The following is a 113,692-nucleotide window of genomic DNA, read 5'->3' as shown; positions in this document are numbered from 1 at the left end:
ACCCATGCACTTGATCGTCAATGGGCGGTCAACGTGCGTGCGCCGTTCGCCATGACCACGGCAGCGCTGCCACGGATGCGCCAGGGCGGAGCTGTCTGCTTCTTCAGCTCCATCGCCGGGCACGTGGCCTTCCCGGGCGCGAGCGCCTACGTCACCACCAAAACGGCCGTCGAGGGAGCCGTCCGGGCGCTGGCCCTCGACGCGGCCCCGCTGGGGCTCCGCGTCAACGCGGTGGCGCCCGGAAACATCCGCACACCCATGAACGCCCACCTGCTCACCGAGCCGTCCTACGAACAATCCATGCTCGACCAGACACCCCTCGGTCGTATCGGTGAGGTCGAGGACGTCGTCCCCGCGGTCGTGTTCCTGGTGTCCGACCACGCCCGGTACATCACCGGGTCCAGTCTGCTCGTCGACGGAGGCTGGACAGCCAGGTGAACGCTCCCCGGCCAGTGAACTGCGCGGCCGCGGCAGAGACGAAGCGCCCGCACGGACCACTGTTCCGCCGGCCGTCGACCGACCGGCACTCGCTGGACTGATCGATACATCGTCGGTCGCCGTCTGATCCGGCGAAAGCCAGGTATCGGTGCGTGCGCCATCGATCATCCGCAGGATCTCGCCTGCGTCCTTCAGTGCGATGTCCGGAGCTTATTGCTGTCATGAAGCCCTCGTTGTCCGGTCAGGTCCATCTCGAGTGGTGATCACGGGTCGCGATGGGCCATGACAGGTCTCCGTAACAGTTGATCCGCGAAGCTTGTACCGATCGGTCCAAGCGGTTACCGTGGGGCAACAACGGCGCGGGCCGCCGTCCGCGACCGGGTCGCTTCACCTGGGCGATCCGGCACGGTCGGGCGGAGCAGAAGGGAGCAGCGGTGGGCGGCGACATGGTCTGGGAGCGGGCCCGCGATGAGCTCGCGCAGGAACCGACGGCCGGCTTCAACTGTGCGTTCGAATGCTGCACGCGATGGCGCACCGAGCCAGGACGAGTCGCAGTCACGTTCTGTCATGCCGACGGTTCGTTCCGTCGCTGGACCTACGCGGAGCTCGACGCACTCGCCTCCCGCTGCGCCACCGTGTTCGCCAAGGCAGGTCTGCGCCAGGGTGACCGGGTGGCGGCGCTGCTGTCGCGCCAGGTCGAGTCGGTCATCGTGGCGCTGGCGGCCTGGGCGACCGGTCTGGTGTACGTGCCCCTCTACTGTGGATTCGGGTCGGCAGCGATCGCCGAGCGAGTCCGGGTCTCCGGGGCGAGGCTGGCGGTGGTCGACCGTCGTTGGCGCGAGCCGTTCGACCAGGCGCTGGCGGAGTTGCCGGTGGAGCCGCGAGTGCTGACTGTCGGAGGTCGCGGCCCGGACGAGTTCTGGTCGGGTATGGACCATGTCGCGGACGAGGTGCCGATCGCGGAGACAGCCGCGGGCGACCTCGCGACGCTCCTGTTCACGAGCGGCACGACGGGCGTCGCGAAGGCCTGCCAGATACCCCATCGAGGTCTGGTGTCGTTGATCCCGTTCGTCCGGCACTCGCTGGGACTGACGAACCGGTCGCTGCTGTTCACGACCGCCGACCCAGCCTGGTCGTATGGGCTCTACAGCACCGGCATGGTGCCCATGGCGCTCGGCGTACCAAGAGTGGTCTACCAGGGTGACTTCGATCCAACGCTTTGGATGCGGGTGATCCGCGAGCACGCCGTGAGCGCCATGGGAGCCGCGCCGTCGGCCTACCGGAGGCTCGCGCCGGTGCTGGCCTCGGGCCCGTCCGCGCCCTCTCTGATCACTGCCGGATCCGGCGGTGAGCCGTTGCTGGCCGAGACCGCGTCGGATTGGGCCGAGGCAGGTGGGCCGCCCATTCTGGATGCCTACGGGCTTTCCGAACTTGGGATCGTGCTCGGCGACACGAATACTCCACCCAGCGGCACCCGGGCCGGCACCTTGGCGGGTCCGATCCCCGGGTTCGACGTCGTCTTGGCCGACGAGCACGGGATAGAGGTCCCGCAAGGCGAGCGGGGCCGCATCGCGGTGCGCCGCCCTCGCTTCTCCCTGTCGGACGGTTACGAGAACGACCCCGCCGCATGGGCGAAGCGATGGCGGGGTGATCTGTATGTCACCGAGGACATCGCGGTGATCGAGGAGGGCGGGCGGTGGCGCTTCGTCGGCCGAGCCGATGACATCATCGTCACCTCCGGGTTCAATGTCAGTCCCGTCGAGGTGGAGACCGCGCTCGTGGCGTTGCCCCAGGTGGTCGATGCTGCTGTCGTCGCGGCCGACGACGCGCAGCAGAGACGGGTCGTGCGCGCGGTCGTCGTTCCCCGCGAGGGTGTCGCGGCTGACGACTCGCTGCGCCGTGAGATCGAGGATCACGTCCGCGCCCGCGTCGCACGGTATGCGGTGCCCCGGCAGATCGATTTCGTCGCCGAACTACCGCGGACGGAAACGGGCAAGCTCAAGCGCTCGGCGCTGACCGGCTTGCGGTCACGGCAGGACGGGGGAATCCCGTGACGCAGGGTACGACCGTTACAGGAGTTCGTGCACACGCACGCGGCGTACTGCGCTGATCTTGTCGACTCTGACCGCCCTGACCACGGGAGATATGTGAGAATGGGACCACTGTCCGGTATCCGAGTACTCGAACTCGGCGGAATCGGCCCGGCGCCGCACGCCGCGATGCTCCTCGGCGATCTGGGTGCCGACGTCGTTCGCGTGCAACGCAAGGCCGGCTTCAGTATCGTGGATCCCGGGATCGACCATTCGCTGCGCAGCCGTCGCTCGGTGCCGCTGGACTTCAAGGACTCCGCCGACCGTGAACTCGCGCTCGCTCTCGTCGCCGAGGCCGATGTCATCGTGGAGGGGTTCCGCCCCGGGGTCGCGGAACGACTGGGGTTGGGACCGGACGTCTGCCTCGCCCGCAACCCGCGGCTGGTCTACGGCCGGGTCACCGGATGGGGCCGCGAAGGGCCGCTCGCGGACGAGGCCGGCCATGACATCAACTACCTGGGTCTCACCGGGACCTTGCACGCCTTCGGGCCGGCGGGTGGACCGCCTGTCGCACCACTGAACCTGGTCGGTGACTTCGGCGGCGGGTCGATGTTCCTCGCGCTTGGTGTCGTGTCGGCGTTGTGGGAGCGCGAACGGTCGGGCCGCGGGCAGGTCGTCGACGCCGCCATGGTGGACGGAGTCAACGTGCTCGCGCAGGCGGTGTGGGCGTGGCGGGGCATCGGGTACTGGTCCGACGACCGCGGCGCGAATCTCGTCGACGGTGCCGCGCCTTTCTACCGATGTTATGCCTGTGCCGATGGCCGCTACGTGACCGTGGGCGCCATCGAGCCCCAGTTCTACGCCGCGCTTTTGGAAGGGCTGGGGCTGGCCGGTGAGGATCTGCCAGATCAGCACGACCGCGAGGGCTGGCCGGGTCTCTCCGAACGGTTTGCGGCGATCTTCGCGACGAGGACCCGCGATGACTGGGTGACCGCGTTCGCCGGAACGGATGCGTGCGTCGGCCCAGTGCTCGACCTTTCCGAGGCGCTGCAGCATCCGCAGGCGCGGGCCCGGGAGGCTTTCGCGCGGATCGACGGAGTCGACCAGCCCGTTCCCGCGCCCCGGTTCTCCCGGACGTCGCCATCGCGCCCGCTGCCGCCGAGTACGGCGTCGGCGCGGGAGGTGCTCGCGGAATGGCGGTCTTCGAGGACACGAGAAGGGATGTTCGATGCTGCGGGTTGAGGAAGACGGTCCAGTCTTGCGTGTGTGGCTGGCGAGGGAAGGGTCGCTGAATGCGCTCGATGACGTGCTGCTGCAGGAGATCGCCGAGCTGTATGGCGGTCTGGAACGGCGGTTCGACGTCAAGGTGGTGGTGCTTGGCGGTGCCGGGAGTTCGTTCAGCGCCGGAGCGGATCTGAAGAACCCGCCAGGTCGTCCGCGCGGTGCATCGGAGCGCGAGCGCCGCTGGCACACGCAGGTAGGTCAACGAGCCTGCGCCGCCATTGCCGGCTGCGCGGCCGTGACGGTCGCCCGGCTGCACGGACATGTCTACGGTGGCGGCCTCGCGATCGCCCTCGCGTGTGACTTCCGGGTGGCCAGCGCTGACGCGCGGTTCCGGTTTCCCGAGGTGGAACTCGGCGCGCCGCTCACCTGGGGTGCGGTGCCGCGCCTCATCCACGAGATCGGCGCGGCGCGGGCACGAGAGCTGGTCATGTTGTGCGCAGAGTTCGACGCCACGAAAGCGGAAAGCACCGGGCTTGTCCATCGGGTCTGCGCTCCCGACGAGCTCGACCAGACGGTGCATGAGCTCGCCGAGTCCGCCTGCGCCAAGCCCGACTACGCGATGCAGGTGTCAAAGGACCAGTTCCGGGTCGCCGGCAGCCGTTGCGGGCTCGGCGACGACTTCGATGCCGACCTGATGGACCTCGCCGTGAGCCGGGGAGTCGTGGCCCGATGGAGCTGACAGATGTCGCTGGGCGAGCGGGGTGAGCCTGTCGGCCGCGCTTACCAGCAGGGCTTCCGACAGCTCGCCGACCGCTGGGAGATGATCTCCCCGGCATCTGCGCCACTCCTTCCCAGTAAGACCCAACGGGAACCACTCCAGGAGGTCAACGATGACCGAATTCACTCATGTTCCTGCCGTCTCAGCTCGCGCCCGGGTCAAACGGACATCGCTGATCGGCCTTGGCGCGGGCAACGCCGTGGAATGGTTCGACTGGACCGTCTACGCGACGTTCGCGTCCTTCTTCGCCGGCCAGTTCTTCCAGGCAGGTGAGCTCGCAAGCTTGCTCTCGACGCTGGCGGTGTTCGCCGTGGGGTTCGGCGCACGCCCGTTCGGCGGCTGGCTGTTCGGTTTCGTGGCCGACCGTAGGGGACGGCGTACGGCCATGGCGCTCGCGGTCGGTCTCGGTGCTGGCGGCAGCTTTCTGATCGGAGTGTCGCCGACCGCGGACCAGATCGGCATCGGCGCGGCAGTCGTCCTGGTCGTCGCGCGACTCGCGCAGGGACTTGCGCACGGTGGCGAACTGCCCTCGGCGCAGACGTATGTGACCGAGGTGGCACCGCCGCACCGTCGGGGCCTGTGGTCCAGCGTGATCTACGTCTCGGGTACGACAGGCATCCTGGCCGGCACTCTACTGGGAGCCCTGCTGTCCAGCGTACTGAGCGCGGGCGGCATGGCGGCTTTCGGCTGGCGAATACCCTTTCTGCTCGGCGGTGTGCTCGGCCTGGTCGCCTTCTTCATCCGCCGCCGGATGCCGGAAACGGAGGTGTTCGAAGCCGACACCGCCGCACAGCGTGATCCACGTGGCGAGCAGGGCGAGAAGAGCTCGATGTGGCGCACGTTCCGCGCGCACCCTGGGCCCCTGTTCCAGGTGGTTGGCCTGACATCGGGGTTCGCGGTGATCTACTACGTGTGGGCGGTCGCGGCGCCTGGTTTCGCGATCACGGCGCGCGGGGTGGAGCCCGAGGGCGCGCTGTGGGCCAGTGTCGCCGCCAACTGCCTCCTCATCATGGCTCTTCCACTGTGGGGTGCCGCATCGGACCGATTCGGACGCAAGCCGGTGTTGTTGACCGGCACAGTTCTCCTGGCGTCGCTCGTGTTCCCGCTCGACGGGATGATCCAGGGCAGCGCACTGCACCTGTTTGTGGCCCAGTCCATCGCTCTCGTGTTGATCGCCGCCATCGCGTCGGCAATTCCAGCGGTGTACGCGGAGCTGTTCCCGACCCGTGTCCGGGCGACCGGGTTCGGCGTGCCCTACGCGATCTCCGTCGCGGCGTTCGGCGGGACGGCACCATACGTGCAGACCCTCTTCGCGGAGCGTCAGGTTCCGGGAATGTTCGGCTGGTACCTCATCGCGCTCCTTGTCGTGATGGTGGCCACGATCGCCACGATACCGGAGACACGCGGCATCAGTTTGTCCGCAGTGGAGGTCGAGAACCGGCGTGAAGGGAGGCGAGCGTAGCTGCGCGATCCGCAGGATGTGTTCTGTAGCTCGGGACCGGCTCGTGGACCGGTGTGCGAGGAATGTCCCGACCATGCGGCACGGGACAGGACGAGGAGAGGAGTGCTGGATGCGCGCCGTTTTCTGCTCGGCGTTCAATGAGGCGGATCCGGTGGCCGGGCTGACGATGGGAAGCCGGCCGGAGCCGGTCGCCCGAGAGGGGTGGACGTTGGTCCGGGTTCGGGCGGCGGCGCTCAACGGGCACGACGTGTGGTCGTTGCGTGGCGTTGGGCTGACCCAGCGGGATCTGCCACGTGTGCTCGGCTCGGATGGTGCCGGGATCGATGAGGACGGCCGGGAGGTGATCATCTATCCGGTCATTCCCGCGTTGGGCGCGGACCGTAGCCGCGCGATCGACCCGTTCGGTGAGCCGTTGCTCTCGGAGCGGCACGACGGCACGTTCGCGGAGCTGGTCGCCGTGCCACGGGTGAACCTCGTGCCCATGCCCGCCGGGTGGTCGTTCGCGCAGGCTGCGTGTTTGCCGACGGCATGGTTGACCGCGTATCGGATGCTGTTCGTGCAGTCCGGGGTCGAGCCGGGCGGCACCGTGCTGGTGCAGGGCGCGACAGGAGGCGTGTCGACCGCGCTGATCGCCCTCGGCGCGGCGACGGGATACCGCATGTGGGTCACCGGGCGTACCGAGGCCAAACGAAGGACGGCGCTGCGGATCGGCGCCGACGCGGTGTTCGAGCCTGGGGCGCGGCTGCCTGAGCGAGTGGACGCGGTGATGGAGACGGTCGGTACCGCGACCTGGGAGCATTCGACGAAGTCGCTGAAGATCGGCGGCACGCTCGTGGTCGCCGGAGCCACCAGCGGGCACCTACCGCCGATGGACCTGCGTCGGCTGTTCTTTCGGCAGCTGCGTGTGGTCGGGTCCCGCATGGGCACGGTGGAGGAGCTGACGGCATTGGTGAACCTGTGCCGGCAGCGCAGTATCGAGCCGCTGATCGACTCGGTGCGCCCGCTCGGTGAGGCGAACACGGCCGTCGCGCGGTTGGTCGCCGGTGAGGTCGTCGGCAAGGCCGTGCTGGAGATCGGATGACGGCCGAGGTGAGTGCGGATGCCCGGGTCGCGCTCGTGACAGGGGCATCACGCGGGATCGGTGCCGGCATCGCGGCGGAACTGATCCGCCGGGGCCACCGTGTCGCGTGCGGATACCGGTCGGACGCCGGGTTCGCTCGGGAGTTGGCGAGCCGGACGAGCGCACCCGGCACGCACCTCCATCCCGTCCGCTTCGACCTCACCGGCGACCACGCCGGCCAGGCCGCCGTCCGTGCGGTGCTCGACCGGTGGGGCCGGCTCGACACGCTGGTGTGCAACGCCGGCTTGTGGCATGGCGGCAAGCTGGTCGATGTCGACCCCGGCGATTGGTGGCAGGTCGTCGAGGCGAACCTGAAGGGAAACGCGTCGCTGATCCGCGCGGCCTTGCCCGCGCTGGCCGAATCGGGCAAGGCCGGCATCGTGCTCGTGTCCTCCGTCGTCGGCCTGATCGGCTTCCCCGGGGACACCGCATACGCGAGCGCGAAGGCCGCGATGATCGGGTTCGCGCGGTCGCTGGCCAAGGAGGTGGCGTCGGCCGGAATCCGGGTGAACGTGCTCGCGCCCGGGTTCATCGACACCGACATGACCGCTGCCGTCCGGCCGGGCGCACGGCGGGCGATCACCGAAGCCACGCTGCTGGACCGCTTCGGCACGATCGAGGAGATCGCCCGTGCCGCCGTCTTTCTGGCGGAGGATGCCACTTACTGCACTGGAGCGGTACTGACCGCCGACGGCGGCTGGTCGATCTGATCCTGTTTGCCCAAACGTGAAGGGAGACGAGACCTGTGAGCATGGCCGAGACACCCGGGCTACCTGCCGGGGAATACCGGAAGCTTCGGGAAACCATCAGCAGCGCGATCTGGGATGAGCTCGATCCGCTGGAGGAAAGGATCGAGAACGAGGAACGTATTCCCTACGACGTGGTGCTGCCGGTGCTGCGCCGGATCGGGGCCTTCGGGTTACTCGTGCCGCGGGAGTACGGTGGGAGCGGTCTTTCGATCGCGCAGTATCTGCCCATCATCGCGGAGTTCGCGAAGATCCAAGGCGGAATTCGTGTCATTGTGCACGTTCACAACTCGTTCGCACACGCGTTGTCCGAGATCGGTGATGCCGCGCAGAAGGAGGCCCTCCTGCCCGGAGCGGCGACAGGGCAGCGGTCGCTGGCTTTCGCGCTCACCGAGCCCGAGCATGGCACCGGCGCGGACCTGGGCACGACCGCTCGCCGCGAGGCCGGTAGCTACGTCATCGACGGCGGCAAATGGCTGATCACCAATTCCGATCTTGCCTCGCACTTCCTCGTCTTCGCCAAGACCGCGCCCGCGAGCGTGTCTGCGTTGCTGGTCGAGCGCGATGCCCCGGGGCTGACCATCGAGCCGCTGCCGGAGACGATGGGATGCAAGGGCGGCGAGCACGGGCACCTGACGTTTGCCGGAGTGCGCGTGCCCGCGTCAGCGCTTGTCGGATCCGAAGGGCAAGGCCAGGACCATCTTGAGCGTGCGCTGGAGATCAGCCGGGTGTTCATCGCGGCCAGCTCGCTGGGCACGGCCGAGCGTTGCCTGGAGCTGTCGTTGCGGCATGCGCGGGAAAGAGTCACGTTCGGCAAGCCGATCGGGCACCGGCAGGCCGTTCAGCGCTACCTGGCCGAAATGGCCATCGATATCGGGGCCTTGCGAGGTATGCTCGCGGACGCGGCGGCCAAATGGGATGCGGGCAGCCGCATTCCGGTCGAGTCGTCGATGGTCAAGCAGTTCGGGCTGGAAGCCGTGGGCAGGGTCACCGATCGTGCTCTGCTCGTGCACGGCGGGATCGGCTACACGAGGCGACATCCCATCGAGCGGTTGTACCGAGACGCCCGGCTGAACTGGCTCGAGGAGGGCACGCCGACGATCCAGTACATGGTGGCGGCGCGCGGGCTGCTCGACGGCTTCTCCTTCGACGACGCGTTCGATCGCGCCGGGTCAGCCTGAGTGCGCGGTGCCCGGACACCGGTCCGGTGCCCGGGCACCACCTACCGGGCGGCCGGTTCGTCAACGCGCGTCGCCAGGCCGCACGAGCTCGCCGGGTCATCCGTCAGCCCGCTCGCCCGGCGTCCCAGGTCGCCTCGCCGAGGTCGTGGTCATGCGACGTGCAGTGGCGTACCCCCGAGGCGTTCCCGGTAGCGGAGACCAGCCGTCTCAACGGGAGCCGATGCCTGCGAGAATCACGCGATCTCGACCAGACCACGTAGCAGGGCCCCGTCTTCGAGGTCCTGGTATCCGTCGTTGACCTGTTCGAGCCGGTAGCGGCGGGTGATCAGCTCCTCGAGTAGCAGCTTCTTCTCCTGGTACAGGGCGAGAAGCGCCGGGATGTCCCTGGACGGGCTGCAGTCGCCGTACATGGTGCCCCGGATGGTCTTGCTGAGCATGGTCAGCATCGCGGTCGGAAGCACGAGCGCGGGTTCGTCGAAGGACGCCATGGCCGTGATCACGACGGTCCCGCCCTTGGAACACAGGTCTACCGCCGCGGCGCTGATCTCTGGCGTCACCACCGACGTGGCCACGATAACCTTGTCGGCGCCGGCGCCCCCGGTCAGGCGCAGCACGATCTCCCGGGCCGCGGCGGCGTCCGAAACGGCGGTCGAGGCCCCGAACGCGTGCGAGGCGTCCCGCTTGAACTCGACCGGCTCGACGACGATGACCTCGCGCGCACCAGCGGCGCGGGCGCCCTGGACCGCGTTCATACCGATTCCGCCCGCTCCGAGCACGACCACGACCTCGCCCGGCCGGACCGCTGCCGCGTTGACCGCCGAGCCCCATCCGGTCGGAACACCACAGCCTGCCAGCGCCGCGACATCGAGCGGGATGGACGCGTCGATGCGGACGACCGAGTTCTCGTGGACGACGCCGAGCTGGCTGAACGTACCGAGTTGGCACATGGCTCCGACGGGACCTGTACGCCCGGAAAGCGGCCAGCTCTCGCCAGGGAGATGTCCACGCATGGTCCCGGCGCCGGTGTCGCACAGCACCTGGCGGCCGGAGGCACACCAGCGGCACTGGCCGCAGCTCGGAATGAAGGAACAGACGACATGGTCCCCTGGCTCCACCCTGGACACCAGCGGGCCTACCGCGTCCACCACTGCCGAGCCCTCGTGACCGAGCACCAGCGGCAGCCTCCCAACGATGGTGCCGTCGGTGACATGCAGGTCGGAACGGCACAGACCCGCGTACCGGAACGAGAGCAGGACCTCCCTGCCCTGCGGAGGTGCGACGTCAAGCTCCTCGATCGACATGTCCTCGCCGACGCGGTGCAGCACTGCCGCGGTCGTCGTTCTCGTCCTCATGATGCCCTCCCTGCCGGGAACTGAATCGCCTTGGTGGTGGTGTACTCGGCTATGCCGTAGGCGCCGGACTCCCGGCCGAGACCGGACGCGCCCACCCCACCGAACGGGGCGGCGGGGTTGTGGGCCGCCCCGTTGAGGTCCACCTGTCCGGTCCGCATCCGGGCCGCGACGGCTACCGCACGCCCTTCGTCGGCCGACCAGACGGCACCGTGGAGTCCGTAGGGCACGGCGTTGGCGGCGGCGACCGCCTCCTCCTCGCCGTCGACTGGGATGATCACGAGGACTGGACCGAAGACCTCCTCCTGGGCGATCCGCGCCGTGGGATCGACTCCGGAGAACACCACCGGTGTGACGAAATGGCCCCTGTCCGGCAGCGAACCGCCGTCCGTCCTGCCGAAGGCGAGCCGTGTGCCGTCCGCGACGGCGGCGCGGACCATCCCGAGCACCCGTTCCCGCTGCGCGGAGGAGACCAGCGGGCCGAGCCTGGCCGCGGGGTCGGTGGGATCGCCCGGGGCGAAGCGGGCGGCCTGTGCGGCGGCGATGTCCACCGCTTCGTCGTGCCGGTGCCGCGGCACGATCAATCGGGTCCAGGCGCTGCAGGTTTGGCCCCCATTGAGGTAGCAGTTGGCGACGGTGACCTTGACCGCGGCCGTGAGGTCCGCGTCGTCGAGCACGACACTGGCGGACTTACCCCCGAGCTCGAGCACGACCTTGGCCGGTGTCGCAGCTGCGAGCGCTGCCACTCGTCGGCCCGCTCCGGTAGAGCCGGTAAAGGACACGACGTCGATCCCCGGATGGCCCACCAGCGCCTCGCCGACACTGGAGCCGGTGCCGTGCACCAGGTTGACGACGCCGTGCGGCACTCCCGCGGCAACGAGCAGGTCCATGAGTGCCTCGGTCGCGAGTGGTGCGACCTCGCTGGGTTTGAGGACGACCGTGCATCCCGCCGCGATCGCCGGTGCGATTTTGAGGACAGCCTGATGCAGGGGGTAATTCCAGGGGGTCACGGCTGCCACCACACCCGCCGGCTCGCGCACGACCTGCGAGTGGCCGATCCATTCCTGCGCTTCGGGCTCGTCGAGCACGGCTCTGCACGCGTCGACGTCGGCCTTCGGCAGTGCCGCCTGGATCCGCCGGGCGAGGGTGATCGGTGAGCCGACGTCCCGCGTGATCGTTTGGGCGAGTTCCTCCTCCCTGTCGCCGATCAGCGAGGACAGCGCGCCGAGCACCTTGGCGCGGTCTGCGCGCGGCGTCTGGGACCATTCCGCGAAGGCCTCGCGCGCCGCGGTGACGGCGGCGTCGACAAGCGCCGGATCCGCGCAATGCACGGTGCCGATCCGCTCCTCGGTCGCCGGGTTCTCGACCTCGATCGGTTCGTTGCCCGCGATCCGGCGCCCCCCGACGACGTTGAGACAGTCGACCTGGTCGGTCACTGGTGCACCCTCTTCCGTGCCATTCCCACTCCCTACGAGTTGGTCAGTTGGTCAGGACGGCCGCTGAACCGTCCATGAGCCCGCCGGAGGTCACAACGGCGACCTCGTGTTTGGCAGCCTGGCGATCGCCACCGCGCCCCTGGATCTGCAGGACTGCTTCGGCCAGCGTGTTCATGCCGTGCAGGTAACCCTCGCCGAGGAGTCCGCCGTGGGGGTTGATCGGCAGGCGCCCGGACCGGACCAGTTCGCCGGCACCGCCCCGGTCGCACAGCCCCAGACCTTCGAGGCTCATCAGTACGGGGCCGGTGAAGCAGTCGTAGAGGCAGGCCACGTCGACGTCTGCGGGTGTTACGCCCGCCCTGCCGAACAGGTCGTCCCGGATGAGATCGGTGAAGTTGCGGGTGTAGTCGTCGGTCAGCACGTGGTCGCCGATGTCGAGGCCTGGTCGTGGGCCCGTCCGGTAAGCCGCCGCGGCGATGCGAACCGGTGGGTGGCAGAGGTCCCGGGCGCGTTCCATGCTCGTGACGAGCAGGGCGCAGGCACCGTCGACCTCGGGGGTGCAGTCGGCGACCCGGAAGGGCTCGGCGACGTAGGAGGAGGAGAAGTAGCCATCGAGATCCAGCGGGGTGCGGCGGATCGCCCGTTCGTTGCGCACGGCGTACTCCCGGTGGGCTATGGCTACGGCCGCCAGGTCACGCTCGTCCTGTCCGGTCTCGTGCAGGTACCGGCGAGCCCACATGGCGATGTACATCAAGTAGGAGTCGTAGCCGATCGGGTAGCGGAACTGGCCGCCACGGCCGGGGAAGCGTGCCGAGCCGACCTTCGGGCCGGAACGCCCGTTGAGCGCTCGAAAGATCAGGACGTGGTTCGCGAGCCCAGCCGAGATGGAGGCCGCGGCATGCGCCAGGAGATTGCAGGGCGCCTGTCCGGCCTGGTTGAGGTCGAGGACGCATCGGAGGCCGGGCAGAGCCAGCGCGGTGGCGACTGCCTGAGCGTTCTCCGAGTCGTGCCCGATCATGTGGCTGGCGATGCCGTCGACTTCGTGGACCGGCAGTCCAGCGTCGTCGCAGGCGGCGACTGCCGCCTCGGCCGCCAGGTCGAGTACCGGGCGAGCGGACTCGCGACTGAACCGCGTGTATCCGACGCCGACTACGGCCACCTCACTCATCGAGCACCATCCTCAGCTCGGTCCAGTCGTCGTGATGGTGAAAGTCCGGACGAACGCGCGATCCGAAGTCGACGCCCTCCGGGCGCTCCAACCTGAGGGCGATCCGCGGCCCCGCGTCGAGGTCGACAGTCGCGACGACATAGGGAACGTCGGCGGCGAACTCGCTCCCGAAGGCCCGGTGGACGACGATCCACGAGTAGATCGTGCCGCGCGCGTCGACCTCCTCACGCACGTATGAGGCGCCAGCGCACCAGGGGCATCGCCCCATCGGGGGGAACCGCAGCCGCGCGCAGGCGGTGCACCGTTGCAGTTCCACGCGCTCCTGGCGCAATGCGGCCCAGAACGGAGCGCTGTCGGCGTCGATTCGCCCATCGGGGGGCCCGGCCGTCGCGGAGGCGACGGGTGTCCTGGCTGTCGTCATCGGGCATCGTCCCTTCGTCCCACCGGTGGTTTGATTCTGGCTGATACTCGCCTCGCCTGCAACGTCTTGACGTGACCGTGGTCACGTCAGTACTCTCTCTCGATCAAACGGTGGGTTGAATTTTCCGGCCTTCCCCAACGCTGAGGAGCTGCGATGACCGAGTCCGACTCGCACCGGGTACTCGTCCCAGACGGCGCATCGTCACCGTCACCGGTCATGGCGGAGGCCGACCCCGCCCGGGTCCGAGCCTTCCGGCGCACGGTCGTCGGCGCGGTGATCGGCTCCGTGGTCGAGTTCTACGAGTTCACGGCGTACGGCGTGCTGGCCACCACGATGGCTGTGGTCTTCTTCCCCGCGACGGACCCCACAGTGGCCTTGTTGTCCTCCCTGGCGGTCTTCGCGCTCGCCTTTTTCGCCCGCCCGCTCGGCGGCTTCGTCTGGGGGCCGGTGGGGGACCGGATCGGCCGCAAACGCACACTCGCTCTGACAATCCTGCTGATGTCCGCGTCCACCTTGTTGATCGGTGTGTTGCCGAGCTACGCCGCGATCGGAGTGGCCGCGCCGATCCTGCTGATCTTCCTCCGCTTCCTGCAGGGTTTCTCGTGCGGCGGTGAAGTCTCCGGAGCCGTCTCGTTCATCGCCGAACAGGCACCGGTGTCGCGCAGGGGCTTCTCCGTCGCGCTGATCACCGTCGGTGCCACTCTCGGCACGTTGCTCGGCACGATCGTGCCCGGCACCCTGCTGCTCACGCTCTCCACCGAGGCCATGACGACATGGGGCTGGCGGATTCCGTTCCTGCTCGCCCTGCCGTTGGGAGTCGTGGCGATCTACATCCGGCTCAAGCTGGAAGAGACGCCATACTTCCTCGAGCTCAAACGCCGCAGCGAAACACGTCGCAACCCCATCGCGGCAGCGTTGTCGGGACGTCGTCAGTGGCGGCTGCTCGGCCGGTGTCTGCTGATCACCTCGCTGGGTGCTGCCTCCTTCTTCATGCTCGTCGGGTACCTGCCCAGTTTCGCGGTTCGGACTCTGGGGCTGGAGGGGACCGCGGCGTTCCTGCCGGTCGTGGTCGCGATAGTCACGATGCTCGGGGCAGAGCTGCTCGCGGCCCGGTGGTCCGACAGTCTCGGTCGCCGGCGCGTGCTGGTCGGCTCGGGGTTATGGCTACTGCTGCTGTCGTGGCCCGCGTTCCTGCTCATCACCTCGGGCTCGTTCGGACCCATGGTCGTTGGGCTCGTCATCATGGGCGTTGGAGCAGGCGCCTTCACCGCGCTGATCAACCCGGCGGTCATTGAGTTGTTCTCGACGAGCGTGCGGGTCACCGGCCATGGCATCGCCTACAACGTGGGGATCGCCGTCTTCGGCGGGTCGGCGCCCTACCTGCTGACGTGGTTCGGCGATCTCACGGGCAGCGCCGTGGTCGGTGCGTTCTACATCATGGCCGTGTCACTTCTCGCCATTCCCGCCGCGCTGTCCATCCCCGAGATGGCGGGCAAGCCGCTGAAGACGGGTTGAGCCGCCTTGAGACGAGAAGGGAAGATCATGGACGTACCGAGCCTCATGCGGCAGTCCGTGCGGTTCCACGGCGACCGGACCGCGCTCGTGGCAGGCCGGCGGTCGCTGACGTTCGGCGAAGCCTGGGAGCGGGGCATTCGAGTCGCGAATGGACTGCGGGCGGCGGGGGTACGGCCCGGCGACCGGGTCGCCGCGGTCGAGGACAACACGTTGGGCTGCGCCGATCTGTTCCTGGGTGCGGCCATCGCGGGTGCGGTGCGCGTACCGCTCTATCCTCGCAGCTCTCGCGAGGCGCACGCGGTGATGATGGCGCAGACCGACACCGTTCTGGTCGTAGCCGAGCAGCCCTACGCGGAGGCTGTGAAGGGCCTGGAACGCGAGGTGCCTTCACTGCAAACCGTGCTGGTACGGGACGCGGGATGGGAGGATTGGCTGGCGGCGCAGTCCGCCGATGACCCGCTCGTCGAGGTGGCTCCGGACGACTGGTACATCATCCGGCATTCCTCGGGGACCACGGGCAGGCCCAAGGGTGTGGGGTACACCCAGCACGACTGGCTGGTGAACTGTCGCAACTGGTACTACCGGCTCCCCAACCTGAACTGGGATTCGGTTGTCGGGCACGCGGCACCGATCTCGCACGCCTCCGGTTACCTGTTCCTCCCGGCGTGGCTGTCCGGGGCGAGTAACGTCCTGTTCGGGGCCTTCTCGGCTGAGAGCACGCTTGAGCTGGTCGAGACCCACCGGGTGACTCATCTCTGCCTCCCCCCGACCATGCTCGCCGCAGTCGCCGCCGATCCCTCGGCGAGTGGCCGGGACTTCTCGGCGCTGCAGTGCCTGCTCGTCGGTGGCTCACCTATCACCGACCGGACGATCGAGGCGGGCCGTCGGGTCTTCGGGGACGTCCTGTACCAGGTGTACGGCCAGACCGAGGCGACCCCGCTGACCTTCCTGACACCGGAGGAGTGGTTCGCCACGGTTCCGGGCTCGACGCCGATGCGTTCGGCCGGGCGGGTGCTGCCCTTCTGCCGGCTGGAGATCCGCGACCCGGTCGGGGCTGTCCTCGAACCGGGCGGTGTCGGCGAGGTGTGGACCCAGGTCGAGGCCCAGATGAGCGGCTACTGGGGTGATCCGGAGCGGACGGCCGACCGCCTCGTCGACGGCTGGATCCGTACCGGAGACATCGGCCGGCTCGACGCGAACGGCTACCTGTACCTGCTCGACCGCGTGGACGACATGATCGTCTCGGGCGGATTCAACATCTGGCCCGCGGAACTGGAGACCATCATCGCCAGGCATCCGGACGTCCGAGACGTCGCTGTGTTCGGGATCCCGCACCCGAAGTGGGGGGAGACGCCGATGGCCGTCTGCGTCATCGAACCGGGCGCGACAGTGTCCGAGGAGGAGGTGATCGAACTGGTGGGCACGACACTGGGCAGGCACCAGAAGCCTGGGCGGGTCCAGCTCACCACCGAGCCGTTACCGGTCTCACCGACGGGCAAGGTTCAGCGCAGAGTGCTGCGTGAACCACATTGGGCGGGTTACGAAGGAAAGGTGGGTGGCGCGTGAGCGTCGAAACCAGCAGGATCTCGCTAGCGGGACCGCCGGTGAATGGCTTCGGCCCAAAATTCGAAGTGCCAGCAGACGCCGAGCTGGCCGTTCTGACTCTCAACCGGGCGGACGAGCTCAACCCGCTCGACCACGATACGATCCGGGCCCTGCGCGCCGCCCTCGCCGTGCTTGATGCCGAACCGCAGGTTCGAGCGATCGCCATCACCGGCGCAGGACGGGCCTTCTCCGCGGGCGGCGACATGAAGAAGTACCTCAGCATGCAGGGTGACACGGTCGGCTTCCCCGCGTTCCTCAGCGACCTGCACACACTGCTGACCGAGATCGGAGCCGCTGCCACGCCGGTGATCGCGTTGGTCAACGGCGTCGCCGTCGCCGGTGGCCTCGAACTGCTCCTCGGCTGCGACTTCGCTGTCGCCGCGGAGTCCGCTCGGATCGGCGACGCCCACCTGCCGTACGGCCAGATGGGCGGGGGCGGGTCGCTGACGTTGCTGCCGCGGGCGGTCGGCCCGGCGCGTGCGCGGGAGCTCGTGTTTTCGGGGCGGCTGCTCGCAGCGGCCGAGGCCAGGGATTGGGGGTTGGTCAGCCAGGTCGTCCCGGACGACGACCTGCAGGCCGCCGGAGCCGAGATCGCCCGCGGGATCGCCACTCGCTCGCCGCTCGCTTTGGCGCACGCGAAGAGGACGCTGAACGCGGCCTACTGGGACGGTACGGCGGTGACCGCTGGGCTGCGCCTCGAGCGCGAGACGGCCAGTCGTTACTTCATGACCAGCGCCGACGCCCACGAGGGAATCGTGGCGTTCACCGAGAAGCGGTCCCCGAAGTTCACCGGGCGATGAGTGCGGTGTACGGCGTGCCGACGGATTTGCTCGAGTGGCACGAGCGGCTGCAGGTCCCACCGGGGGTGAACCTGCGCGAGTTACTCGGGCGCCACGACAGCTACATCAACGGGGGAGGCCCAGAGGTGGCCGCCGTCGAGGAGCGTGTGCCGATCCGGGAGATCGCGGGCTGGCGACTGACCGCGGACGTGACGGTGCCGCACGGCACCGGCCCGTTTCCCTGCCTTGTCTATCTCCACGGTGGAGGGTGGGTGCTGGGCTCACCGTGGACACACCGGCGACTGGCCGCGGAGCTGGCGGCGCTCGGCCTGGTGGTCGTCTCCGTCGACTATCGGCGCGCACCCAAGCACCGCTTCCCCGCGGCAGTGGAGGATGCCGCCGCCGCGGTGGACTGGGCGTACGCCTCGGCGGCGGCGTTCGGCTGCGAGCCTGGCCGGTTTATCGTGGGGGGCGACTCCGCGGGGGCGAACCTCGCCTGTGCGGTGCTCGCGGCCTACCCGCCGTGCGCTCGCTACGTCCGGGCGGCGCTCTTGCTCTACGGTGTGTACGACTACCACCGGGCGTTGCCGAAGCTCACTGCGCTCGCCGGTGGCCCGGACGCCGAGAGCCAGCTGTATCTCGACCCCGTACAGTTCGACCTTCTGCGTGGGGACGCGCGGCTCAGCCCCGGCCACGCTGACTCGCTTCCCAGGTTCCCCCCGTGCTGGCTGACGGTCGGCGAGCACGATCCGCTCCGCGAGGAGACCGAGGATTTGGCCTCCTCCCTCCTCGCGGCCGGCGTTCCACATCGGGTGCACCTCGCGGCGGATGCCCCGCACGGCTATCTGCAGCTGCCGACCCATCCGGCGTACACCGCCGCGTGGGAGTCGGCGCGCGGCTTCCTCGCCAGCTACGTGTAGCGGATCAGCCCGCGGGATCGATGAGGCCGTCAAGGATGAGGTCGCTGAAGTCCCGGCCGATCTCCTCGGCAGTCTTGCGCCCGCCGGGGGAGAACCAGCGGTACACCGAGTTGACCATGCCGAAGATCCCAAAGGACGCGATCTTCGGGTCGACCTCGGGCCGGATCCGCCCTGAAGCCTGCGCCTCGGTGATCCATTCCTGGACCGCACGCTCATGCCGGCTCCGCTCGGCGATGATGACGGCTTGACGCTCCTCTGACAGTGACCGCCACTCGGTGTAGAACAGCGTCGACCGTTCGAGGTTGCGGGCCGCGTGCGCCGTGTCGACCGCGATCAGTTCGCGAAGCTTCTCCACCGGTGACCCCTCCGATGCCAGGATCGCCTCGAAGTGCCTGCGGGTATCGTCGTGGTACTGCTGGATGAGTTCGAACAGCAGGTCCTCTTTGCTGGAGATGTAGTAGTAGACGCTGCCTTTGAGCAGCCCCAGCGCGGCTCCGATGTCCTGCGTGGTGGTGCCGTCGTAGCCCCGCTCGAAAAACATCCGGGCCGCGGTATCGAGCACCTCCTGCCGCCGCGCGTGCTGCTTGCGGCGTTTCCTCCCGACGGCCGGACGGTCACCGGGCTCCGACGGCACTGCCGCTCCCCCTCGCGCCACGCTTGCTCCTCCCGACAGGAAGAGGATACGACGCCGCCGCGGCCGGCTTGGACCCACCCACCGGTGGCTGAATGCGCCGCCGGGTCCCGCTGCTGGTCGCGCGACATGGACGGGGGCGGACTACACCGCCGTCCGTCCCACGTCATCCTTGATGCCCCAGCGCCTCAGAAGCTCCTCCGCGCTCGGCGACGGCGCGTCCGGACAACGCAGCGAGGAACGCCCGAAGCGGGGAGCGGGCGCGGGCTGGCGGGCCCCGCCGACCTCGGGCAGCAACGTCCGCGCGACCACCTGCGGGTCGTCGGGGGCGCGGTCGACGCCGAGTACCGGAGTCACACATGCGTCCAGATCGTCGAACACGGCGATCCATTCCGCCTGCGTCCGTGTCGCGAAAACCTCGGCGAAGAGCGTCCGCAGGCGTGGCCAGCATGTGCTGTCGTGCTGGTCGGGGAGGGATGCTGGATCCAGTCCGAGCCCGGCGAGCAGGCGCCGGTAGAACCGTGGCTCGACGCTGCCCACAGCCATGTACTCGCCGTCGGCCGTGCGGTAGACGTTGTAGTAGTGCGCGCCCGTGTCGATCTCGTTGGTGCCGGGGTCGGGGTTCCAGCCTCCATTGCCGATCCGGGTCCATACCCCGCACATCAGCAGGTTCACGCCGTCGAGCATGGCGGCGTCGACGACCTGCCCGCGCCCGCTGCGGGTGCGTTCGAGAAGTGCGGCGAGCACGCCGTAGGCGAGCAGCATGCCGCCCCCGCCGAAATCCCCCACGAGGTTCAGTGGGGGCACGGGGTCCTCGCCTGCCCGGGCGATGGCGCGCAACGCCCCGCTCACCGCGAGGTAGTTGATGTCGTGCCCGGCCTGCGCGGCCCGGGGGCCGTCCTGGCCCCATCCCGTCATCCGTCCGTAGACGAGGCGGGAGTTGGCCGCAAGGCAGACGTCCGGGCCGAGGCCCAGCCGTTCCATGACGCCGGGCCGGTATCCCTCCAGCAGCACGTCGGCCCGCGAAAGGAGATCGAAAGCACGTCCCTGACCTTCCGCCGACTTGAGGTCGAGTTCGACAGTGGGACGACCACGGCTCAGGAAACCGCCGCCGCGGCGCACCGGGTCGTCGTCGGCAACGCCCGGTCGGCTTACGCACAGCACTTCGGCGCCCGCGTCGGCCAGCATGGTCGCGGCGAACGGGGCTGGCCCGAACGCCGCGAACTCCACGACCCGGATGCCGGCGAGCAGCTCGCTCACACGACACCACGCTTCCGAAGGTCGTCGATCTCGGCTGGGGAGCGGCCGAGATCCTTGGACAGCAGTTCGTCGGTGTGCTCGCCGAGTGTGGGACCGGTCCAGCGGATCGCACCCGGAGTGTCCGAAAGGCGTGGAAAGATGTTCTGCATCGGGAAGGAGCCGAGCCGTGGTTCGGTGACGTGCACGATCGACTCCCTCGCGGCGAAATGCGGATCCGCGAGCATGTCGGCCGCCGTGTAGATCCGGCCTGCGGGCACATCGTGGGTGTCGAGCAGAGACAGAACTTCCTCCGTGGTGTGTCGCGCCGACCAGGCAGCGATCAGTGCGTCGAGTTCGTCGGCCCGCGCGATGCGCTCCTCGTGCGGCGCGTAGCGCTCGCCGAGCTCGGGCTCGCCCATCAAGGTGAACAGCCTCCGGAACGGTGAGTCCGCGTTCGCGGCGATCAGCACGCCGCCGCCGTCGGCGGTCGGGTAGACATTGCTCGGCACGACGTTGGGGAGCCGGGCGCCGGTGCGGGGCCTGCGGTGCCCGGCGAGCTCCCATTCCGGTAGCAAGGACTCCATGACGGCGAGCACCGATTCGTAGATGGCGACGTCGACTATCTGGCCTCGGCCGGTCGCGGTCCGGTGGTGCAGCGCGGCGAGAGTGCCGACGCAGGCGAAGGTGCCCGCGAGCGAGTCGCCGATGGAGATCCCGCAGCGTGACGGCGGTCGGTCTGGGTCGCCGACCACGTCGCGCAGCCCGCCGACGGCCTCGCCAATCGACCCATAGCCTGGCCGGTGCGCGTCCGGCCCGGTCTGACCGAATCCGCTGACCCGCACCATGATCAGTCCGGGATTGGCGGCCGATAGCTCGTCGTAGCCCAGGCCCCAGCGTTCGAGCGTTCCCGGTTTGAAGTTCTCCAGCACGATGTCGGCTTGTGCCGCGAATTCGCGGGCGATCCGTTGCCCGTCCGCGGTGCGCAGGTCGCAGGTCACCGACTTCTTGTTGCGGGCGACGATCGGCCACCACAACGGGGTGCCGTCCTTCTGCTCGCGGCCCCATTGCCGGATAGGGTCCCCCGCGCGGGGGTCCTCCAGCTTCACGACGTCCGCGCCGTGGTCGCCGAGCAGTTGGCCGCAGAAGGGGCCTGCGAGCAGCTGCCCCATTTCCAGGACACGCAGGCCGTCCAGAGCACCGGCGGTCATCGGACCTCCTCGGGGAGAGAGCTTGCAGCGGCGGAAGGTGTGGGCGCGGCGTCACCGGTCTCGCCGGTTCGGGCGGGGGCGGTCTCCTTGCCCACGAACAGCAGGGTGACGACGCTGAGGGCGGCGAACGCGATCACCAGCATCGACACCGGCCAGGACGAGCCGCCGGAGGCGGCGACGAGGGCGACGGCGATGAGCGGGGAGATGCCGCCACTCAGCGCGCTCGCGACTTCGCGGCTGACCGTGAAGCCGCTCAGCCGCACTCGCGCGGGGAACAGTTCGGAGAAGTAGGCGCCCTGGGGGCCGATCATGGCCGCAGAGCCGACACCGACCGCGACGATCACCGCGATGGTGGCGCCCGCCGTCGTCCGGGTGTCGGTGAGCATGAAGAACGGGAAGGCGAAGGCCGCAGAGAACAGCGCGCCGAAAAGTATCACGGGTCGCCGGCCGACTCGGTCCGACAGAGCCGCAAACAGCGGCATGGTGGCGAGGGACACGATCGCGGCGAACGTGGTGGCGAGAGGGCCGACGCTGCTGCCCATCTCGAGGTTCTGTGCCAGGTAGGCGGTCACGAAGGTGAGGTAGACATAGGAGATGGCGCTCTGACCCATCTGAGTCCCGAACACCACCAGCAGCGGCCTGCGATAGTCCCGCACCGCCGTCCGCAGTGGAGCGGTCTCCACCCGCGCGGTCTGCTGAAGTTTGGCGAAGTCCGGGGTTTCGGGAAGGCGCAGGCGCAGCACGAGTGCGACGGCGACCACGACGACGCTCGCCAGGAACGGCACCCGCCAACCCCACGTCAGGAACGCCTCGGCAGGCAGGCGGGTCAGCAACGTGAACGTCGCTGAGGCCGTCACCAGCCCAAGGAACACTCCGACGGCAGGCCACGAACCCTGCAGACCCCGGCGGTGCGGTTTCGCGTGTTCGACCGCGAGCACGGCCGCACCACCGAACTCGGCGCCCGCCCCGAAGCCCTGCACCAGCCGAAGCGCGATCAGCAGGATCGGTGCCCACAGCCCCGCCGTCTCGTAACTGGGGATCAGGCCCATTGCCGCGGTGGCGCCGCCCATCAGCAGCAGTGTGAGGACGAGGACGCGCCGTCGCCCGACCCGGTCGCCGAGAGCGCCGAAGAACGCGGCGCCGAGCGGGCGGGCCAGGAAGCCGACCGCGTAGGTGCCGAAAGCGGCCAGGGTACCCACGACCGGGTCGCCGGTCGGGAAGATGATCTTGTTGAACACCAGCGCGGCAGCCGTGCCGTAGAGCGTGAAGTCGTACCACTCGAGCGCGGAGCCGAGCAGGGCAGCGCTCGATGCCGAACGGCTGCGCTGGCCGGGAACAGATGGTGGTTTACTCATCGTTGAGAACCTCTCCGTGAGGCGCCCGCGGTGGAGCGGGTCCAGGACTGCAGCGATACTCGCCGACGGGCCGTGGCTCTGGAAACGTCGAACGGGGGTGTGGCGCACCCACTCATGACACTTCGCGGTCCGGCCCGGCGCGGTTACCCTGGTCACATGAACGGCCGGAATCGACTGGGCGATTTCCTTCGCGCGCGGAGGGAGAGGCTCTCACCTCCGGCGGAGACGGACGGTGCGGGGCCGAGCCGGCGTACTCCGGGGCTGCGCCGCGAGGAGGTCGCCATGCTCGCCGGCGTCAGTACCGACTACTACGTCCGGCTGGAGCAGGGACGCGAACGGAACCCCTCCACGCAGGTATTGAACGCACTGGCCAGAGCGTTTCAACTGCGCGAAGAGGAAACGGAATACCTGCACACGCTGGCCGGCCCGGTCCGGCGCAGCCGGGCCGACGCCGACCGGGTCTCCGCCGGGCTGGTCAGGCTCATGCAACATTGGACCGACACGCCCGCGTTCGTGCTCGACCGCTTGATGAACATCCGAGCCTGCAACGCCATCGGACGCTGCCTCTACGAACCTCTGAGACTCAGTGAGCAGGGCAACCTGCTGCGCATGGCGTTCCTCGACCCGGCGGCACCAGAGTTCTACGTCGACTGGCAGCGGTCGGCGCGCAACGTCGTGGGCACGCTGCGCGCCGCCAACAGCGGATTCGAAGAAGATCCCGCGCTGGCCGCATTCATCGGCGAGCTCAGCGTGCAGAGCGAGGAATTCGCGCGGTTGTGGGCCCGCCACGACGTGCGCGGCAAAGTCGGTGACACCAAACGCCTGCACCATCCCGAGGTCGGTCCCCTTGCCCTGCGTTACGAAAGCTTCACCGTCAACGGGGCACCCGGCCAGCAGCTCATCGTCTACCACGCGGACCCTGGCAGTCCGTCCGAGGACTCGCTTGCCTTACTGGGATCGCTGGCCGGGTCCCGACGCGGCGGCCGGGTCCCGGTCGCGCAACGCAAGCCGGAGCCAAGGAGCGCCACACCCTGGTAGACGCCGGCGCGGCCAGGCAGCGTTGGGGGCATGACCGAGATCCCTCAGCCCGCTGCGGAAGCCTGTTCCGATCCTGCCGGGGAGCCCGTCGTGCTGACGGTCAACGGGCGGCGCCACGCCCTCGCCGTCGACGTCCGGACGACGCTGGCGGACCTGCTGCGAGACGGGCTCGGAGCCACCGGCACCAAGGTCGGATGCAATCAGGGGACCTGTGGTGCCTGCACGGTGCTCGTGGACGGGGCCCGGGTGCTGTCCTGCCTGACCCTGGCCGTCACTCTCGACGAGGCGACGGTGACCACGATCGAGGGACTTGCCGGTCCGGACGGCAGCCTGCATCCGATGCAGCGCGCCTTCGTCGACGCGGACGCACTCCAGTGTGGCTTCTGCACCCCCGGACAGATCATGTCGGCGCTGGGCTTGCTGGCGGAGAGCGGCGGTACCCTCGCTGATCTCGACGACGATGCGCTGCGCGACCGGATGAGTGGCAACCTGTGCCGCTGCTCGTCCTACCCTGCGATCCTGTCCGCGATCCGCGCCGCCGCGGAGGACTGACCAGTGCGGGCCTTCCAGTACACGCGAGCGCGGTCGCTGTCCGAGGCGGTGACCGCCGCGGCCGCGGGCGCGACTCCGCTGGCAGGCGGCACGACACTGGTCGAGCTGCTCAGAGCGGAGATCGCACGTCCGGCACATGTCGTTGACCTGCGCTGGGTGGGTGAGCTGCGGGAATGGGACACGGCGGGGGAACCGGCGCGCATCGGCGCCCTCACGTCCATGGCGGCGCTCGCAGCCGATCCGCTCATGGCGGCCCGTTTCCCCGCGGTTGTCGAGAGCCTGCAACTCGCCGCCTCGGGGCAGCTGCGTGCCATGGCGACGATCGGCGGCAACCTCCTGCAGGCGTCGCGCTGCCCCGCGTTCCGGGATGGGCGGTCGCCGTGCAACCGCCGTGCGCCCGGCAGCGGCTGCGCCGCGCGCACCGGCCCCGCCCACGACCACGCCGTCCGCGGCACCTCGACAGCGTGCGTCGCCCCGTACCCCGGCGATCTCGCCGTTGCACTGGTCGCCGCCGACGCGGAGATCGAGACCCGCTCGCCGGCGGGTACCCGGCGGATCCCGGCCGCTGCGCTGCACCGTGCCCCTGGCGCGACCCCGGAGCGGGAGCACGTGCTCGGTCGTGGCGAACTGATCGCGGCCGTGCTGGTGCCGGGCGGGCCGACGGCGCGCAACGCCGCCTTCGTGAAGGTACGCGACCGGGGCAGTTTCGCGTTTGCCCTCGGGTCCGCCGCCGTCGGCCTCGAGGTGTCCGCCGGGCTGGTCATCGCCGCCAGGGTCGTCCTCGGCAGCGTCGCCACCATCCCGTGGCGCAGCCACGAGGCCGAGTCGGTGCTGGTGGGGGAGCGGTTGACGGCGGGGACGGCACGGGCGGCCGCGGACGCCGCTCTCGCCGGGACGTGCGGCCCACGGGCCGAGGCGGCTCGTGGCGCCGTGACGAAGGCATGCCTCACCGCCGCGTCCAGGGCAGGCGTGTCATGAGCATCGGCAGCCCGCAGGTCCGGGCGGACGCCGTCGCGAAGGTGACCGGCGTCGCGCGCTACGCCGCTGACCATCGTCCTCCCGGCATGCTGCACGCCCGGCTGGTCACCAGCACGATCGCTCGAGGTCTCATCACGTCGATCGACGCCAGTGACGCGTCCGGGCTGCCGGGGGTGCGGGCGGTGATCACTCACCACGACCTGGCCGGAGAGCTGAACCCGGTGCAGGCCCTCGTCGATGGAGGTCACTTCCACACCGCTGCCTGCCCGCTGGCCGGACCGGTGATCCGGCACGCCGGACAGATCGTCGCCCTCGTCGTCGCCGAGACGGGGGAGGTCGCGGAACGGGCCGCGCACGCTGTCGACGTGCGGTATGCGACTGGGCCGGCGGTGCTCGACCTGGCCGACACCGATCCGGCCGACGATGTGGAGGTCGCCCGCTGGGAAGTAGGTGATCGCATGCCGGGCGGGGCTGTGGCCGTCGATGAGGTCTACACGACGCCGGCCCAGCACCACCACGCGATCGAGCTGTATGCGGTACTCGCGCAGTGGCGGGGCGCGAGCCTGGAGGTCGATGTGCCGACGCAGTGGGTGCAGGGCGAGCAGCGGGGCCTGGCCGCGGCACTCGGCGTGCCCGAGTCGGCGGTCCGAGTCCGGGCGCCCTACGTCGGGGGTGGATTCGGCGGGAAGGCCGTTGTCCTGTGGCACACCGTCCTCGTCGCCTGGGCTGCACGGCGGCTGGCGGCTCCGGTGCGGTTGTTCGTCACCAGGCAGCAGTGCGCGACCGTCGCGTCATTCCGCCCGCAGAGCACCCATCGGGTGCGGCTGACGGCGACCTCAGGTGGGCGGCTGCTCGGGTACGAGCACGACGTCCGTGCGCAGACCTCCCGCACGGACACCGTGGGTTTGGCGGGAACCGCGATGACAGCGCGGCTCTACGCCACGTCACGGATCCGTTGCCGCGAGACCGTCGCGCCGGTTGATGCGCCCACCCCCGGTTTCATGCGGGCACCGGCCGAGTTCGGGCACGCGTTCGCGCTGGAGTCGGCGGTCGACGAGCTCGCAGCCCGGCTCCAGGTCGATCCCGTGGCGCTGCGGTTGCGCAACGAGCCTGCGCGCGACCCGGTCACGCGGCTTCCCTTCGGTGGGCGGCACCTGTCCCAATGTCTGCGGCTCGGCGCGGAGCTGTTCGGCTGGGCGGACCGCGATCCGCGGCCGCGTTCGATGTCGGATGCCGGGGAGCTGATCGGATGGGGGTGCGCTGCCTCGCTCTACCCCGCCAACGGCGGCGGCATCGTTGAGTGCCGGATGACGCTTGATGAGGACGGGCGGGCCGTCGTCGAGGTCGCCGCGACGGATCTGGGAACCGGAGCGGCGACCGTGCTCGCCCAGATCGCGGCCGACGCCGCCGGTCTCGACCCCGGTGCGGTCGTCGTCACCCTAGGCGACTCGGTGTTGCCTGCCGGCCTGATGGCGGCCGGCTCATGCACGACCGGGTCGGCCGGCTCTGCCGTGTACCGCGCGGGTCTGCTCCTGCGCGCGGCGCTCGAGCGCGGCGAGTCGGCGCCGGTCACCGTGACGGCACGCTGGGTCCCGCGCGGGATGACCCCGGCGCTCCACGCGGCACACCGCCGGGGCAGCCGTGTGCAGCTCGGCCCGGTTCGCGATGGCCGCGTGCTGTTCGCGTACGGGGCGCAGTTCGCCGAAGTTCGGGTCGACCCCGTCACGGGGATGGTTCGGGTCCCGCGGGTGGTGGGAGTATTCGACGCGGGCCGGATCGTCAATCCGCGGACCGCACGTGCCCAACTGGTCGGCGGTATCACCTGGGGCATCGGTCACGCGATCATGGAGCGGACGCCGATCGACCGGTCTCGCGCCGCGTTCAGCGGCACCGACCTCGGCGCCTGCCATGTCGCCACCCATGCGGACGTCGGGCAGGTCAGGGTGGAGATGCTCGACATCGCTGATCCGGCGGTCAACCCGCTCGGCGTGAAAGGCGTCGGTGAGATCGGACTCGTAGGCACGGTAGCGGCCGTGACCAATGCCGTCTACCACGCGACCGGAGTACGGGTGCGCCGACTGCCGGTGGAGCCTGCGGTCCTCGTCTCAGCGCGTTGACTGGGTGCGACGCACCCACGACACGCACCCCACACCGACGTTCCCGGCCCGAAGGTGGACAGGACGGGCGGGCCTTGCCACCGCCCGCACGACTCAGGACACGAGGAGGATCCATGCCCACCACCACAGCGGAATCACCGGGTACCCGGGCCGTTCGCCCGTTCCGGGACGGCCTGGTCGCCCTCGATCCGCCACGGCTGCTCGGCTCACGGTGCGCCGCATGCGGAACTACGGCGTTCCCGCCTCGCGAGTTCTGCCCTTCCTGCCGAGCCGTCGAGCACATCGACAAGGCCGAGCTCGCGACGGCAGGCCGAATCCACTCGTTCACCATCGTCAGGCAGGCCCCGCCCGGCATGCCGGTTCCGTACGTACTGGCCTGGGTCGACCTTCCGGACGACGGGGTGAGATTGCTGACGACGGTGGTCGGAACGCAGCCGGAGGAGGTCGAACTGGACCAGCCGGTCGAGCTCGAGCTGACGCCGTTCGGCACCGCTGACGACGGCGCCTCCCTGATGGGCTTCCGCTTCCGTGTCACGACGAGGGGAGAGACGCGATGAGCCCGGCACCCGCCTTCGTCGCCGGAGCAGGCATGATCCGCTTCGGCAAGCATCCCGTCGACGTGACGCTCGAGCGAATGGGCGTCGGCGCAGCCCGTGCCGCACTCGCCGACGCCGGCGCCGATCTCGCGGACGTCGACGGCCTTTACATGGGACACGTGTTCGGCGGGCCGGTCGCCGGGCAGCGGATCGGTGCCCAGCTCGGGCTGGACGGCAAGCCGGTGTCCAACCACGAGAACTACTGCGCCAGCGGCGCCACGGCGATTCGTGAGGCCTGGGTGGCCCTGGCGGCGGGCCTGCACGATGTCGTACTCGTGATTGGCGTGGAGAAGATGACGGACCGGATCGTGGGCGGGGTCCGACCTGACCCCGGCGATCTCGACGCCGCCGTCGGCTACGTCATGGCCGCCGGACATGGCATGAGCGCGCGTCGCTACATGGCCGACCACGGCGCTACTCGGGAACAGATCGCCGCGGTCGCGGTGAAGAACCATGCGCACTCGGTGCACAATCCGTTCGCGCACTACCAGAAGCCGATCAGTCTCGAAGAGGTTCTCGGTGCGCGCCCCATTGCCGAGCCGCTCGGGCTGCTCGACTGCAGCCCGATCTCAGACGGAGCAGCGGCGGTGCTGCTGTGCAACAGGGCAGGGTTGCGCCGCCTCGGCCTGAGCGGACCGGTTCCCCGGATCCTGGCGGTCGGCTTGGTCAGCGGCTTCGTGCAAACCGGGCTGGGCGACCTCAACGCGGAGGACGTCTCGCGCCGCGCCGGGGAGGAGGCTTGGACACTGTCCGGCGTCGGTCCCGGCGAGATCGACCTGGTGGAGATGCACGACTGCTTCACCATCGCCGAGATCGTCCGGCTGGAGGGCCTCGGCCTCGTCCCGCGCGGCCAAGGCGGCGAATGGACGGCAGCCGGGCACACCGCGCTCGGCGGCCAACTGCCGGTCAACCCCTCGGGCGGTCTGTTGTCCCGAGGCCATCCCGTCGGTGCGACCGGGACCGCCCAGGTCTGTGAGCTGACGTGGCAGCTGCGCGGGACGGCGGGGGGCAGGCAGGTCGACGGCGCCCGCACCGCACTCGCCTACTGCAAGGGTGGCTCTGTCAACGGCACGGACGGCGGTTCGGTCAGCACCGTCGTGATGACCCGGTGACGGCCACGTCCGGAAACGATGCGCGAGCCGGCGTCCTCGCCGCCGGGATCGGGTTCACCGAGGGGCCCCTGTGGACGGCGGACGGTCGGCTTCTCGTCGTCGTCACGTCCCGGGGACTCGTGGCACAGATCGATCTCGATGGAGCGGGGGTCGTCGGCACCATCGACACCGGCGGCGGCCCGAACGGGCTCGCGGAGACGGGCGACGGGACGGTGTGGGTTGCCCAGAACGGGGTCGTTCGGCGGGGCGGCTCACAGCGGGGCGTCCCCCCGGGCCTGCAGCGAATCCTCGGAGCTGACGTGACTCAGGTCGCCGTCCCGCACGCGATGGCGCCCAACGACCTGGCGGTCGGACCGGATGGCCGGATCTGGTTCACCGACCCGGGGCCGGGCGCCTCCGGGCCGGGTCGGCTGTGTGCCCACGACCCGTCCACCGGCTGTACGAGTGTGCTGCTCGACGGGATCGGTTACCCCAACGGCCTCGCAATTGACGGAGACCTGGTGTATCTCGCCTGGACCGATGCCGGGCACGTCACTCGGCACCACTGGACTGGTGACAGGCTCGACGTGGCGGACGTTCCCCTCGTGCTGCCAGCGGGTGGGCCGGACGGGCTCGCCCTCGATACCGACAGGCGGCTCTACGCCGCCGCGCCGGACGCGGACGCGGTGGTGGTGTTCGAGCCGGACGGACGGCCGGGACGGACCATCCGCTTCGATGAACCGACTTTCCCGACGAACCTGTGCTTCGCCGGGCCGGATCTCGACGTGCTGGTGGTCACCGCGGCCAAGGGTGGGCGCGTGCTGATCGTCGACGACCTAGGCGGCGCTCGGGGGCTGCCGCTGTGCCGCGGCGGGTGGTGACCCCGTCGTTCAGATCTCCCCGAGCTGGCCGATGCGTTGGGCTGCCTCCGTGAGCAATTCCGCCAGCCCGGGTAGATCGGCCTGCTCATATCGGGAGAGCGGCATGGAGATGGAAAGCGCCGCCTGTGGCCGGCGGCGGCGGTCGAGGATCGCCACCCCGATCCCCCCGATGCCCTCCCGCCACTCGCCGGCGTTCAGTGCGTAGCCCCGCTCTCGAGTTCGCTGCAGCTCGCTCCTCAGCGCCGCGACGTCGGAAAGGGACCGGTCGGTCCACCGTCGGACACCATGGGACAGCACTCGCTCGACGTCGGACTCGTCAGCGACCGATGCCAGGATCGCCCGCCCACTCGACGACACGTACAGGGGCGCGCGTGTGCCCAGCTCCAGATAGGTGCGAACCGACCGGGTGCCGTCGAGCCGGCTGACAATGACAACGTCGTCGCCATCCCGGACCGCCAGATGCACGGACTCGCTGGTCTGGTCACGGACCTTGCGCATTTCCTCGTGTGCGATCTCGTCGAGGCCCGACCCGCGGATGCCCGCGAGACCGACGGACAGCGCGCGGTGGGAGATTCGCCATCGCGTGACCTCGGTGCCCGTCGTCCGTAGCCATCCGCCCTCGGCGAGGGACATGATCGCGCGCTGGACGGTCGTCTTCGGCAGCCCGAGCGCGCGGGCAAGGTCCGAGACACCAACAGGTTGCCGGGCGGCGACCTCTTCCATCACGCGCAGGGCGGTCAGCACGCTGCGGTTGCCACCGCCATGCGATCCCTCCTCCACCACGGTCGATCACCCTACCCGACGTGTGCTGTGCGACTTCGGCCTTGACATCGCGCGCAACCCCTCTGAGGATATAGTCCGATATGCGGACCATTGTACCGAGTGTCGGAACAGAACGAGGTGAGAGGTGCGGCACCGATGCTGGCGGAGCGTGCTGTTTGTTCCCGGAGACCGGCCCGACCGCGTTGCGAAGGCCGTGTTGCGCGGAGCGGACGTCGTGGCCATCGATCTGGAAGACGCCGTGGCGCCCCCGGCGAAGGAGGCGGCCAGAGAGCTGACTCTCGAGTATCTGCGGACCGTACGCCCCGCTCGGACCACCGTGCGGGTCAACTCGTGGGACAGCGGCGAGCTCGAGCGTGACATCGAGCGGCTCGCCGAGGTCCTGCCCGCTGTCGATGCGGTTTTCCTTCCGAAGGTCGCCGAGGCAGCCGACGTTGCGCGGTTGGTCAGCCTGCTGGATCAGGCGGGAGGGGACGGCGTGCCGGGTGTCGTCCCGATCATCGAGACGGCCGTTGGAGTCTTCGAAGCCCGTGCCATCGCGTCGGCGTCTCCGCGAGTGGTGACGATGCTGTTCGGCGTGGCCGATCTCTCGGCGGATCTGGATGTCGAGCCCACCGCCGAAGGGCGCGAACTCGCGTTCGCCCGAGCCCAGGTCGTCCTCGCCGCGGCGGCGGCGGAACTGGCCGCCCCGATCGACGGTCCTTACCTCGTTCTCGGTGAGGAGGACGAACTTGCCAGGTCCGCTGCCGCCGCCCGCGAGCTCGGATACGGCGGCAAGGCGGTGATCCATCCCGGTCAGATCAAGGCCGTGCACGCGGCGTTCGCGCCGCGGCCCGCAGAGATCGCCTGGGCCGAAAAGGTCGTGGCCGTAGCCGAGGACGGCGGGGCTGCCCGACTGGACGACGGCAGCTTCGTGGACCAGCCGGTCGTTCGTCGGGCACGGCGAATCCTGGCGACCGCTCAGGAGGACGGTGCGCTATGACCGTCCACAGAGGGTGGCAGGGCCGGTTCTTCGAGGACTTCGTCGAGGGGGACGTGTTCGAGCACCCGCTCGGGCGGACCATCACGACGACCGACAACATCTGGTTCACCCTGCTGACTCAGAACACCGCGCCGCTGCATTTCGACCACTCGTACGCGGCGAAGACCGAGTTCGGCAAGCCGCTGGTGAACTCCGCCCTGACGCTCTCGATCGTCGCCGGCCAGAGTGTCTCCGACGTCTCGCAGAATGTGTTCGCCAACCTCGGCTGGGAACAGATCGTCCTGCCCAACCCCGTATTCGAGGGCGACACCATCCGGTCCCGGAGCACGGTCTTGGCGGTGCGGCCGTCCAAGTCCCGCCCGGCGCTCGGCGTGGTCACGGTCCAGACCGAGGGCTTCACCCAGAACGACGACCTGGTCATCCGTTTCACCCGCACTGTCCTTGTTTACCGCCGGGGCCACGGTCCCCGCGCGATCGCCCATGAAGAGAGCAGCTCATGATTTCCAGCGAGACCGAGATCCGATCAGATCTGCGGGAACTGGTCGACCGCGTGTGCGCCGACTTCCCCGACGCCTACTGGCGGGACCTCGAGGAGACCGACTCATATCCGGAGAAGTTCGTTGCCGCCCTCACCTCCACGGGCGTCCTCGGGGCATTGGTGCCTGAAGAGTTCGGCGGGCTCGGGCTCGGTGTGGGCGACGCGTCGATCATCGTCGAGCAGATCAACCGCAACGGCGGAAACGCCGCGGCGGTGCACGCCCAGCTCTACACCATGAGTGCGGTGCTGCGGCATGGATCCGACGAGCAGCGCAGCCAGTACCTGCCGCTCATCGCGACTGGTGAACTGCGCCTACAGGCCTTCGGCGTAACGGAGCCTATCGCCGGCACGGACACGACCAAGATCCGTACCTTCGCGCGCAGGGACGGGGACGGTTACGTCATCAACGGGCAGAAGGTGTGGACGTCGCGGTTCCAGCACTCCGACCTGATGCTCCTGCTCGCCCGCACCACCCCAATCGACGAGGTCGAGAAGAAGTCACAGGGTCTGTCGCTCTTCCTGCTCGATCTCCGGGAGGTCGACGGCGTGACGGCCAGGCCGATCAAGACGATGGTCAACCACGAGACGAACGAGGTCTTCTTCGACGACGTGCGCGTGCCCGCGTCGACTCTTGTCGGCCAGGAGGGACGGGGATTCCACCACATCCTCGACGGGATGAACGCCGAGCGCGTCCTCGTCGCGGCCGAATGCGTAGGCGACGGCCGGTGGTTCGTCGACCGCGCGCGACGGTATGCGTGCGAACGTATCGTTTTCGACCGCCCGATCGGCCAGAACCAGGGCATTCAGTTCCCCATCGCGACCGCGCACGTGCACGTCGAAGCGGCCGACCTCATGCGCTGGCGCGCCGCGCATCTGTTCGACTCCGGTGAGCCTTGCGGCGCGGAGGCCAACATGGCGAAGCTGCTGGCTGCGGACGCTTCGTGGGAAGCCGCCAATGTCGCCATGCAGACGCTCGGCGGGTTCGGCATGGCCAGCGAGTACGACGTGGAGCGGAAGTTCCGCGAGTCTCGGCTGTTCCAGATCGCCCCGATCTCGACGAATTTGATCCTTGCCCACATCGGCCAGCACGTCCTGGGTTTGCCCCGTTCGTTCTGACCACATCGGCCACCGAAAGCTGGATACTTCATGACTCCCAGAGTGATCCACCTCGCCGCGGCAGCCCCCACCCATCGTGCCCGAGCGCGTGGTGTTCATGACTGACCGCGCGACCGTGCTCCTGACGGACCGAGCCTGGCCAGACGACGAGATCGAGCGGGAGATCGTCGAGGCTGGTGGTCTCCGGTTCGTGAGCGGGCCACCTGAGCCAGCCTCCGCTTCAGAGATCGAGCGACTGGTCCGGTGCCATACGCCTGCCGCCATCCTGACCTGCTGGGCGCCGGTCACCGCGACGGCGATCGCGTCGTCGGCGGACCTGACGGTGATCGCTCGGATGGGGGTCGGCCTGGACAACATCGACGTCGACGAGGCCACCGCACGCGGCATCGCGGTAACCAACGTGCCGGACTACTGCGTCGCCGAGGTGTCCGATCATGCCGTGGCCCTGGTCCTGAATTGGACGCGTGGGATCGCGGCACTCTCGCAGGCGGTACGAGGCGGACAGTGGCAGCCGGAATCAGCTCGTCTGCGCAGGCTTGCGTCGCTCACCTGCGGGATCGTCGGCTACGGACGGATCGGCCGGGAGACCGCGCGGAAGCTGGGTGCCTTCGGCCCCCGGATCCTCGTGACCGGGCCGACTCGACCTGCTGAGCTCCACGGGGCCGAATTCGTGAGTCTCGCCGAACTGCTCGAGCGGGCCGACGTCGTCGTGCTCCACGCGCCGCTGACGCCCGAGACCCGGAACCTGATCTCGCGCGCGGAGCTCGCGCGGATGAAACCGGGAGGGCTTCTGGTCAATGTCGGGCGAGGCGGACTCGTCGACACTGCTGCGTTGATCGACGCGATCGACAGCGGGCACCTCGATGCGGCGGCACTCGATGTCCTCGACACTGAACCCGATGTGCCCCACGGTCTTCGGACGGCACCCTCCGTGACGGTGACACCGCACGTCGCCTTTTCCTCCGACGACTCCGTCGCGCAGCTTCGCCGCTCTGCGGCGCAGGAGGTCGTCCGGGTGCTGGGTGGGGGCGATCCGCTCCACCCCTGCAACCCACTGGTCCGGAAGACCACGAAAGCGAAGGAAGCATGATGAGCGGATCCGTTCCCTCCATCGCGAAGATGCATGGCCGTCAGATCCTCGACTCCCGGGGACGTCCGACCGTCGAGGTCGACGTCCACCTCGACGACGGCCGGATGGCAAGAGCCTCGGTGCCTTCTGGCGCATCGACCGGCACCTACGAGGCCCACGAACGCCGCGACGGAGACCACTCACAGTATGCGGGCCTTGGCGTGCGGCAGGCGGCACGGGCGGTGAGCACGGAGATCGACACCGCCCTGCATGGCCGGCCGGTCACCGACCAGCAGGAGATCGACACCCTGCTGCGGGACCTCGACGGGTCACCCGCGCTGACCCGCATCGGGGCCAACGCGATACTGGGTGCCTCACTCGCGGTCTGCCGTGCGGGCGCGGTGGCGACGGGGCAGCCGCTCTACCGGTACATCGCCGAGCTGGCGGGGACGACGCCCGCGTTGCCGACGCCGGTCGTCAACATCCTTTCCGGCGGCGTGCATGCGGGGCGCGGGATGGACGTCCAGGACTTCCTCGCTGTTCCCGCCGCGTCGACCAGCTTCCCCGACGCCCTGCACATCATCGCACGTGTCCGCGCTGCGGCAGCGGACGTGCTCACTGCCCGCGGGCTCCCCACGTTGCTTGCCGACGAGGGCGGCCTCTCGCCGGGGTGCGCTACGGGTGAGGAAGCCCTCGACCTGATGGTGGCCGCCATCGAGGCCGCAGGGCTCAGACCCGGCCGCGACGTGCTCATTGCCCTCGATGTCGCCGCCCATACGCTCGTCACGCCGGATGGGGATTACGCGTTCGCCCGCGAGGGCGTCACTCGCTCCTCGGCCGAGACGGTCGCGCTGCTCGAGCGCTGGGTCGACCGATACCCTGTCGTGTCCATTGAGGATGGCCTCGACGAGGAGGACTGGTCCGGGTGGACCACGCTGACCGGACACCTCGGCGGCCGCGTCCAGGTCGTCGGGGACGACCTCTTCACGACCAACGCGGAACGACTCCGCAAGGGCGTCTCCCTCGGCGCGGCGAACTCGATTCTGATCAAGCTCAACCAGAACGGAACCCTGACCGGGACGCTCGACGTGGTTCGGGCGGCACGCGCCGCGGGTTACGCCCCGATGGTGTCGGCGCGCTCGGGCGAGACGGAAGACGACTTTCTCGCCGATCTCGCGGTCGGAGTCGGCGCGGGTCAGATCAAGATCGGTTCCCTGCGCTGCTCGGACCGGCTCGCCAAGTACAACCAGCTCGTGCGGATCGCAGAGGACGACAGCGTCCCCTTCGCTCCGTGGTCGCCGGCGAGTACGTCGTGACAGGCGACGATCGCGTCGTCGCCGCGCGGCGGTTCCTCGTCGCGCAGGGCCTGCAGGCCGCGGACGAGCAGTCGCACTGGACGCCCCTGACCGGCGGAGTGTCCTCCGATCTGTGGCGAGTGGACCTGCCTGGCCGGACTCTCTGTGTCAAGGCCGCACTGTCCCGCTTACGGGTCGCAGACGACTGGTCCGCTCCACTGGAACGCAACGCCGTTGAGTACGATTGGCTCAGCTTCGCTCGGGAACATGTCCCTGGAAGCTGTCCGCGTCTGCTGGGCCAGGACGTCCAGGCAGGTTTCTTCGCCATGGAGTATCTGCCCGCGGATGACCATCCCCAGTGGAAGGCAACGCTACTCGCCGGCGATGTCGATCCCGAGTTCGCGGGCCGAGTCGGCGACGTCGTCGGCAGGTTGCACGCGGCGTCGGCCGGAGACGAGTCCGTCAGGAGACGGTTCGCGACGGACGCCAACTTCGATGCGCTGCGCATCGCGCCATACCTGCGCGTCACCGCGGGCCGCAATCCCGGGGTAGCCGATCGGCTGCACGACCTCGCCGACCGCCTCGCCGGTACCCGGCTCGCGCTGGTACATGGAGACCTGAGTCCCAAGAACATCCTGGTCCATCCGACGACGCCGATCCTGCTGGACGCCGAGTGCGCCTGGTTCGGAGATCCGGCGTTCGACCTGGCGTTCTGCCTGACCCACCTGCTGCTCAAGTCGCGCGTGCGAACGGACAGGGCGGGCCCGCTGCGCGAATCGGCCGACCGGCTCCTCGCGGCGCACCGCCGACACCTCGACTGGGAACCCCCGCACGAGTTCGACGAACGTGTCGCCGGGCTCGTGCCCGCACTGCTCTTGGCCAGGGTCGACGGGGCATCGCCGGTCGAGTACCTCACCGCGCCCGGCGACCGATCGCTCGTCCGGGACACAGCGGTGCTGTTGCTTCGGAGTCGGCTCGGCCGCACGGCGGAGGTCTTGGACAGCGGCATGGCCGCGCTCGCACCGCTCCATGCGTAACGGCCGTCGCCGCACCGAAGTCTCCGCCGAGCTGGAGCCGGGGGCCGCGACGTGTCCGGGCCGTCGGGAACTTCGACATGAGCGGCGGCCCGGCTCACGTCGCTTTCGTTCCCGCACGTCGTTGCAGGCGCTCGGCGACGACAGGGTCACGATCGCCCACCCCCCGCAGGATCATCGACCGTCCGGCCGACCTCCGCAGCACGGCTGCCTGTCGTGAGGGCTGATCGCAGGAGAGCGGCGGCGTTGTCCCAGTCGGCGGACCGGACTTGGGGCGCCCAGCGGTCACCGGCACATCCGTGGACCTTCGCGGCGAGCTCGTGCGTGCTGGGCGGAGTGTCCGGATGTCCTGGTGGCAGGTCGAGGGATCGCACGATCGTGGACCCGTCATGCAGGCGCGCGGTGAGCCGGGTCGGTCCGGCGAAAACGCTGTCCCCGCCGGGGCTGGTGACGACTTCGACGCGCTCCATCAGATCGCGGACCTCTGGCCGCGTCACGGCCCGGTCGGTGAAGTTCGCGCTGCTGGGGGATCGGTCAAGCAGGGCGGTGGTGATGGCGTATGGCAGGGAGAACTTGGCTTGCAGCCCGTTTTCCGGCCGGTCGTGTATCAGCGGTCGCAGCGACGATGCGGGCGCCTCGACCCGGATGCGCGTGACCTGACGAGGGTCGACGTCCAGCAGCCGGGCCGCCCCGATTGGTCGTTGCATAGCGTAGCAGCACGGATAGAGCTTGACGGCGAGACCGCCGGGAATCGTGGGCCCGTCCAGGTCCGGCGCGGTAGTGCCGCCCATGAGGCCGAACCAGTGGTCGAACGAAGCGGGGTCGGCGGTGGCGCCTGCGGCGGCGAGCCGTGCCGCGCGGACCCCGGAGTCGACAGCGAAACCCACCTGCAGCGGCTTGGTGTCCGTGCCGAAGGCGCGCTGTACACCCCCGGCGGCAGGCACGGCCAGAGCCAGCGCCCGTGCGAGGCCCTCCTCGTCGAGTCCCAACGCCAGCCCGGCGGAGACCGCCGCCGCCGGTGCGCCGGCGGTGCACGTCGTGTGCCATCCGCGCCGGTAGTGCTCCCAACCCAGTGCGGTACCCAGGCGGGCCATGACCCCAGCACCTCCGAGGTACTCCCGCACGCCACCTCCCGCGGCGAGCGTGGCGGCGACACAGACGACGCTGATGTGCGATGTGGAAGGAAGATGTACGTCGTCGAAGTCCAGTGCGTGGCCCACGGCGGCCCACCGGGTGACTTCGGAAAGGGCTGCTGTCTGCGCGGCGACAGGTTCGTCGGCGGCAGCGACCGTGACGGCGAGCGTGTCGGCCAAGGCGCGCTGGGCGAGCTCGCGGTCGCCGGGTTCAGGCACCAACCGCGACGCCCACTGGGCGAGTGTCACTGCCACATCCATGGTCGCGCCTCCCACCTTGACATCGCGAAAATTATGGCACATCGTTCCTTATTGTGGAACAGTTGGGCGGGAAGTCGCATCAGGCTGGCTATCGAGGCGCGCTGCTGTTCGCGCCCGGCGATCATCGGCGCAGGAGCACCGGTGCGCTCGCCGGCGACGCGGACGCCGTAGTGCTCGATCTCGAAGACTCGGTAGCCGAACCGGCGAAGCACAGGGCACGCGATCTCGTCGTCGAGGTGGTGCGGGATCAGCCGCGGCACAACGTCGCGGTCCGGGTCAACCCCGTCGGCACCGAGGCCTGCGACCGGGACCTGGACGCCCTCGAACCAGTCCTCGATCGGCTCTCCGGCCTCGTCGTGCCGAAGGTGGAGTCGGTCGCCGAGGTCGAGGTGGTGGCTGCGCGGCTCTCACATGCCGAGCGTCGAAACCGCCCGCAGGCCGGACCGACCCGGCTGGTACCGGTGCTGGAAAGCGCGCGCGGAGTGCTGGCCGCGGCGGACATCGCCGCAGCGCCTCGCGTGGTGACGCTGATGTTCGGTGTCCTCGATTTCGCCGCGAGCCTGGGCATCGCGCCGACAGTGGCGGGGACAGAGTTCCTGCTCGCTCGTTCGCAACTCGTTCTCGCCTCCGCGGCCGCGGGGATCTCGTCACCGGTGGACGGACCCCACGTCTCCTTGGACGACGAGCAGGGCCTGGTGGAGTCGTGCCGTTCAGTGCGTGCGCTCGGTTTCGGCGGGCGAGTAGTGATCCACCCGGCGCAGATCGAACCGGTCCGGCGGGCGTACGCGCCAACGCGGGACGAGCTGGAGTGGGCGCGGGAAGTGCTTGACGCCTTCGCGAACGCTCAACGAGAAGGCGTGGGCGCGGTCCGGTTGGCTGACGGCACGTTCGTCGAACGCCCCGTCGTGGCGCGCGCGGCCGCTTTGCTGGGCCGGGACGGTGACCATTGACTGAGGCGGGCGCGGTGATCACGGACCGGCTGACCACATTCATTGAGGCTCATGTGGACGACCTCTGGCCCCGGGTAGCCCGGTTGCACCGCATCGGGGCAGGGCGTTCTCGTGAGAACTGGGCGTTCGACCTCGTGACCGAGGGAGGGGGACCGAGTCGCTGATCCTGCGCCGTGACCCGGACGGCGGTCTCCTGAAGACCGACCGATGTGTCGAGTTCTCCGTGCTGAAAGCATTGGAGACGAGCGAGCTGCCTACGCCTTACGCGCGCTGGCTCGACGCCGACGGCACGTGGTTCGGACGGCCCTCGCTCATCATGCGGCGGGTCCCTGGTGAGTGTGACTACCACGTGCTGCGCGGTACACGCCCATTGGCCTGGCGACGGGATCTTGCGGAGCGGTTGTGCGATCTCCTGGCCGCTGTACACGCGGTCGATTGGCGGAGGCTGCGTATCGGTGATGTCCTTCCCGATCCCGGAATGGCGGCCGCCGCGTACGAACTGGACCGATGGGAGACAGTCCTACGACGTGACCAGCTGGAGGATTATCCCGAGCTCGAGTTGGCGCTCGGGTGGTTGCGCGCGACCGTGCCGCCGGGGTCGCGCACCGTGCTGGTGCACGGCGATTTCAAGCCAGGCAACGTGCTGCTCGAGGACGGCCGTGTCACCGCGCTACTCGACTGGGAACTGGCGCATCTTGGCGACCCACTGGAAGACCTGGGCTGGGTGACGCAGCCGCTGCGAGCGCGTGAGCACACCATCGCACGCGCCTGGAGCAACGAAGACCTGATTGCACGGTACGAACACACGACCGGAGCCCAGGTCGACCGGGCGAGCCTTGCATGGTGGACGGCTTTCGCGGCGTTCAAGACGGCGGTGATGCAAGTGAGCGGGCTGCGGTCGTTCCTGGACGGGCGCAGCGAGGAGCCGTTCCGCCCAACGCGAGCGGTACTGGGCACGCTGCTGGACGCCGTCGGCGGAAGGCGGTGCTGACGTGCGGCCAACAATCGTCGAGCAACTGGAGGGGGCGCAGCGGCTGCTCGACCTCGTCAGGGCCGACGAGAACCTCTCGCCCGCATCCCGCGACCGGCTACGGGACGTGGGACGGCTCCTGACTCACGTGCATCGCTCGTGTACCGGCCTGCCCGCGTTTCTGGCGGAGGACAACGCCCGGCTGGCCGTGCTGCTGGGTGAGGCCGAACCTCCCGTCGAGTTCGAGGGACTGATCGGGCGTAACGACGAGCTGCGTGCCTCCCTGGCACGCACGATCCGCGAGCTGGGAGAGCGCGATACGGATGCCTGGGAACGGATCTGGCGCTACCTGCGCTGGCGGGTCGAGACCGATCCGAGCTGAAGTCACCGACCTGGGAGGGCCGACATGCTGACGATCGACGACGGGTACTTCGCGGAACAGTTTCCGCTGTCACCGCTGGATGACTATCCGATCCACCAGACACCAGATCCGGTACGGGTGATGTGGACCGGTGATCCCCGCGCCTACGAGCGCTACTGGATGATCGCGCACGATCCTGCGGGCGAGGTGCTGATCGCTACTGGCGGGAGCTTCTATCCCAACCTCGACCGTGCTGAGGCCTACGCCATCGTGGTCCGCAACGGTGTGCACACAACGGTCCGCAGCTTCCGTCGGCTGGGGGCAGACCGCGCCGACCTCCGGGTTGGGCCGATCGTGCCGGTCATCGTCCGCGGGCTGCGCGAATGGCGCTACACGCTTGAGCCCAACGAATGGGGGATCGCCTTCGAGCTGTCTTTTCAGGACACGACACGGCAGGTCTTCCGCGAGCCGCTGTCGGACTCGGCGCGGGGGACTCCGCCGGGCAGGCGCAGCGATGTCACCGTGGGATTCGAAGGTTTTGGCACGGTTTCCGGCCACGTCAAGATCGGCGCGGAGACCATCACGTTGCCGCCCGGATCGGCCGGTACGCGCGACCGGCATTGGGGCACCGGCCGTGGTGTCGGTGGACCCGCGATGTCCCTGGGCGGACGCCTGCACGTCGGCGTTTCGGGCAACGCGTTCGTTGCCTTTCCCGGCTGGGCCCTGTGGGGTGACCGTGTGTTCTACCCGTTCGGGCACGAGCGGCCCGGGGCCACACGGGTGGCGAAACCCGTACGCCGGTTGCGTTTCGAGGAAGGGACGCACCTGTTCACCGAAGGAATCGTCGACTACCGGTTCGGCACCGGAGAGACGGCCCAGTTTCACTACGAGCGGATAGGGTGGCAAACCGCATTCCTGCGCTGCGGCATGTACGGCGGTACGCCTGGCTCCGGTGTCCACCAGGGCGCCTATGACGGCCCGGACCACACCGAGGGGGAGACGTACGACCTGTCCGACGCCGCGACGCGCAAGCAGCTTCGCGGTCTCGACGAGCATCTGTGCCGGGTCAGTGCCGAGGGCGAGACTGCGGTGGGCGTCTACCAGACCATTGACCCAGTGGCCTACGAAGCCTGTGTCGCAGGTCGGCCCGGCTGGGCTTTCCTCACCTGAGGACCGGGTTTGCGGCCTTGACAGTGACACTCCCGTATCCGACGATTGGACCACAGAGCAGAACGCTGGTCCATTGACTGGCACAAGACAGAGAGGTGGTGTCCGGTCGTGGCCCGACTCGCGCTGGACGATCTTGTTGTCGTCGGTATCGAGCAGGCACTGGCCGCGCCGCTGGCGACTCGGCAGCTCGCGGATCTCGGCGCCCGGGTGATCAAGGTTGAGCATCCGGACGGCGGCGACTTCGCCCGGGGCTACGACACGGCGGTCGGCGGTGTGTCGAGCGCATTCGTATGGCTCAACCGGGGCAAAGAGTCGGTGCAGCTGGATCTGAAGACGAAAGCGGGGCTGGCCGCCCTGCACGCACTCCTCGGGCACGCCGACGTGCTGGTGGCCAACCTGTCGCCCCGGGTGCTGGGCGAGCTCGGGTTGACGGCCAGCGAACTCACCACGCGACATCCCCGCCTGGTGGTGTGCACGATCTCCGGATACGACCCGGCGGGCTCCTGGGCGGAACGCAAGGCGTACGATGCGCTGATCCAGGCGGAGACCGGTCTGATGGCGCTCACCGGGACCGCCGAAGCCCCTGCGAAGACCGGCATCTCCGTCGCCGACATCGCGGCCGGTTCCGTGGCGTTCGCCGGTGTGCTGTCGGCGATCAGGCACCGCGATCGGACCGGGGAGTCGCTGCCCGTGCACGTCTCCCTGTTCGGTGCGTTGGCGGAGTGGATGGCCTATCCGCTGTACTACACGGCCTATGGCGGCACGGCCCCTGTGCCGATGGGTACCGCCCACCCCACGATCGCCCCTTATGGAGCGGTGTGTTGCGCCGACGGTGAGCGGCTCATGGTCGCGGTGCAGAACGAGCGGGAATGGCAGCGGTTGTGCGCCGAGGTCCTGGAGACCCCGACACTCCTGGCGGATCCCCGGTTCTCCTCGAATGCCCAGCGCGTGGCCAACCGCAAGCAACTCGACGAACAGCTGATGGTCGCCTTCGGGCGATACGCCGCCGCGGTCGTGGTCGCCCGCCTCGATGCCGCCCGTATCGCCTGGTCGCGGCTGAACGGTGTGTCTGACCTCGCCGAACATCCGGAGCTGGCACTCCCGGCCCGCTGGCTTGCGACGCGGACGCCGGCAGGCACGGTCCGCACGCTCGCCCCCGTAGGCACACCGGGCGAACGGTACGCCAAGAGCGGTGCGGTGCCCGCACTCGGCGAGCACACCGAAAGGGTGCTCGCCGAACTCACCGAGACGACGACCACGGAGCGACCATGACGACGCACACCGGCTGGCAGGGCCGCTTCTATGAAGACTTCACCGTCGGAGACGTCTATGACCACCCCCTCGGCCGTACGATCACCACCACCGACAACATCTGGTTCACCCTGCTCACGCAGAACACCGCGCCCCTGCATTTCGACCACGAGTACGCCCGCCGGACCGACTTCGGCAAGCCGCTCGTGAACTCGACGCTCACGTTGGCACTGGTCGCCGGCCAAAGCGTCACCGACGTGTCACAGAACGTCTACGCGAATCTGGGCTGGGACAGAATCGTCCTGCCGGCGCCGGTCTTCGAAGGCGACACGATCCACTCGCGCTCGGAAGTGACCGGCACGAGACCCTCGGGATCGCGACCACATCTCGGCGTCGTGTCCGTGCGGACCACAGGCGTCAAACAGACCGGCGAAGCTGTCATCGAGTTCGAACGCACTCTGCTGGTCTACAAGCGCGGGCACGGCCCGCGGTTCGAGGAGGCTTCATGACAACGGATCGCGATGTGCTGCGCGCGGATCTGCGGCAGCTGATCGACACGATCTGCGCTGATTTCCCCGATCAGTACTGGCGGGAGGTCGATGCGGCGAGGCGCTACCCTGAGGAGTTCGTGGCTGCGCTGACGAAGACGGGCTGCCTCGGCGCGCTCGTGCCGGAGGAGTATGGGGGGCTAGGGCTGGGACTCGGGGACGCCTCCGTCCTGCTTGAAGGGATCAACGCCAACGGTGGCAACGCCGGGCCAGTGCACGCGCAGCTTTACACGATGGGCTCGCTGCTCCGGCACGGCAGCGCGGAGCAGAAGGCGAAGTACCTGCCTGACATCGCTTCGGGCGCGGTGCGCCTGCAGGCATTCGGTATCACCGAACCGACAGCGGGGACCGACACGACGGCCATCCGCACCACCGCCACGCGCACGGACGACGGCTACGTCATCAACGGGCAGAAGGTGTTCATCTCCCGCGTCCAGCACTCCGACCTCATGCTCCTGCTCGCGCGGACGGCGAAGCGGTCCGAGGGGCGGCGCCGTTCCGACGGGATGTCACTGTTTCTGATCGACCTGCGCGAGACCGACGGGGTGGAACTACGGTCGCTGCGCACAATGGTGAACCACGAGACCAACGAGGTGTTCCTCACTGACGTGCACGTCCCTGCCAGTGCTTTGATCGGGGAGGAGGGCGCCGGGTTCCGGTACGTGCTCGACGGCATGAACGCCGAACGCATCCTGATCGCCTCGGAGTGCGTCGGCGACGGCCGCTGGTTCGTGCGACGTGCGTCGAAATATGCCACCGAGCGGCAGGTTTTCGGGCGCCCCATCGGGCAGAACCAGGGAGTCCAGTTCCCGATCGCACGCGCTCACGTCCATGTCGAGGCTGCGAACCTGATGCGCTGGCGGGCGGCCGATCTCTTCGACGCCGGGGAGCCGTGCGGCGCCGAGGCGAACATGGCGAAGATGCTCGCCGCGGACGCGTCCTGGGAGGCTGCGGACGTGGCGCTGCAGACGCACGGTGGCTACGGTGTAGCGACCGAGTACGACATCGAGCGGAAGTTCCGCGAAACCCGGCTCTACCAAATCGCACCTATCTCGACAAATCTCATCTTGTCGTACGTGGGGGAGCACGTACTTGGCATGCCGAGAAGCTTCTGATGCTCTCGTGTGCCACAATGTGGATCGGCGTCCCGGGAGGGGGCGCCGATTCAGCTGTGAGGAGGCCGTCCGATGAGCCACCCCGAATCCGGCAAGGCCATGGCGAGTGTGCTCAGCACGTTGCGCGTGCTCGAAGAGGTCGCGCAACGGCAGCCCGTCGGTGTTTCCGAACTCGCGCGGGTGACCGAGATGCCGAAGAGCACGGTGCAGCGTTGCCTGGTGACTCTGCGCACAGCGGGCTGGTTGCGCATAGTCGATGCCGATCGTTCACGGTGGGGGGTGACCAGTAAGCCGCTCGGAATCGGTTTGCGGGCTGCCGGCGAGGCTGGTCTGCGCGACGCTGCCGGCCCACACCTGGAGACGCTACGTGACGCGACGAACGAGACCATTCACTTCGCGGTCCGGGACGGGAACTCGTTGCTGATCCTCATGCGAAGGGACTCGAGTCAAGCAGTCCGCACCTTCGTCGAGGTCGGCACCCGGGCGCCGCTGCACGCCACGTCATGCGGGATGGCCATCCTGGCGAAGATGGCACAGGACGAAGCCGAGGCTGCGCTCGACGGTGAGCTGGAGAAGTACACCGACACCACGATCGTCACAAAGCAGGCGTTGCTCGACGAAGTCGCGCGCACACGTGAGCGTGGCTACGCCGTCAACGACGCCTCGTGGTGGCGGCCCGACGTCTGCGCTATCGGTGCCGCAATCGTGAACGCGGCGGGCAAGCCCATCGCCGCGCTGGCGGTGTCGGTCCCGTCGAGCCGGTTCTACCGACAGAATGAAGCCTTCTACGCCAAGCAGGCACTCGACGCGGCCGAGAAGATCTCGAAGGCGCTCCTCGAAACCTAGATGCTGTCGATCGCCGCGCTGGGCATGTTGCCAGCGCAGCCGGGTTTCTGCCTGGCCACTCGGCGTTGCGATGGCAGGGGGACGCCGGAGCTCGGTACCACCCAAAGGCCCGGTGTCGTGGAGAGCCGCGGCCTCAGTCCGCGCCAAGGCCCGATACCTCAACTCGAACGTACCTACCGCGGACGAGGTTCGCCCCGTTCCGCAGCGAGATCATTTTCTGGACACGCCGACGACCGTGGGCTCACCGGACGCATGTCTGCGAGCCCACGGTCAGGCCCGTCAAGCAGCGGCCTCGCGCATCCGGCTCATCGGGTGCGTTGCCAGCGCAGTCACTTCGATATCGGCGTAGGGATGGATGGGCAAACTGGTGAGTGCCTCCTCCAGTGTGTCTGCGTCCGGTGCCGACCAGATGCCGACGTTCGCGTGTGTGCCCGGCACTCGCCAGAAGTGCCGGATGACGTTCTCCGCCATCAGCTCGAGCCCGCGTTCCCGCTCCCGCTCGATGAGCGCGATGCGTTCGTCCTCAGGGAGTCCGTAGGCGCGCGAGGCGTCGACACGAACCAGAAAGTCCACTGCTGCTCCTTGTCAATCGATGGTAAGTACGACCTTGCCGAAACGATCGTCCGATGTAAGCCTGCGCTGAGCGTCGGCGGCCTGGTCGAGAGGGTAGACGGAGTCGATCACAGGCTCGAGCGAGCCGTCGGCGAGGAGGGGCAGGAACTCGCGGATCTCCCCGAGGTGCGCGGTGTGCGCGCCGCGGATATCGATTTCCTTGCGGTGGATGCTGACGAGGTGCACCTCCGCCACCCGCCCGGTATGCGAACCCATGCCGATCAGCCGACCGCCATGCCGCAGTGAGTCGATCGACTTCTGGAACGTGGCGCCGCCGACGGTGTCATGCACGAGGTCGACGCCACGGCCGCCGGTGAGATCCATGGCCGCCTCGTGAAAATCGGCTACCTTCCTGTAGTTGATCACCTCGTCGGCGCCGATCTCGCGAAGCTTCGCGCACTTGGTGTCGGTACCGCTGGTCGCGATGACCCGCGCGCCCAGCGCCTTGGCCAGCCGTACGGCGGCGCTGCCCATCCCGCTGCCCGCGCCGACCACGAGTACGGTCTCACCGTCCGTGAGCGCGCCCCGAGTGCGCAGCATGTGCCAGGCCGTCATGTACGCGACGATGCTGACGGAGAGTTGCTCGTACGTCAGGTTGTCCGGCACGGGAATCGCATTGCGTGCCGGAACCGCGATGTACTGCGCGTACGTGCCGTCGACGTGCTCGCCGACAATGGTCAGAGCCGCGCATTCGCTGACCCGGCCCGCCTCGCACTCCACGCAGGTCCCGCAGGTAAGCATCGGCAAGACTGCGACGCGCTGGCCCACGTGGAGGGATGGCACGCCCTCGCCGAGCTCCACGATGTCGCCGGCGCCTTCGACGCCGGGAATGATCGGTAACGGCTGCTGGCTGGCCAGCTCTGCGAACCGTCCTTCCCGGACGAGCACGTCGGCGCGGTTGAGCCCCGCCGCGCGCAGGCGGAGGAGAACCTGCCCTGGCTTCACACGTGGCTGTTCGACTTCATCGACGCGCAGGACGTCGGGACCACCGAACTGATGGACGACTACGGCTTTCATGGCTGCCTTTCAGTTTGCGATCTCGGTCAACTCGCGGCCGCTGGTTCGGACTCCACCCCAGAGCAGGAGCAGCGCCGCAGCAAGGACGAACGCCGCCATGGCCCACAGCGTGGCACGGCCGCCGAGCCCGTCGAGCAGTGCGACCGCGACGAACGGGCTGATCACGCCACCGAGATGGCCGACGCCGTTGCCCAGTGCGGAGCCCGTCGAGCGAATCCGGGTCGGGAAGATCTCCGAGGTATAGACGTAGGCGACAGCGCACGCCGCGAACATGATCGAGATCAGGGCTGCGCCGACGATGATCTGTCCTGCCCCCGAGCTCACCGCCACGATGACGAACCCGGCCGCATAGAGTGTCGTGCCCACGACCAGGTAGTGCTTCCGTTCCACCCGGTCCGCGACCGCGAGCGCGATGAGAGCGCCGATCGGCAGCCCCAGCTGCCCCAGCCCGCTGTAGAGCAGTCCGCTCGGTTCGGGCAGGCCGGCGTCGATGAGGATCGCCGGGAAGTAGCTGAGGTAGCTGTAGTTGGCGACATACATGAGAAACCAGAAGCCAAGCGCCACTACGGTCCGGCGCAGGTAGGGCGGCCGGAACAGTTCGGCCACACTGCCACGCTCCTGGGCCCTGTCGGCAGCCACCTCCGGCACGGGCGGCAGCTCACGGCCGAGCTGTGTGCGGCAGCGTTCCTCCATCGAAGCCACGAGCTGCTGTGCCTCGGCCTCGCGTCCGTTGAGAACCGACCAGCGCGGGGACTCCGGCAGGTAGCGGCCGCGCATCACGAAGATCAGCAACGCCGCCGCCGCGCCGACGGCGTAGACCAGGCGCCAGCCGATCGGGCCGGTGCCGAGGAGGCCGATGGTGATGAACGGCGTGGCTGCCAGGCCCGCAGCTCCCCATAGGTAGTTCAGCATCACGTAACGGCCGCGCTTCTTCGCCGGTGACAGTTCTGAGATCAGCGTGGCCGCGAGGATGATCTCGGCACCGGTCGCGACGCCGGAGAGGAAGCGGAACACGGTCAGCGACCACACGTCCCAGGACAACGCGGTCGCGGTCGCGGAGACGGCGACCGCGGCCACCGTGAGCATCATGGCCACGCGCCGTCCCCGGCGGTCCGCGATCCTGCCGAGGAGGTAGGAGCCGACGGCGTAGCCAGCGAGGTTGGCGGCAACGGGGAAGGCCACCTGGCTACCGGCGAGCCCGAGCACCTCGCGCATCGTGGGCAGCGTGTAAGCGAAGGTGCTGATCTCGTAGAAGGCGAAGAAGTACGAAAGACCGATCACCACGAACACCGGGAGCCGCAGCCCTGTTCGGGGGAGTCGGTCTATGCGTGCATTGAGCTGCGCCACCAGTTTGGTCTGGGGTGGTGCGGTCATGGCTACTCCTGGACGTCCGTGGCCGGGCAACCCGACTCGATTCGAGAAACCTGTTGTTAACGTACCCCGTTGTGGAACGGTGTGCTGTATTGTGGTCCCGACATCTTGAGTTGTCGCCGGATCGCTGTCAAGCACACGGCACCCGGCGACCGGACCTGCGGTTCCGCCGTCGCCACCCTGGCGGTCGGATCCCGGTTTCCCGTGGAGGACGTATGGATCCCTTGCAGCTGCTCGACCCGGGCGGCAACCTGCACGACGACCCGGAGTGGACGCTCGATGTGACACCGGAACTGTGCCGCGATCTCTACCGCAGGATGCGGATCGCGCGGAGTCTCGACAGCGCGGCCTTGGCTCTACAACGACAGGGCGAGCTCGGGCTGTGGTTGCAGTCCCTCGGGCAGGAGGCGGCCCAGGTCGGCTCGATCACCGCGTTGCGGGACACCGACCACGTCTTCCCCAGCTACCGCGAGCATGCGGCGGCGTTGTGCCGCGGCATCACCCCGGCCGAGCTACTGGTGCAGTGGCGGGGGAACCGGCACAGCGGCTGGGACCCGCAGCAGTACCGCTTCCACATCTACACCCTGGTACTGGCGGCCCAGTTGCCCCACGCGACCGGATACGCCATGGGCGTTCAGCGTGACGGCGCCGACGAGATCGTCGCGGTCTACTTCGGGGACGGGGCGGCCAGCGAAGGCGAGGCGAACGAGGCGTTCAACTGGGCAGCCGCGGCGGAGGTGCCGCTGCTGTTCTTCTGTCAGAACAACCATTGGGCCATCTCGACGCCGGTACGAACGCAGATGCGCGCGCCGCTGGTCCAGCGGGCCCGTGGGTTCGGGCTGGACGCGTACCGCGTCGACGGTAACGACGTCCTGGCGGTGCACGCGGTCACCCGCGCTGTCGCCGACCGGATCCGCTCGGGAGGCGGTCCGGCGCTCATCGAGGCCGTCACCTACCGGATGGCCGGCCACAGCACCTCCGACGACCCGGACCGCTATCGGACGGCGAGCGACCTCGATGCGTGGTCGCTTCGCGACCCCATTGCCCGGTTGGAGGCTCTGCTGGCCCGGCAAGGCTGGTTGGACGGTGACCAGCGGGCCGCGGTCGACGCGGAATGCGCTGAGCTGGCGGAGCAGACCCGTACGGTGTGCCGGGAGTTGCCGCTGGGCGAGCTGTCGGAGCTGTTCGGCACAGTGCTCTCCGAGGAGACGCCATTGCTCGCCGAGGAACGTCGCCAATTCCTGGAACTCGCACGGTCCTACGAGGACTGATGCCCGATTCGACGGGAGCGAACATGCCCGTACTCACCCTGTCCCAAGCGATCAACACCGGCCTGCGCCGTGCCCTCGAAGACGATCCAGCAGTGATAGTCATGGGTCAGGACGTCGGTGGTCTTGGCGGCGTTTTCCGTGTGACCGACGGTCTGCAAAAGGATTTCGGCGCTGACCGGGTGATCGACACCCCACTCGCCGAGGCCGGCATCGTCGGCACCGCGATCGGCTTGGCTCTGCGCGGGTACCGGCCGGTCTGTGAGATCCAGTTCGACGGCTTCGTGTACCCGGCTTTCAACCAGATCGTCTCGCAACTGGCGAAGTTGCGGGCACGCAGCGGAGGCAGGCTCGCCCTGCCGGTGGTCGTACGGATTCCGGTCGGCGGTGGCATCGGCGCTGTCGAGCACCACAGCGAATCGAACGAGGCATACTTTGCGCACACCGCCGGGCTCCGCGTCGTGTGCTGCTCGAACCCCCAGGACGGGCATTGGCTCCTGCGCCAGGCGATCGACTGCGACGACCCGGTGATCTTCTACGAGCCGAAACGCCGCTACTGGAGCAAGTCCGATGTGCCCGAGGACCCCGGTGACCTGCCGCGTTTCGAGCACGCCCAGGTGCTGCGAGACGGTGGCGACGTCACCGTGCTCACCTACGGCGGCATGGTCGACACCTGCCTGCGGGCGGCAGAAGCCGCCGAGGAGGAAGGGCACTCGCTCGAAGTGATCGACCTGCGCACACTCTCTCCGTTGGACATCGAGACGATCACGGAGTCGGTGCGCGAAACCGGCCGGTGTGTGGTTGTCCACGAGGCACCGACGTTCGCCGGGCTCGGCGCCGAGATCGGCGCCGCCGTGACCGAGCACTGCTTTTACCACCTCGAAGCTCCTGTCTTGCGAGTTGGCGGTTACAACACGCCATATCCGCCTGCCAAGTTCGAGGATCAGTACTTGCCCGACCTCGACCGCGTGCTCGACGCCGTCGACCAATCATTCGCCTGGTGAAACGATGAGTGCACAAGAGTTCCGTCTGCCCGATGTCGGGGAAGGTCTCACTGAAGCCGAGATCGTGAAGTGGCATGTCGCGGCCGGTGACGCCGTGGGCATCAATGACGTCCTGGTCGAGATCGAGACCGCGAAATCCGCGGTGGAGCTGCCGTCGCCGTTCGCGGGCACGGTCACCGCGCTCCTCGCCGAGGAGGGACAGACCGTCGCGGTCGGTTCGCCCATCGTGACGATCGGCGAGCCAGACACGAAACCGACGGTTCTGGTCGGCTACGGACCGAGCGCGAACGGGGACGCGCGACGCAGGCGAGCCGCACGCACCGCCGAGGTGGAGGCACCTCCGCGAAGCCCCGCGCACGCCCTTGCGAAACCACCGGTGCGCAAGCTCGCTAAGGACCTGGGGGTCGACCTCACCGCGCTCGCCCCGAGCGGACCCGGCGGGGTGGTGACTCGGGACGACGTCCTTCGCCATGTCGACACTGGACACGGCGAAGCAGCCAAGCCGGAAAGGGCCACCAGGATCCCGGTCAAGGGCGTGCGCAAGGCCACCGCTGTCGCCATGTCGGCAAGTGCGTTCACGGCTCCGCATGTCACCGAGTTCCTCACCGTGGACGTAACCCGCTCGGTCCGCCTGGTCGACAAGCTCAAGACGGAGCCTGCCTTCCGCGAGCACAAGGTCACCATGTTGCTCCTGGTGGCACGGGCGCTACTCACCGCGGCCCGTGAGTTCCCGGAGATCAACTCCTCGTGGGACGCCGAAGCCGGTGAGATCGTGCTGCATCACGAAGTGAACCTCGGGATCGCCGCCGCCACCCCGCGCGGCCTTCTCGTGCCGAACATCAAGAATGCGGGCGCCCTGTCCCTGCCCGCGCTCGCGTCGGCGCTGACCGGTCTGGTCCGGACAGCGCGCGAGGGCAAGGCGACGCCGGAGGACATGAGCCACGGCACGATCACCATCACGAACATCGGCGTATTCGGGGTCGACGCCGGAACGCCGATTTTGAACCCGGGCGAGGCCGCGATCCTCTGCCTCGGTGCCGTGCGCAGAAACCCATGGGAGCACAAGGGAAGGGTGGCACTGCGCTGGACGACCCAGCTCGCGCTCTCGTTCGACCACCGGTTGGTCGACGGCGAGCTGGGCAGCAAGGTCCTCGCCCGGATCGGGCAGATCCTCGCCGACCCGGAGTGGCAGCTGATCCTGTCCTGACGGGTGCGAGAAGCCGTTTCATTCAATGGCACGCCGTGCTATTTTTGCTAAACCTCGCCGCCAACCGAGGAGCTGATCAATGACGACACCCCCGCGGGCCTCACGGCCTTCTCCCCATGCCCAGAACAACGTGGGCAAGGACGGCGAGTTCGCCCCCGAGCTCGACGATATCGACACCATGCGGGCGATCGTGAGGGCACAGGACCGGCGTTACCAGGTGGTCGCCGAGCCGCGCTGGCCGGACGGTGCCCGGATCGCCGTGAACTTCACCGCCGACTTCGACGCGATGCTGTTGCGGCGCCTGCTGGAGGAGCCGCCGATGCAGCTCGCGAAGGGCGAATTCGGCGGCCGCGTCGGCGTCTGGCGCCTGCTCGACCTTTTCGACAGCCACGCCATGAAGACGACCTTGTTCGTGCCAGGGCGTATCGGCGAGCTCTACCCCGAGGCCGTCCGGGCCTGGGCTCGTAGCGGACACGAGGTCGCGGACCACATGTGGGAGCACCGCGTGCCGGCTGACCCTGCGACCGAGCGGGCCCACCTGCTGCGGTCCACCGAGGCGCTGGAGAAGCTGAGCGGCCGCCGGCCCATCGGTACCCGCAGCTGGCATTCCGCCGAATTGCTGGGAGAGCTGGGATACCTGTACAACTCGCATGACGCGGCGGACCACCGGCCTTACTTCACCGAGTATCACGGTGGCACACGGCTGATGAACCTGCCGTTTCACTATGCGCTCGACGACGCCCAGTTCTTCAGCTTCGCGTGGCTGAACACCGACAACTCCGCGCAGCGGATCGCCGATCCCGACCGGGTGCTCGAACTGTGGTGGGACACGTTCTGGCAGCAATACCAGCAAGGCGGCTACCTCAACATCTGCCTGCACCCGTTCATGTCCGGTCGCTCGATGCGGGTCGCGATGCTCGACCAGCTCATTACGCGGATGAAGGAGCTGCCCGGGGTCTGGTTCGCGAGCTGCGAAGAGGTCGTCCGGCACTGCTTGAGCCTTGAAGAGGAGCGCTGAATGCCCTGGAAAGACGGCTACACGATCTCCGATGAGCGTGGCATCGCCGACGCCGACGTCCGCTGGCCCGGTGGAGCCACCTGTTGCTTCGGCATCACGGTCGATCTGGGCCCGAACTGTGGATCCGCCGGTATCACGGCCCGCGATCTCGACACCCCCGAGAACTACTATGGGCTGCACGGCGGGCTGGAAGCGGTGCGGGAGACCCTGGCACGCCACAAGCTGCGGGCGACCTTCGCGGTGCCCGGGGTGATGGCGGAACTCTACCCGGAGATTGTCGGTTCCCTGCACGCGGACGGGCACGAGATTGCGGCCAACGGCTGGCGCCGTGAGGACATCAGCGCCCTCGACCGGACCGAGGAACGCGACCGTATCCGCCGCACCGTCGCGGCACTCGCCGAAGCCACAGGCGAGCGGCCGGCCGGCTGGTACTGCCTTCCGCGCGCCGGTGACAAGTATGCGGTTGGCGCGATCAGCCCGTACACGGTGCCGCTGCTGCTCGAGGAAGGCTTCAGCTACCTCGGCAACAGTCCGGCCGACGACGTCCCGCACTACTGGGTGGCGGATCCGGCCGGCCCGGTTGCCATCCTCGCGATGCCGTACTACTACCCGTTCGACGACCAGTTCTTCCTGCTGTTTCCCGCGCGTGGCACCGGGTTGGAGCACGCCGACGCGCTGGACCGCAACTGGCGGGCCGAGTTTGCCGCACAATACCGGCGCGGCCGCGCCTTCACCATGAACCTTCACCCGCATGCCATTGCCTGGCCGAACCGGCTGCGCCGCCTGGACGACTTCCTCGCTCACGCGGTCGCTCGCCCGGGAATCTGGAACGCCACCGCGGGGGAGTGTGCCCGTCACTGGCTCGGCGCCTACCCACCGGCGAAGACGCTCCGCCTCGAGCCGAGCATCTGGCAGCACCACGAGGACAGCCTCAACTGACCGCAAGGAGCAATGATGCGTTTCCACACCGCGACCGAGGACTTCCGCACCGGGAACGACACCCCGCGGGACTACCTCGAGCGCTGTCTGAGCACGATTGCCGACCGTGAGCCCGCCGTGCGCGCCTGGGTCGTTCTGAACTCCGATGCCGCACGGGAGCAGGCTGACCGCAGCACGGCCCGCTGGCGGGACGGCACGCCACTGTCACCGATCGACGGTCTGCCTATCGGGATCAAGGATCTCCTGGAAACGGCCGACATGCCCACGCAAATGGGCTGTGAAGCCTACGCCGGCAACTTCCCCAAGCGGGACAACGCCGCGGTCTACGCATTGCGCTCAGCCGGGGCGGTGATCCTCGGCAAGACCGTCACCGCCGAGCTCGGTGGGTCCCATCCTGGTCCGACGACGAACCCGCTCGACCCGGCCCGCACTCCTGGCGGCTCGTCGTCGGGCTCCGCCGCCGCGGTCGGCGCGGAGATGGTGCCTGCGGCCATCGGTACCCAGGTTGGCGGGTCGATCATCCGGCCAGCGAGCTACTGTGGAAACTGGGCGCTCAAACCCTCGCAAGGAGCCATCAACCGGGGTGAGCGGCAAGCGACGAGCATGAGCACCCACGGTGTCCACGCGGCGTGTTCCGAAGACATGTGGCTGGTTGCGATCGCCATCGCGACACGCGTGGGCGGCGATCCCGGGCGCGCCCCGCTGTCCGGGCCAGCGACCACGCCCGCACCGCACCAGCCGTTTTCCGTTGGCGTCATGGAAACCGAGGGATGGCCGGGCTTGGACGCCGAGTCCCGGAACGCCTTCGAGGAGTTCCTGCGGCGCCTCGACGCCATCGGCGTCCCCGTGCGCCGCCGCAGCGACCACCCGGCCATCGAGCGGTTCGAGCAGGCACTGCTCGGGGTCCGTGACGTCACGACGACCATTACAGCGTGGGAGAACCAGTGGACGCTGCGGGACCTCGTGGCCCGGAAGCCGGACGGCGTCAGCCAGCGAAGCAAGGCGGGCCTCGACGTTGCCGAGAAGCTCGGCGTCGAAGGCTACGCGGATCTGCTGCGTCGTCGCGAACAGGTGCGTCGCGAACACGCGGCCTTGGCGTCCGATGTGGACGTTATGGTGTCCCTCGCATCACCGGGCCCGGCGCCCCTGTGGCCGGGCGACGTTCCCGGCGAGCCCCTCGCGCCGTGGCCGACCGGCGACGCCGTGTTCAACACCCCGAGCTCGTTGCTGGGCGCGCCGGTGGTCACCGTGCCGCTGCTGACGGTGAGTGGCCTCCCGGTGGGTGTCCAGGTCATGGGGCAGCCCGGTACGGACGCCCGCGTGACCGCGATCGCCCGGTGGCTCGCGGACACCATTGAACCCGTCGTCGCATGATACGGTTCTCTGGTGGCACGTCATGCCGATGTGCCACCAGAGAACCACGGCAGAACCCTGAGCACGCAGGGAAGCCGGTTGAGCCGCCTGACAAGGAGCTGGACGTCGTCCTCTGTCGCGAGGACCACGAATTCCGCCCGCCAAATCGTGTCCTGGTCCGTGCGGGCCTTGAGCCACACAACGTCGTACTGGCGCTGCCGCATCAGTTGCATGACACGGTTCACTCCCGTCAGGCCTTCGGAAACACGGATCCGATAGCCGAATCTGCGGCGCACCATCGTCTCAGATGAGTCGCTGCGCCTCTACCAGGGTGTGCCGGAGGATCTGTTCGATCTCGTCGAACTCGACCTGTCCGGCGATCAGCGGAGGTGCGAGCTGCACGACGACATCGCCACGGTCATCGGGACGGCAGTAGAGGCCCCGATCGAACAGGGCGCTGGGCAAGAACTCGCGGACGAGACGCTCGCGCTCGCCGGTGTCGAAGGTTTCGCGGGTCTCCTTGTCCTTCACCAGTTCCACCGCCCAGAAGTAACCATCACCACGCACGTCCCCGACGATGGGCAGGTCGAGCAGCCTGCCCAGCGTGTCACCGAAGGCGTCCTCGTGGTCGAGCACGCGCTGATTGAGCTTCTCTCGCTCCATCAGATCCAGATTCGCGAGTGCGACGGCCGCGGAAACCGGGTGCCCGCCGAACGTGTAGCCATGCGGGAACGTCACCGTGGGTGCGAGGAAGGGTTCCATCACCTTGTCGGAGGCGATGAGTGCGCCAATCGAGCCGTAGCCGGAGCTCATTCCCTTGGCGCAGGTGAGCAGGTCTGGAACGTAGCCGAACTTCTCACAGGCGAAGGTTGCGCCGTGCCGGCCGAAGGCACAGATCACCTCGTCGGACACGAGCAGCACGTCGTGGCGGTCGCAGATCTCGCGGACGCGCGCGAAGTAGCCAGGTGGCGGCGTCAGGCAGCCACCGGAGTTCTGCACGGGTTCGAGCACGACGGCCTCGACCGTGTCCGGGCCCTCGAACAGGATGGCCTCTTCGATCCGGTCGGCCGCCCAGCGGCCGAAGGTTTCGTCGTCGTCGAACTCGGGATGGCGGTAGCGGTTGGTGTTGGGCACGCGGAATCCGCCGGGTGCGAGTGGTTCGAAGTCCCGTTTCATGGCCGGCAGCCCGGTGATGGCCAACGCGCCATGCGGAGTCCCGTGGTAAGCCACCGCGCGGCTGATTACCTTGTGCTTGGCTGGTTTGCCGGTCAGCTTGAAATACTGCTTGGCGAGCTTCCACGCCGACTCGACCGCCTCGCCGCCGCCAGTGGTGAAGAACACGCGGTTCAAATCCGCAGGGGCGAGATGGGCCAGCCGCTCGGCCAGCTCCGCCGCGGGCTTGGTTGTGTAGCCCCAGATGGGAAAGTACGCGAGTTCGGCGGCCTGTCGGGCGGCCACCTCGGCAAGCTCGCGGCGGCCGTGCCCGGCCTGCACGACGAAGAGCCCGGACAGGCCGTCGAGGATGCGCCGGCCGCGGTCGTCCCACAGGTGGACCCCGTCGGCTTTGGTGATCATCGGTGGAGGTTCGGTTTCGTATCGGCCCATGCGGGCGAAGTGCATCCACAGATTCTGCGTGGTCATCGCGAAGTCCTTCCGAGGTCAGGCGTTCTGGGGAAAGCCAAGGTCGATCCCGCCGTGGCCCTGGCCTGGCCAGCGAGTGGTGACGACCTTGCCGCGGGTGTAGAAGTGCACCCCGTCGGTGCCGTGCGCGTGCGTATCGCCGAACAGCGAGCTCTTCCACCCACCGAACGAGTAGTAGGCGACCGGCACTGGTACCGGAACGTTGATGCCGACCATCCCGACCTCGATGTCGTTGGCGAAACGGCGTGCCGCCCCGCCGTCGTTCGTGAAGATCGCCGTGCCGTTGCCGTACGGGTTGGCGTTGATCAGCTCCACGGCCTCGGCATAACTGTCCGCGCGCACCACTGACAGCACCGGTCCGAATATCTCGTCGGTGTAGATCGACATGTCCGGGCGCACGTGGTCGAACAGCGTGGGGCCGACGAAGAACCCGGCGCCGTCGGCGTCGAACTCGCCATCGCGGCCGTCCACGACGAGCGTCGCTCCGGCCTTCTCTCCGGCGTCGATGTAGCCGGACACCCGATCGCGCGCCGCGGCGCTCACCAGCGGGCCCATATCGCACGAGCGACGGCCGTCGCCGGTCTTCAGTGCCTTCGCCCGGTCTGCGATCCTGCCCACCAGCTGATCCGCGACATCACCGACTGCGACGACGACCGAGGTCGCCATGCACCGTTCGCCCGCTGACCCGAAACCGGCGTTGACCGCTTGATCCGCGGCCAGGTCCAAGTCCGCGTCCGGCAGCACCACCATGTGGTTCTTCGCCCCGCCCAGCGCCTGCACCCGCTTGCCGTGTGTGGTGCCGGTTTCGTAGACGTAGCGGGCGACCGGGGTGGACCCGACGAACGAGACCGCTTTGATGTCCGGGCTGGTCAACAGCGTGTCGACCGCGACCTTGTCGCCACCCAGCACGGTGAACACCCCGTCGGGCAGACCCGCTTCCTGCCACAGCTCTGCCAGCCACAGTGCCGCGGTCGGGACCTTCTCGGACGGCTTGAGCACGACCGTGTTGCCGGTGGCGATCGCGATCGGGAAGAACCACATGGGCACCATTGCGGGAAAGTTGAACGGGGAGATGACCGCGACTGGGCCCACCGGTTGCCGGACCGAGGCAACATCCACATCGGTCGAGGCGTTCGTCGTCGCCGACCCCTTGAGCAGGTGTGGAATTCCGCAAGCGAACTCGACCACTTCCAGCCCTCGTGCGACCTCGCCCGCGGCATCGGAGAGCACCTTTCCGTGCTCGGCGGTAATGATTTCCGCCAGCTCATCGGCGCGGGCGTCGAGCAGTTGCCGGAACGCGAACAGCACACGGGTTCGCTTTGCCAGTGAGGTGTCGCGCCACGCCGGGAACGCGGCGCGCGCGGACGCGACCGCATCAGCGGTCTCAGCGACTGAGGCCAGCGGAACGCGCGCGGTGACTTCTCCCGTCGCCGGGTTCGTCACCTCGGCGAAGCGCCCCGAGGTGCCCTCTGCCCTCCGACCGTCGATCCAGTGATAGAGCTTGTCGCTCATCAGAAGCCGTCCTTCCTCATTTCGTGTGCTGCATGACGTGCCTGAGCCCACGGGTAACGTCGGCAGGGCGATGACGGCCGGTGGGTGTCCACGAGGTGGTTCACGAGAGCACCTCGGTCGTCAGCAGTCGTAGGCTGGCCATCACCTGTTCGTGTGGCATGCCCGGCCATTGCGCGCGCAGGAGCACGTCCCCGGCGTCCGTGTCAGCCACGAGCGCGCGCAGCTGAGCGCGGCATTGCCGCGGATCTCCGAGGATGAACCGTCCCTTGCGTAACTCGTCGAAGTCCTTGTCGAAGCTCTGGGACGCGGGCAGCACGGCGTCCTGACCCCACGCCCGGTAGGCGCGATACTTCGTCTCCAAGGCGGTGCGTACACCCTCGACCGCCTGTAGCTCCGTCTCAGCGACATAGATCTCCTGGAGCACATGGACCTGCTGACCGCCACATTGGCGGAAAAACGACACCTGTCGCCGGAGGTGGTCACGGTCGACGTGGGCGGCGGCCGCCAGCCATGGCAGACCAGATGCCGCAGTACGGCGCAGCGCGGCGTCGGTGTGTCCTGCCAGCCAGATCGGCGGGTGCGGCCGCTGTACCGCGCGCAGCACAGGGTGCACCGCATCCAGGGTCAGGGCCTCGCTGTGGAAGCTGACCTCGTCCTCGGTCCACAGCCTACGCAGCAGGTCGACATTCTCCCGGAAGCGGCGTAAACGGGCGCCGCGTGGCACGCCGAACGCGTCGAACTCGACCGCTCGGTAGCCGAGGCCGAGTCCTACGGTGAGCCGTCCACCGGACATGATGTCGAGGGTTGCCAGGTGCTCGGCGAGATCGACCGGATTGGCCAATGCGGCAAGCAGAATCGCGGTTCCGATACGCATTGAGCCGGATTCCGGGATGATCCGACCGAGTACCGCGAGCGGGTGGAGATACTGAAACGGGTCAGCGAGGTAGTGCTGAGTCGCCCAGACCGACTGGAACCCGGCGTCTCGCACGTAGCGAACCTGTTCGACCTGCTCGGCGAACCGAGCTGCGCTGTCCTCGCCAGGGAGAAACTGACTGCACAACACCAGCCCGTACCGGGGCTCGCTCACGCCACCACCTCGACTGTTCTACAGTGTAGTACGACGTACTGCAGAATAGCACAGAAGGAGGCAGGGTCCGGAAGCCGGGGAGACGCCGGTTACCGCTGAGCAACGGCGACGTGACGACCTCTGGCACGCAGAGCGCTACGAGGTCACAGCGGTCGGCAGGATGCCTGACGGCCTGCGGCCACAGCATCGCGCCGTCATCGGCGAGGGGTACCGCGCTGGCCGCGACCGGGGGCAGGCCCCGAGTTCGCACAGACGCACCGCCCCTCTTCGGCGCTTAGCGGTGCGGGCGAGCGATCCTGACCGACGCACGTGGGCACCACGTGCCCGGGGTGGACCAGGTCTGTCGGTCGGGCGGGACCGGCGTGCGGACCTCCTCCAGCAGTTGGCCGGTTGTGGCCGTCGATCGACGAGGCCATGAGCCCGTTCTCCACCCCCGGCAGGACGTGCTCCGCGGGTAGGTGACCTCTGGCTGTATCGTTCGGTACAAGGCGGGCATGGTCCGCAATGTCAGGAGCGGAGAATGACGGTTCGTGCGTAGCGCGGGACGTAGGAATTCGGATGGAGACTCGACAGCCGGGTCGCACGTCGCCCGCCCCTGCACCCGGTCCTGCCTCCCGCGGGATATTCTCTGGATCGTTCGGTACGGACGGGAACGAGGGGGCGTTGGCGATGACGGTCACGGGTTTCGAGGCGAACCGGGCGCGCGTGATTGGGATCGCGGCCGACCTTTTCGCCCGGAACGGCTACCACGGCACCGGGATGGCCGAGCTCGGTCAGGCCGCTGGCCTTGGTCGGGGGGCGCTCTACCACTACATCGGCAGCAAAGAAGCCGTGCTCTACGCGATCAGCAAGGAGCAGGTCGACATGATGAACCGCTACGCCGAGGAGTTGCTCGACCGAGGGCTGGAGCCGGAGGACCTGCTCCGGCAGATGGCGCGTGGACTGCTGCGCAACATCGCCGAGCACCGCTCCGAGTGGGTGGTGTTCTTCCGCGAGTACACCGCGCTGACCGGCGAGCGCCGCGACCATGTGATCGCCGCTCGCGAGCGGTATGAGAGCTACTGGCGGCAGGCGCTGGACAACGGTGTGCGCGGCGGGGTGCTCCGGCAGACGCCGCGCCTGCTGGTAAAAGGGATCCTCGGCATGCTCAACTACACCTATCTCTGGTTTGAGCCCGACGGTGCGCTGACTCCTGACGAGGTGGCCGACATGTTCCTCGGCGCGCTGATCGACGGCATCCGGGCGTAGCCCTGGGCTAGCGAGTACGGGGCGCGGGTGCTGGTGCTCGACCTGCCGATGCGATCGAAGGGCTCGCCCGGTCGCGCAGCGCCAGTTCGTCGCATCGGGTGGCTACCGCGCGTTGCGTTTGAGTCCGGCACGCCGTAGACGATCGGGCTGATGCTGGCTACTCGGTGGCGATCGTCCCTCACCCCACGACAACGCAACGTGGTACCAGCGGCATCAGTGAGGCCGGGCTCAGATCCTGGAGTCGCTCCCGAGAGCCGTGGCCGCGGCGTTGCGAATGTGCTCGCGCCAGAGACTGCTCGCGCCGTCGGCGTCGCGTTGCCGGATCTTGGCGACCACCAGCTTGATCTCCCCGATGCTCTGCTGCGGTCTGTCGCCGCGGGACAGCGACCGGGCGCGCAGCTGAGCGAGCCGGCCATGCAGCAACCGCGCTTGGTTGTGTAGCACCTCGTTGCCGGCGCCGGAGTAGAGCACGTCGTAGAAGTCGTTCTTCACGTCGAGCATCGCGGAGACATCGCCGTGCTCGTGCGCCGTCTCCACCTTGTCCGCGACATCGGCGAGTTCGGCCATCTGTTCGTCGGTCGCGCGCTCGACGAACAATCGCACGGCGAAGCATTCCAGGGCCTCTCGCACCTCATACACGGCGCGCGCTTCCTCATCCGTCAGCCGGGCGACTGTCGGACCCTTGTGCGGGGGGATGACGAGGAACCCCTCTGCCTCCAGCTGCCGGCATGCCTCCCGGATGGTGTTGCGGGAGACGTCGAGTTGCTCGCACAACTCCCGCTCGACCAGCCGCTGTCCCGGAGCGAGCGCGCCGCTGATGATGTCGGCCCGGATCGCTTCCACCGCTTGCGCGCGAACGGGGGCGACAACACGAGTGACTCTCACCCGTCAAGGATAGCACTGTGTTGCCCCACTGTCCGATTGTCCTCTAACCCATTGACCGATTGTGGGACAATCACGTAACGTGCGCCGCGACGAGATACGGCATGGGAGGCGTAGATGTCGCAGACCCTGTCCACAGCCGCCAGTTCGCCACCGGGCGTGCGGCAGTATGGACTGTTCGTTGACAACGAGATGGTCGAACCGGCCACCGGCGAGTACCTCGATGTCGTGAACCCGGCACGTGGCCACGTGTGGGCCCGCGTGGCGAACGCTCGCGCTGACGACGTGGGCCGTGCCGTCGAGTCCGCGCGGCGTGCCTTCGAGAGCGGGCCGTGGCCCGCCTGCCGTGCTGCCGACCGCGCGAAGCTGCTCATCAGGCTCGGCCAGCTGGTCGAGGACCACGCCGAGGAGCTCGCCGGGCTGCAGGTGGACGAGAACGGCAAGCTGATGCGGGAAATGCTCGGCCAGACGAGACTGCTGCCCGAGTACTTCAACTACTACGCGGGCCTGGCGCAGATGCCGACCGGAACGACGAACCCGCTGCACGTCAAGGACATGGTGAACTACACGGTGCGCGAGCCACTGGGGGTCGTCGCCGCGATCACCCCCTGGAACTCCCCGCTCCTGCTGCTGGCGTGGAAGCTCGGACCGGCACTGGCCGCGGGCAACACCGTCGTCGCCAAACCGTCTGAGGTCACCCCGGTCTCGGTGCTCAGACTCGCCGAGCTGGCCGCCGAGGCCGGGTTGCCGCCCGGCGTGTTCAACGTGGTGACCGGGCTGGGCAGTCCGACGGGCACGGCACTGACCGGGCACCCGGGTGTGGACAAGATCGCGTTCACCGGGTCGACGGCCACTGGCCGGGCGATCGCGGCCGAGGCGGGCAAGAGCCTCAAACGCGTGTCGCTCGAGCTCGGCGGGAAGTCACCCAACATTGTCTTCGCCGACGCCGACCTCGACAGTGCGGTGAACGGCCTCGTCGCCGGGATCTTCGGCGCGAGTGGACAGACGTGCATGGCCGGGTCGCGCATCCTCGTGCAGGAGTCCCACTACGACGAGGTGGTGACACGGCTCGCCGAGCGGGCGGAGGCGATCAAGGTCGGTGATCCGAGAGACGCGGCGAGCGAGATGGGAACGGTCGCGTGCCAGGCGCAGTTCGACAAGGTGCGCCACTACGTCGAGGTGGCCACCGCCGACGGCGCCCGGCTCGTCGCCGGGGGCAAGCCCGCCGTCGTGGACGGGTTTCCCGACGGTCTGTTCATGCGGCCGACGGTGTTCGCCGATGTCCGCAACGACATGCGGATCGCGCGGGAAGAGGTGTTCGGCCCGATCGCCGCAGTCATTCCGTTCCGCGACGAGGAGGAGGCCGTCCGGACAGCCAACGACACTGATTTCGGCCTCGCGGCCGGCATCTGGACGGGCGAGGTCCAGCGCGCTCACCGCGTGGCCGGCAGACTGCGCGCCGGCACTGTCTGGATCAACAACTATCGCAAGACCTCCTACGCGACTCCTTTCGGCGGCTACAAGCAGAGCGGGCTCGGCCGGGAGAACGGCCCCGACGCGCTGCACGAGTACACCGAGGAAAAGAGCGTCTGGGTCGACACCGGCCAGGGTGTCAAGGACCCGTTCAACCCCCGGGCTTGATGCCCTCCGCCGCTCCCATGCGCAGGAAAGCAGGTGCAAGCAATGTCCAATGCGGCTAGTACAGCATCGGCCTCCGGCGACGACATCGTCGTCATCGGATCCGGCATCGCCGGGCTTTCCGCGGCTGTCAGCGCGGCCGAGGAGCTCGCTGGTGAGCCGGGCCGCTCGGTGACGGTCGTCGACAGGGCGGACCCCGCTCAGGCGGGCGGGAACAGCAAGTGGACCTCCGCCTACCTCCGGCTCGAGGACATCTACGAGGTCGCCGACTCCTTCGTCGACGACGTCGTCGCCTTCTCCGGTGGTCGCACCTCGTCCTCCTATGTCGAGACGCTCGTGCGGCACCTGCCGGAGACGATGGAATGGATCCAAGGTCACGGCGCGAGATTCCGCAGGTTCCCGACCTACTTCGTCAACAGCAGCCGCCCCCGGCTGCAGCCGGTCGGCGGAGGGGAGGGCCTGCTGAACGTGCTGCGGCCCGCGGCAGAGCGGCTCGGTGTGCGGTTCCGCTACCGGTGCACGGCGCAGCGGCTCGTGCGGGACCGCGCCGGGCGGCTCACCGGGGTCGTGGTCACCGGAGACGACGGCGAGCAGACAGTTCCGGCCGCGGCGGTCGTCATCGCCTCCGGCGGGTTCGAGGGCGATCCCGAGACGCTCGCCGCGGAGCTCGGTGGCGACGTCGACCGGCTGATCCCGATCGCGCCCGGTGTCACCTTCAACAAGGGCGAGGGCATCCGGATGGCTGTCGAGGCCGGTGCACGTCGCGCCGGCCAGTGGGACGGGTTCCATGCCGAGCCGGTGGACCCGCGGTCCCCCGACCCCGAAGCACTCGTCATGGTGTTCCCGTACGGGATCCTGGTGAACCGCGACGGGGAGCGCTTCATCGACGAGGGCAGGGGCACCGTCGACGAGACGTACGAGTCCACGGCCCGTGCGGTGTGGGCACAGCCAGGCGGAATCGCCTACCTCATCACCGATCAACAGTTCGACGCGGTGACGGACCGGCGACGCGGCATTCTCACGAGTGTCAAACCCGTTGTCGCCGGCACGGTCACCGAGCTGGCCGCGGCGCTCGGTCTGCCGGAGCAGCGGCTGGCCAGGACGGTGGCCGAGTACAACGACGCCGTCGTCGACGGACCGTTCGACTGGCGGAAGCCGGACGGCAGGCACACACAGGGCATCGAGCCGCCGAAAACGAACTGGGCCTTGCGGGTGGACCAGCCCCCGCTGCTCGCCTATCCGGTCGCGTGCGCCGTCGTGTTCACCTTTGGCGGCCTCGACACCGACGACAGTGCACGAGTACTCGGCGGGGACAGCGCGCCCATCCCTCGGCTCTACGCGGCCGGCGAATGCACGGGCATCTATCACGACAAGTATCCGGGCGGTACGTCCGTGCTGCGGGGAATGATCTTCGGCCGGATCGCGGGACAGACCGCGGCACGCGAACTCGGCACCTTCCCGGCAGAGCGGCAGGCCGAACGCACGGCCGAGGTGACAGGCGGCTGAAAGGCGAAGGGTGTCAGCCCTCGGCGAGGGCCAGGCATGCCTTGCTAAACAGTATCATGAATGGGATATTAAATGTGCAATGGAGCACATCCGGAAGAGGAGCTGGTGCCGGTGCGTGCGCACGCTCTGCCCCGGCAGGGGAGCGGTCCGGCCAGCGCGCGGGGCGGTTCGCTCGGCGCCGTGCCCGATCCGGGCATCTCCAGGCACAGCTGCACGGTCTTCACCTGCGACGTGGTGCTGGCCTGCCACGGTGAGCCCGATACTCCCTTCCCCGAGGTCGAGCGCCGCCTGCACGAGCTGGATCGCCGGTTCTCGCGGTTCCGCGCCGACAGCGAGGTGTGCGCGCTGAACGCGGCCGCCGGTGCCTGGTGCGACATCTCGCCCGAGCTGCACCGGCTACTGGAGCACGCACTCAATGTCGCCGTCGCCAGCGCAGGCCTGATCAACATCGCCGTCCTGCCGTGGCTGCTGGCGGCTGGGTACGTGAGTTCGGAGCCGCACGAGGGTCCGGGTGATCCCCCTGCCGATCCCGCCGGCCCGGTCGAGCCGCTCACGTCGGTCCTCGAGTTGCGCCGTGACCAGGCGCGTCTGGCGCCCGGCCACGCCGTCGACATCGGCGGGCTGGCGAAGGGCTTGTGGGCCGACGACGTCGTCCGCTGGCTCGGCGCCAACTCGGCCGCCGGTCTCGGCGGCGACGTCTCCTGCCGCGGTCCCGGTCCCTCCGGTGAGGGATGGCCGGTCGCGCTGCCCACCGGCGAGGTCGTCGTCGTCACCGACGGCGCCGTGGCCACCAGCGGAACCGCGAAACGGCGTTGGGGTGACCGCCTGCACCATCTCGTGGATCCGCGAACCGGCCGGCCGTCCCGATCGGACGTCGCAGAGGCCACGGTGGTCGCCACGACAGGTGCTGCCGCCGACTGGCTGAGCAGTGCGCTTGTGGTCGGCGGCACCGCGGCCGCCGGAAGGCTCGCCGCGCGCCCGGAGTTACGCGGCTGGCGACTGAGCATGACAAAGGAGTCCTGATGTCCGAGACCGACCACCCCGCCGGCCCGCGAAGTGCAGTCCGGCTCGTGGACAACATGCGGTTCCGCCAGACGTTCCGGCGCATTCCAGCTCCGGTGGCCGTGGTGCTCGTGGCCACCGCCAACGGTGGAACGACCGGGATCACCTGCACGTCGGCGCAGTCGCTGTCCGCCGAACCGCCCATGGCCGTCGTCGCGATCGACGACAAGACCGGCCTGGTGCCGCTCATTCGCCACGCCGGGAGGTTCAGTATCAACTACCTGGCGGCCGACCGGTCGAACTGGGCAGACGCCTTCTCCGCACGCGGCGCGGACCTCGCGGAGCTTGCGGACATCATCGTCCCCGGACGCACCTCGGTGCCGACCTTCGCGACCGGTACCACGGCCGTGCTGGAGTGCGCCTCGGCAGAGATCCATCCCGGTGGCGACCACTGGATCGTGTCCGGTGCGATCGCTCACGCACGCTTCCAGGCCGACGCTGAACCATTGCTGTACCGGGCGGGGGCCTACGGCGCCTTCCGCCCCGGCGGCGACTCGGTGCGCAGCGACCACGCCGCGGTTGTGCCGACCGGCTGACCGTACGTCTCGCCACGAACCACCGCGGCCAGACGCTGACATGTCGACCGGCCGACGAGGGAACACCACAGGCTTTCCTGCTCCTTCTCGAAGGGAACCGCCATGAAACGAAAGATCGCGAATGCCTTCGCCGCCGTCGCCGCGGGCGCACTGCTCGCCGCCTGCGGCGCGGCCGGATCGAGCTCGACGGGCCAGACCGCCGACGGCTTGACCGTGGTGCGGATCGGTTCGGAAAAGGTGACCTCGGACGCCGGAATCTTCCTGGCCGACCACCTCGGCTACTTCAAGGAAGCCGGCATCAAGGTCGAGTACGTGCGACTCAAGGACGCACCCGCCATCACGAACGCCCTCGCGACGGGCAACCTCGAGGTGGCGGGTGCCTCGCTGGCCCCTGGCATCTTCACCGCCGCGCAACGCGACATCGACCTCAGGGTCGTCGGCGACAAACAGAGCATCCGGCCTGGCGTCTCGGCGACGCGATTCGCCGTGAAGCCGGAGTTCGACCGGGGCGATATCGGCAGGACTCTCGAAGCGCTGCGAGGCAAGCGGGTCGCCGTGCACAGCAAGCTCTCGATCCAGATGTTCATGCTGAGCAATCTCCTGCGGCAACACGGAATGTCGTTGAAGGACTTCCAGATCACGCCGGTGCACTCGCCTGACCAGGTGAGCGCGTTCCAAGGTGGCTCGATCGACGCCGCGGTCATGCTCGAGCCCTACTACACGCAGGGCGTCGAGGCGGGCATCGTCAAGCCCGCGTCCGACCTGACCGAGGGGACGCCGCCAGAGGGCGAGACTCTGACCGGGCTGCTCTACGGAAAGCGGATGCTGGAGGAACGCAAGCTCGGAACAGCATTCATGAATGCCTACGTCCGCGGTGTTCGCGCCTACAATGACGCGATCTTCCACGGGAAGAATCGCGACAAGGTCGTCGAGATCATCGCGACGGAGGCTGACATGCCGGTCGACCTCATCAAGAAGACCTCGCCCGTGGGACTGGACCCCGATCAGCGGCTCGACCCCTCCTACATAGGTCGGCTGCAGGACTTCTACATCAGCCAGGGTGAGCTGGATCAACCCGTTGACGTGAACAGACTGGTGGACACATCCTTCGCCGAGGCCGCGGTCAAGCAGCTCGGCCAGTACCAGGCACCCTGACCCGACCGGGGCCACGTCCCGCGGAAGGAGAGACGCAGATGAAGTCTCCAAACACGACGGCCGTCCGGATCGAGGACCTCGCGAAGGTCTTCCTGAGCCGCAACGGCACCGCCTTGCAGGCGTTGCACAACATCAACCTGGAAGTACGCAGTGGTGAAGTCGTGGCGATCATCGGGCCGAGCGGCTGCGGGAAGAGCTCACTCCTGCGTATTCTCGCCGGGCTGGACAAGGTGTACGAGGGCAGGGTGCATTGGAATCTCGCCGGTGACCACGGCGGGGACAAGCCCCGCCGGGACCGGCTCACGAGCGCCACCGTGTTCCAGTCCGACTCCACGCTGCCGTGGCTGACTGTTGACCGCAATGTCCGGATAGGACTCTCCAGGCTGCGCATCGACCGCAGGGAGGCCGACACCAGGGTGCAGGAGGTGTTGCGCCTGGTCGGGCTGGCCGAGTTTCCGAAGGCCTACCCGCACGAACTCTCGGGAGGCATGCGCCAGCGGGTGGCGATCGCGCGGGCCCTCGCAACCCGCCCGCACCTGCTGCTCATGGACGAGCCGCTGGCGGCGCTCGATGCGCAGACGCGCATCGTGATGCAGCAGGAGCTGCTGAACATCTGGCGGCAGACTCACTCGACCGTCTTCTACGTCACGCACGACATCGAGGAGGCGGTCACTGTCGCCGACCGCGTGGTCGTGCTCTCGACCCGGCCAGGCCGGGTGCGGCTGGTACGCGAGATCGGCACCAGGACGTCGAGCGTGACCGACCTCAGGCGGGAGACCGAGTTCGGAGACCTGGTCGCTGAGCTGTGGGAGGTCATCGCGGGCGAGGTCGGGGTGTCTCTCGCCGCGAACGACTCCGGGAACTCAGGGAACCCCGCGAAGGCGAAGGCGGGTGTGGCGTGATGACCGGACAGGTACTGCGCAGCACCGACACACCGGTAGCCGACATCGACGTGTCGGATGTGGCCGACCGGCTGCGCCGCGACCGTGGTCGCCAGCAGCGGAAGCGAAAGGCATGGGCGATCCTCACGCCGCTGGCGGTGCTCCTCGCGTGGGAGCTCGCCACCAGGACCGGGCTGCTCGACGAGCGGTTCTTCCCCTCGCCGACGGGTATCCTGACGGACTCGTCCCATTACTTCACGGATCCCCAGTTGCGGGCCGAGCTGTTCAGCAACCTGGCTCAGTCAGGCGTCCGCCTGGGGATCGGGTTTCTGCTCGGCTCTGCCGTGGGGCTGGTCGTCGGCCTCGCGATGGGCCTGCACCCGGTGACCCGCTACGCACTCAGTTCGCTGATCAGCGGCATCTACCCGCTGCCCAAGCTCACGTTGTTCCCGCTGATGATCATCTTCTTCGGGATCGGCAACACCAGCATGATCGCCCTGATCGCGCTGGGCGTGTTCTTCATGGTGAGCATCAACACCACGTCGGGCGTGATCTACAGCAATCCCGTCTACGGCGACGTCGCCTCGGCCTTCGAGCTTCCGCGGCTCGTGCGGCTTCGGACGATCACCATCCCGGCCGCCATCCCGTCGGTGATCGGCGGTCTCCGGCTCGGATTCGGACAGGCACTGATCATCGTGGTGTCCACCGAGTTCGTCGCGGGCGACGGAGGGGTCGGCTACATGATCTGGAACTCGTGGCAGGTGCTCAACGTGCCGGTGATGTTCCTCGGATTGGCGATCGTCGGCCTGACGGGGTGGCTGGTCTCCGCCTGCATCAGCTTGGTGGGCAGGCTACTCGCACCGTGGCAAAACGACTGAGCACGAGAGGAAAGACATGACGGACCTGACCGAGCACACGATCGAGGCGGGCGGGTACGCCACCCATTACTGGGAGCTGGCGCCGGAGCGGGAACCGGAGGGGACGGTCGTCCTCGTCCACGAGGGAGCGTTCGGTGCGGATGCCAGGACCAGCTGGGCAGAGCTCATGCCGCTGCTCGGCGAGCGGCACCGGGTGCTCGCGCCGGACCTGCTCGGCTTCGGCGACACGGACAAGGTCGTCTATTTCGACCGCTCGCCGCATGCCTTTCGCGCCAGGCACCTCGCGGCATTCTGCGATGCCGTGGGCGTCGGTCCAGCCGGCGCGCATTTCGTCGGCCATTCGCTCGGCGGGTCGCTGGTGCTGCGTGCCCTCGCCAGTGAGTCGCCCGCGCTGCCGGCGCGCAGCGGCGTGAGTATCTCCGGCACCGGAGGTCCATGGCGCTCGGCCTGGGGCGTGGAGCAACTCGGCCGGTTCGACGGCAACGAGGACGACGTGCGGCGCGTCCTGGGTCTCATGGTGGACGACTACCGGGGCTTCGCCGACGCCGTCCGCCTCCGGTACGCGAACACCCGCAAGCCCGGTCACGTGGAGGCTTGCCTTGCCGCCCGCCTCAAGCACCCGACCATGACGCGCCAGGCGCCCGGCGGGAGCTGGCCCTCGCCGCTGGCGGCGTGTCCCGTTCCGGTGCTGATCGTGAGCGGTGAGCGCGACCCGCTGCTCGATCCCGGCTGGGCGGACCACTTCGAACAGCTCTCGCCGCGCGTGCGGGTGGAGCGGCTGGACGCCAAGCACGCCCCGAACCTGGACCAGCCGGAGACCGTCGCCGCGCTGCTCCGGGAGTTCTTCGCTGGCGACCGCGACCTGACGGCGACCGCGCGCCAGACGGACAGCCGATGACGGCGTGGGACGACAGCGACGGCTCGGCGGCAGCGCGGTTGCCCCGCCTGGCCCCGGCGGAGCTCACGCCGGAGCAGACCAGGCTGTACCAGCAGATTGTGGAAGGCCCGCGACAGCAACACGCGTCCTTCTTCCCGGTCGCCGACGACGAGGGCATCCTCAGCGGTCCCTACCGCGCGATGCTGCTCAGCCCGGGCATCGGTGCCGCGCTGGAACAGGTCGGCGTCGCCGTCCGATACCGGTCGCTGCTGCCCTCGTGGGCGAGAGAGCTGGCAATCCTCACGGTCGCCTGTCATTGCCGGTCCGATGTGGAGTGGCGGGCACACGAGGAGCTGGCGCGCGCGTCGGGCCTGCCCGAGGTGACGATTGAGACGTTGCCCAGCGGCTCACCGACCTTGCCCGACCGTCCTGCCGAGGTCACGTACGCGTTCGTCGCGGGACTGCTCGCGAACCACGTCGACCACGACACGTTCGCCGCCGCGGAGCGGCTGTGGTCGAGGGCGGGCGTGTTCGAGCTGGTGGCGACCGTGGGCTACTACCAGATCATCGCAGGCATCAATCACGCGTTCGACATCTCGGGTTGACGGATGGACAGGTGAGCATGGACAACCTCGCGGGGAAGGCCGTGGTGGTCACGGGCGCCGGTCGCGGGCTCGGAATGGCCTACGCGTTGGACGCCGCTCGTGCCGGCGCGGCGGTCGTGGTGAACGACGTCGACGGCGAAGCCGCGCGCGACGTGGCAGGCGAGATCCAGGCGGCGGGAGGAACCGCCGAAGCCTGTGCCGGGTCGGTGTCGGACCCGGACACGGCCGAGGAGATCGTCGCGCTGTGCGTGTCGCGCTTCGGGGCGATCGACGGTTTGGTGAGCAACGCCGGCATCTTCCATCAGGCGAAGCCGTGGGCGGAGGACGTGGACCGGATTCGTGCGGTCGTCGACGTCAACGTGCTCGGAACGGTCTACTGTGGCCTCTACGCGGTCAGGTGGATGGTGGAGCGGGGCAGGCCGGGCTCCATCGTGAACGTGACGTCGGGCACCCACCTCGGCCATCCGGAGACGGGCGTGTACGGCGCGACGAAGGGCGCGGTGGCCTCGCTGACGTACGGTTGGGCTCTGGACCTGCTGCCGTTCGGGGTCCGTGTCAACGCCATCTCGCCGCTCGCGGTCACCGACATGAAACTGCCGCCGTACGAGGGGCACGTGCAGCCTGAGGAGGTCGCGGCGGTGGTGACCTTCCTGCTCGGCGAGGATTCGGCGGGCATCACCGGACAGGTGATCCGGCGGGCGCGGCGTGGCCTGGGCCTGCTGCGGCACCCGGAGATCGGCGAGATGGTCGAGGCGGATTCCTGGGAGGTCGACGACATCGGCAGGGCGTTCCGGGAGACGTTCTCCGTGCTGGAGCCCGTCGGCTACGGAGCCCACCGGACGGTTCTCGCTCCGCTCCCGGGCGCATCCTAGCGCCGAGCGGAGCCCCAGCGCTCAGTTGCGGAGGGGCACACCTCTTGCCTTTAAACCGTATAATGTTTAGCCTGAATGTGGGTCGCCGCTGTGAGGTGACCGAAGGGAGTCATCGTGACGGAGGTCAGCGCGGGAACCGCGCAGCGGTTACTGTTCCTGCACGACGCGGACGTGGTCGACGGTCAGGTCGGTGCCCTCGCGGAGCTGGCCACGATGATCGACGTCGAGGTGCCGCGGCACCCCGGTTTCGGCAGTGCCGACGACGAGCTGGCCGAGGAGTGGGACTCGGTCGCCGACCTGGCCCAGCACTACCTGCACGCGCTGGACCGGGACGGCCGCACTGGGCAGATCCACCTCGCGGGCGCGGGGTTCGGCGCCTGGATCGCGCTGGAGATGGCCGTCCGTGCGCCGCGGCGCTGGGCGACACTCGTGCTCGTCGCTCCGTACGGGGTGAAGCTGTTCGGGCCGACCGACCGGGAGTTCGCCGACATCCTGCTGCTTGATCCCTCGGAAGTCGTGGAGCTTGGCTGGGCCGACCCCGCGGCCTGTCGTGAGCTGCGGATGCCCGGCTTTCCGCCAGGGCTCGAGGACCCCGAGTACGAGCGTGCGTTCGCCGACCGGGAGGCGCTCGCGCGGTTCGCCTGGAAGCCGTTCATGCACGATCCGCGGCTGCGCCGGTGGCTGCACGTCGTCGACGTCGCCACCCTCGTCGTCTCCGGTGACCGCGACCGGCTCGTGACGCCGGAGCACAGCAGGGCGCTCGCCGAGCTGCTCCCGCGCGCTCGCTACGTCGAGATACCCGGCGCGGGCCACTACCCGTATCTGGAGCGTCCCGGCGAGTTCGTCGAGGCCGTCGCGCACTTCGTCGGCGCCGACCGGAAGACAGGAGCCAGCACATGAAGTGTTTCCACTTCACCGAGATGCCCTACCCCTATGTCCCTGCCGAGGCGGAGGACGAGCACAGGGGCCTGAAGTACTTCATGCCCAATCGATACTACGACCCGGCGCGTGGTTACGAGCTGTACCAGCGTTACCTCGACGAGTACGAGCTCGCCGACGAGCTTGGCTTCGACCTGATGGTCAACGAGCACCACCAGTCGGCGTCCACGTTGCATGTTTCGGCCACACTCAGCGCGGCGTCGGTGCTCAGCCGCACGCGGCGCGGCCGTGTGCTGGTGCTCGGCACTCCATTGCCGCATCGGGAGAGCCCCGTGCGGGTAGCGGAGGAGATCGCCTACCTCGACGCCATCAGCGCGGGACGGATCAACTGCGGCTTCGTCAGGGGAGTGCAGGGGGAGACCTACCCCTCCAACCAGAATCCCGTGCACAACATGGACATGTTCTTCGAGGCCCACGACCTCATCAAGGAGGCGTGGACGCGGCACGACGTGTTCTCCTGGGAGGGCCGCTTCTACCACTATCGGTACGTGAGCGTGTGGCCGAGGCCGTACCAGCAGCCACACCCGCCGATCTGGGTGAGCGGTACCACCCGCAAGCTCGTCGAGTGGACGGCCCGCCACGGCTACACGCTGTGCAACCTGCTCGGCACCTATGAGGACACCGCGAAGTCGTTCCGCCTCTACCGCAGAACCGCGATGGAGGCGGGCCTCGGTGAGCCGTCCCCGGACAAGCTCGCCTATCTCGCCTTCTGCCACGTTGCCCCGACCGAGGAACAAGCACGACAGTCCGGCGAGAAGCTGATGTGGTACCTCAAGCAGGGCCGGCTGCGGCTCGGCGCCATCAGCCCACCGGGATACTCCTCGACGGCCGCTGCCGTCGCGGCGCTGCGCGGGAAGCTCGGAGAGGTGCGCAAGTACAGCTTCGAGAGGCTGGTCGATGAAGGGATCATGCTCGTCGGCACACCGGACACCGTGACCAAGCAGATTCAGCGGCTCTATGACGAGACGGGCGTCGGAAACCTGATCCTGATGAACCAGGCGGGAGAGATGACGAGCAACGAGGTGCGCGACAGCCTTTCCCTGTTCTCGCGGGAGGTGCTGCCTGCCGTCGCACCGATCGGCAGGCAGTGGCGCGACGACGACACCACCTGGCGAGTGGACAGCGACAGCAGGCCCGTCGAGTCCGTCCTGGCCAGCGCATTGTCCTGACGACACTACCGAAAGGAGAAGGCCATGCCGAGGATCGTGGTGCAGGCTTACGAAGGCAGGACGCTGGACCAGAAGCGACATCTCGTCCGTGCCATCACGGATGTCGTCGTCGACGCGTACGCGGTCCCGCCCGAGACCGTCACTGTGGTGATCGAGGAGATTCGCAAGGATCACATGGCCAAGGCCGGTGTCCTGCGTTCCGATCGGGACGCCCGTGCGGAGTCCGGCGGTCGCGACGGGAACGGGCTCCCGGCGTGACCGCGGCGGCCACCAGGGGAGGGGCCGACCACCCCGGCGCGGACGGGACTCGCCCCGGCACCCAGCCTGCTGGACTGGACCACGGGCTCACGGGCAGCAGGGCCGTCGTGTTCGGGGTGGGGCCTGGCATCGGCCTCGAGTGCGTCCGCCTGCTCGGCCGGCTTGGCGCGAACGTCGGGTGCGTCGATCTCGACCAGGTACGTGCGGGGGAGGCGGCAGGCGAGTTCGCGTCGTGTCAGGGTGACGGCGTACCCGTCGTGTGTGACGTCCGCGAGCCCGCAGATGTCCGAAGGGCCGTGGGGGAAGCCATCGAGAGGCTGGGAGGCATCGACGTCGTGATCAACGTCGTCGGGCACGGAGGCCCGGCGGGACCGATCGCCGACATGCCCGACGACGTGTGGAGCGACGTGCTGCGCATCAACCTCGAGCACCAGTTCGTGGTGGCGCGCGAGGTGCTGCGTCCGATGATCGCCCAGCGCCATGGCAGCATCGTGCTGATCTCGTCGGTGAACGCACTGGGCTCGTCGCCGCTGCGCGCCGCCTACGGCGTCGCGAAGGCAGGGCTGGTGTCGCTCGCCAGAACGCTGGCGATCGAGGCCGCGGAGTACGGGGTGCGGGTGAACACGGTGGCGCCAGGGGCCACGCGGACCCCGCGCAGGCGCCATCTGGCCGAAGGAGAGCTGGCTGCCCGGTATCGCGCGGAGATCCCGCTGGGCCGGATCGCCGAGCCCCACGAGGTCGCGCAGGCGGCTGTGTTCCTCGCATCCGGCCTCGGCAGCTTCATCACCGGGGAGACGCTGGTCGTCGACGGCGGCGCGAGTGTGAAGTACTGCCAGCCAGCGGGGAACTGAGGCGCGCACGCGCGGCACGCGGTCGCGCACGGATGGCCGGTGTTTCAGGACCAGCCGATGATCTCGTCGTGCAGAGCGGCGTAACGTCGTTCGAAACCAGCCGCCAGCTCGATCATGTGTTCTCGCATGAGCCGCTCGGCTCGCTCACCGTCGCCATCGAAGATGGCCTGCGCCACGGCCTCGTGTTCGCGCTGGACTTCGGCCCAGCGCGCCGGTGGTCGTTCGGCGGCGATCACGCGCTCGGTGTAGACCTCCTTGAGTGAACGGCCGAACAAGTCGAGTACGCCGTTGCCGGACATACCCGCGATCACGCCATGGAAGTTCTGCACGACCGACAGGTAGGCAGCCTGGTCGTGCGTACCGAGGTCCTTGTGTTCCTGCATCGACTTCGCGAGCTCGTCGAGGCGCCGCTCGTCGCGCCTCTCCGCAGCCAGGCGGGCCATCATCGGCTCCATGATCACGCGTGCCTCGACGAGCTCCCAGAACCGGGTGCGGCCCATCTGCAAAAAGAGCGTCATGGTGCGCCCGAAATTGTACGGATCCGCGGAACCGACGGTGGCGCCGCCACCGCGGCCGGGGCGGACCCGGACCAGGCCGTTGTTCTCCAGGATCCGCAGTGCCTCACGCAGGGTGCCGCGCGCGACTCCGTACATCTGCAGCATCGGAGCCTCGCTGGGCAGTGCGGCACCGGGTTGCAGGCCCTCCTCGACGATGTCCTCGACGATCTGGCGTGCCACGAGCTCGGCCATCTTCGCGGAACGCTGCCGAAACCTCGGCATGTGCCGCGCATTGTTGGGCTCCTGCATCCAGTCTCCCCAAGGCAGCGTCGATCACGGTCGACTCGGTCTCATATCTGACGATGTTTAGGCTATTTTAGCAGCGGTCGGCGCGTGGCATAGCCGAGCCCAGCGCGGGGCTGTTGCCTGGCCGGGACGGCGTCGAGGTTGAAGGCCGCCCGCGCCACGGCGATCCACCGGTTGGGCGGGCTGAGCGGCCGGCTGGATGCCTATGCCCCCGTCGAGCGGTGCTGACTGATCGGGGCGGCGGGTTATCGCTTCCCGCCTTGGACGATGTCGCCTTCGACGCCGCATGATCGACACTGTCCAAATAGACTGCGGATTCGTCGAAGCACACTCCGGCCGATTCCCACTCGGGCCCACAGATCGTGAGCGCTCGCCATCGAGCCGCCGCGCCTTCTGCTCGGTCTTGGCCAAGGCTGCGAACGTGATCACTTCGACGGGCGGGCATTTCGGTGATGACCGGCTGCCCACGCCGCCAGCCGTGAGTGTTCTGATCGGATTCTCAGGCAGCCCGTCACTCTATGCGGTCTGCTCAGGCATGTTCAGCGCTGCCGTCAGTGAATGCGTGCCGCTCTCACAAGTCGAGGACCAGCCGGTCTCCCGCGGATCGGGATACGCAGATCATCATGGTGTCGCCGCGCTGCCTTTCCTCGTCGGTGAGTACGGTGTCACGGTGCTCGGGTTCGCCCGCGAGAACCGGGGTTTCGCAGGTGCCGCACAGTCCTTCCCCGCAGGAGGACGACGCCGACACACCGTGCTCGCGTAGTGCGCTGAGCACGGTGTGCTGCTCACTGACGTGGATGACGTCGCCGGTCCGGGCGAGGACGACGTCGAACGCGGTGTTCACCAGGTTGCCGCGGTCGGGTGCGGTGAATCGCTCGGTATGCAGGGTGAGGTCCTCGCGGCCGTGGCAGGACTGGGTCAGTGCGGCCAGCAGCGGAGCTGGTCCGCAGGCCATGACGGCGGTGCCTGCCCGGGCGTTGGCCAGGAAGGATGTGAGGTCGAGCAGGCCGTGCGTGTCCTGCGGCGCGATCGTTACTTTGCCGCCGTGCCGGGTGAGCCGGTCGAGGAACGCCATGGACGAGCGGGTGCGGCCGCCGTACAGGAGCCTCCAGTCCGCGCCGCTGTGCTCGGCCTCGTCGATCATCGGCAGGATGGGCGTAATGCCGATGCCTCCGGCGACGAACAGGTATGCGTCCCGTTCGGGCAGGGTGAAGTGGTTGCGCGGCCCGCGGACGCGGAGGCGGTTGCCGGCTCGGACGTGTTCGTGCACGAAGGCTGATCCGCCTCGGGAGCTGGTTTCCTTGAGCACGGCGACTGTCCAGTGTCCGGAGTCACGTGGATCACCGCAGAGCGAGTACTGCCGAGTCAGCCCGTTGTCCAGGCATAGGTCGATGTGGGCGCCAGGCCGCCACGGTGGGAGCGATTCGCCGGGTTCGGGCTTCAGCGTGAGCGAGACGACGTCATCTGCTTCTTCGGTGACGGTTTCGACGAGCACTGCCGTTTCCGCCGGCTGCTGCTGGCGCCGTGGGATGGTGGGTGGGCGTGGCGGTGCGGTTTGTGAGTCGTTCAAGCCCAGCCAGGTGCGATGCTGGAACATGGCGATGGTCGTCTCGCAGTTGCGCATCAGCCGCCCCTGCGGGACGGACCCGGAGTTGTAGCCGGCCTGCTGCGCGGTGACGACCTTCTTGTCTTCGTTGAACGTGCGGTCGTAGATGTCGAGCCATCGCTCGAGCACCTTCGGGTCGGTGCCGGGTTTGACGAAGGTGTCGACGATGAACTGGCAGCTGCGGGGGCCGGTCGGCACCGTGCGCGCGATCATGCCGACGAAGTCGTCGACGGACAGGAACGTCACCGGCCACAGATAGAGCAGCCGGAACCCGGCGAGCCCATGCTGTGCGGCCAGGCCTTCGGTCTGCTCCGTGACCGGAGCGACCTGGATCGCGGCGTTGTCGAACTCCGTGCAGATGTAGTCCTTCTTGGTGGTGTGGAAGGCGATGGCGTAGGTGTCCTGATGCACCAGCGGGCAGTGGTAGCACTCGAGCGCGTTCTCGGTGAACAGCTTCCAGTTGGCCGCGATGTCGTAGGTGTAGGTGCCGCCGAACTCCCAGTCCGCGTAGTCGAGGCCTAGCTCGTCCGCCATGGAGTACGCGCCGCCCAGGTATTCACGCAACGGCGGGGTTTCGACGTCGGGGTTGGCGAACACGAACCCGCGGTAGGTGTCGACTTGCACCGGCCGAAGGCCGAGGGTCTGGCGGTCGAAGGCATCTTCGTCCTGCAGGCCTGGCGCGGACCGGAGGGATCCGTCATGGGTGTAGGTCCAGCCGTGGTAGCGGCATTGAAACAGCTGCCTGCAGCCCGCGCCTTCGGCGACTGGGTGCAGGCGGTGACGGCAGACGTTGACATGGCCGTGCAATCGGCCGTCCCGGTCACGGACGACGACGATGGGCAGGTCGCCGAGGCGTGTGGTGAGGTAGTCGCCTGCCGTCGCGAGGTCGCGTTCGCGGCCGACGTACTGCCACGTTCGCGAGAAGATTCGTTCTCGCTCCTGTTCGTGGACCGAGGGGTCGGAGTAGAGCGTGGCGGGAAGCTGCCAGCCCGCGCGCATCGACTCGGAGACCGCGTCGGCGTTGGAGGTGCTGGCATATGTCATTGCCGTTGTCCTGTTCCTCGTGGCAGCTTTTCCGGTGCGTAGGTCGAGAGATGTCGCACGAGCGCGGCGTCGCTCGGTGCGGCGGTCAGCGCTTGGCCGGCGAACTCGAGAAGGCTTCGTTCGTGATCGAGCGCTGCGTGCATGTCGTCCCGCGCCGCGGGCGGGGCGAGGTCGAGCATTCGCTCGAAGTGGGGCAGCGCGGCCTCCGCGATCCGGACGGTTTCCCGCATGAATCCGGTCCAGGTCATGGCGGCGACCTTCAGGGCGAAGTCGCAAGCCTCGGTGATCTGCTGTGCTGACTCGTTGGCCAGCTCGGCGGTGCCGACGTGCCGGGCCAGCCGGCGCCGGGTCGCGTTCTCGAGCGCGTGCAGGAGCCGTAGCTGCGAAAGGCGCTCGGGGTGGTGCCCGCGATCTATGAGTTCCGCGAGGAACGCGGCGCCGAACACCTCTCCAAGATACGCCCTGCGCACGAACTCGGTGTAGGTGGCGGTCATGGTTTCCCAGTTGTGCCTGACGCGATCGGGCCCGGGTTCTCCTCGGCGGGTTCGCGCCAGGTGAGCGGCGCCCGGTCCTGGATCTTGCGGCGGTAGACGAAGAGCACGACGCCGATGAGCAGCAGGGCAAGGCCGATGGCGACCTCCTTGAAACCGCCCACGTAGCTGAGTTCGGGGTTGAGGGCACCGACGACGAGGATGAACAGGTTGAACACGGCGACGACGACGGCGACCGGGACCCAGGCCCGCCGGAGCCGGATCGGCCGGTGCCAGTGTGGACGGTCTTTGCGCAGGAGCAGGAAGCTGGTGACGGCGAGTGTGATGGCGAGGATGTAGCCGAGGTTGCTGGCGATGAGGATGGCGACGGGGTTGCCGACGAAGAGCAGGATGCCGAGGTTGACGAGCATCGTGATCCACAGGGCGCGACTGGGTACGCCGCGGGAGTTGAGCTGGTCGAGCTGGGTGATGGACATCTTCTCCGCCGACAGGCCGTAGAGGGCGCGTCCGGCGTCCGCGGACGAGGAGACCATGCTCAGGAACAGTGCACCGCACAGGATCACGGTGATGGCGCTGGACAGGCCGCCCGAGATGTGCCCGATGCTGACGACGCCGTAGGTGATCGGGTTGTCCAGGAACTCCTGCCCGGTGAGCTGTCCCGAGGTGGCCAGTGGAACCAGGGTGTAGGCGGCGACCATGAACAGTGCGACCGAGGTCAGAGCGCGCGAGGTGTCGCGGGTGGTGTCCCGGTATTCGGGGGCGAAGATCGCGCAGAGTTCGGAGCCGTAGATGGCCCACGCGGACACGTAGAGCCACACGACGAAGGCGGTCCAGTCGCCGTCGAGGTGGGAGGCAAGGCCGGCGCTGCTCCACTGGCCCGCGACGAACGGTCCGATCGCCAGGGCCAGCAGCACCAGCACGAAGGCGACGCCGACGACCTGGTTGAACCGTACTGCGACCCGGATCCCGAGCACGTTGACCACGGTGCAGGCGATGATGAGAACGGCCGAGATCAGGTGCGGCAACCCGAAGTCGACGCCGCCGAGGCTGAAGAGGGTCCAGCCGGCGCCGGGGAACCACTGGGCCTGAATGAGGGAGCCGATGGTGAGCCCGACCAGCGAAAGCACCAGGGCCCAGCCGCACCAGTAGCCGAAGGCGGCAAGCGGGGCGATGGGGGTGAAGTACCGTTTCCAGCCCTCGGCCGCGAACATCGCGACACCGCCGGGCTTGTTCGGGAACATGGCAGCCATTTCGGCGAAGAGCTTGTTCTGGCATAGCGCGACCACCGACAAGACAACGCAGATGATCACGGCGGGCAGTGCGCCGAGGGCGCCGATGGCATAGCCGACGGAGATGAACAGGCCGTTGGCGATGGGGAGGGCGAGTATGAACCCGTCGAACCAGCGCAGGGCCTTGGGAGGGTGGGAGTCGGAGATCGCGGGTGTGGACAGATCAGACATTGCGTCCGCCAGGGGAGGTTTGGGAATCAGGGAGTGTCAGAGCGGGCTGACGGCGCGTTCGGGCATGTCGGTGGCCTCGATCTCGATGTCGTCGAGCAGTTCGGCCATGGCCAGGAAGCGCGGCAGGTTCTCGGCGTCGGCGTTGGCGGCGTCAGCGGCTTCCTTGCTTTCGTAGATCCAGACGTCGACCCAGGTGCCGTCGTCGCGGCGGGAGCACAGCGGTACCGACCACAGGGCCGGGTGGGCGGCCTTGACCTCCTTGATGGCCTCCTGCCGACGTTCGAGGAAGGTGTCGACATCGCTCTCGGCGACGGTGAACCGGACGAGTTCCACGCAGTATCCCATGATGGTCAGTTCTCGCTTTCGAGTTCGTTGGTTATCTGCCGCGCCGCGCGCAGGCCGGATTCGATGGCGCCGTCGATGAATCCTGCCCAGCCACGTGCGTAGTCGCTGCCGGCTAGGGCGTGTCCTGTAAATGATCTAGCTGCGGATGGGGTTTGATCTTGTCCGTGGTTGGTCGGGGTGAGTTGACGGATCGGGCCTGGGCGCGGATTGAGCCGCTGCTGCCGGCGGTGTCGGGGCCGGGGCGGCGGTGGCGGGATCACCGGCAGGTGATCAATGCGATTCTGTGGAAGCTTCGGACCGGCGCGCCCTGGCGTGATCTGCCCGAACGGTATGGGCCGTGGAAGACCGCCCATGAGCGGCTGCGGTTGTGGACCAAGGACGGTACCTGGCAGCGGATTCTGGACGAGGTGATCGTCAAAGACGACGCTGTCGGGGACGTGGAGTGGGTCATCAGTGTCGATTCCTCGGTGGTCCGGGCTCACCAGCATGCTGCGGGAGCCCGGAAAAAGGGGGCTGCACGTCCTCCGTCGAGGCGATCGCGGTCGACGGTGAAGGACTCGGACGTTCCCGCGGCGGATTGAGCACCAAGATCCACCTCGTGGTCGAGGGACGCGGGCTGCCCATGCGGGTTGTGCTCACCCCGGGGCAGGCTGGTGACAATCCACAATTGGTGCCGCTGCTGGACGGGATCCGGGTCGCTCGCACCGGGCCTGGTCGCCCGCGCCGCCGTCCCGAGGTGGTGATCGCGGACAAGGCCTATTCGCACCCCTCGACCCGCCGCGCCCTGCGGCAACGCCGGATCCGGTTCGTCAGCCCCGAACGCGACGACCAAATCGCCCGCCGCGCCGCGCACGGCTCACGGGGCGGACGCCCGCCCGCCTTCGACGCCGAGTTGTACAAGCAGCGCAACGTCGTCGAACGCTGCTTCAACCGGCTCAAACAGTTCCGCGACCTAGCCACCCGCTACGCCAAACGCGCCGCCTACTACCAGGCAGAACTCACCATCGCCGCCATCATCCTCTGGCTACGATGAATTACAGGACACGACCTAGCCGGACGCCGCGGGTGAGGTCACCAGCAGCCTGCTGGACCGCGGAGAGTTGACCGGGGGCCAGCATGGGCCAGGTCTCGCCGGACAGCGGGTCGGCGGTCCAGTCGTGCGCGTCCACCGCGACGACCTCGAGATCGGGAAGCCACTTGCGGAGTTCGCTCTCGACCGCGCGGGGGTCGTTGAGGTCGATGACCCCGGACCGTGGGCCGAAGGCGACGAGGAGGCTATCGCCCTCGAAGGGATATTCGTACTGGACGAAGGTCAGTGCGGCCGTGCTGTCGGCGAGTGCGGCGAACCTGCCGACGTCGCCACGGGCGCGGATCCACACCTTGAAGCCCGTCGAGGCCTGGCCTTCCGTCACGATCTGCGGCAGGCCATGTCCGAAGGAGGGTGCGATGTCGATGCTGTTCAGGACGTTGAGCGGCAGCGTGACGATGGCCCGCCGGGTCCGCAACCGTGTCCCGTCGTCGCAGCCGATCTCGATCCCGTCGGAGCGCTCCTCGATCCGGGTCACCCGGGTGTTGAGGCGGATATCGGTGCCCACGGCGTCGGCGGCGATGGCGTCGAGCAGGGACCGCGTGCCCCGGGCGAACTTGTAGGTGGCGCAGGCTTCGAACATCAGCTTCCAGTCGCCGCCCGCGAGCGCGCACCAGCGCAGCGCCTGCGTGTAGGCGCTGCGTGCCGGGTCGCCGCTGAAGTTCAAGGCCCACATGCCGTCGAGCAGCGCGTGCCGTTCTGGGTCGAGGTCCTGTTCGGTGATCTTCTCGGCGACGGTGACGTGATCGAGCCGCTTGATGCCATCCGGTAGCGGCGCGAAGTCGTAAGGCTGGGGCAGGTTTTCTCGTGCCCCAGCCAGCAGTGCGCACATGGGAGCGTCGAGTGCGTCCAACATGCTCTCGGCGGTGCCGGTGTGCACCTCGTCACCGACTCGCCAGTATGCGGTGTCGAGTTCGGGGCTGGCGATGAGGTCGAGGCCGTACCGGGTGATCTCGGCCCACACGTGCGGCTGGATCCAGTGCACCCATGTTCCGCCCATGTCCAGCTCACGCCCGAGAGCGGTGCCCCGGGTCCAGGTGCGTCCGCCAAGCCGGTCACGGGCCTCGAGCAGGGTTGTACGGATTCCGCGGCGGACCAGCTCACGCGCGGCGGTCACCCCGGCGAACCCGCCACCGACGATGACGACGTCACAGTCGTAGTGCATATCGTTGTCCTTACGGTGTCACCGGCGTCGTCGCCGGGCTGGAGACACTAGGCGAGGTTGACCCAGACGCCCTTGGTTTCGGTGAACTCGTCGATGGCGTTGGAACTCATCTCCCGGCCCCAGCCGCTCGCGCCGAAACCTCCCCAGGGTGCGGCGGGGTCGAGGTAGGGCAGCATGTTGACGAACACGCTGCCGGCACGGATCGCGGCGGCCAGCGTGTGGGCGGTGGTGAGGTCCTGCGTCCAGACGCACGCGGCCAGGCCGTAGTCGGTGTCGTTGGCGCGGGCGGCGAGCTCATCCGCGTCGTCGTAGGTGAGGATCGACAGCACCGGGCCGAAGATCTCCTCGCGGGCGATCGTCATGTCGTCGGTGACGCCGGTGAACACCGTGGGCGCGTAGAAGTTGCCGGTGGCCAGCTCACCGTGGGGACGCTTACCGCCGACGACCAGCTGGGCACCCTCGGCCACACCGGTCCGCACGAGACGATCGACGTGCTCGGCGTGCTCCGGTGAGACGAGTGGCCCAATCACGGTGTCCGGCGACAACCCCGGCCCCATCGGCAGTTCGGATGCGGCTGCGGCGATCTTGTCGGTGAACTCATGGACACGACTGGAGTCCACGTAGAAGCGGCTATAGGCCGCGCACACCTGCCCGCTGTTGAGAAGCGCGCCCTGCAGGTTTCCTGTGACCGCGGCGTCGATGTCGGCGTCGCGCGCGATGACGCTGGGCGCCTTGCCACCGAGTTCGAGGGTCACACGCTTGAGGTTGGACGACGCGGCCACGATGATCTTGCGGCCCACCTCCGTCGACCCGGTGAAGGAGACCTTGTCGACGTCCGGGTGCGCGCTGAGTGCCGCTCCGGCCTCGGGACCAACGGTCAGGCAGTTGACCACGCCGGCAGGGATGCCGGCGTCCACGCAGAGCCGGGCCAGCGCGACCGTGGTCAGCGGCGTCTGCTCGGCCGGTTTCAAGATCACGGTGTTTCCGCACGCCAGGGCCGGCGCGAGCTTCCACGCGGCGATCATCAGCGGGAAGTTCCACGGCGTGATCAATGCGCACACGCCGACCGGTTCGTGGCGGGTGTAGTGCAGGATGCCGGGGATCGATACCGCTGAGGTCTTTCCCTCGATCTTGGTGCACCAGCCGGCGTAGTAGCGGAAAACCTCCGCGGCCATTGGCAGGCTTACGGTCTTGGCCACGCTGAGGGGCTGCCCTTGGTCGCGAGTCTCCAGCTCAGCGAGCTGGTCGGCGTTGTCATCGATGAGCTCCGCGACGCGCCACAACAGCCGTGCGCGGGCGGCCGGGGTGAGGCCCGTCCACGTCGGATCGACGAGCGCTTGGCGCGCCGCCGCGACAGCGGCATCCACATCGGAAGCTCCCGCGTCGGCCACCACCCCCAGTACCGTGTTGGTCGCGGGGTCGCAGGTCTTGAACTCGGCACCGGACGCAGCGTCGACCCACGCGCCACCGATCAGCAGTTGTTCACGAATCTCCATGGACGCACTCCTTCGTGCACGGCCTGTACCGGACGCCGCGTGGCTGTTGCCACTATCGCTGTGGGCGACCTCCCGTAGTTGACGGCAGCGGCACGGCAATTGACCGCAGGTGCACAATCCGCTGACCCGGGAGGGGGGGGCGGCGTCGGCGTTCAGGCGCCCACCTGGCGCTCTCGTCGAAACGCGCCGGGAGTGACCCCGTACCGTGTCTTGAAGGTCCTGATGAAGTGAGCGGAATCCCGCAAGCCGGACCGCGCACCGATCGCCGCGACCGGCAGGTGCGCCAGCCGCGGGTCGGCGAGATCCCGGCGGCACCGCTCGAGGCGCCGTTCGCGAATCCATGCGCTGGCCGTAGTCTGTTCGCTTTCGAAGATCTTCTGCAGCTGGCGCACCGAGATGTGATGAGCCGCCGCGATGGACGGGACATCAAGGCCGGGATCGGGCAGGTTGGCCTCGACGAAGGCGGCTATGCGAGCGCGGAGTACCCAGTGCTTGGTGCTCGGCCGGGAACTGCGGCTGTCGTCGACCTGCGCGACGAAGACCGCGGCCAGCAACTCAACGGCTGCTTCTGCCAGGTGCGTGGTCACCGCACGCTCGTACTCCTCGAAACCTGCGGCGAGCTGGCGCAGCAGCGGCACCGCCACGGCACCGAGGCCACTGTGACCGCCTAGCGGCTGGGCAGTGATCCGCGCAAGGTCGCTATCGGACAGCCGGAGTAGCTGGCGCGGCAGCATCAGCACCAGCACCCGATATGGCTCATCGAACCGTAGCCGATACGGGCGGGTTGTGTCGTAGAGCGCGAACTCGCCCGGCCCCAGACTGGCCAGCCGGTCGTCCTGCATCACCAGGCCGCGACCGTGCAGCTGCAGCCCGACCTTCAGATAACCGGGATCAAACACGCGGATGGTCCTCGGAGTGCGCTGCACCGTGTGCGCGTCGGCAGCGACCTCGCAGACGTGCAGGGGGCCGACGGAACCGCCGTGGACCCGGCCTCGAAACCCGGCCCTGGCGTCCGCGGTCTCCAGGGGCACGAAAGCCTGAGACACAGTCCAAGCGAACGCGTCGACATCGAGCGGTCGATGGTCCTCGGGTGCGAGCACGGCAGTCATGACAGGACCTCCTCGTCACATGTCGTCTCCGTGGTGCCCCGCCGAGGTAGCGAAAGGCAGGACCTACAACTGAACAATTGGACATTTTTCCTGGTAGCAGTACTATGCACAGGTGACCAGGCTTGGTCAAGGCGCGGACGCGGTTCGCGTCGCAGCACAGGGCGGACAGCGGGGGAGGGGTCACTGCGTGGCGGTAAGCGCCAGGGAATCGGGTGGTTCGCGACGCTACGGTCAGGGGCGCGAGGCCTTGCTTCAGGCCGCTGTCCAGGTCGTTGCCGACCAAGGTCTGCGGAATCTGACGTATCGAGCGGTGGCACGGAAGGCCGGTGTCGCCCATGCATTGGTCGCCCACCACTTCGGCAGCCGCGAGGCACTCCTGACCGCGGCTCTGCGGTTCTCCTTGGACAACAGTGTGACAACGATCAGTGCACGCCCCGGCAGCGGAGACCTCGATGCGTTGTTCGTCGGTCTGTCCACCCTGGTCGAGGCCAACCCTCACGATCAGGCTTTCCAGTACGAGTTGATCCTTGAATCCCGGCGTCGTCCTGAATTGCGCCCGTACGTCGTAGACATCTACCAGACCTATGTCAACGCACTGCATGCCGAACTGGAACACGCAGGTGTCCAACCCGACGTCGCGCTGACGCATGTGATCTACGCGGCCGCTGACGGCTTGGTCTTCCACCAACTCACCATCGGCAACCCGGACCTGACCGAGCGGTCGCTGCAGCGACTGCGAAGTCTGCTGAAAACACGGTGCCAGGACAGCGATCCTGCCGCCGCGACTGGGATCGCCGGTCGTCGCTGCGAAGAACGCGGCCTTCAGGAGTGATCATTCGCGATACCCAGCCGCGACATCCAGGCTGGCTCACCATGCAGCCTGCCGAGTGAGGGTGTGGGGTGGTCGGTGGGTACGACCGCCGAGTGCGGGGCCGTCCACAGGTGGCAGCAGTACCGAGTGACTCGGTGAATATCTCGCGGCGGGGTGTGTCAAGAGGCAGCTGTCGAACGACGAGCCGGGAAAGGTCGCCGGCCCGTGGAAGCCGCCTCAGGCCTCACGGCCTGCGCCGGTCCACGTCGGGCAGGCCGGCGCGGGCCGTCCAGCGTTTCCTCGGCATCAACCGTTCTGATCACTACCTGCGGGCTAGCTTGCTAGTGTGCTAGCATCGCCAGGTGGGCGATGAGGACGTCAAACAGTTCAACGTGTACCTGCCGATCGGGTTGATCAAGCAGGTCAAACACCACGCCATCGAGTCGGGCATGTCCCTGTCGGCGTTGGTCGCCGAAGCGCTCCGCAGCTACCTCAACGCCCCTCACGATCAACCGCGGCAACCACCTGTGAAAGAGGACTGACATGAGCACCGAAGGGATCGAGGCCGTCTTCCTGGAAACCCACAACTGGGGCAAGGCCGCAGGGTTCTTCCAGGCACTGGGTTTCACGCTGGAGTTCGAGACCGATCACAACTCCGGCCAGCTCCGCAATGGTGATGGCCCCTCCGTATTCATCGCCGAGGTTCCCGAGGACCACGATCCCCGGGTCCGGATTGTGCTGGCGGTCCCCGACGCGGACACGTTCCGGCCTGGCTCGTCCGTCGAGGTCGTCACCCCGTTCGAGGCCACGCACCACGGCACCCGGGAAATGACCGTTCGTGACCCTGACGGGCGCCTCTGGAGTCTTCAAGCGCCCGCCAAGAAGTGACGACAGCAGTCGCCATGGCCGACGAGCAAGCCGAGGCACCTGACAACACCGCGGTGCGGGTCGCGCTCTGGCGGGCGATGCACGTCGAGGTCGACGCGCCCCCACACGTTTTCGACGATCAGATCGGTCTGCGGCTCGCCGCTCCGGAGGAGAACTGGCGTCAGCGCCCGGACATGGACCCGGACGCCACCAGGAAGTTCCGGGCAGCCATCGTGGCCCGCGCGCGCTTCGTCGAGGACCTGGTCGTCGAGCAGGCCGCACGCGGCATCGACCAGTACGTCATCCTGGGGGCGGGCCTGGACACCTTCGCCCAGCGAAGGCCGGAGATCGCTTCCCGGCTCCGGGTGTTCGAGATCGAGCAACCCGGCACCCAAGCCTGGAAACGCCGACGCCTGGCTGAGCTTGGCTACCCGCTTCCCGACTGGCTGCGGTTGGTGCCGGTCGATTTCGAGCTGGGTCAGTCCTGGTGGGAGCAGCTGGTCGCTGCCGGCTTCGATCCGAACCGTCCTGCGGTCGTCGCATCGGCCGGTGTCACCATGTATCTCACGAAAGAGGCCACCGCCACCACGCTGCGCCAGATCGCCGGGCTCGCCACCGGCTCGACGCTCGCCATGACCTTTCTGCTGCCCGCCGAACTGGTGGACGATGCCGACCGCACCGGACTGCGGATGAGCGAGAACGGTGCGCAGGCTTCCGGAACACCGTTCATCAGCTTCTACACACCGCAGGAGATGCTGGCGCTCGCCCGAGAGGCCGGCTTCACGCAAGTCCGGCACGTGTCGGGATCGTCTCTGGGCGAGCGCTACTTCACCGGCCGATCCGACGAACTCCGCCCGCCGAGCGGCGAAGACTTCGTGCTGGCCACCACCTGACCGCCGACCGGGACACCCGGCCCCAGGGAGGCCAAGCACGGCATGGTCGCCGACTGGCGCGGGCCAACAGGCGACTCAGTGCATCTCGACAGCGGACGACCTTCCCGGCGGCCGCGCAGAGCATCGCGTTCGCGGTCGCCACGGCCGAACGCGCCCGGCACGCCGCCGAAACCGCGGTCCACGAGGAACGACGGCGCATCGCTGTCGCCTGGGAGAGCGGGTCCGGCCCGCGCACCCACGTGTCCACACTTGCGCGCCGTCTGGCGGGCCAGGATCCCTCGGTGAGCGCCACCGGGGGTTGAACCCGCGTCGGAGGGTGGCGGTACCTGTCGACGCCTTCGACCTCGCCGACCTCGGGCGATCTTGACCGTGGTCAGTCCGCTCGCGCCTGATCGTGGCCGTGATCAGCTCGTGAATTGCCGGGAGTGCGTTCCTGCTCGTGAGGGAGCTGTTTCGATCCGGAGCTGGACACATAAGGCTAGCGAGCGCTAGTCTACGGACTAGCGGACGCTAGCTACCCTCCTTGCCGGGGCGATCAGGAGTCGTTCCACAGGGAGGCAACTACAGATGCACCCAGCTACCGGTTCCGGAGCGGACGCCTTGGACCAGGCGTCGCCGGCCGGCGAGCCAGGCAGGTCCCACCCGTACAGCAGGGAGCAGTGCGCCATGAATGTGACGCGTCAGGACGATCGCATCGATCCCGCCACGTTCTTGTCGATCATGAGTGCCTTTCCGGCCGGGATAGCAGTCATCACCACAGTCAACGAAAACGCACAGCCGGTAGGGCTCACCACCACCGCGTTGTGCAGTGTGTCCGCGGACCCACCGGCCTTGCTGGTGTGCGTCGACCGCGGCAGCCGGACACTCCCGTCGCTGTTGTCCCGCAAGGAGTTCGTGGTCAACTTCCTCCGGGAATCCGGAAGCGCCACTTCGATCCTCTTCGCCTCGAAGAAGGAGGACAAGTTCAGCGCGGTCCGCTGGGCCCCGACGGCGAGCGGGCTACCGATCCTGACCGAGGATTCCCTGGCCTGGGCGGACTGTTCCATGATGGAAGCCGTTCCTGTGGGGGACCACGTCGTACTCATCGCTGCGGTGCGAGAAGGGGACGTGCCGCCCCCTGCCCACGAGCCGCTCGTGTACTTCCAGCGCCGCTTCGGAACCTGGACGCCCCTCGTCGACGGCGAGGAGCAACCATGACGACGATCGACCGAGCACTGGACCCTGGCGAACGCCTCGACGTGGACGAGCTGCGGGCCCTGCAGCTCCAGCGTCTACGATGGACACTCGACCACGCCTACACCAACGTCCCCGCCTACGCCCGGAAGTTCGACGACGCAGGCGTGCGCCCGGAAGACCTGCGAAGCCTTCACGACCTCGCGCAGTTCCCCTTCACCATGAAGGCGGACCTGCGGGACAATTACCCGTTCGGCATGTTCGCGGTGCCCGTGGACCGCCTCAGCCGCATCCATGCCTCCAGCGGCACCACCGGCCAGCCGACCGTGGTCGGCTACACCGGCCGCGACCTCGATACCTGGGCAGGCCTGGTCGCGAGGTCGATCCGGGCGGCAGGAGGCCGACCGGGGCACAAGGTGCACATCGCCTACGGCTACGGCCTGTTCACGGGTGGACTCGGCGCGCACTACGGCGCGGAAAAGCTCGGCTGCACCGTGATCCCGGCCTCGGGCGGCATGACGGCTCGACAGGTTCAGGTCATCTCCGACCTCCGCCCGGAGGTGATCATGGTGACCCCGTCGTACATGCTGACCCTGCTCGACGAGTTCGAACGCCAAGGCATCGACCCGCGATCGAGCTCACTCGAGGTTGGCATCTTCGGCGCCGAGCCGTGGACCGAGCAGATGCGCCGAGAGATCGAGGACCGCATGGGCATCGATGCGGTCGACATCTACGGACTTTCCGAGGTGATCGGTCCCGGCGTCGCACAGGAATGCGTGGAGACCAAGGACGGCCTCCACATCTGGGAGGACCACTTCTACCCGGAGGTCATCGACCCTGTCGACGGACGCGTACTCCCCGACGGGGAACCGGGTGAGCTGGTGGTCACCTCACTCACGAAACAGGCGTTCCCGGTCATCCGGTACCGCACCCGGGATCTCACCAGGCTGCTGCCCGGAACGGCGCGGCCCGGCCTGCGCCGGATGGAGCGGGTCACCGGGCGCACCGACGACCTGATCATCCTCCGGGGCGTCAACGTCTTCCCTAGCCAGGTGGAAGAGATCGTGCTGCGCACCGGCAATCTCTCCCCGCATTTCCAGCTCGTGCTCAGCACCGAGGGCCGGCTCGATCGCATGACCGTGCGTGTCGAGGCACGACCGGGGACCTCCACCCAGGATCGCCACACCGCGGCGACCACGCTCGCCGCCCGCGTCAAGGACGGAATCGGCGTCACCGTCGACGTCGACGTCACCGAACCCGACACCCTCGGCCGCTCGGCCGGGAAGATCCAGCGCGTCGTCGACCGGCGCGCAACGCCCGCGACCGCCCAGGAGTACCAATGAGCGCTACTTCTTCCGGGACAGCCCCCCGTCCGGTTCGGCCGATGAAGGTCGCGATGGCGAGCCTGATCGGCACCGCGATCGAATGGTATGACTACTTCGTCTACGGTCTGGCCGCCGCGATGGTCTTCGGCCCGTTGTTCTTCCCTGCCTTCTCCTCGGTCACCGGGACCCTGGCCGCCTTCGCGACGTTCTCGGTCGGGTTCGTCGCCCGGCCGCTGGGCGGGATCGTCATGGGCCACTTCGGCGACCGGATCGGTCGCAAATCCATGCTGGTGACCTCACTGCTGATGATGGGTATCGCCACTGTCGGTGTCGGCCTGCTGCCGACCTATGAGGCGATCGGCGCCTGGGCGCCCGTGCTCCTGGTGACGCTGCGGCTGATCCAGGGCCTCGGGGTCGGTGGCGAATGGGGTGGCGCGGTGCTGATGGCGGTGGAACACGCACCGCGGAACCGGAAGGGTTTCTACGGCAGCTTCCCCCAGATGGGCGTGCCGGCTGGGCTGATCCTCGCGAACGTCGCCTTTCTCGGGGTGACCGCGGGTGTCAGCGACAGCGCGTTCCTGACCTGGGGCTGGCGGGTACCGTTCCTCTTCAGCGCCGTGCTCGTGGTCGTCGGTGTGGTCATCCGCTTCACCATCACCGAAAGCCCCGACTTCGAGCGGGCGAAGGAGTCCAGCGGCACCGAACGCCTGCCGATCGTCGCCGTGCTCAGGCACAACACCGGGGCGGTCGCGCTCGGGGCCGGTGCCTTCATCGGGATCAACGCCGTCGGCTACATCTACATGGCCTACCTGCTGGCGTACTCGGACGAGGCGCTGAACCTCGACCGGAGCCTGGTTCTCACCTTCATCCTGCTGGGCTCCTGCGCCTGGCTGGTCACGGTCCCCACGGCGTCGGTGATGTCCGACCGGTACGGCAGGCGGAAGGTGCTCCTCTACGGTTCGGTCGGTCTCGCCGCCGCGGCAGCGGCCCTGTTCCCCCTTGTCGACACCGGAAGTGCCACCGTCATCCTGATCGCGCTGCTCGTCACCGGCATCGCCATGGGTACGGTCTACGGCCCGCTGGCGGCGTTGTACGCAGAACTGTTCCCGGTGCGGGTCCGCTACAGCGGTGCGTCGCTGGCCTACCAGCTCGGCGCGCTGCTGGGCGGCGGACTCGCGCCCACCGTCGCGTCCAGCCTCTACGCCAGTTGGCGTTCGTCGGTGCCGATCACGGTCTACCTGACCGCGACGACGCTCATCAGCCTCGGTTGCGTGGCCGCCGTTCGCCACCGCCACATCCGGAACTCGATGCCGGAAAGTCCATTGTCCACGGACCGCGAGTCCAGGGAAGGCGATCTTACTCGCCAGGAAGGAGAAGGTGACACAGTGCCTTTGATCGAGGTCAAGCTTTTCGAAGGACGGCTCTCGGAGGATACCGAGTCCCGGTTGATCGACTCCCTCACCGACGCGATCACCGGCGTGCTGGGGGACTCGGTCCGCGCGCAGACGTGGGTGGTCCTCGACGAAGTACCCGCTCGTCGCTGGGGTATCGGCGGATCCCCCGGATCCACTCCCGTGGCCTAGTGACAAGGCGATCGGACGACCACCCGTGGAGACGAGGAGCAGCTCGTGATGAAGTTCTACCTGATGTTCAATCCGTTCAGCTGGGAACGGATGGACGAGCCCATCAAACTCGGAGGCCGGCGCACCGACCGCTACCAGCACATGCTGGAGCAGCTCGCGGCGCATGCCGAACTCGCCGACCGCGCCGGATTCGAAGGCGTCTTCTTCAGCGAACAGCACGGGAACATCGAAGGTATCCCGGAGGTCACCGCGAACCCGGTGCTCCTGGATCTCTTCGTCGCGTCCCGGACCGAACGGCTCAAGGTCGGCCAGCTCGGGATGACCCTCCCGGTGTCCAACCCACTGCTGGTGGCCGACCAGATCGCCCAGCTCGACCAGCTGACCGGCGGACGCGCGCTGGCCGGTTTCTCCCGCGGGAACACCCCGCGCTGGGCCGACCAGTACGGCCAGCACATTCCGATGCGCGCCACCCGCTCGGACAAGTCGGAAGCCGACGAACGCAACCTGCGGGCCCTGCAGGAATGCTGGCAGATCATCAAGCTGGCCTGGACACAGGACGTGTTCAGCTTCGATGGCGAGTTCTGGAAGTTCCCTGTGCCCGGCACGAAATGGCCCTACCCCCACACCAAGACGTGGGGCGCCGGAGTCGACGAGGACGACAACCTGCTCGGTGTCAGCATCGCCCCCGGGCCGTACCAGACACCGCACCCGCGGGTGTTCGCTCCGATGTCGGGCCGGTCCGCGACCGTGCGGTTCTGGGCCCGTGAGGGCGCGACGATCATGTGCCTGACTCCCCGGGAAGATCTTGTCAAGGGCATGCTCGAGGTCTACGCCGACGAGGCGTACCAGGCCGGGCGGACACCGCGGCGCGGGGAAGGGATCATCGCCGGCGGCACGCTGTCCATCGCCGCCGACGAGGCGACCGCCCGCAAACGGGCCGACCTCATGTCCGAGTGGGATTCCATGGTGTACAGCGTCGCGCCCTACCACCTCCCGCATCCGATGGCGTTCAACGGCACGCCCACCCAGATCGTCGACCAGATCGGCCGGCTGCACAGCGAGCTGGGGATCAACGAGTTCATTCTGACCGACTACTTCCCGGCTCCGCACGGCTCCGACGTCAGCCTCGAGATGCTGCAGCTGTTCGCCGAGGAGGTCCTGCCGGCGTTCCGGGAGAAGGAGTCCTGATGCGCGTGGCCATCGACGAGCACCAGGGGTCGTTGCGCCTGAGGTTGCTCGACGCCGACGATTTCACCGCGTTCGCCGTTGTTGTCGCCGACGGCGTCGACCTGGCGCGTGCGGACCAGGAGGTACCCCAGGTGCGTTTCGACGACAGCACGCGCGCCTGGGTGGATCCGGACTGGCTTCGCGACGCTGGTGGCTGCCACACCGGCTCGCGGGCGGAGAAACTCGCAAGCATGCTCCGCTACGCCGGCACCAAGGGCTGGATCCATCCCACGTCCGGGGAGGTGGCGGCCCACGTGGTCCGGCAATCCGTCCGCGCACCCGGGACGTCGAGGTGACGGAGCACTTCACGCAGCTGGGCCTGCGCGAGCAGATCGACGCCGTCACGAGCGGGCAGGTGGAAGCGCGGTCGCTGGCCGCGGCCACCATCGACCGGGTGCGGCGGTCGAACCCCCGGTTGAACGCCGCCTGCGCGTTGTTCGACGCGGAAGCTCGCATGGAGCCGGTTCCGGGAGGAAGGCTGGCGGGGGTGCCGGTGGCCGTGAAGGACACCTTCGCACTGCCCTGGTACGCGCCGAGGGACGCGACCCCCGTGGCCTACCGGCGGCCAGGCGCGGGCGCCAGCGGAGTGTTCCGGCGCCTGCACGACGCGGGTTGCACGGTCGCCTTCGCGACCAACATGCACCAGCTGGGTTTCGGCACGACGGGACACGTCTCGGCGTACGGCCCGTGCCGCAACCCCTGGGACCTCACGCGTTGCCCCGGTGGGTCATCCAGCGGGTCGGCGGCGGCCGTGGCCGCCCGGCTGGTGCCCCTCGCGATCGGCACCGACGCCGTCGGGTCGGTGCGCATTCCCGCGTCGTACTGCGGAGTGACCGGCCTCAAGCCGACCTGGGGAGCAGTGCCCTCGGACGGCTGCGCCGGCGCGTCGTCGATGATGGCGATCGGCCCCATCACCAGAGACGCGGCCGACTGCCGTCTCGCGAGCGAAGTGCTGTTGTCGAAGCCGCTGCCACCGGGAGACCGTCGTGCGTGCATCGGACTTCCCGTCGAGGCCTACTGGAGCGACGTCGATCCTGCTGTGCTCGCCGCCTGTCGCCGCGTGATCGAGCTTCTCGGCGAGGCCGGCTGCGAGATCGTCGAGATCACCCTGCCGCGATCCACCGACCTCGCGCGAACCGCCACGACCGTACTCGGCGCGGAACGGCTGGCCCGCATGACGCCCCATTGGAGGAAGACCGTGCTTCCCACACTCCACCCGACGATTCAGCGATCATTGGAGGCCTCGATGGCCGTACCCGAACACGAGGTCGGGCGGGCCAGAGCTGCCCGGCAGGCGGCCCGTGACGCGCTCGAAGCCACGTTCGAGCACGTGGACCTCGTCGCCTGGCCCACCGTTCCGACGTCCCCGCCGGCGCTCGAGCGGCCACGGGCGGCGCTGCCCTCCGGTACGGTGTCCGCCGACCTGGCCGCGATGCGGACGACCGGTCTCGCCAACCTCACGGGCGTACCGGCGATCACGGTCCCCTGCGGGCTGGACGGCGATGGCCTGCCCGTCGGACTGATGTTCCACGCCCCGTGGCACGGTGAGGGTCTCCTCCTCGACACCGCGGAGCTGGTCGAACGGGTCACCGAGCGACGGTGGGTCGGACGCGAGCCGAACGCGGAGCCGACGCACGCGACCGCACGGCGGGTGAGCCGATGACCCCGACGTCTTCGGTGTCGCGGCCCTTCGTCGAAGGGCACGCCGTCGAGCCGGGCAGCGGGGTGGTCAGCGTGGTGCGCGAGCCCGCCACCGGTGAACCGCTCGGCCAGGTCCTGCTCGCCGACGAGGGGTGCGTCGACTCGGCGGTCCTGGCTGCGCGGCGCGCGCTCGACGGCCCGTGGCGGCGCACGTCGCCCGTGGCCCGCTCCCGGTTGCTGCACAGGCTTGCCGACGAGCTCGAGAGCCGGCACGACGCCCTGTCGCAGCTCGAAGCGCGCAACGTGGGCAAAGCGATCACCTCGGTCAGGGCAGAGGTTTCGCACGCTGTCAACACGTTCCGATACTTCGCGGCGGCCACCGCGGCCATCGAGGGGAAGTCGTCGCGACTCAACGGCGCGCTGGCATTCCAGTCATTCCGCGAACCGGTCGGCGTGGTGGCCCAGATCGTCCCGTGGAACTACCCGCTCCTGATGGCTGCCTGGAAGGTGGCTCCGGCGCTGGCCGCGGGCTGCACGGTCGTGCTCAAACCGGATCCGGCCACACCGTTGACCGCGCTCCGGCTCGCTGAACTGGCACTCGTCGCCGGCATCCCGCCCGGAGTGCTGAACGTGATACCGGCCGACGGGCCGCGCGTGGGCTCCCATCTGGTCCGCCACGCCGGTGTCGACAGGGTCGCGTTCACCGGTTCGACGGTGACCGGCGGCGAGGTCATGCGGCTGGCCGCCGACCCGGTCAAGCGGGTCTCGCTCGAGCTCGGCGGCAAGAGCCCCACGGTCGTGTTCGCCGATGCGGATCTCGACGACGCGGTGCCGGGCGCGGTCTGGGGTGCGTTCACCTGCGCTGGACAGAGCTGCGAGGCCCGCTCGCGCGTGCTCGTCGAGGACGAGGTGTTCGACCGGTTTCTGGAGCGTTTCGCCGACCAGTCCCGAAGCCTGCGCGTGGGCGACCCCCTCGACCCGGACACGGTGGTGGGCTCACTGATCTCCACCGCCCACCGCGAGCGGGTTCATGGTTTCGTCGAACGGGCCCGGGTCGGCGGTGCCCAGGTCCTGCTCGGCGGTGCGGTCCCGTCAGGGCCGGGCGCGTTCTACCCGCCCACGGTGGTCCTTGCGCCGCAGGACGCCGAGATCGTGCAGGAGGAGGTCTTCGGCCCGGTCGTGACCGTCCAGCGGTTCCGCGGCGAGGACGAGGCGGTCAGGCTCGCCAACGACACGAAATACGGCCTGTTCGCGACACTCTGGACTCGTGATCCCGGCCGGGCCCAGCGCACCGCGGCGGGCGTCACGGCCGGAACGGTCGGGATCAACCACCCCTACACGACGTTCCCGGGCGTGCCGTTCGGCGGATTCAAGCAGTCCGGGTTCGGCCGTGAGTTCGCGGCGGAGACACTCTCCGAGTACCTCGAGAGCAAGAGCGTCCTGACCTGGACGAGCCGGCGCCCGGCCAACCCCTTTTCGTTGACACGACGACACACCGAGGAGTGACGATGGCAGAGACGAAGCCCACGACCGGAAGCGAGGAAGAGGCCGTCACCGCCGTGATGCGGAGCTTTTCCCGGGCGGTCGGCACATTCGACGCGGACCTGATGGTGTCCTTGTGGGACCCCGCGGCCGAGACGATCGTGTACCAGCCCGAGGAACTGCACCACGCCATCTACAGCCGCGACGCCCTGCACAGCTACATCCGGAACCTTCCCCACGTCATCCGCGGCCTGTACGACACCCGGGTCGTGGATCGCAAGCTCGAAGTGTGCGGGGAGTTCGCCCACGCCTACGTTCGGTTCTGGTGTCGCATCGAGCGGCCCGACGACGAGCCCGTGGACGGGCAGGTCCGCCAGACCTACCTGCTGCGGAAGCGTCCGAGCGGCTGGTTCTTCGTGCAATATCATGAGTCCCGCCAGGTGCCGGGATTCGCGACACCGCCGAGCCGAACGGAAACGTGAACGACCATAATGCGATCTGAACGAGGACAGCGCGACACCCCTCGACGTCGCGATCTCATCGAGATCGCGACGGACCTCATCAGCGAGATCGGCTACGAACAGGCCACCGTCCGCATGATCGCCGATCGAATGGGAATCAAGAGCGGCAGCCTCTACTCCCACATCTCCAGCAAGGAGGACGTTCTTTACAAGATCATCCTCGACGTCGCGGGGGACTTCCTGGAGCGGGCTGACCGCGCGACAGAGGGCGTCCACGACCCCGAGGAGCGGCTGCGAGCTCTGTGCCGGTCCCATCTGGAGATGATCCGGGACCGTCGTCCGGCCGTGCGGGTCTACTTCGACGAATGGCGCAAACTCGGCGACGCCAACCAGGCCGAGGTGATCCGGCTCCGGGAACGGTACGAGGACGGCTTCCGCCTGGCGATCGCCGACGGGATCGAAACCAAGGCGTTCGACGCTGACCCGCAGCTGGGTGCGCGGGTCCTGCTTTCCACGTTGAACTGGGCGCCGTCCTGGTACGTCGCGGACGGGAAACTGAGCCCGCGTGAGGTGGCCGACCAGCTCTTGGAGGTCATCCTGCGTGGGCTGTACACGCGCGGATAGGCGCGGCCAGAACCGCGCCCAGGAGGAGTTGAGGATGAGCCGCGGCGACGACATCCCACAGGCGGTCTCGGATATCGCGAACGGCAGGCCGGTCATCGTCGTTGACGACGGCGACCGCGACGACGAAGGTGACCTGGTTTTCGCGGCGGCCGCGGCGACGCCGGAGCTCGTCGCGTTCGCGGTCCGCCACACGTCCGGGTTCGTCTGCACCGCACTGCCCGCCCAGGTCGCCGACCGGCTGCGGCTTCCACCGATGACGGCCGTCAACCAGAACGTCCGCGGAACGGACCACGCGGTCACGGTGGACGCGCGCGACGGAGTGACCACGGGGATCTCGGCCAGGGACCGAGCTCGGACCATCAGGTTACTGGCCGACCCCGGCGCGTCGCCGCGGTCGTTTTCCCGTCCTGGTCATGTCGTGCCGCTGCGTGCCTGCGCGGGCGGTGTGCTCCGCAGGCCAGGGCACACGGAAGCGGCCGTCGACCTGGCGAGGCTGGCGGGGTGGGCGCCGGTGGCGGCGTTGAGCAGGATCGTCTCACCGACCGACGACCGCGGCATGGCTCGCCTCGACGAGCTCATCGTGTTCGCGAAGTGCCACGACCTGAGGTTGGTCACCGTCGCCGACCTTGTGGAACACCTGAGGAGGACCGGCCCACCGCAAGCCCTCGGCGACGACCCGCATCATCGGCTACCTGGACCCCTCACGTGCGACTGCGGTCGCGCCGATCTGCTGGCACGGCCCGACTACGTCGCATCGCGACAGGGATAACCGGCCCCGCGGGGCGGAACCCAGCTCGACCACCGCGGCACGCCGGATGGCGACGTACCCTGCGGTTGCCGTCTTTCATTCACGACTGTGGACTGTGGAGACGGGCGACGCCGGTGATTCGGGTTCGTCCTCCCGGGTTGGGTTCGTGAGCCGCGGCGACGGCTGCGTCCCGAGTGCGCAGCCGGTCCGCCCAGACGACGGGGGCTTACGATCCTGACCTCGACTCCCTGCCGGCAGCGCAATACGATCCCGCTCGGGCGCGCCAGCTTCTCGCCGAAGCCGGACTGCCGAACGGGTTCTCGTTCGAACTGCAGACCGGCACGATGCAAACGTGGACTCCGGCTCGGCCCGACCCGGCCGAGCTCGTCACAACGTTCTACGTGCCCGGCGGCCTGTTCAATCGAGGGAGTCGACTTCCGGGATGGGGACGAGGTGGTTGCGTCGGAACCAGCCGATCTGCCCCTCGACGCCGCCCTTCTCGTGCGCACCTTGGATTCCGGGCTGGCAATAGAAGGCTTCGATGCCGTAGTGGGAACGGACGGCGGTCCACCTGTCGGCCTCGACCCGCTGGCGGGAGAACCCGATCACGCTCGCGACGGCGGCCTTGAGGTTGTCGTAGCGGATCTTCCCGGTCGGCACCCCGCCGAGCACGTTGAAGGCGTGGACGTGACCCTCGAAGAAGGCTTCCTGCCCAGCCGAGGCACTGACCCTGTGCACGGCCTTGCCCGAGTAGGAGAGCCGAAGGCTGAACAGCGCGCAGGTTACGAGCTCGCCGCGCAGGCGGATGGCGACGTCGCCGAAGTCAACCTCGGCCTCGTGGCCCGGGAGGTGCTCTTGCGGGATGAACGCGTTGGCAGGTTCCCGTCCGACCTCGACGCGAATCTCACGGCGTCGGGTGGCGACGTACTCGCGGACCATCCAGTACGACACCACCCCGGCCCCGTCATGTTCGTCAAGCAGTCGATCGAAGATCCGCTTCGCCGTGTGTCGCTGCTTCCGCGGCGCGTCGAGGTCCGAGCGCAGCCAGTCGTCGATCACCACTCGGTACGCGTCAAGCCGTGAGCCGCGTTTGGGCGGTTGCCTTCTCTCCTTCGGCCATGCAGATTCCAGCGCCGCTGTCACGGTTCGGAAGCCGACGCCGTGCTTGCGCTGCAGCGCGCGGTTGGACATCCCAGATTGGGCATCCCGTCGGATCGCCGCGTACAGGTCGACCCGGGAACGCGGCTGCGTCATCGGTGGCACTCCTGACGTGAGCACGCCGTGGGCACGACTTTCGGCACCGGGCCACCGCCCGGGAACGGTGACCGCATGCGACCACAGCCCGGAATCACTGGCCCTACCGAGGTGCCTGGTCATGTGCTGCGCATGGCTTCGGCGGGCGGTACTGAGTCGGCCCGGAGTGCGGGGTACGACCGACGACGGAGCCGATGAGCAGCGAGTAGGCCAGGTCGAGTCCCACTGAAGCCCAGGTCAGTACGACGGCCCGGCCTTGCGTGGCGACGAAGACGTTGGTGACCAGCACGCCCAGGATCAGGCCTGTGATGCCGCCGACGACATCAACCTCGACACCACCTGTCCGCCCCGTTTCCCTGGCGCGACGAAGATCTGCTTGCGCGGTGCCTAATCGGTCTCACGGTCCCCTACATGGCAGGCCTGCCCTCGGACTTCTCGGCCACGCCGGTGAGGGCACGTTCCTGACCCAGGACGAGCAGGTCGCGGTCATCGGCACGCTGGTCGAGGCGGTCGACGGAGCGGTGCCGATCATCGCGGGCATCACCGCTGAGGGCACGGCCGTGGCCGCTGCCGAAGCGGTGCGGGCGGTGGAGGCGGGCGCGGCCGCAGGCCTGGTGTATCCCTCCCACGGCTGGTTGCGGTTCGGCTTCCAGCCGGGTGCCCCGCAGGATCGCTACCGGGCGATCCACGAGGAGTCCGGGCTGCCGTTGATCCTGTTCCAGTACCCCGACGTGACCAAGGCCAGCTACGACCTGCCCACGCAGCTGGAGATCGCCGCGCAGCCCGGCGTGTTCGCGACCAAGAACGGCGTGCGCAACATGCGCCGGTGGGACACCGAGATCCCGGTGCTGCGGGCCGAGCATCCGGATCTGCAGATCCTCACCTGCCATGACGAGTACCTGCTGCACACGATGTTCGACGTCGACGGTGCGCTCGTCGGTTATGGTGGCCTCGCCCCGGAGCCGCTGCTCGAACTCATCGCCGCGGGCAAGGCGCGGGACTACGTCGCGGCGCGGGCCGTCCACGACCGGCTGCTGCGGTGACGAAGGCGGTGTATCACCGCGGCTCGCACATGGAGGGCACCGTCGCTCTAAAGCTCGGTCTCAAGGCACGCGGCATCCTGCCGTCGGCGACCGTGCGATCTCCGCTGATCGACCTGTCGGCCGAGGCCGAGGAAGAAATCGCGCTGGCGCTCAAGAGCGCCGAACTGATCTGAGCCGCCGCGGCGGAGAAACTCCGGCCGGTGACAATGAAGTCCCGACGAACTCCACGTCCCACGTGGAGGGCGAGGAATGATCGACATGTCCGACGCAGTGCCAACCTCCCGCTCCACGGGTGCTGGATCGCCGCCCGCGCCCGCCTCGCGTCCTGGGCGCAGGTTCCGGTTCCTCCGGGCGCTTGCGCTGATGGGTCCCGCGTTCATCGCCGGGGCCTGGCAGTTCGGCCCTGGCAACCTCACCTCGGCCGTCCAGGCGGGCAGTAGTTTCGGCTACGCCCTGATCTGGGTCATCGTGGTCTCGACCGCGCTGATGATCATGTTCACCGACATGAGCGTGCGCATCGCGATCGTATCCCGTAGCTCGGTCGTCGAGACCGTCAAGCAGACCCTCGGCCGTCCCGTCGGCACGGCCGCCGGGATCGGCGTCTTCGCGATCACGCTGATGTTCGCGGTGGGCAACGCCGTGGGGGCCGGGCTCGGCCTCTCTCTGGTACTGGGCGGCTCGCCGGTGTGGTGGACACTGGCCTGCACCGCCGTGGTCGCCGCCGTGCTGCTCACCCGCGGCCGCTACGGCGTCGTCGAGAAGGTGCTGCTCGCGATCGTGGCCACGATGGCGGTGTGCTTCGTCGTCACGGCGGTGCTCAGCAGGCCCGCCTGGGGCGACGCGGCCGCCGGTCTCCTGCCGACGATCCCCGAAGGCACCGGGCTGCTGCTGGTCGCGCTGGTCGGCACGAACTTCTCGATCAACGCCGCCTTCTATACCGGCTATGCCTCCCGTGAGCGCGGACTGCGACGCGACCAGTACCGGCAAACCACGCTGGCCGACACCATTCCCGGCATCGTCGCCCCCGGGGTGATGACCGCGCTGGTCATCATCGCGGCCGCCGCGGTCCTCGGGGGAGACGACAGCGCCAGCCTCGCCCAGTTGGCCGGGGTTCTCGACCCCATCGCGGGCGACGCGGGGCGGATCATCTTCGCGCTCGGCTTCTTCGGCGCCGCGTTCTCGTCGATGATCGCCAACGCCACCGCGGGAGGCACACTGCTCTCCGATGGCCTGGGCTGGGGCAACCAGCTCTCCTCGATGCGCGTGCGCGCCGGCATTGTCGGGGTGCTGGCCTTTGGCGCGCTCATCGCCGCGGTCGCCGGCGGGTCGCCGGTGCAGCTGATCATCACCGCCCAGGCGCTCACCGTCGTGGTCGCGCCCCTGCTCGGTGTCCTGCTGGTCATCCTCGCCAACAACCGCAGGCTCATGGGCGAGCTGCGCAACCGCTGGTGGCAGAACGCCATCTCGGCCATCGGCCTCCTGGCGATCCTCGCCACCTGCTACCGCCTGATCACCAGTTTCTGACCAGAGGGTGTTGCGGAAGCGACGCAGTTCGGCACGGCGGCTGACCGGGTGGCAGGGCCGCCCGGTCACGTCGTGTCCGGCCTCGCGAGACACCGCACGACGCGCCGAGCAACAAGCCTTGATCTCATCAGGCCGAGCCCGTGGCGCAGGCTGCCGGAACCACGGCCCGCACTGACGTTCGCCCTGCGGTGCCGCTGCCGTCCGCCGCCCTCGGGCCAGTGGCGCTGGCACCCGGTCGAGGGATGCCAGGCACTTCTCCCTTTACATTTGCCCGATTTGTCCCATACTCGGCGATGAGGGGAGTACTTCCCGAAGACCAGGCCGGTCAGTACGGACATCCAGGAGTGTTCCCGGCGGGTCGCCCGCTTGGCGGGTGAAGGAGACCTCGAACCGTGACGCGTGTTCGAGGAGGATCCGATGTACCCGCATTCCGTCCCCGCCCCGGCGCTGGAGTCGATCGGGTCACCGCTGCTGTGGACGCTCAGCATCGTGGTGCTCGTGGCCCTGCTGGTGGCGGATTTTCTGGTCACCCGCCGCCCCCATGAGGTGTCGATGCGTGAGGCCGCGGGCTGGTCGGTGTTCTATCTGGCGTTGCCACTGCTGTTCGCCGGCGGGCTGTGGCTGAGCGTCGGTGGCGGACAGGCGCTGGAGTTCACCACCGGCTTCGTGGTGGAGAAGTCCCTGTCCGTGGACAACCTGTTCGTCTTCATGCTTCTGCTGGCCGCCTTCGCCGTGCCGGCCGAGATCCAGCAGCGGGTCCTGCTCTACGGCATCATCGGCGCCCTCGTCCTGCGCGGCGTCTTCATCGCCGCCGGCGCCGCGCTCCTGAACGCCGGCACGTGGGCGTTCCTGGTCTTCGGCGCGATCCTGTTCGCCTCCGCGATCAAGATCCTGCACGAGGCGCTCACCGGCCAGGGCCTCGAGCGTGACGTCTCACGGATGCGTTCGGTTCGCCTGCTGCGCAAGTTGATGCCCGTCACCGACGGCTACCGGGGGACCCGCATGCTCGTCACCGAGCGCGGCCGGCGCGCGCTGACCCCGCTCACCGTCGTGGTCGTCGCGGTCTTCGCCACCGACGTGGTGTTCGCCGTCGACTCCGTGCCCGCCGTGTACGGCATCACCGAAGATCCTTACCTCGTCTTCACCACCAACGCCTTCGCCCTGCTGGGGCTGCGCGCGCTGTACTTCGTGCTCCACGCGGTACTGGCCAGGCTGACCCACCTCAACCACGGCCTCGCCCTCATCCTCGCGTTCATCGGGGTCAAGCTCGTCCTGCACTGGGCGCACGGGATCTGGCCCGCCGTACCGGAGATACCCACTCTCTTCTCGCTGGCGGTCATCGTGCTCATCCTCGCCACGGTCACCCTGACCAGCCTGCGCTCCCGCGCCGGTGCCACACAGCGAGAGATCCGGAGTTGACCCATGTTCACCGAATTCCTCATCGAACTCGGCCTCACCATCCTGCTGCTGGCCGCCATGACCATCACCGGCGCGGTGCTGCTCACCATCCGCCCACCCCGCCCACCCCACCGCTAGCCGGGCCTGGACAACCGCGAGGGGCCGAACACGCCACCGAACGCTCCGGCCCGCTCGTCGGGGCTGCGTGCGTCCTCGGCCACGGCCCCCCGGCGGCCGGTCCGCCGGACCCCTCGTTATTGGAAACAATTGTCAGTTAGGGTAGGGTTCGACTGGTTGGCCGCCGCGAGGGAACGAGGTCCCATGAAGGTTCGCAGGTCGCTTCGATCGCTGAAGCAGAAGCCGGGGGCGCAGGTCGTTCGCCGGCACGGCAAGGTCTTCGTGATCAACAAGCGCGATCCGCGGTACAAGGCACGTCAGGGTTGATCGTCCTGGCCGGACACGTCGCGTCCACTGTGCTTGGTGGCCACATCGGGACGACCATCCGCGCCACCGGTCATGTCGGCACGTGCTCCCTCAGAGCAGCGCCCATGCCGAGGTGAGCGCCTGGCGCAGGATCTGCTCGATCTCGTCGAACCGTGCCTGGCCACAGACCAGGGGAGGGGACAGCTGGATCACGGTTCGCCTCGGTCGTCGGCACGGCAGTAGAGTCCGGCGTCGAACACCGCGCCGGAGAGGAAGCCACGCAGCACGCGTTCGGACTCGCCGGTGTCGAAGCTCGGGTCGATCGTCACCGACTGGTTCTACGATTCCCGCGGCCTGCAGTGGAAGGAGAACGCGGGCTATTACAACGACCAGGAACCCGGCACGACCTTGCTCGGCGTCCTGGACAACGCCGTGCCGAATCAGACGATCCACGAGTTCGACTCGCTGGCACGGGAGACCGCCACCGTGTACCGCAAGCTGGCGGTGGAACAGTGGCGCACCACCACAATCCCTTCTGGCGTGTGCGCATGGGCGGGATTGTCACGGGCAGTAGGGCTGTGTGGGGCAGCGCGTGGGTGGAGGCAGACGATCTCAACGTCGGCGAGGTCCTCCGGCCGGCCGACGGCCGCCACGCCGTCGTCGTCGACACCCGGGAGCGCTAACGTCACCGGATCGTTCACAACCTCACTATCAACCTCGACCACACCTGCCACGTGGTCGTAGGCGGGACCGATACCCTCGTCCACAACACGGGCGGCAGGGAAGGATGCAGTGATGCCGCCTACCAGGGCGTGCTGCACATTCGCGAGGAGACCGAGAAGGAAGTAAAAAGCAGGAAGCCCAACAATCACCGTTTCGATATGTCAGACGATGAACTTGCAAGACTACCTCGACATTTTGCGGGAAGAGGAGACGGTACTCGGTTCAAGGATGGAACTACAGGTTGGTATGACAGAGAACGAGGGGTCACGGTTATCCAACGAAATGAATGGTCAATGATGGCTTTCAAAGAGCCTCCTAGTATGTTCAATCGACGGAAAGGTGGAGATTTGCCATGCGGGCATGGAAACAGGGAGACGAAGTCACGTTTGTGGCCTCCTGTGAAGAGGTGTCGCGTTGGTCGAGTGTGATTCTCGAATCAATTCTCTCCGTTTCTCGGGCTGAGTTCTATATTCGTACTGGCTGCTCCGCTCCGAATGTAGATAATCTTGAGCGGTTGATGCGGGATATTTCCGGAGGGAAGATCGAATCATTTGACCTCGACATTATTGCCGGCGTTGAGGCAGAGGAGAACCCGAGACGGCCCAGGCCTCGCACTCAAGATTCGTCATCGAGTTAAGAGCGGGAACTTCGTTCCAGATGACCAGTCGGTATCGCGGCTTGTGCCTGATGGGACCCCTCGCTGGCTCTTTTCCGATTGGGGGCGGGTAGGGGTGGCGTACCCATTTATTGAATCTGAATCAGAGCTCCGTCAGATTTCTTCGCGGCTCCACCGCATAGTCGACCCCAGTTCATCTCTGCCTGACTGGCCCTTTATCCCAGTAGAGGGCGAAGTCGATATTTGTGAGGATGTCGAGTTTTCGGGTGACGATTTTGCAGTTGCGCTTGCAGAAATTGCCAAGGTGCATCGCGACAAGAGTCTGTATTTCGTCACCCTCGATGGCGGCGACATGAGGCCTTGCTTCAGCCTTGCTGTAGAGGAAATTCCTCGCGGGTATCGGGCTGCTGTGGGGCACGAGCCAGTTGAGGAATTGAACGGCGGGTCGATCAGGGATGCTGTAACCATCTTTGCGATATTCGGTGATTCAACAAAGTGGGCGGTGTGGGGCGATAGAAATTGGGAAGTTCTGGTGGTGTACTCACCCGAGGTGCGTCGTCCTTGGCGTGATGCAACCGAGTTGGAATTCGTGACCGCCGCTCGCGCGGTAGATGATTTGTGGCCGGATGTGGTTCGGTCTGGGTTCCGCGAGGAAACTATTCAGCGATTTATCAGTACAATGGACGAGCCGAGGTTTCGATCCAGGTAAAAGTCGACGCACGCAGTCGCAAACGGTGGTAGTCCGCTGCTGTAGGCACCACGGGTGCGGGCCTGTTAGCGCACGTGGGGATGGGCTGCGTGGCACGGTGCGCAGTGCCGGTGACCGTGGTGACAGGGGTAGGGACACCATCACTGCTGCCGCGGAGGCCGTCACGGTCGAAAACCGTTGCGCTCACAGAGAACGTTGCATACGCAGATGGATGACTCAAGCGAGCCGACGCGACGAGACGACGTCCGTTGTTGGTGGTCGGCGGCGCGGCCGGTGCATCGGCGGCCTGGCTAGAGGCTGAACGCGATCGACCGGAGAATCAGCGCGGCCACGAACACCGCCGTGAACGCGAGATCGATCCCCAGTCCTCCGACCCGGGCCGGGCGCAGGACCCGGCGCACGGGAGCGATCACTGGCTCGGTCAGCGCGGAGGTGACCGAACTGGCCCGCCGAACCCATGGGCGGTGTCCGGCCGCCATGCCGACCCAGCTGAGCACGGCTCTGGCGAACAGCACCACGAGAAACGCCGTCAGGACGTACCCGAGCAGTGCTCCGATCGCGCTCATGGCCGACTCCTTTCCGCAGGGTCCTTGGCAACCCCTTCGATGGGTCAACGTGCGCGGCCCGGCAGAAGTGCCCGCGCGGAGGTTTTCTCAGCGACCTCTCACCAGCCGTTCATGCTGCGCGACGACTCGACAACGCCGGTCCCCGTCGGGAACGCCAGCGGCCGGAACCACGCGGCGGCGTGCCTGATGAGCAGCCGTGCCACCGCGGAGCTGCTGGGACTGGTGCGACTGGCGGCCTGAGCCATGGGCCTGCGGGTCTGGCCACAGGAACAGCATCGCGCTCGAACCCGGGCGGGCGATTGCGGAACCTGACGTCGGCCAGGGTCTCGCGGCGCAGGTCGCGGTGATGGCCGGGTTTTCCTTGGGGGACAACGGGTCAAGTCGTCTTCTCCGGTGGCCATGTGACGCCGGGCCGGCACGGACGTCATCACCGCCAGATGTGGAGCATCCGCGCCACGAGCCGGAACGGGAGCGCCTGTCCGTGGGTTTGGTCGACGGTGCCTGCCAGGTGCAGGTCGAGTTCCGGGCAGTGGAACAACCATGTCCCGGTGGCGCCGGAGTGGCCGACGAGCGTGAGCGGGCTCCTGCCTGCCGTCATGAGCCGGCCGACGTTGAAGAACATGGTGCCGAGTCCGTAGCGGAGGATCGGGATGTTGCGCAGCCTGTTCCTCCGCTCGGTGAGCAGCGCCACCGATCCGGCGTGGTCAAAAGGTTCGCCTGCGAGCAGCGCCCGCTGGAAGGTGAGGAGATCACCGGTGGTGCTGATGACGTCGTTGCTGGACTCGATCAACGAGGTGAGCTCGACCTGGTGCTGTCCGGTGTGGAGTGGCAAGGGGACAGGCCGATCCTGTCCGGGAAGCCAGGTGCGGGTGAGGCCGAGTGGGATGGTGATCCGCTCGGCCAGCAGGCCGGCGAAGGAACGCCCGGTCGCCGCTTCCGCGATACGGATGAGCAGCTGGAAGCCGGTGTCGGAGTAGCGAGCCTTCTGCCGGGCGGCTGTCAGGTCCTGTGGCACGAAGTGCGGGCGCTGCTCCTCGCGGACGATCCGCAGCACGTCCTCGAAGCTCCACGCCTGGTCCCGGCCTGCCCGGAGCTGGTCGTGGAGGCTCGGTCCACCTCGGCGTTTCTCGAAGTAGTCGGGCAGGCCCGACGTGTGGCTGGCGAGGTGGCGCACGGTGATCTCGGACGTCCGGTCGACACCGCCGAGAACATGGAGCCCGGCGACCGTCTCCGCCGGCAGGTAGGTGGTGATCGGTGCGGACAGGTCGAGCTCACCGCGCTCGTGCGCCTGGACCACGAGCGTGATGATGAAACGTTTGGTGATGCTCGCGGTGAAGAACGGGCTCTCAGCGTGCGGCGGATCGTCGGAACCGGCGGGCGAGCACGCGGCTGACCAGCGCAGCGTCCCATCGCCGGTCGCGATCGTGGCGACGGCGTGGTGCAGCCCGCGGTGGGTGACAAAGCTCTCCAGCAGACGCGACAGCCGCGCGCCCACGTCGGGGGCGACGGTGTTGTCCGGTGCCGGTGTGGTGGCGATCGGTGGCGTCACGTCGGCCTCCTCGTGCCGCGCCCAGCGGCGATATGTCTCCTAGACCTGTCTCTGAGAGATGTCTACTGGATATGTCTCAGAGAGTCAATCGGCTAGGCTCGGCGCATGGCGCACGTCATCCTCGGGCTGCTGTTGATCGCTCCGCAGAGCCTCTACGGCCTCGTCAAGGGGTTCGAGGCAGGTGTGGCGCTCTTCTACAGCGCCAGTTCCGGCAGCATCAAACGCGCGCTGGACAACCTGCTCGACCGAGGACTCGTCGAGGTGGCGAGCACCGAGACCGGGGGACGCGGCAAGAAGACGTACCGGGTGACCGAGGCGGGCAGGCAGGAGTTCCGCGCCTGGATGACCGGCGAGCTTGCCGGGTCGGATCTGGAGAGCGCGGCACTGTCCCGGCTGTACTTCCTCGGTCTCGTGGAGCCAGCGGAACGCCTGCCCGTCCTGCGCCGCATCGAGGCGCGCATCGAGAGCGACCTCGCCAAGTTCTCGCAGCTGGACAAGCAGCTCGACACTGTGGACATCCCGGAGGAACTCGGCGAGGTCGCGGCACACCAGCGGGCCACCCTCGACTACGGCATCGCCTCGCACAGGTTCGCGCTCAACTGGTTCCGCGAGTACGCCGACCGCCACGGACCACGACCCGAGTAGGTTCCCCGCCCCGTCACCTCCGCGACGACGACCCGGCGGTCATCGTTTCAGGCCGAACGTTGCGTCCTGGCGTAGTGGCGGGCGGCTCTGGCGCGGTTGCCGCAACCGGCTGAGCACCAGGCGCGCCGGGGGTTGTCGCGGACGAAGAAGAGCCTGCAGCCCGGACCTTGGCAGGCGCGGAGTTCGTGATGCATCGGCCCGGTGAACAGGGTTACGGCGTCCTCGGCCAGTTCCGCGAGTACCGCGGCGACCGGGCGGCCGTCGGTGCACACCACGGTGTGAGGTTCCGGGTCGGTCCGGAGTTCGCGCCACCGCGGGGTTCGGCCCGCGGTTCGGTTGAGGACGGCGACGGCGTCCCGATCGGCCTGGCGCTGGTCGACCGCTGCGGCGGCCAGTGACCTGATCGCGTCGCGAAGGTGCCTGGCGGTGGCGAGGTCGTCCTCGGCCACGCCCGTGATGTCGGTGTCGGCGAGGGGCAGCGCCAGGCGGGGGCGCGTGTCGCGCAGCCACGCGGCCAGATGTTCCCGGGATAGCAGGCCGTCCAACGGGCGGCCGCGCGCCGCGTAGGCGGTGTTGCCCAGCTCGATCGGCAGCGGCTCGCCCAGCAGCGGGGCGCCACCGTCGACGAGGTTGGCGATGTCCATGGTTCTAACGATAGCCGGGGCTTGATCTCGTGAGAAACCTGTGGCACCGTTCTAATGGTTCAACTAGGGTATAGCCATTAGAAAAGGAGAGGCGCATGAGTACGCCGGTATTGCAGACCGGGCACGTCGGGCTGAACGTGACCGACCTGGTCCGTTCGACTGCCTTCTACCGCGCGCTGTTCGGGTTCGAGGTGCTCGCCGAGCAGACCGAGGGCGACCAAAAACACGCGTTGCTCGGGCTGGACGGGAAGCTGATGGTCGCCCTCTGGGAGCAGAGCGACGGCCGCTTCGCCACCGACCTGCCCGGCCTGCACCACCTGTCGTTCCAGATGCCGGACATCGACGCGGTCCGCCGCGCGGAGAAGACGCTGGGAGAGCTGGGCGTGGAGCTGTTCTACGACGGGATCGTGCCGCACGGCGACGGCGCGTCCTCCGGTGGCGTGTTCTTCACCGATCCGGACGGCGTCCGCCTCGAGATCTACGCAACCACCGGTGCCGAGTCGGCGAAGGCGCCGGTCCAAGGCGCGCCCACCTGCGGTTTCTTCTGATCGAGCCGACTGGGGCCCGGGCGTACCCGGCCCGGGCCCCAGCAGGAGGAGAGCGATGTATCACCAAGGCGAACGTACGGTGCAACGCCGTGCCGGGCTGACAGCCGACGGCTGGGGCTCGGTGGGTGTCGATGCCGTCATCCCACCCGTGGCGGCGGAGTTCCTCGCGCAGCAGCGGATGGTGGTGCTCGGCGCCGCCACCGACGACGGAACGGTCTGGACGAGCGTGCTCACCGGTCCGGCCGGGTTCGTCACCGCCGCCGACGACCGCACCGTCGCCGCTGCCGGGGTTCCGGACGGCCCGCTCGCGGGATTGTTCGACACCGAGCGGGACCTCGGCATGCTCGCGATCGAACCGGCGACCCGGCGCCGGATGCGGATCAACGGCCGGGCACACGCCGCCGACGGCCGGTTGCTGGTGCGCACCGAACAGGTCTACGCGAACTGCCCCAAATACATCCAGACCCGCACGGTGGTCGGGGACGCCCCCTCTGCGGCCGGAGAGCCCCGGCGCACCAGGGAACTCACCGCCGCTCAACAGCGCTGGATCACCGCCGCCGACACCTTCTTCGTCACGACCCACGCGGCCGGGCTGGGCGCCGACACGTCCCATCGCGGCGGCAACCCCGGCTTCGTGACGGCGACCGGGCGGCGGCTGTCCTGGCCCGACTACACCGGCAACTCGATGTACATGACGCTCGGCAACCTCGAGCTCGATCCCCGCTGCGGGCTGCTGTTCCTCGACTGGGAACACGGCAACACGCTGCAGCTGACCGGCCGTGCCAGTACCGACTGGGACCCGGCGCGGGCCGCCGCGACACCCGGCGCGCACCGGATGGTCGACTTCGAGGTGGAGCAGGTGATCGAGACCGCCGAGACCAGCCCCTTGCGCTGGTCGTTCGAGAAGTACTCCCGGTTCAACCCGTCCTGAAAGGACTCACGATGCGGATTCGCGTCGACATGACCCGGTGCCAGACACACGCCCAGTGCGTGTTCGCCGCGCCGACGGTGTTCACACTCGACGACAACGACGAACTGAGCTACGACGCGGCACCCGACGACGCGCTGCGACAGGCGATCGAACAAGCCGCCCGTGCCTGCCCGGAACGCGCGATCTTCCTCGACGGGGCATGAGGAATGCGACGTGTCGCGATAGTCGGCGCCGGGCTGGCCGGGCTGACCGCCGCCCAGGAACTCCGGCGACTCGGTTACGACGGCGCGCTCGTCTTGGTCGGCGCCGAGCCGTTCCGGCCCTACCGGCGTCCACCGCTGTCCAAGGAGTACCTGCTCACCGCTGACGATCGCCACCTGACCCTGGCGGACGGCGACCTCGACGACCTGGCTGCGACCTGGCTGCTCGGTCACGCCGCTACCGGGCTGGACCTGCCCGGCCGGCGCGTGCTGCGCGGCACGCTGCCACCCGTCGATTTCGACGGGTTGGTCATCGCCACCGGTGCGGGGGCTCGCAACCTTCCTGACGGAGGTCACCTGCCCGGGGTGATGACCCTGCGGAGCCTCGACGACGCCAGGATGTTGCGTGCCCGGCTCGCGGACCGGCCCCGCGTCGTGATCGCCGGCGCGGGCTTCCTCGGCTCGGAGATCGCCGCCACGCTCCGCGCCCTGGACCTTCCGGTCACCCTCGTGTCACCCGATCCCGTTCCGCTCCACCGGCCGCTTGGCAGGCAGGTCGGCGCGCTGGTCGCCGACCTGCACCGCGCACACGCCGTGGACCTCCGGCTCCACAGGCGGGTGACCGCCGTGACGGGCGACCCCACGGTCCGCCAGGTGCACCTCGACGACGGGACGGCACTGCCCGCCGACCTCGTCGTGGTGGCGGTCGGCGCACGTCCGAGGGTCGAGTGGTTACGCGGGTCCGGACTGCGGCTCGACGACGGCGTCGTGGTCGACGGGAACGGGTTGGCCGCACCCGGTGTCGTGGCCGCGGGCGACGTCGCACGGTGGCCACAGCCCGCGCTCGACGGGGAGTTGCTCCGGGTGGAGCACTACAGTAACGCCATCGATCAGGGCGCCCACGCCGCCCGGGCACTGCTGGGCTACCCGGGCCGCTTCGCGCCGGTGCCGTCGTTCTGGGGTGACCTGTACGGCCGGAAGCTGCGTTCTGTCGGCCTCACGGGCATCCGGTACGACACACATCTGGTGGCGAGTGAGCCGGGCGGCCGCTTCCTCGCCGAATACCACCGCGACGGCGGTGTCGTCGGCGCGGTCACGGCGGGTTTCACGCATAGCCTCGCGCACTACCGCGACCTGATCGCGAAGCAGATGGCCGCACCGGTTCCGGCGCCCACGCCCTTCCGCGCGTCGTGACCGGCCGGCCGGCGGCCCAGCCGCACCGACAGGAAAACCCGGCTGCCACTGGGCGGCAACCGCCGCTTGGTGTGTCGTGACCGGCGTGTGCACTGTGGTCACGAAACACCCAGGACCACAAGAGGAGAAGCATGCCGTGGGACACGCGCGAGTCGGTGCGGCTTGGCGACGTCGAGCTGGCTTACCGCGTCGTCGGTGACGGGGCCGAGGCCGCTGTGCTGGTGCACGGCTGGCCACAGACGCACGCCTGCTGGCGGCATGTGGTGGAGCCGCTCAGCCGCGGGCGCACTCTTCTCGTCCCGGACCTGCGCGGTTACGGAGACTCGGGGCTGGCCCGGTCGGGGGAGTACGACAAGCGCGCCACCGCCGCCGACCTGAGCGCCCTGCTCCGGCACCTGGGCTTCTCCTCAGCGGTGGTGATCGGCCACGACCGCGGCGCCCGCGTCGCACATCGCTGGGCGCTCGATCACCCCTCCGACATCGAGGCCCTTGTGCTGCTGGACATCCTGCCGACCAGGGTCGTCATGGACACGTTCGACCGGGACTCGGCGAGCGCGATGTGGCACTGGTTCTTCCACCGGAATCCCGAGCTGGCGGCGACACTCGTCTCCGGGAACGTGGAGGCGTATCTGCGCCACTTCTTCGCCCGCGTGCTCGCCTCCGGCGCCGTCGACGCGGAGACCTTCCAGCACTACGTCGCCGCGTTCAGCGATCCGGAGCGCCTGCGAGCGTCCTTCGAGGACTACCGGACCGGTTTCACGACCGATCTCGATCGCGACCAGGCCGATCACGCGCGGGGGCTGCGGGTGCGGGCTCCGCTGCTTGTCCTGTGGGGCGTCGACGGCGGTCTCGGTGGCAGCGACGTCGTGCGCGTCTGGCAGGAGCACCACGCCGACCCCGCCGCCGTGAGCGGGCACGCCGTCCCGGGCGGCCACTACGTCCCCGAAGAGGCGCCCGAGGAGGTGGTACGAGCCGTGGAAGCGTTCCTTCGCGCGCGGTGAGTCCTCGTCAGACGGCGGTCAGCCCGCCGTCGACCAGGATCTCCACCCCGGTCACATACGAGGCTTCGTCGCTGGCGAGGAAGAGCACGACGTCGGCGACCTCCCGCACCTCACCGGCTCGCCTCATCGGCACCCCGTCGAGTTGCTTCGCCCGCCACACCGGGTCGGCCGACCCGCGGGACGTCCGCATCGGAGGGAGCATTCCCGGTGCGACCGCGTTGACCCGGATCCCGTCGTCGGCATACTGCACGGAGGCGGTCCTGGTCATCGACTTCACGGCGGCCTTGGATGCCCCGTAGCCCAGGTGCACGCCGAGCTGGCCGATCGAGGCCGAGATCGAGGACAGGTTGACGATCGAGCCGCCGCCGGAGCGCGCCATCGCGGCGGCGCCGTGCTTGATGCCGAGGAAGACACCCTTGGCGTTGACCAGCATGAGCTGGTCGAAGAAGGCGGTGCTGGTGCGATCGGGGTCGAAGGTGCCGCTGATCCCGGCGTTGTTGACCAGCACGTCGAGCCGCCCGAACTCGGCGAGGACCTCGTCGATCCCGGCGATCCAGGCGCCCTCGTCGGTGACGTCCAGGTGGAGATAGCGGGCCTGCCCGCCGGCGGCGCGGATCTCC

General features: G+C 68.3%; 113 protein-coding genes and 2 pseudogenes (2 of these 115 running past the window's edge). 81 read left to right on the top strand and 34 right to left on the bottom strand.

Translation table 11 applies throughout. The features are described 5' to 3' along the window. From BAY60_RS30610 to BAY60_RS30575, 8 genes are all read left to right on the top strand, one after another. Positions 1–438, top strand: the 3' portion of a protein-coding gene (locus tag BAY60_RS30610) for an SDR family NAD(P)-dependent oxidoreductase (RefSeq protein ID WP_112284891.1). The gene continues 306 nt to the left of window position 1, outside the view; 438 of the gene's 744 nt are visible here — the last part of the coding sequence; the start codon falls outside the window, past its left edge; its stop codon occupies positions 436–438. A 434-nt stretch (positions 439–872) separates the two neighbouring features. Continuing rightward, positions 873–2,492: an AMP-binding protein gene (locus BAY60_RS30605; protein WP_112284890.1), complete on the top strand. Its 1,620-nt coding sequence runs from the start codon at positions 873–875 to the stop codon at positions 2,490–2,492. A 99-nt stretch (positions 2,493–2,591) separates the two neighbouring features. Next, entirely contained in the window at positions 2,592–3,710 is a 1,119-nt protein-coding gene (locus tag BAY60_RS30600) for a CaiB/BaiF CoA transferase family protein (protein ID WP_112284889.1), read from the top strand. Beyond that, the gene (locus tag BAY60_RS30595) at positions 3,697–4,431 is read left to right on the top strand and encodes an enoyl-CoA hydratase/isomerase family protein (protein ID WP_112284888.1); all 735 of its coding nucleotides are present in this window, start codon (positions 3,697–3,699) and stop codon (positions 4,429–4,431) included. Before BAY60_RS30600 ends, BAY60_RS30595 begins: the two co-directional genes overlap by 14 nt. 151 nt (positions 4,432–4,582) lie before the next feature. Continuing rightward, a complete protein-coding gene (locus BAY60_RS30590) occupies positions 4,583–5,932 on the top strand; it encodes an MFS transporter (protein ID WP_112284887.1) in 1,350 nt (449 codons plus the stop codon). Between the two features lie 109 nt (positions 5,933–6,041). Then, entirely contained in the window at positions 6,042–7,013 is a 972-nt protein-coding gene (locus BAY60_RS30585; RefSeq protein ID WP_112284886.1) for a zinc-binding dehydrogenase, read from the top strand. Next, a complete protein-coding gene (locus tag BAY60_RS30580; RefSeq protein WP_112284885.1) occupies positions 7,010–7,762 on the top strand; it encodes an SDR family NAD(P)-dependent oxidoreductase in 753 nt (250 codons plus the stop codon). Before BAY60_RS30585 ends, BAY60_RS30580 begins: the two co-directional genes overlap by 4 nt. A 41-nt stretch (positions 7,763–7,803) precedes the next feature. Next, positions 7,804–8,979 carry an acyl-CoA dehydrogenase family protein gene (locus tag BAY60_RS30575; RefSeq protein ID WP_112284884.1) on the top strand — a complete coding sequence of 392 codons (1,176 nt, stop codon included), beginning with the start codon at positions 7,804–7,806 and terminating at the stop codon, positions 8,977–8,979. A 233-nt stretch (positions 8,980–9,212) separates the two neighbouring features. Here BAY60_RS30575 and BAY60_RS30570 read toward each other — a convergent pair whose 3' ends face one another. The 4 genes from BAY60_RS30570 to BAY60_RS30555 are packed head-to-tail and all read right to left on the bottom strand — an operon-like array spanning position 9,213 to position 13,353. Then, positions 9,213–10,331: a Zn-dependent alcohol dehydrogenase gene (locus tag BAY60_RS30570; protein ID WP_112284883.1), complete on the bottom strand. Its 1,119-nt coding sequence runs from the start codon at positions 10,329–10,331 to the stop codon at positions 9,213–9,215. Then, entirely contained in the window at positions 10,328–11,764 is a 1,437-nt protein-coding gene (locus tag BAY60_RS30565; protein ID WP_112284882.1) for an aldehyde dehydrogenase family protein, read from the bottom strand. Before BAY60_RS30565 ends, BAY60_RS30570 begins: the two co-directional genes overlap by 4 nt. 43 nt (positions 11,765–11,807) lie before the next feature. Next, positions 11,808–12,932, bottom strand: coding sequence for a thiolase C-terminal domain-containing protein (locus BAY60_RS30560; RefSeq protein ID WP_112284881.1), 1,125 nt, complete (start codon positions 12,930–12,932; stop codon positions 11,808–11,810). Continuing rightward, positions 12,925–13,353, bottom strand: coding sequence for a Zn-ribbon domain-containing OB-fold protein (locus BAY60_RS30555; protein ID WP_112284880.1), 429 nt, complete (start codon positions 13,351–13,353; stop codon positions 12,925–12,927). The genes BAY60_RS30560 and BAY60_RS30555 overlap by 8 nt, the downstream gene beginning before the upstream one ends. Before the next feature lie 153 nt (positions 13,354–13,506). Between BAY60_RS30555 and BAY60_RS30550 the strand changes: the two genes are divergently transcribed. From BAY60_RS30550 to BAY60_RS30535, 4 genes are all read left to right on the top strand, one after another. Then, positions 13,507–14,868, top strand: a complete 1,362-nt coding sequence (locus tag BAY60_RS30550; protein ID WP_112284879.1) for an MFS transporter — start codon at positions 13,507–13,509, stop codon at positions 14,866–14,868. 27 nt (positions 14,869–14,895) lie between these two features. Then, positions 14,896–16,434, top strand: coding sequence for a class I adenylate-forming enzyme family protein (locus BAY60_RS30545; protein WP_112284878.1), 1,539 nt, complete (start codon positions 14,896–14,898; stop codon positions 16,432–16,434). Between the two features lie 65 nt (positions 16,435–16,499). Then, positions 16,500–17,273 (top strand): enoyl-CoA hydratase/isomerase family protein, encoded by a 774-nt coding sequence (locus BAY60_RS30540; RefSeq protein ID WP_170160623.1) that lies wholly within the window; start codon positions 16,500–16,502, stop codon positions 17,271–17,273. A 14-nt stretch (positions 17,274–17,287) separates the two neighbouring features. Continuing rightward, complete coding sequence (locus BAY60_RS30535; RefSeq protein WP_170160622.1) at positions 17,288–18,172, top strand: alpha/beta hydrolase; 885 nt, start codon at positions 17,288–17,290, stop codon at positions 18,170–18,172. A 4-nt stretch (positions 18,173–18,176) separates the two neighbouring features. Here the strand turns inward: BAY60_RS30535 and BAY60_RS30530 are convergent, their stop codons facing one another. The 4 genes from BAY60_RS30530 to BAY60_RS30515 form a co-directional block, all read right to left on the bottom strand. Next, positions 18,177–18,827 carry a TetR/AcrR family transcriptional regulator gene (locus tag BAY60_RS30530; RefSeq protein WP_146771114.1) on the bottom strand — a complete coding sequence of 217 codons (651 nt, stop codon included), beginning with the start codon at positions 18,825–18,827 and terminating at the stop codon, positions 18,177–18,179. A 120-nt stretch (positions 18,828–18,947) separates the two neighbouring features. Beyond that, positions 18,948–20,063, bottom strand: a complete 1,116-nt coding sequence (locus tag BAY60_RS30525; protein WP_112284874.1) for a CaiB/BaiF CoA transferase family protein — start codon at positions 20,061–20,063, stop codon at positions 18,948–18,950. After that, positions 20,060–21,250 carry a CaiB/BaiF CoA transferase family protein gene (locus BAY60_RS30520; RefSeq protein WP_112284873.1) on the bottom strand — a complete coding sequence of 397 codons (1,191 nt, stop codon included), beginning with the start codon at positions 21,248–21,250 and terminating at the stop codon, positions 20,060–20,062. Before BAY60_RS30520 ends, BAY60_RS30525 begins: the two co-directional genes overlap by 4 nt. Continuing rightward, positions 21,247–22,605 (bottom strand): MFS transporter, encoded by a 1,359-nt coding sequence (locus BAY60_RS30515; RefSeq protein WP_112284872.1) that lies wholly within the window; start codon positions 22,603–22,605, stop codon positions 21,247–21,249. The genes BAY60_RS30520 and BAY60_RS30515 overlap by 4 nt, the downstream gene beginning before the upstream one ends. A gap of 114 nt (positions 22,606–22,719) precedes the next feature. Here BAY60_RS30515 and BAY60_RS30510 point away from each other — a divergent pair, with 114 nt between their 5' ends. The 7 genes from BAY60_RS30510 (at position 22,720) to BAY60_RS30480 (ending at position 29,858) form a co-directional block, all read left to right on the top strand. Beyond that, complete coding sequence (locus BAY60_RS30510) at positions 22,720–23,643, top strand: helix-turn-helix domain-containing protein (RefSeq protein WP_342769796.1); 924 nt, start codon at positions 22,720–22,722, stop codon at positions 23,641–23,643. A gap of 30 nt (positions 23,644–23,673) precedes the next feature. Beyond that, positions 23,674–24,195 (top strand): (2Fe-2S)-binding protein, encoded by a 522-nt coding sequence (locus BAY60_RS30505; RefSeq protein ID WP_112284870.1) that lies wholly within the window; start codon positions 23,674–23,676, stop codon positions 24,193–24,195. Positions 24,196–24,198: 3 nt separating this feature from the next. Continuing rightward, positions 24,199–25,173: an FAD binding domain-containing protein gene (locus tag BAY60_RS30500; protein ID WP_112284869.1), complete on the top strand. Its 975-nt coding sequence runs from the start codon at positions 24,199–24,201 to the stop codon at positions 25,171–25,173. Continuing rightward, entirely contained in the window at positions 25,170–27,290 is a 2,121-nt protein-coding gene (locus BAY60_RS30495; protein WP_170160621.1) for a xanthine dehydrogenase family protein molybdopterin-binding subunit, read from the top strand. The genes BAY60_RS30500 and BAY60_RS30495 overlap by 4 nt, the downstream gene beginning before the upstream one ends. Before the next feature lie 113 nt (positions 27,291–27,403). After that, a complete protein-coding gene (locus tag BAY60_RS30490) occupies positions 27,404–27,847 on the top strand; it encodes a Zn-ribbon domain-containing OB-fold protein (RefSeq protein ID WP_112284867.1) in 444 nt (147 codons plus the stop codon). Next, complete coding sequence (locus tag BAY60_RS30485) at positions 27,844–28,998, top strand: thiolase family protein (RefSeq protein WP_112284866.1); 1,155 nt, start codon at positions 27,844–27,846, stop codon at positions 28,996–28,998. Before BAY60_RS30490 ends, BAY60_RS30485 begins: the two co-directional genes overlap by 4 nt. Then, positions 28,995–29,858, top strand: coding sequence for an SMP-30/gluconolactonase/LRE family protein (locus BAY60_RS30480; protein ID WP_170160620.1), 864 nt, complete (start codon positions 28,995–28,997; stop codon positions 29,856–29,858). Before BAY60_RS30485 ends, BAY60_RS30480 begins: the two co-directional genes overlap by 4 nt. A 9-nt stretch (positions 29,859–29,867) precedes the next feature. Here the strand turns inward: BAY60_RS30480 and BAY60_RS30475 are convergent, their stop codons facing one another. Beyond that, positions 29,868–30,641 carry an IclR family transcriptional regulator gene (locus tag BAY60_RS30475; RefSeq protein ID WP_146771113.1) on the bottom strand — a complete coding sequence of 258 codons (774 nt, stop codon included), beginning with the start codon at positions 30,639–30,641 and terminating at the stop codon, positions 29,868–29,870. Positions 30,642–30,789: 148 nt separating this feature from the next. Here BAY60_RS30475 and BAY60_RS30470 point away from each other — a divergent pair, with 148 nt between their 5' ends. From BAY60_RS30470 to BAY60_RS30445, 6 genes are all read left to right on the top strand, one after another. Then, a complete protein-coding gene (locus tag BAY60_RS30470) occupies positions 30,790–31,620 on the top strand; it encodes an HpcH/HpaI aldolase/citrate lyase family protein (protein WP_211330525.1) in 831 nt (276 codons plus the stop codon). Next, positions 31,617–32,120: a MaoC family dehydratase gene (locus tag BAY60_RS30465; protein ID WP_112284862.1), complete on the top strand. Its 504-nt coding sequence runs from the start codon at positions 31,617–31,619 to the stop codon at positions 32,118–32,120. Before BAY60_RS30470 ends, BAY60_RS30465 begins: the two co-directional genes overlap by 4 nt. Beyond that, complete coding sequence (locus BAY60_RS30460; protein ID WP_112284861.1) at positions 32,117–33,274, top strand: acyl-CoA dehydrogenase family protein; 1,158 nt, start codon at positions 32,117–32,119, stop codon at positions 33,272–33,274. Before BAY60_RS30465 ends, BAY60_RS30460 begins: the two co-directional genes overlap by 4 nt. 76 nt (positions 33,275–33,350) lie before the next feature. Continuing rightward, on the top strand, positions 33,351–34,364 hold the full coding sequence (locus BAY60_RS30455; RefSeq protein WP_211330524.1) for a C-terminal binding protein: 1,014 nt from the start codon (positions 33,351–33,353) through the stop codon (positions 34,362–34,364). Beyond that, positions 34,364–35,659: a phosphopyruvate hydratase gene (eno, locus tag BAY60_RS30450; RefSeq protein ID WP_211330523.1), complete on the top strand. Its 1,296-nt coding sequence runs from the start codon at positions 34,364–34,366 to the stop codon at positions 35,657–35,659. The genes BAY60_RS30455 and eno overlap by 1 nt, the downstream gene beginning before the upstream one ends. Next, positions 35,656–36,675 carry a phosphotransferase family protein gene (locus tag BAY60_RS30445; protein ID WP_211330522.1) on the top strand — a complete coding sequence of 340 codons (1,020 nt, stop codon included), beginning with the start codon at positions 35,656–35,658 and terminating at the stop codon, positions 36,673–36,675. Before eno ends, BAY60_RS30445 begins: the two co-directional genes overlap by 4 nt. 146 nt (positions 36,676–36,821) lie before the next feature. Here BAY60_RS30445 and BAY60_RS30440 read toward each other — a convergent pair whose 3' ends face one another. Continuing rightward, entirely contained in the window at positions 36,822–38,066 is a 1,245-nt protein-coding gene (locus BAY60_RS30440; protein WP_112284860.1) for an MmgE/PrpD family protein, read from the bottom strand. Between the two features lie 53 nt (positions 38,067–38,119). Here BAY60_RS30440 and BAY60_RS30435 point away from each other — a divergent pair, with 53 nt between their 5' ends. From BAY60_RS30435 to BAY60_RS30400, 8 genes are all read left to right on the top strand, one after another. Then, a complete protein-coding gene (locus tag BAY60_RS30435; RefSeq protein WP_170160619.1) occupies positions 38,120–39,016 on the top strand; it encodes an HpcH/HpaI aldolase/citrate lyase family protein in 897 nt (298 codons plus the stop codon). 118 nt (positions 39,017–39,134) lie between these two features. Continuing rightward, positions 39,135–40,007 (top strand): phosphotransferase family protein, encoded by an 873-nt coding sequence (locus BAY60_RS30430; protein WP_211330553.1) that lies wholly within the window; start codon positions 39,135–39,137, stop codon positions 40,005–40,007. A 1-nt stretch (position 40,008) separates the two neighbouring features. Beyond that, complete coding sequence (locus BAY60_RS30425) at positions 40,009–40,368, top strand: hypothetical protein (protein WP_112284858.1); 360 nt, start codon at positions 40,009–40,011, stop codon at positions 40,366–40,368. 24 nt (positions 40,369–40,392) lie between these two features. After that, the gene (locus BAY60_RS30420; RefSeq protein WP_112284857.1) at positions 40,393–41,517 is read left to right on the top strand and encodes an Rv3169 family protein; all 1,125 of its coding nucleotides are present in this window, start codon (positions 40,393–40,395) and stop codon (positions 41,515–41,517) included. A gap of 108 nt (positions 41,518–41,625) precedes the next feature. After that, positions 41,626–42,789: a CaiB/BaiF CoA transferase family protein gene (locus BAY60_RS30415; RefSeq protein WP_112284856.1), complete on the top strand. Its 1,164-nt coding sequence runs from the start codon at positions 41,626–41,628 to the stop codon at positions 42,787–42,789. Continuing rightward, positions 42,786–43,277, top strand: coding sequence for a MaoC family dehydratase (locus BAY60_RS30410; protein ID WP_112284855.1), 492 nt, complete (start codon positions 42,786–42,788; stop codon positions 43,275–43,277). Before BAY60_RS30415 ends, BAY60_RS30410 begins: the two co-directional genes overlap by 4 nt. Next, positions 43,274–44,431: an acyl-CoA dehydrogenase family protein gene (locus BAY60_RS30405; RefSeq protein ID WP_112284854.1), complete on the top strand. Its 1,158-nt coding sequence runs from the start codon at positions 43,274–43,276 to the stop codon at positions 44,429–44,431. The genes BAY60_RS30410 and BAY60_RS30405 overlap by 4 nt, the downstream gene beginning before the upstream one ends. Positions 44,432–44,503: 72 nt before the next feature. Next, on the top strand, positions 44,504–45,277 hold the full coding sequence (locus BAY60_RS30400) for an IclR family transcriptional regulator (RefSeq protein WP_112284853.1): 774 nt from the start codon (positions 44,504–44,506) through the stop codon (positions 45,275–45,277). A gap of 279 nt (positions 45,278–45,556) precedes the next feature. Here BAY60_RS30400 and BAY60_RS30395 read toward each other — a convergent pair whose 3' ends face one another. Genes BAY60_RS30395 through BAY60_RS30385 form a run of 3 tightly spaced genes read right to left on the bottom strand, consistent with a single transcriptional unit; the run spans position 45,557 to position 48,280 of the window. Then, positions 45,557–45,850 (bottom strand): muconolactone Delta-isomerase, encoded by a 294-nt coding sequence (locus tag BAY60_RS30395; RefSeq protein ID WP_112284852.1) that lies wholly within the window; start codon positions 45,848–45,850, stop codon positions 45,557–45,559. Between the two features lie 12 nt (positions 45,851–45,862). Continuing rightward, on the bottom strand, positions 45,863–46,906 hold the full coding sequence (locus BAY60_RS30390) for a zinc-binding dehydrogenase (protein ID WP_112284851.1): 1,044 nt from the start codon (positions 46,904–46,906) through the stop codon (positions 45,863–45,865). 9 nt (positions 46,907–46,915) lie between these two features. After that, positions 46,916–48,280 (bottom strand): MFS transporter, encoded by a 1,365-nt coding sequence (locus BAY60_RS30385; RefSeq protein ID WP_112284850.1) that lies wholly within the window; start codon positions 48,278–48,280, stop codon positions 46,916–46,918. Between the two features lie 212 nt (positions 48,281–48,492). Between BAY60_RS30385 and BAY60_RS30380 the strand changes: the two genes are divergently transcribed. The 6 genes from BAY60_RS30380 (at position 48,493) to BAY60_RS30355 (ending at position 55,087) form a co-directional block, all read left to right on the top strand. Further along, the gene (locus tag BAY60_RS30380) at positions 48,493–49,548 is read left to right on the top strand and encodes a thiamine pyrophosphate-dependent enzyme (RefSeq protein WP_112284849.1); all 1,056 of its coding nucleotides are present in this window, start codon (positions 48,493–48,495) and stop codon (positions 49,546–49,548) included. A gap of 23 nt (positions 49,549–49,571) precedes the next feature. After that, complete coding sequence (locus BAY60_RS30375; protein ID WP_112284848.1) at positions 49,572–50,549, top strand: alpha-ketoacid dehydrogenase subunit beta; 978 nt, start codon at positions 49,572–49,574, stop codon at positions 50,547–50,549. A gap of 4 nt (positions 50,550–50,553) precedes the next feature. Beyond that, the gene (locus tag BAY60_RS30370; RefSeq protein ID WP_112284847.1) at positions 50,554–51,756 is read left to right on the top strand and encodes a dihydrolipoamide acetyltransferase family protein; all 1,203 of its coding nucleotides are present in this window, start codon (positions 50,554–50,556) and stop codon (positions 51,754–51,756) included. Between the two features lie 79 nt (positions 51,757–51,835). After that, positions 51,836–52,774: a polysaccharide deacetylase family protein gene (locus BAY60_RS30365; RefSeq protein WP_112284846.1), complete on the top strand. Its 939-nt coding sequence runs from the start codon at positions 51,836–51,838 to the stop codon at positions 52,772–52,774. Then, positions 52,775–53,713 carry a polysaccharide deacetylase family protein gene (locus BAY60_RS30360; RefSeq protein ID WP_112284845.1) on the top strand — a complete coding sequence of 313 codons (939 nt, stop codon included), beginning with the start codon at positions 52,775–52,777 and terminating at the stop codon, positions 53,711–53,713. A gap of 15 nt (positions 53,714–53,728) precedes the next feature. Further along, the gene (locus BAY60_RS30355) at positions 53,729–55,087 is read left to right on the top strand and encodes an amidase (RefSeq protein ID WP_245992887.1); all 1,359 of its coding nucleotides are present in this window, start codon (positions 53,729–53,731) and stop codon (positions 55,085–55,087) included. Positions 55,088–55,107: 20 nt separating this feature from the next. Here BAY60_RS30355 and BAY60_RS30350 read toward each other — a convergent pair whose 3' ends face one another. The 4 genes from BAY60_RS30350 to BAY60_RS30335 all read right to left on the bottom strand — a co-directional run bounded on the left by BAY60_RS30350 (position 55,108) and on the right by BAY60_RS30335 (position 59,306). Beyond that, on the bottom strand, positions 55,108–55,365 hold the full coding sequence (locus BAY60_RS30350; RefSeq protein WP_112284843.1) for an ACT domain-containing protein: 258 nt from the start codon (positions 55,363–55,365) through the stop codon (positions 55,108–55,110). Positions 55,366–55,369: 4 nt separating this feature from the next. After that, positions 55,370–56,707 (bottom strand): aspartate aminotransferase family protein, encoded by a 1,338-nt coding sequence (locus tag BAY60_RS30345; protein WP_112284842.1) that lies wholly within the window; start codon positions 56,705–56,707, stop codon positions 55,370–55,372. Positions 56,708–56,725: 18 nt separating this feature from the next. Further along, the gene (locus BAY60_RS30340) at positions 56,726–58,219 is read right to left on the bottom strand and encodes a CoA-acylating methylmalonate-semialdehyde dehydrogenase (RefSeq protein ID WP_112284841.1); all 1,494 of its coding nucleotides are present in this window, start codon (positions 58,217–58,219) and stop codon (positions 56,726–56,728) included. Between the two features lie 100 nt (positions 58,220–58,319). Beyond that, entirely contained in the window at positions 58,320–59,306 is a 987-nt protein-coding gene (locus BAY60_RS30335) for an LLM class flavin-dependent oxidoreductase (RefSeq protein WP_112284840.1), read from the bottom strand. 669 nt (positions 59,307–59,975) lie between these two features. On the opposite strand from BAY60_RS30335, the gene BAY60_RS30330 reads away from it, so the two are divergent. Continuing rightward, positions 59,976–60,554, top strand: a complete 579-nt coding sequence (locus BAY60_RS30330; protein WP_112284839.1) for a TetR/AcrR family transcriptional regulator — start codon at positions 59,976–59,978, stop codon at positions 60,552–60,554. A 228-nt stretch (positions 60,555–60,782) separates the two neighbouring features. Here BAY60_RS30330 and BAY60_RS30325 read toward each other — a convergent pair whose 3' ends face one another. Continuing rightward, on the bottom strand, positions 60,783–61,397 hold the full coding sequence (locus BAY60_RS30325; RefSeq protein WP_170160618.1) for a GntR family transcriptional regulator: 615 nt from the start codon (positions 61,395–61,397) through the stop codon (positions 60,783–60,785). 156 nt (positions 61,398–61,553) lie between these two features. Here BAY60_RS30325 and BAY60_RS30320 point away from each other — a divergent pair, with 156 nt between their 5' ends. From BAY60_RS30320 to BAY60_RS30255, 14 genes are all read left to right on the top strand, one after another. Next, positions 61,554–63,077 (top strand): aldehyde dehydrogenase, encoded by a 1,524-nt coding sequence (locus tag BAY60_RS30320; RefSeq protein ID WP_112284837.1) that lies wholly within the window; start codon positions 61,554–61,556, stop codon positions 63,075–63,077. A gap of 42 nt (positions 63,078–63,119) precedes the next feature. Then, a complete protein-coding gene (gene tcuA, locus BAY60_RS30315) occupies positions 63,120–64,580 on the top strand; it encodes an FAD-dependent tricarballylate dehydrogenase TcuA (protein WP_112284836.1) in 1,461 nt (486 codons plus the stop codon). A 111-nt stretch (positions 64,581–64,691) separates the two neighbouring features. Then, positions 64,692–65,603 carry an FAD:protein FMN transferase gene (locus BAY60_RS30310; RefSeq protein WP_170160617.1) on the top strand — a complete coding sequence of 304 codons (912 nt, stop codon included), beginning with the start codon at positions 64,692–64,694 and terminating at the stop codon, positions 65,601–65,603. Continuing rightward, entirely contained in the window at positions 65,603–66,178 is a 576-nt protein-coding gene (locus tag BAY60_RS30305; RefSeq protein WP_112284834.1) for a flavin reductase family protein, read from the top strand. The genes BAY60_RS30310 and BAY60_RS30305 overlap by 1 nt, the downstream gene beginning before the upstream one ends. A 102-nt stretch (positions 66,179–66,280) precedes the next feature. Next, a complete protein-coding gene (locus BAY60_RS30300; RefSeq protein WP_112284833.1) occupies positions 66,281–67,333 on the top strand; it encodes an ABC transporter substrate-binding protein in 1,053 nt (350 codons plus the stop codon). A gap of 38 nt (positions 67,334–67,371) precedes the next feature. Then, positions 67,372–68,235, top strand: a complete 864-nt coding sequence (locus BAY60_RS30295) for an ABC transporter ATP-binding protein (protein ID WP_112284832.1) — start codon at positions 67,372–67,374, stop codon at positions 68,233–68,235. Continuing rightward, positions 68,235–69,092 (top strand): ABC transporter permease, encoded by an 858-nt coding sequence (locus BAY60_RS30290; protein ID WP_112284831.1) that lies wholly within the window; start codon positions 68,235–68,237, stop codon positions 69,090–69,092. Before BAY60_RS30295 ends, BAY60_RS30290 begins: the two co-directional genes overlap by 1 nt. A gap of 16 nt (positions 69,093–69,108) precedes the next feature. Beyond that, positions 69,109–69,990: an alpha/beta fold hydrolase gene (locus BAY60_RS30285; protein WP_112284830.1), complete on the top strand. Its 882-nt coding sequence runs from the start codon at positions 69,109–69,111 to the stop codon at positions 69,988–69,990. Further along, a complete protein-coding gene (locus BAY60_RS30280; RefSeq protein ID WP_112284829.1) occupies positions 69,987–70,574 on the top strand; it encodes a carboxymuconolactone decarboxylase family protein in 588 nt (195 codons plus the stop codon). Before BAY60_RS30285 ends, BAY60_RS30280 begins: the two co-directional genes overlap by 4 nt. Positions 70,575–70,591: 17 nt before the next feature. Continuing rightward, complete coding sequence (locus BAY60_RS30275; RefSeq protein WP_112284828.1) at positions 70,592–71,446, top strand: SDR family NAD(P)-dependent oxidoreductase; 855 nt, start codon at positions 70,592–70,594, stop codon at positions 71,444–71,446. Positions 71,447–71,560: 114 nt separating this feature from the next. Further along, positions 71,561–72,346: an alpha/beta fold hydrolase gene (locus BAY60_RS30270; RefSeq protein ID WP_112284827.1), complete on the top strand. Its 786-nt coding sequence runs from the start codon at positions 71,561–71,563 to the stop codon at positions 72,344–72,346. Next, positions 72,343–73,554 (top strand): LLM class flavin-dependent oxidoreductase, encoded by a 1,212-nt coding sequence (locus tag BAY60_RS30265; protein WP_112284826.1) that lies wholly within the window; start codon positions 72,343–72,345, stop codon positions 73,552–73,554. The genes BAY60_RS30270 and BAY60_RS30265 overlap by 4 nt, the downstream gene beginning before the upstream one ends. A 24-nt stretch (positions 73,555–73,578) precedes the next feature. After that, entirely contained in the window at positions 73,579–73,812 is a 234-nt protein-coding gene (locus BAY60_RS30260) for a tautomerase family protein (protein ID WP_112284825.1), read from the top strand. Then, a complete protein-coding gene (locus tag BAY60_RS30255; RefSeq protein ID WP_112284824.1) occupies positions 73,809–74,663 on the top strand; it encodes an SDR family NAD(P)-dependent oxidoreductase in 855 nt (284 codons plus the stop codon). Before BAY60_RS30260 ends, BAY60_RS30255 begins: the two co-directional genes overlap by 4 nt. A gap of 44 nt (positions 74,664–74,707) precedes the next feature. On the opposite strand, the gene BAY60_RS30250 is transcribed toward BAY60_RS30255, so the two are convergent. The 6 genes from BAY60_RS30250 to BAY60_RS38650 all read right to left on the bottom strand — a co-directional run bounded on the left by BAY60_RS30250 (position 74,708) and on the right by BAY60_RS38650 (position 80,672). Then, positions 74,708–75,412, bottom strand: a complete 705-nt coding sequence (locus BAY60_RS30250; RefSeq protein ID WP_170160616.1) for a FadR/GntR family transcriptional regulator — start codon at positions 75,410–75,412, stop codon at positions 74,708–74,710. Positions 75,413–76,037: 625 nt separating this feature from the next. Next, positions 76,038–78,116 (bottom strand): SRPBCC family protein, encoded by a 2,079-nt coding sequence (locus BAY60_RS38535; protein WP_112284822.1) that lies wholly within the window; start codon positions 78,114–78,116, stop codon positions 76,038–76,040. Continuing rightward, entirely contained in the window at positions 78,113–78,562 is a 450-nt protein-coding gene (locus BAY60_RS30240; RefSeq protein ID WP_146771112.1) for a hypothetical protein, read from the bottom strand. The genes BAY60_RS38535 and BAY60_RS30240 overlap by 4 nt, the downstream gene beginning before the upstream one ends. A gap of 44 nt (positions 78,563–78,606) precedes the next feature. Then, a complete protein-coding gene (locus BAY60_RS30235; protein WP_112284820.1) occupies positions 78,607–80,067 on the bottom strand; it encodes an APC family permease in 1,461 nt (486 codons plus the stop codon). A gap of 36 nt (positions 80,068–80,103) precedes the next feature. Next, a complete protein-coding gene (locus BAY60_RS30230; protein WP_245992886.1) occupies positions 80,104–80,400 on the bottom strand; it encodes a hypothetical protein in 297 nt (98 codons plus the stop codon). 17 nt (positions 80,401–80,417) lie between these two features. Further along, the gene (locus BAY60_RS38650; protein WP_112284818.1) at positions 80,418–80,672 is read right to left on the bottom strand and encodes an FAD-dependent oxidoreductase; all 255 of its coding nucleotides are present in this window, start codon (positions 80,670–80,672) and stop codon (positions 80,418–80,420) included. Between BAY60_RS38650 and BAY60_RS30220 the strand changes: the two genes are divergently transcribed. After that, positions 80,577–81,445 (top strand): IS5 family transposase gene (locus BAY60_RS30220; RefSeq protein WP_425466479.1). Its coding sequence is split into 2 segments (ribosomal slippage): positions 80,577–80,927 and positions 80,930–81,445, totalling 867 coding nucleotides; the frame shifts between segments, so codons are not numbered across the junction. The genes BAY60_RS38650 and BAY60_RS30220 overlap by 96 nt on opposite strands. A gap of 1 nt (position 81,446) precedes the next feature. On the opposite strand, the gene BAY60_RS30215 is transcribed toward BAY60_RS30220, so the two are convergent. The 3 genes from BAY60_RS30215 to BAY60_RS30205 all read right to left on the bottom strand — a co-directional run bounded on the left by BAY60_RS30215 (position 81,447) and on the right by BAY60_RS30205 (position 85,269). Further along, entirely contained in the window at positions 81,447–82,664 is a 1,218-nt protein-coding gene (locus BAY60_RS30215) for a flavin monoamine oxidase family protein (protein WP_112284817.1), read from the bottom strand. A gap of 47 nt (positions 82,665–82,711) precedes the next feature. Continuing rightward, complete coding sequence (locus BAY60_RS30210; protein ID WP_245992934.1) at positions 82,712–84,154, bottom strand: aldehyde dehydrogenase family protein; 1,443 nt, start codon at positions 84,152–84,154, stop codon at positions 82,712–82,714. A 158-nt stretch (positions 84,155–84,312) separates the two neighbouring features. Continuing rightward, positions 84,313–85,269, bottom strand: a complete 957-nt coding sequence (locus tag BAY60_RS30205) for an AraC-like ligand-binding domain-containing protein (RefSeq protein WP_112284815.1) — start codon at positions 85,267–85,269, stop codon at positions 84,313–84,315. 187 nt (positions 85,270–85,456) lie between these two features. On the opposite strand from BAY60_RS30205, the gene BAY60_RS30200 reads away from it, so the two are divergent. The 14 genes and pseudogenes from BAY60_RS30200 to ribB form a co-directional block, all read left to right on the top strand. Next, positions 85,457–86,101: a TetR/AcrR family transcriptional regulator gene (locus tag BAY60_RS30200; RefSeq protein WP_112284814.1), complete on the top strand. Its 645-nt coding sequence runs from the start codon at positions 85,457–85,459 to the stop codon at positions 86,099–86,101. A 341-nt stretch (positions 86,102–86,442) separates the two neighbouring features. Beyond that, positions 86,443–86,622 (top strand): ribbon-helix-helix domain-containing protein, encoded by a 180-nt coding sequence (locus BAY60_RS30195; protein WP_112284813.1) that lies wholly within the window; start codon positions 86,443–86,445, stop codon positions 86,620–86,622. 1 nt (position 86,623) lies between these two features. After that, positions 86,624–86,968 carry a VOC family protein gene (locus BAY60_RS30190; RefSeq protein WP_112284812.1) on the top strand — a complete coding sequence of 115 codons (345 nt, stop codon included), beginning with the start codon at positions 86,624–86,626 and terminating at the stop codon, positions 86,966–86,968. Between the two features lie 14 nt (positions 86,969–86,982). Continuing rightward, the gene (locus BAY60_RS30185) at positions 86,983–87,840 is read left to right on the top strand and encodes a class I SAM-dependent methyltransferase (protein ID WP_112284811.1); all 858 of its coding nucleotides are present in this window, start codon (positions 86,983–86,985) and stop codon (positions 87,838–87,840) included. A 666-nt stretch (positions 87,841–88,506) separates the two neighbouring features. Continuing rightward, positions 88,507–89,037 (top strand): flavin reductase family protein, encoded by a 531-nt coding sequence (locus BAY60_RS30180; RefSeq protein WP_170160615.1) that lies wholly within the window; start codon positions 88,507–88,509, stop codon positions 89,035–89,037. Further along, entirely contained in the window at positions 89,034–90,356 is a 1,323-nt protein-coding gene (gene paaK, locus BAY60_RS30175; RefSeq protein ID WP_112284809.1) for a phenylacetate--CoA ligase PaaK, read from the top strand. The genes BAY60_RS30180 and paaK overlap by 4 nt, the downstream gene beginning before the upstream one ends. Positions 90,357–90,397: 41 nt before the next feature. Then, positions 90,398–91,921: an MFS transporter gene (locus BAY60_RS30170; RefSeq protein ID WP_245992885.1), complete on the top strand. Its 1,524-nt coding sequence runs from the start codon at positions 90,398–90,400 to the stop codon at positions 91,919–91,921. A gap of 48 nt (positions 91,922–91,969) precedes the next feature. After that, a complete protein-coding gene (locus tag BAY60_RS30165; protein WP_112284807.1) occupies positions 91,970–93,109 on the top strand; it encodes an LLM class flavin-dependent oxidoreductase in 1,140 nt (379 codons plus the stop codon). A 5-nt stretch (positions 93,110–93,114) separates the two neighbouring features. Next, on the top strand, positions 93,115–93,444 hold the full coding sequence (locus tag BAY60_RS37390; RefSeq protein ID WP_170160614.1) for a hypothetical protein: 330 nt from the start codon (positions 93,115–93,117) through the stop codon (positions 93,442–93,444). Beyond that, positions 93,441–94,811 (top strand): amidase, encoded by a 1,371-nt coding sequence (locus tag BAY60_RS30160; RefSeq protein WP_170160613.1) that lies wholly within the window; start codon positions 93,441–93,443, stop codon positions 94,809–94,811. Before BAY60_RS37390 ends, BAY60_RS30160 begins: the two co-directional genes overlap by 4 nt. Continuing rightward, the gene (locus tag BAY60_RS30155; RefSeq protein WP_146771110.1) at positions 94,808–96,295 is read left to right on the top strand and encodes an aldehyde dehydrogenase family protein; all 1,488 of its coding nucleotides are present in this window, start codon (positions 94,808–94,810) and stop codon (positions 96,293–96,295) included. The genes BAY60_RS30160 and BAY60_RS30155 overlap by 4 nt, the downstream gene beginning before the upstream one ends. 2 nt (positions 96,296–96,297) lie before the next feature. Next, positions 96,298–96,753: a YybH family protein gene (locus BAY60_RS30150; protein WP_112284804.1), complete on the top strand. Its 456-nt coding sequence runs from the start codon at positions 96,298–96,300 to the stop codon at positions 96,751–96,753. Between the two features lie 9 nt (positions 96,754–96,762). After that, positions 96,763–97,356, top strand: a complete 594-nt coding sequence (locus BAY60_RS30145) for a TetR/AcrR family transcriptional regulator (protein ID WP_112284803.1) — start codon at positions 96,763–96,765, stop codon at positions 97,354–97,356. A gap of 34 nt (positions 97,357–97,390) precedes the next feature. Then, positions 97,391–98,005 (top strand): annotated as a pseudogene (ribB, locus tag BAY60_RS30140) (3,4-dihydroxy-2-butanone-4-phosphate synthase); the annotation flags it as partial. A 516-nt stretch (positions 98,006–98,521) separates the two neighbouring features. On the opposite strand, the gene istA reads toward ribB, so the two are convergent. Beyond that, positions 98,522–99,358, bottom strand: a complete 837-nt coding sequence (istA, locus tag BAY60_RS30135) for an IS21 family transposase (RefSeq protein WP_211330521.1) — start codon at positions 99,356–99,358, stop codon at positions 98,522–98,524. Positions 99,359–99,741: 383 nt separating this feature from the next. Between istA and BAY60_RS30130 the strand changes: the two genes are divergently transcribed. The 5 genes from BAY60_RS30130 to ykgO all read left to right on the top strand — a co-directional run bounded on the left by BAY60_RS30130 (position 99,742) and on the right by ykgO (position 103,767). Beyond that, entirely contained in the window at positions 99,742–100,401 is a 660-nt protein-coding gene (locus BAY60_RS30130; RefSeq protein WP_245992884.1) for a dihydrodipicolinate synthase family protein, read from the top strand. After that, on the top strand, positions 100,398–100,574 hold the full coding sequence (locus tag BAY60_RS38135; RefSeq protein ID WP_245992883.1) for a hypothetical protein: 177 nt from the start codon (positions 100,398–100,400) through the stop codon (positions 100,572–100,574). Before BAY60_RS30130 ends, BAY60_RS38135 begins: the two co-directional genes overlap by 4 nt. A gap of 190 nt (positions 100,575–100,764) precedes the next feature. Continuing rightward, positions 100,765–101,925 carry an Nramp family divalent metal transporter gene (locus tag BAY60_RS30125; protein WP_245992882.1) on the top strand — a complete coding sequence of 387 codons (1,161 nt, stop codon included), beginning with the start codon at positions 100,765–100,767 and terminating at the stop codon, positions 101,923–101,925. 417 nt (positions 101,926–102,342) lie between these two features. Continuing rightward, positions 102,343–103,344 (top strand): TerC/Alx family metal homeostasis membrane protein, encoded by a 1,002-nt coding sequence (locus tag BAY60_RS30120; RefSeq protein WP_112285563.1) that lies wholly within the window; start codon positions 102,343–102,345, stop codon positions 103,342–103,344. 300 nt (positions 103,345–103,644) lie between these two features. Next, positions 103,645–103,767, top strand: a complete 123-nt coding sequence (ykgO, locus tag BAY60_RS30115) for a type B 50S ribosomal protein L36 (protein ID WP_112284801.1) — start codon at positions 103,645–103,647, stop codon at positions 103,765–103,767. A 90-nt stretch (positions 103,768–103,857) separates the two neighbouring features. On the opposite strand, the pseudogene BAY60_RS30110 reads toward ykgO, so the two are convergent. Both BAY60_RS30110 and BAY60_RS36885 read right to left on the bottom strand, forming a co-directional pair. Next, positions 103,858–104,060, bottom strand: a pseudogene (locus tag BAY60_RS30110) (aspartate aminotransferase family protein); the annotation flags it as partial. Between the two features lie 126 nt (positions 104,061–104,186). Then, entirely contained in the window at positions 104,187–104,567 is a 381-nt protein-coding gene (locus BAY60_RS36885) for a hypothetical protein (RefSeq protein WP_146771109.1), read from the bottom strand. A 633-nt stretch (positions 104,568–105,200) separates the two neighbouring features. Between BAY60_RS36885 and BAY60_RS36880 the strand changes: the two genes are divergently transcribed. Then, on the top strand, positions 105,201–105,794 hold the full coding sequence (locus BAY60_RS36880) for a hypothetical protein (protein WP_146771108.1): 594 nt from the start codon (positions 105,201–105,203) through the stop codon (positions 105,792–105,794). Between the two features lie 290 nt (positions 105,795–106,084). Here BAY60_RS36880 and BAY60_RS30105 read toward each other — a convergent pair whose 3' ends face one another. Further along, positions 106,085–106,360: a YggT family protein gene (locus BAY60_RS30105; RefSeq protein WP_112284800.1), complete on the bottom strand. Its 276-nt coding sequence runs from the start codon at positions 106,358–106,360 to the stop codon at positions 106,085–106,087. Between the two features lie 427 nt (positions 106,361–106,787). Beyond that, entirely contained in the window at positions 106,788–107,909 is a 1,122-nt protein-coding gene (locus BAY60_RS30100; protein WP_112284799.1) for a serine hydrolase domain-containing protein, read from the bottom strand. A 105-nt stretch (positions 107,910–108,014) separates the two neighbouring features. Between BAY60_RS30100 and BAY60_RS30095 the strand changes: the two genes are divergently transcribed. Next, positions 108,015–108,554: a PadR family transcriptional regulator gene (locus BAY60_RS30095; RefSeq protein ID WP_112284798.1), complete on the top strand. Its 540-nt coding sequence runs from the start codon at positions 108,015–108,017 to the stop codon at positions 108,552–108,554. A gap of 47 nt (positions 108,555–108,601) precedes the next feature. On the opposite strand, the gene BAY60_RS30090 is transcribed toward BAY60_RS30095, so the two are convergent. Next, complete coding sequence (locus tag BAY60_RS30090; protein ID WP_112284797.1) at positions 108,602–109,198, bottom strand: CGNR zinc finger domain-containing protein; 597 nt, start codon at positions 109,196–109,198, stop codon at positions 108,602–108,604. A gap of 95 nt (positions 109,199–109,293) precedes the next feature. Here BAY60_RS30090 and BAY60_RS30085 point away from each other — a divergent pair, with 95 nt between their 5' ends. From BAY60_RS30085 to BAY60_RS30065, 5 genes are all read left to right on the top strand, one after another. Further along, on the top strand, positions 109,294–109,746 hold the full coding sequence (locus tag BAY60_RS30085; RefSeq protein ID WP_112284796.1) for a VOC family protein: 453 nt from the start codon (positions 109,294–109,296) through the stop codon (positions 109,744–109,746). 55 nt (positions 109,747–109,801) lie between these two features. Then, positions 109,802–110,677 (top strand): pyridoxamine 5'-phosphate oxidase family protein, encoded by an 876-nt coding sequence (locus BAY60_RS30080; protein WP_112284795.1) that lies wholly within the window; start codon positions 109,802–109,804, stop codon positions 110,675–110,677. A gap of 11 nt (positions 110,678–110,688) precedes the next feature. Then, complete coding sequence (locus BAY60_RS30075) at positions 110,689–110,880, top strand: ferredoxin (RefSeq protein ID WP_112284794.1); 192 nt, start codon at positions 110,689–110,691, stop codon at positions 110,878–110,880. Between the two features lie 3 nt (positions 110,881–110,883). Further along, positions 110,884–112,071, top strand: coding sequence for an NAD(P)/FAD-dependent oxidoreductase (locus tag BAY60_RS30070; protein ID WP_112284793.1), 1,188 nt, complete (start codon positions 110,884–110,886; stop codon positions 112,069–112,071). A 131-nt stretch (positions 112,072–112,202) separates the two neighbouring features. Next, a complete protein-coding gene (locus BAY60_RS30065) occupies positions 112,203–113,072 on the top strand; it encodes an alpha/beta hydrolase (protein WP_112284792.1) in 870 nt (289 codons plus the stop codon). Between the two features lie 7 nt (positions 113,073–113,079). On the opposite strand, the gene BAY60_RS30060 is transcribed toward BAY60_RS30065, so the two are convergent. After that, positions 113,080–113,692 carry the 3' portion of an SDR family NAD(P)-dependent oxidoreductase gene (locus BAY60_RS30060; protein ID WP_112284791.1) on the bottom strand. It continues 140 nt past the right edge of the window, so 613 of the gene's 753 nt are visible here — the last part of the coding sequence; its start codon lies beyond the right edge, outside the window; its stop codon occupies positions 113,080–113,082.

The sequence above is a fragment of the Prauserella muralis genome (genome assembly GCF_003202285.1).
Classification (GTDB): domain Bacteria; phylum Actinomycetota; class Actinomycetes; order Mycobacteriales; family Pseudonocardiaceae; genus Prauserella_B; species Prauserella_B muralis.
Note: the sequence above shows the minus strand (reverse complement) of the source record. Positions and strands in the feature narration are given on the sequence as shown.

Coding starts and splice junctions, on each gene's coding strand:
- BAY60_RS30600 (WP_112284889.1), top strand. CDS start 2,592: ATGGGACCACTGTCCGGTATCCGAGTACTCGAACTCGGCGGAATCGGC.
- BAY60_RS30595 (WP_112284888.1), top strand. CDS start 3,697: ATGCTGCGGGTTGAGGAAGACGGTCCAGTCTTGCGTGTGTGGCTGGCG.
- BAY60_RS30590 (WP_112284887.1), top strand. CDS start 4,583: ATGACCGAATTCACTCATGTTCCTGCCGTCTCAGCTCGCGCCCGGGTC.
- BAY60_RS30585 (WP_112284886.1), top strand. CDS start 6,042: ATGCGCGCCGTTTTCTGCTCGGCGTTCAATGAGGCGGATCCGGTGGCC.
- BAY60_RS30580 (WP_112284885.1), top strand. CDS start 7,010: ATGACGGCCGAGGTGAGTGCGGATGCCCGGGTCGCGCTCGTGACAGGG.
- BAY60_RS30575 (WP_112284884.1), top strand. CDS start 7,804: ATGGCCGAGACACCCGGGCTACCTGCCGGGGAATACCGGAAGCTTCGG.
- BAY60_RS30570 (WP_112284883.1), bottom strand. CDS start 10,331: ATGAGGACGAGAACGACGACCGCGGCAGTGCTGCACCGCGTCGGCGAG.
- BAY60_RS30560 (WP_112284881.1), bottom strand. CDS start 12,932: ATGAGTGAGGTGGCCGTAGTCGGCGTCGGATACACGCGGTTCAGTCGC.
- BAY60_RS30555 (WP_112284880.1), bottom strand. CDS start 13,353: ATGACGACAGCCAGGACACCCGTCGCCTCCGCGACGGCCGGGCCCCCC.
- BAY60_RS30550 (WP_112284879.1), top strand. CDS start 13,507: ATGACCGAGTCCGACTCGCACCGGGTACTCGTCCCAGACGGCGCATCG.
- BAY60_RS30545 (WP_112284878.1), top strand. CDS start 14,896: ATGGACGTACCGAGCCTCATGCGGCAGTCCGTGCGGTTCCACGGCGAC.
- BAY60_RS30520 (WP_112284873.1), bottom strand. CDS start 21,250: ATGACCGCCGGTGCTCTGGACGGCCTGCGTGTCCTGGAAATGGGGCAG.
- BAY60_RS30515 (WP_112284872.1), bottom strand. CDS start 22,605: ATGAGTAAACCACCATCTGTTCCCGGCCAGCGCAGCCGTTCGGCATCG.
- BAY60_RS30510 (WP_342769796.1), top strand. CDS start 22,720: ATGACACTTCGCGGTCCGGCCCGGCGCGGTTACCCTGGTCACATGAAC.
- BAY60_RS30505 (WP_112284870.1), top strand. CDS start 23,674: ATGACCGAGATCCCTCAGCCCGCTGCGGAAGCCTGTTCCGATCCTGCC.
- BAY60_RS30495 (WP_170160621.1), top strand. CDS start 25,170: ATGAGCATCGGCAGCCCGCAGGTCCGGGCGGACGCCGTCGCGAAGGTG.
- BAY60_RS30490 (WP_112284867.1), top strand. CDS start 27,404: ATGCCCACCACCACAGCGGAATCACCGGGTACCCGGGCCGTTCGCCCG.
- BAY60_RS30485 (WP_112284866.1), top strand. CDS start 27,844: ATGAGCCCGGCACCCGCCTTCGTCGCCGGAGCAGGCATGATCCGCTTC.
- BAY60_RS30465 (WP_112284862.1), top strand. CDS start 31,617: ATGACCGTCCACAGAGGGTGGCAGGGCCGGTTCTTCGAGGACTTCGTC.
- BAY60_RS30460 (WP_112284861.1), top strand. CDS start 32,117: ATGATTTCCAGCGAGACCGAGATCCGATCAGATCTGCGGGAACTGGTC.
- eno (WP_211330523.1), top strand. CDS start 34,364: ATGAGCGGATCCGTTCCCTCCATCGCGAAGATGCATGGCCGTCAGATC.
- BAY60_RS30440 (WP_112284860.1), bottom strand. CDS start 38,066: ATGGATGTGGCAGTGACACTCGCCCAGTGGGCGTCGCGGTTGGTGCCT.
- BAY60_RS30420 (WP_112284857.1), top strand. CDS start 40,393: ATGCTGACGATCGACGACGGGTACTTCGCGGAACAGTTTCCGCTGTCA.
- BAY60_RS30410 (WP_112284855.1), top strand. CDS start 42,786: ATGACGACGCACACCGGCTGGCAGGGCCGCTTCTATGAAGACTTCACC.
- BAY60_RS30405 (WP_112284854.1), top strand. CDS start 43,274: ATGACAACGGATCGCGATGTGCTGCGCGCGGATCTGCGGCAGCTGATC.
- BAY60_RS30400 (WP_112284853.1), top strand. CDS start 44,504: ATGAGCCACCCCGAATCCGGCAAGGCCATGGCGAGTGTGCTCAGCACG.
- BAY60_RS30390 (WP_112284851.1), bottom strand. CDS start 46,906: ATGAAAGCCGTAGTCGTCCATCAGTTCGGTGGTCCCGACGTCCTGCGC.
- BAY60_RS30385 (WP_112284850.1), bottom strand. CDS start 48,280: ATGACCGCACCACCCCAGACCAAACTGGTGGCGCAGCTCAATGCACGC.
- BAY60_RS30380 (WP_112284849.1), top strand. CDS start 48,493: ATGGATCCCTTGCAGCTGCTCGACCCGGGCGGCAACCTGCACGACGAC.
- BAY60_RS30375 (WP_112284848.1), top strand. CDS start 49,572: ATGCCCGTACTCACCCTGTCCCAAGCGATCAACACCGGCCTGCGCCGT.
- BAY60_RS30370 (WP_112284847.1), top strand. CDS start 50,554: ATGAGTGCACAAGAGTTCCGTCTGCCCGATGTCGGGGAAGGTCTCACT.
- BAY60_RS30365 (WP_112284846.1), top strand. CDS start 51,836: ATGACGACACCCCCGCGGGCCTCACGGCCTTCTCCCCATGCCCAGAAC.
- BAY60_RS30360 (WP_112284845.1), top strand. CDS start 52,775: ATGCCCTGGAAAGACGGCTACACGATCTCCGATGAGCGTGGCATCGCC.
- BAY60_RS30355 (WP_245992887.1), top strand. CDS start 53,729: ATGCGTTTCCACACCGCGACCGAGGACTTCCGCACCGGGAACGACACC.
- BAY60_RS30350 (WP_112284843.1), bottom strand. CDS start 55,365: ATGGTGCGCCGCAGATTCGGCTATCGGATCCGTGTTTCCGAAGGCCTG.
- BAY60_RS30345 (WP_112284842.1), bottom strand. CDS start 56,707: ATGACCACGCAGAATCTGTGGATGCACTTCGCCCGCATGGGCCGATAC.
- BAY60_RS30340 (WP_112284841.1), bottom strand. CDS start 58,219: ATGAGCGACAAGCTCTATCACTGGATCGACGGTCGGAGGGCAGAGGGC.
- BAY60_RS30330 (WP_112284839.1), top strand. CDS start 59,976: ATGACGGTCACGGGTTTCGAGGCGAACCGGGCGCGCGTGATTGGGATC.
- BAY60_RS30320 (WP_112284837.1), top strand. CDS start 61,554: ATGTCGCAGACCCTGTCCACAGCCGCCAGTTCGCCACCGGGCGTGCGG.
- tcuA (WP_112284836.1), top strand. CDS start 63,120: ATGTCCAATGCGGCTAGTACAGCATCGGCCTCCGGCGACGACATCGTC.
- BAY60_RS30305 (WP_112284834.1), top strand. CDS start 65,603: ATGTCCGAGACCGACCACCCCGCCGGCCCGCGAAGTGCAGTCCGGCTC.
- BAY60_RS30300 (WP_112284833.1), top strand. CDS start 66,281: ATGAAACGAAAGATCGCGAATGCCTTCGCCGCCGTCGCCGCGGGCGCA.
- BAY60_RS30295 (WP_112284832.1), top strand. CDS start 67,372: ATGAAGTCTCCAAACACGACGGCCGTCCGGATCGAGGACCTCGCGAAG.
- BAY60_RS30290 (WP_112284831.1), top strand. CDS start 68,235: ATGACCGGACAGGTACTGCGCAGCACCGACACACCGGTAGCCGACATC.
- BAY60_RS30285 (WP_112284830.1), top strand. CDS start 69,109: ATGACGGACCTGACCGAGCACACGATCGAGGCGGGCGGGTACGCCACC.
- BAY60_RS30280 (WP_112284829.1), top strand. CDS start 69,987: ATGACGGCGTGGGACGACAGCGACGGCTCGGCGGCAGCGCGGTTGCCC.
- BAY60_RS30275 (WP_112284828.1), top strand. CDS start 70,592: ATGGACAACCTCGCGGGGAAGGCCGTGGTGGTCACGGGCGCCGGTCGC.
- BAY60_RS30265 (WP_112284826.1), top strand. CDS start 72,343: ATGAAGTGTTTCCACTTCACCGAGATGCCCTACCCCTATGTCCCTGCC.
- BAY60_RS30260 (WP_112284825.1), top strand. CDS start 73,579: ATGCCGAGGATCGTGGTGCAGGCTTACGAAGGCAGGACGCTGGACCAG.
- BAY60_RS30250 (WP_170160616.1), bottom strand. CDS start 75,412: ATGGCCGAGCTCGTGGCACGCCAGATCGTCGAGGACATCGTCGAGGAG.
- BAY60_RS38535 (WP_112284822.1), bottom strand. CDS start 78,116: ATGACATATGCCAGCACCTCCAACGCCGACGCGGTCTCCGAGTCGATG.
- BAY60_RS30235 (WP_112284820.1), bottom strand. CDS start 80,067: ATGTCTGATCTGTCCACACCCGCGATCTCCGACTCCCACCCTCCCAAG.
- BAY60_RS30215 (WP_112284817.1), bottom strand. CDS start 82,664: ATGCACTACGACTGTGACGTCGTCATCGTCGGTGGCGGGTTCGCCGGG.
- BAY60_RS30205 (WP_112284815.1), bottom strand. CDS start 85,269: ATGACTGCCGTGCTCGCACCCGAGGACCATCGACCGCTCGATGTCGAC.
- BAY60_RS30190 (WP_112284812.1), top strand. CDS start 86,624: ATGAGCACCGAAGGGATCGAGGCCGTCTTCCTGGAAACCCACAACTGG.
- BAY60_RS30185 (WP_112284811.1), top strand. CDS start 86,983: ATGGCCGACGAGCAAGCCGAGGCACCTGACAACACCGCGGTGCGGGTC.
- BAY60_RS30180 (WP_170160615.1), top strand. CDS start 88,507: ATGAATGTGACGCGTCAGGACGATCGCATCGATCCCGCCACGTTCTTG.
- paaK (WP_112284809.1), top strand. CDS start 89,034: ATGACGACGATCGACCGAGCACTGGACCCTGGCGAACGCCTCGACGTG.
- BAY60_RS30170 (WP_245992885.1), top strand. CDS start 90,398: ATGAAGGTCGCGATGGCGAGCCTGATCGGCACCGCGATCGAATGGTAT.
- BAY60_RS30165 (WP_112284807.1), top strand. CDS start 91,970: ATGAAGTTCTACCTGATGTTCAATCCGTTCAGCTGGGAACGGATGGAC.
- BAY60_RS30155 (WP_146771110.1), top strand. CDS start 94,808: ATGACCCCGACGTCTTCGGTGTCGCGGCCCTTCGTCGAAGGGCACGCC.
- BAY60_RS30150 (WP_112284804.1), top strand. CDS start 96,298: ATGGCAGAGACGAAGCCCACGACCGGAAGCGAGGAAGAGGCCGTCACC.
- BAY60_RS30145 (WP_112284803.1), top strand. CDS start 96,763: ATGCGATCTGAACGAGGACAGCGCGACACCCCTCGACGTCGCGATCTC.
- istA (WP_211330521.1), bottom strand. CDS start 99,358: ATGACGCAGCCGCGTTCCCGGGTCGACCTGTACGCGGCGATCCGACGG.
- BAY60_RS30125 (WP_245992882.1), top strand. CDS start 100,765: ATGGGTCCCGCGTTCATCGCCGGGGCCTGGCAGTTCGGCCCTGGCAAC.
- BAY60_RS30120 (WP_112285563.1), top strand. CDS start 102,343: ATGTACCCGCATTCCGTCCCCGCCCCGGCGCTGGAGTCGATCGGGTCA.
- ykgO (WP_112284801.1), top strand. CDS start 103,645: ATGAAGGTTCGCAGGTCGCTTCGATCGCTGAAGCAGAAGCCGGGGGCG.
- BAY60_RS30105 (WP_112284800.1), bottom strand. CDS start 106,360: ATGAGCGCGATCGGAGCACTGCTCGGGTACGTCCTGACGGCGTTTCTC.
- BAY60_RS30095 (WP_112284798.1), top strand. CDS start 108,015: ATGGCGCACGTCATCCTCGGGCTGCTGTTGATCGCTCCGCAGAGCCTC.
- BAY60_RS30090 (WP_112284797.1), bottom strand. CDS start 109,198: ATGGACATCGCCAACCTCGTCGACGGTGGCGCCCCGCTGCTGGGCGAG.
- BAY60_RS30085 (WP_112284796.1), top strand. CDS start 109,294: ATGAGTACGCCGGTATTGCAGACCGGGCACGTCGGGCTGAACGTGACC.
- BAY60_RS30080 (WP_112284795.1), top strand. CDS start 109,802: ATGTATCACCAAGGCGAACGTACGGTGCAACGCCGTGCCGGGCTGACA.
- BAY60_RS30075 (WP_112284794.1), top strand. CDS start 110,689: ATGCGGATTCGCGTCGACATGACCCGGTGCCAGACACACGCCCAGTGC.
- BAY60_RS30070 (WP_112284793.1), top strand. CDS start 110,884: ATGCGACGTGTCGCGATAGTCGGCGCCGGGCTGGCCGGGCTGACCGCC.
- BAY60_RS30065 (WP_112284792.1), top strand. CDS start 112,203: ATGCCGTGGGACACGCGCGAGTCGGTGCGGCTTGGCGACGTCGAGCTG.